The sequence below is a fragment of the Streptomyces sp. NPDC041108 genome, from assembly GCF_055592645.1.
This window is the reverse complement of sequence record NZ_JBVIYK010000010.1, coordinates 183,163-296,282: the sequence shown is the minus strand read 5'-3', so window position 1 is coordinate 296,282 and position 113,120 is coordinate 183,163. Positions and strand designations below refer to the sequence as shown.

Here is a 113,120-nt window from a genome sequence, read left to right as displayed (position 1 = left end):
GCCCTCGCCGTGATCGTGAGCGAGGGCTACGACCGCGTCTCCATCGACGCGATCGCCAAGAAGGCCGAGGTCGCCCGGTCGGTGGTCTACGGCGCCTACGAGAACCTCGACGCCCTGCTGACCGCGCTGCTCGACCGGCAGCAGGCCCGCGCCTTCACCCGACTGCTGGAGACGGTCCCCGACACGGCCGACCCGCGCGATCCCGCCGCGTTCGCCGCCGAGGCGGTGCGCCGGATGTCCGCGATGCTCCGCGAGGACCCCGACACCTGGCGGCTGATCCTGCTGACTCCGGGCACCATGCCCACGGTCGTCCGCGACCGCATCGAGTCCGACCGCGAACGCTTCCGGCTCCGGGTCGAGCAGTGGCTCTCTCACGTCATGACCGACGGACGCCACGGGAGCGGCCCGGACCTCGACCCGCGCGTCCTCGCCCACGCGCTCGTCGCCGGCGCGGAACACTTCGGCCGCCTCGCGCTCACGGCCCCCGGCACCTTCGAACCGTCCCATCTGATCGCGCAGGTACGGCTGGTCCTCGGCACCCTCTGCCCGCCGGCACGCTGACGGCGGGTCAGCGGCGAGCGGACGAGAGCGACGATCGACAGCAACGCCCGAGTCGGCCGAAGCCGACTCGGACGCTTCATAGCAGGTCAGAGGCAAGAGCCTCGCCTGCAAAACCTTCGAAGCGGCCCTTAGGCAGCCTCGGTCAGACGGGACCAGAAGTCGGCGACGGCATACGGCACCGGGGTGCCCTCGACGAGGCCGGCCAGCAGCGTCTCGGGGAGGACCAGCCGTCGGTAGAAGGTCTTGGGGCGACCAGACGTCACCCGTGGCTCCCGGCGCACCACGCCCGACTCCTCCGCCGCATGGATCACCCGTTGCCAGACGGGGTTATTGACGACCGCGCCGATGGTGCCGTCGTCGGTACAAAGCATGTTGGAGCGCGAGTAATGGCGAGCGAGCTTCTCCACCACTTCCACCACGCCGTCGGCGACGTCGCGCGTCCTCACTTCGTCGACGTCAGCTCCGAGGCCGCACTCTCGGAGCCGCCGCAGGATCGACGACGCCACGAAGTCCTGCTCGACGCCCTGGCTACCGGCTACCCGGAGTCCGACAAAGTCGGCGGGAGTGACGCCGGTGAAGTCGAGCTGGGTGGTCTCCGGGTCGATCACCACCAGGTGCCATGTGACGCCCTGCGCGACACACGACTCAAATCGGGTGTTACGCAGGTCGGAACGCTCGAATCGGACATTCACCAGGGACGCGCCGCGCACTGCGAAGCCCGATGTGTCGGCATCCGCGAACGTCACGTTCTGCACCATCAGGTCAGGTTCAGCCGGCCCACACAGTCGCAGGACCTCCGCCGCGAGGGTGCCGGCGTTGCGGCCCACCACCTCCGCGAAGGAATCGTTCGGGTCCACGGCCAGAGCGAGTACGGAGAGGATGTCCTGGCCGCTGGTGCCGGAATCGACGACGCCGCCTACCGCCGCGCGGGCGGCTTCCACGGGGAGGTTGGCGCGGCGCAGGATGGAGGCAGCCTCCTGGCTGCCACGGGCCAGGGCCTCCTCGATCGGCTTCGACAGGAAGAAGCCGAAGAACAGGTCGTGTTCGAAGGCGACGGTGCCGGGCTTGGTTCCCAGCATGAGCATGGCGCGGCTGGGCGCGGCGTCGATGAGATTCTGCTGGGCCTCAGTGGGCAGATCGTGGACCTGGGCGAAGATCGACACCAAGTCGTGCAAGGTGGAGCGGTTGAGTTCTCGGGTCTTCTGACGCCACATCTCGATGGCGATCTCCTTCAGCAGTTCGACGTACTGCTCACTGCTGAGGTACTGACCGTGCTGGCCCACCAGTTTGCTGCTGACCTCGCGCTGGACGTATGCGTCCACGAGCTGCGCGAGCAGCGGACGCCCGGTCTCGATGGACTGATTCTCCGCCTCCATCAGCTCGCACGTCCGCGCCAGGAACAACGGCTTGTCCAGCAACGTGCCTTCGGCGTCGGGGCTGGCACGCAGAGAGCGCACCCGGTCTCTCACGCCTGGGGAGAAGTGTTGGAGGTATGCCTCGACCTCACCCGTCCCCCACAGCTTCATCTCCACCGGAACAAGCGACCAGAGCAGGGAACCGAGTTCGGAGCTGCTGTTGGTCCTCGCGAGGAACTCTTGCTCGTAATAGACACTGCGAGCAGCGGCGATCACCGAACCGCGGCCGTCCAGTTCCTCGATGAAGCCCGCAAGGGAGCCAAACGCTTCCTCGTAACTGCCTTGCCCGCCGATCAGCTCGTCAAAGCCGTCAACGATGAGCCGCAGTCGACCGTGCCGCACCAATCGGGCCACCGAGTGGTACGTCATCCTGGCCCGCACGTCTTGGAGTTCAGTCGCCAGGGCCTCGTTGAGGCGCGCCAGTCCGCGGCCCTGGGCGCTGACGTTGAGATAGAGGTAGTCGCTCTCGCCCCGCAGATAGCGGACCGCAGCCTCGTAGGTCAGCTCGGACAACATCCGTGATTTGCCGGCGCCGGCGTCACCGGTGACGAACACGATCTTCGTCGCGTCGTTCTCGGGCACGGACGAACGCTCGACAAGCGTCGCTGCGTCCTCGTCGGCCCCGCCGGAGAGGCGGGCGCGGCCCGGGACGTAGCGGTCGCTGCGGCTGCGGCCGAGAACCTGAACGATGTTCTTGGCCAGCGCCCGCAGGTCCGCCAGATCCGGTCCGGCAATGAAGGACGCATAGTCGACACGCTTGCCATCGTGCTCGACGACCCACTGCTCGCGGGCATGATCCCAGGTGACCGACGCCTCGCGGTCATCGAAGTCGTGCGACCACCGAACGAGAAGCCCGGCGCCCCGGGCCGTGATCTCCGGTTCCGTTCCCGGGTCCACGAAGGTCAGCAGGTCCGCCCGCACTTCATCGGCGAACGCAGCTACATCAGCACTTACCATCTTGGCCATCCTGGTGCGTGACAAATCTGGATGTTCGAATGACTCGTAAGCCACTGGTCGTTACAGGACTGGCCCAGGGCACGCTTGCGCAGCCAGATCATCCTGCGGCTGGGACGCGCGGCGGCCGCCAGCAGGCCGGGCAACACGTCGTCGTCGTCGCTGACGATGACAGTCGGTTTGCCCTCCAGGCTGTAGCGCAACGAGTCGGCGACGATCAAGCCGTCGACCATCTTCTGCGCGCCCGCAGGCGGACTGCCCGGATCGGCTTCGCGGGCGGTGCGGAAAGTGCCCAGAATGCGAGTGCCCGGCTGCCAGGCCGAGGAATGAGCCAGCTCTGGCTCGACCCGCAGACCGTCGCGCCGGGTGTGGAAGTCGGCAAGGAGCGGCAGCGCCCACTCCCACTGCCGGGTCGCCCGTCCGTTGCGGAACAGCCATCCCCCGTACAGGCGCAGATGCAGGTCGGCGACGCGCGGCCAGTGCTGCCTGACGGCTTGGCGCACTACGCGATCCACCGCATGCAGTCCGTCGTACACGTCTGCGTCCGAGCGTGGCGCGGGGCACAGATTGCTGAAGTCGACGACGGCGACCGCTGCGGACGCCTCGTCCTGCTCCGGGACGGTGGCCACGGCGCTGCTTGTCAATGTCCAGTCTCCCCCCTGCACACCCGCCGGGGCGGGTCCGCCCGGGACGCCCGCCCGGCGGTCCGAAGGCAGGATAGCGCTCCAAAGACGGGCTCCAGCAGGTCGGAGGCGGCCCGGGCCATGGACTGGCAACCACCGGCGTGAGCCGCACACCGCCGATCAGGCGCCCTGCGCGCATCGCCTGGCGGCAACCCCGGACAGCCGCTCACGCGTGACCTCGAAAACGAAGCGGCGCCCGACCCGACCGAAGCCGACCCGAGCGCCGCACCGCAGGCCAGAGGGGTCAACCCCCACCCGCGAACCGTAGGCCCTGTGGGACTCGAACCCACAACCAATGGATTAAAAGTCCACTGCTCTGCCAATTGAGCTAAGGGCCCAGGCGATGTTGCCTCCCCGAGCATAGCCGGACGTGGCCGGGAGTCCGATCGGGTATCGGTGACCCGGCCGCGTCGGAGTGCCGCAAAAAGGTCCGCCGCAGAACAGAACGGACGGAAGATCGCCGGAAGCAGGGCGAGTTGGCCGGTGCCCGGGGCGGGCCGGGTCCCCGGCCCGGGGTCATGGATCCATGGGCTCCGGCACCCCCTTCCGTGCCGCCTCCCGCGCCACACTGCGCGCGTGCCCGGGATTGAGGAACCAGTGGCGGGCGGAGGCGGCCCACCAGATCGCCGCGAAGCCCAGCACCACCAGGACGGCGACGGGCGCGTAGTTGAAGTTCTCCCAGGTGACCGGGGAGAGCTGCGGGAGCATGAACAGCACGGTGATCGCGACGACCCACACCACGGCGACGATCCCGATCACCCGGGACCAGCGCCCCAGATGCCAGGGGCCGCGTTCGAACGCGTCGCCCTTGCGCAGCCGCAGCAGCGTCGGGATGACGTACGCGATGTAGAGGCCGATCACCGCGATCGAGGTGACGGCGGCATACGCGGTGACATTGATCAGATACGGGAGCCCCAGCGCCAGCGCGCCGCCCGCCGCCAGCCAGACCGCGGCCACGGGGGTGCGGGTGCGCGGGCTGACGGTGTGCCAGACGTGCGAGAACGGGAGCGCGCCGTCGCGTGAGAAGGCGTAGATCATGCGGCTGTTGGCGGTGACGGAGGCCATGCCGCAGAACAGCTGGGCGCCGATGATGACGAGGAGGAGCAGCTTGCCTCCGGTGGCGCCGAGCGCGTCGAGCAGGATCTGCGCGGGCGGCACCCCGGTCGCCGACTCGCGGGCGCCGTCATAGGACTGGATGGCGAAGGTGAAGCCGAGGAGGAGGACGAGGCCCGCCACCCAGGACGTCCAGATGGACTGGACGATGCCCTTGGGGCCGGCCGTCGAGGCGTCGTGCGTCTCCTCGGTCATATGGGCGGAGGCGTCGTACCCGGTGAAGGTGTACTGCGCCATCAGCAGACCCAGCAGCACCACGTACAGCCCGCTGCCCCAGCCCGTGTGGTTCACGAACTCCGTGAACACGAACGACGCCGGCTGGTGGCTGTCGGGGACGACGACGAGCGCGCCGACGATGACGATCACACCCACCACGTGCCACCACACGCTGATGCTGTTCAGCAGACCGACGATCCCGACGCCGAAGGTGTTCAGCAGGCCGTGCAGCAGCAGGATCGCGGCGAAGAGGAGGATCGTGCGGCCGGGGGTCACCTCGAAGCCGAACTCCAGGTTCAGATAGGCCGCCAGGAAGGACGCCGCGCCGAAGTCGATGCCGGCGGTCACGGCGACCTGGCCGAGAACGTTGAACCAGCCCGTGAACCACGCCCAGGCGGCCGCGCTGCGCTCCGGCGCCAGTCGATGGGCCCAGAAGTACAGGCCGGCGGAGGTCGGATAGGCCGAGCAGATCTCGGCCATGGCGAGACCCACGAAGAGCGTCATCAGGCCGACCGCGACCCAGCCCCAGGTGATCACCGCGGGCCCGCCGGTGTTCATGCCGAAGAGGTAGAGCGTCATACAGCCGGAGAGGACCGAGATGATCGTGAAGGAGACCGCGTAGTTGGAGAACGCGGACATACGGCGGGCGAGGACCTGCGTGTAGCCCAGCTGGGCCAACCGCTCCTCGTCGGACACCGAGACCGACACAGAGTCCGGAGCCGAAGCCCCGGCCGCCCCACGGGCTATGTCGTCATCTGTCATGCCCCCAGCAATTCCCTCTCCAGAGACGTGACATGCGCCACACCCTGGCCGAAAATCGGCGGGAGCCGGTCGGTGCGGAACCCACGGGGCGGAACACACACGAAAGGCCCGTACGACCGGAGTCGTACGGGCCCTTCAGCTGCCTCAGGCATCAGCCGGCGTCAGCCACCGGCCTCGGCCACCCGCCTCGGCGAACGGGATCAGCCGTTGCGCTTCCAGCGCGGCTTGTCGTCACGGCGCCCGACAGAGGAGCCGGTGCCGGAGCCGCGGTGGTCGTCACGACGGCCGTACGGACGCTCGTGGCCGCCGGAGCGGAAGCCCGGACGGTCGCCGCCCTGACGGTCGCGGTTGAACGGACGGTCGCTGCCCCGGTGGCCGCCACGCTCGTCGCGACGCTCGAAGGAGCGGCCGCCACGGTCGTTGTCCCGGCGGAACCCGCTGCCGCCACGGTCGTCACGACGCTCGAACGAACGCCCACCGCGCTCGCCGTCACGACGCTCGAACCCGCCACGGTCGTTGTCCCGGCGGAAGCCGCTGCCACCGCGGTCGTCACGACGCTCGAAGGTACGGCCACCACGGTCACCGTCCCGACGGTCGTCACGGCGGAAGCCGCTGCCACCACGGTCGTCACGACGCTCGAAGGTACGACCGCCACGGTCACCGTCCCGACGGTCGTCACGGCGGAAGCCGCTGCCACCACGGTCGTCACGACGCTCGAAGGTACGGCCACCACGGTCACCGTCCCGACGGTCGTCACGGCGGTCGTCACGGCGGTCGAACCCGCCGCGCTCGCCGTCGCGGCGGAACCCGCCACGGTCGCCCCGGTCCCCACGGTCGTAACCGCCGTTGCCCCGCTCCTCGCGGCGCTGACGCGGCTGGTCGTACGAGGGACGCTCGTACGCCGGACGCTCGGCAGGCTGCTCGACGGTCGCGGCCGGAGCCTCGGCCGCCGGGCCGTCCGTCTCGACGGCGGCGACGGTGGCGGCCTCCGCGGCGGCGACGGCCGCCTCCGGGTCCTCGCCCCGCTCCCGCGCGGCGCGCGCGGTCAGCCGGGTGGCCTCGTCACGCAGCTCGGCGGCGCGGCGCGTGGCCCGCTCCAGCTCCTTGGTGAGCTGGGCGACCTCGCGCTCGGCCTGCTGCGCGGCGTTGTCGACCGACTCGGCCTGGACCTCGGTCATCGACCGGGCGCCGGTGATGTCGGCGACCTCGGTGTCGAAGGCCGTACCGCCCTGGATGATGTGGCGCGAGGCGTCGACGCCCGCGTCCTCCATCAGGCGGAAGATCTGCCGGCGCTGGTGCGGCAGGGAGAGGGAGACGACGGTGCCGCTGCGGCCCGCGCGGGCCGTACGGCCGGAGCGGTGCAGGTAGTCCTTGTGGTCACCGGCCGGGTCCACGTTCAGGACCAGGTCGATGCCGTCGACGTGGATGCCGCGGGCGGCCACGTCGGTCGCGACCAGCGCGTTGACGTAACCGTCCTTGAAGTCGGCCAGCGTCCGGGTGCGGGCGCCCTGGGTCATGCCGCCGTGCAGCGCGTCGGCCTTCACACCGGCGTCGCGCAGCTGCTCGGCGATGCGGTCGGCGCCCAGCTGGGTGCGGACGAAGATGATCGTGCGGCCCTTGCGGGAGGCGATCGCGGCGGTGACCGGCGCCTTGTCCTTGGGCTTCACGATGAGGATGTGGTGCGACATGGTCGTGACGTTGCCCTGGGCGCTGTCGACCTCGTGCGTGACCGGGTTGCTCAGGTAGCGCTTGACCAGCGTGGAGATCTCGTTCTCCATCGTCGCGGAGAACAGCATCCGCTGGCCGCCGGGCGGGACCTGGTCGAGCAGCTCGGTGACCTCGGGCAGGAAGCCCAGGTCCGACATCTGGTCGGCCTCGTCGAGGACGGCGATCTGGGTGTTCTCCAGCGAGCAGGCGCCGCGGTTGATGATGTCGCGCAGCCGGCCCGGGGTGGCGACGAGGACGTCGACGCCGCGCTCCAGGGCGTAGATCTGGTTGCCCATCGACGTACCGCCGCAGACGACCTTCATCTTCAGGCCGAGGACGTCGCCGTACGGCTGGAGGGCGTCCGCGACCTGCATCGCGAGCTCACGGGTCGGGGTGAGGATGACGCCGCGGGGCTTCTTGCGCTCGGTGTGGCCGCCGGCCAGCTGCGCGAGCAGCGGCAGACCGAACGACAGCGTCTTGCCGGAGCCGGTGCGGCCGCGGCCGAGGATGTCCTTGCCGGCCAGGGCGTCCGGGATGGTCGCGGCCTGGATCGGGAAGGGGGTGGTCACGCCGTTCTGCGCGAGCTTGCGCACGACGCCCTCGGGAAGACCGAGCGTCGCGAAGGTCACCTCGGGGGCCGCCTCGGCGGAGTCGTTCTCGACGCTCGCGACGTTCTCGATGTCTTCGCCGTTCTCGGGCACGACGACGTGATCAGTACTGGAAATGGACATGCGTATGCGAAACCTTCCGGAGTCTCGTCGGCACGCGCCCGTCAACTCCGTGATTCGCACACGACCGCCTCTATGCGGTCCGCCACGGCAAGGGAGAGTACGCGCCACACGGCGCGCTCTGTGGTGGCGCCGGGCAATGGGGCAATGGGATCAAACGATCTGCCACCATACGCACCCGCCACCCATGAAGGCAAACCGAGCGGAATTCCGCTGGTCCGGGCCCGATCGTTTCGGGCGAGGGTGAGGGCCGGCGTGAAACGGCGGCAGAAACACCATCGTACAGCATGGACGGGGCAGCCCTATACCGCGTCCCCCGCCTGCGGCGCCGGCTCCCGTTCCATCAGCTGCGCACCCTGCTCGTGCGCCGACGAGGACGGCTCGGCCGAGGGCTCGGGCGCGGGCGACGGCGACTCCGCCGGCTTGGTCGGCTCGGGTTCGGGCTCCACCACCGGCGGCGGGGACGGCTCCCCCTGCGGCGGCTCGGGCTTCTCCGGCCGCTCCCCCTTCCCCTCGTCCCCGTCCCCCTTCGGCGGCGTCGCCTTCCCGGACGGCCCGGCAGCCTTGGAGGGCGACGCGGACGCGGAGGGGGACCCGGACGCGGAAGGGCGGGGCGACGCGGAGCCGTGCCGCTTCCCCTGCCCGGATCGGTGTCCCGTACCGCCCCCGCCCGTCATCGCCGTGCCCCCGTCCGGCTTCTCGCCGCCCCGCTGCCCCGCCGAGGGCGACGGCCCGGGCTTGCGCGCGTCGTCCCCCACGCTCATACAGCCGGCCGCCGCCGCTACGGCCATGACCGTGGCGGCCAGACGGACGGATACGTTCAAGGCGCGCACGGCGGCCACCTCCGAGGGGGGGCGTGAAGGAGAGTCCCCCTGACCAACTCCCGCCGCCCACAAGAGGACACGCGCCGCCGGGCGCCCGCGCCGCCCGCCAGGGGCCTGTACGGCAGACTTGGCCCTAGCCGTACCCCAGCGCGTGCAGCCGCGCGTCGTCGATCCCGAAGTGATGCGCGATCTCGTGCACCACGGTCACCTCGGTCTCCGCGACCACGTCCTCCCGTGTCTCGCACATCCGCAGCGTCGGCCCCCGGTAGATCGTGATCCGGTCCGGCAGCACCCCCGCGTACCACTCCCCGCGATCCGTGAGCGGAGTCCCCTCGTACAGCCCGAGCAACTCCGGGTCGTCGGCGGGCGGCTCGTCCTCGACGAACACCGCCACGTTGTCCATCAGCCGTGTCAGCTCCGGCGGAATCCGGTCCAACGCCTCGGCGACCAGTTCCTCGAACTCCTCGCGCGTCATCTCCAGCACACGGCCATTGTCATGCACGACACGCGGGTACGAGAGATACGGGCAGCACACGGACCCCACCCGGCACGGCGGACCCGGCACACCCCCTACGGCGGCCGGGCCACGACCCCACCCCGTACGACGACCGGGCGAAGCCCCCGGCCCCCGCCGGCCCCCTCCGCATATCCGCCCCCACCCGTGGGCATACGCGACCAATGGCACGCGTCCCCGCCGACCCATCCGCCGCCGACACCCCGCGCACCCCGCGTACGACCCTGCACCGGATCCCCCGCGCCCTGGCCCGCCACTACCGGTCCCGCCGCGCGCACCCGACCGCCGAGCTGGTCCAGCGCCCCCACCCCTGGGGACGGGCGCTCAGCCTGGTCGCGGTCGTGCTGATCGGCGCCTGGCTGGGACTGCTGGTCGTGGGGAACGTCCGCACCCCCGTCGGCCCCATGAACACGACGATGACGCTGCGCCCGTCCCTCACCGGCGGCACGAAGATCAACGTCTCACCGCTGGGCGCCCTGGAACTGAACAGCCACCATGCCCCCGTACGCCTGGACGTCAACGTCGACCAGCTCGACCCGGAGCGCGCCCAGGCCCTGGTCGACCACCCCGAGCGGATCTCCGGGCTGCAGGAGGAGATCGCCGACGACGTGCAGCACGGCACCATCGACCTGGCCGTACGCTCCGGCGTCGCCGTCGTCTCGGGGGCCACCGCGCTCGGGCTCGCCGTGTACCGCCGCCCCCGCCGCGCCCTCGCCGCCGGCGGCCTCGCCCTCGTGCTCCTGGCCGGCGCCGGAGGCACGGCCGCCGCCACCTGGAACCCCAACTCCGTCCTGGAGCCGAAATTCTCCGGCCTGCTCTCCTCCGCGCCGTCGCTGGTGGGGAACGCGCGCAGCATCGTCACCGAGTTCGACGTCTACCAGAAGGAGTTGGCCCGCCTGGTGACGAACGTGACCAAGCTGTACGACGTCACGTCCACGCTCCCCGCGTACCAGCCGGACCCGACGACCATCCGCGTCCTGCACGTGTCCGACATCCATCTGAACCCCGCGAGCTGGAAGATCATCGCCTCGCTGGTCGAGCAGTACGAGATCAACGTCATCGTCGACTCCGGCGACACCATGGACCACGGCAGCGCCGCCGAGAACGGCTTCCTCGACCCGATCGCCGACCTCGGTGCCCCGTACGTCTGGGTGCGCGGCAACCACGACTCGCTCCTGACCCAGCGCTACCTGGAGGGCATCGACAACACCCACGTCCTCGACGAGGGGAAGGCGGTGACCGTGGGCGGGCTGCGGTTCGCGGGGACGGGGGACCCGCAGTTCACCCCGGACCGCTCCACCGGCGCGTCGGGCCTGCCGTCGGAGGAGGAGGCCGGGCAGCGCCTGGCGGACGCCCTGCGCGCCCAGAAGGCGGCGGGCACCCCCGTGGACATCGCGGTCGCGCACAACCCGGACGCCGCCCGGGAGACGGACGGCCAGGTCCCGCTCGTGCTCGCCGGGCACCTCCACCACCCCGAGATGGAGATGCTGAGCCAGGGGACCCGGCTGCGCATCGAGGGCTCGACCGGCGGCAGTGGCCTACGGGCCGTGGAGGGCAAGAACCCCGATCCGATCGAGGCCTCCGTCCTCTACGTCGACCGTGACACGCGCCGCCTCCAGGCCTGGGACGAGATCAAGCTGGGCGGTCTGGGCCTGACGACCGCGGAGGTCAGCCGCCATCTGCCGAAGGAGAACCAACCGGGTGCCCGGCCGGGGGACGAGCGGTCCCCGTCGCCTTCCGGAAGGACGTCCACGAGCGGGTCCCCCAGCGGCCCGTAAACCGTTTTGGCGATACCTCCTGCCATCCCATATGCTTCTCACGTCCCCGACGCGCTGACAAAGCGCCCAGGCGGGCCGATAGCCCTCATCGTCTAGCGGCCTAGGACGCCGCCCTTTCAAGGCGGTAGCACGGGTTCGAATCCCGTTGGGGGCACGCAAGAACGTGTGCGACACTGTCGTACGCATCCTTGGTCCTGTGGAGCAGTTTGGAGTGCTCGCCACCCTGTCAAGGTGGAGGCCGCGGGTTCAAATCCCGTCAGGACCGCTGGTGTTTCTCACGAAACACCGCGGCTGGGTAGCTCAGTTGGTACGAGCGATCGCCTGAAAAGCGATAGGTCGCCGGTTCGACCCCGGCCCCAGCCACATCGCGCGAAAACCCCCTCCGGGTGACCGGAGGGGGTTTTCGTCGCTCACAGTGAGGCCGCCGCGGAGCCGCGGCCCACCGAGAACCATGGGGGGTTCTTGAGACACATCACCAGGGGGCTCGTGACGGCCGGTGCCGTCCTGCTCTCCACCTTCGCGATACCGGGCGCGGCCCACGCCGCCGCTCCGGTCGTCCAGGAGGCGTCCAGCGACTCGGCGGACTGGTCGGTCATCGACGTACGCCTCAACCACGGCAGCGCGGCCGGCGAGGACGTCAAGAAGATCACCGCGAAGCTGCGTCCGCTCGGCAGCGCCGAGACGGACACCCCGGTGGCCACGGTCACCGACTTCACGCAGACGTACTTCGCGAGTTCCTGGGAGGGCACCTGGTCCTCCCCGCCCGTCCACCTGGACACCCTCGGCGAGTACACGATCGACGTCGAGGCCACCACCAGCGGCGGCGAGACCACCGTCCGGCAGAACGCGGGCGTGCTGCGCTACCAGAAGCAGCCCGTGATCTCGGACTTCTCCGTCACGCCGACCGAGCCGACCATCGACGACAAGCTCGTCACGGCCACCGGTGATCTGCTCCTGCGCGATCCCAGCACGCGGGCGACCGAGGCCATGCCCGGCGCCCCCGTCGACATCGACCTGGGCCGTTCGGTCGAGCAGACCGTCACCACGGACGACCAGGGGCACTTCTCCCTCGCCCGCGAGGTGAGCGAGGGCGGCTGGGCCCGGGCCGAGTACCGCAGCGACCTGGGCTACGCCACGGTCCCCTGGGTCAGCATCAAGCCCCGGGCCGCGGCGACCCGCCTGCTCCTCGACAAGAGCAGCTTCCATGTCGTGGCGAACGCCGAGATGAAGGTCACCGGACGGCTGGAGTACCGCAGCGGCACCGAATGGAAGCCGCTGGCGGGCATTCCGCTGGAGCTGGACTACAAGGACAGCCACATCACCGACGCGACCGAGGCGACCTCGGACGCGGCAGGCCGCTTCACGTTCGTCAGGCGGGTGTACGGGGACACGAAGTTCGAGGTGGCCTTTCCGCCCTACCCGTACAACCCCTGGATCCAGCGGACCGCGACCGCCGACGTGACGGCCAAGGTCACCTCGACCAGCAGGTTCACCGAGTTCACGGCCGCGCAGAACGAGCACGCCCAGCTCGACGTCACCGGCATCGTGGACCTGTCCGGCAACTACTACAGCGGCCGGATCAAGGTCGGCATCCAGTACTCCGCCGACGGAAAGACCGGCTGGAAGACCAAGAAGACCGTGACGACCGGCTTCGGCGAGCAGTTCATCGTCGAGGGCCTCAAGGGCAACCCGGACGGCTACTGGCGGCTGCGGTACGCCGGTGACACCAAGCGGGACTTCAAGGGCACCACCAGCAAGGCCATGCGCAAGGTGAAGGCCCTCACCCGGATCAAGGGCGCGGGCGCCTCCCCCGAACCGGTCCGCAAGGGCCGCACCCTCACCGTGAAGGGCGTCCTCCAGGAGGCGAAGCCCGCGAGCACGGTGGGCTGGACGAGCTGGAAGGCGTACGGCGGCAAGCGGGTCCAGATCCTGTTCCGGCCCAGGGGCGAGAAGACCTGGTACCTGATGGACACCGTCAAGACCAAGGCGAACGGTTCCTTCGCCAAGGGCATCAAGGCACCGATGGACGGCACCTGGGTGCCCGTCCACCTGGAGCCCGACAGCAAGCACTTCGCGGGTGCCGGCGCGGAGGACTACGTCGACGCGCGGTAACGCGCATCACAGGCACACGGCGAGGGGCGGACGCAAAAGCGTTCGCCCCTCGTTTCGTCGAGGTGAGATCCTGGTTCGCGTATGTCTACGCCACCTGCCCCCGCCTTCGGCGCCCTCGCCCCCCGCCTGACCGAGCTGTCCCTGCGCGACGCGCACCGGCTCGGACGCAGGCTCGAAGGCGCGCGCAAGATCCGCAAGCCCGAGGCCCGGGCCGCCGTGCTCGCCGAGATCGAGGCGGAGGTCGCCAAGGGCGAGTCCCGCATGGCCGAACGCGCCGCGCGCGTGCCGGCCGTCTCGTACCCCGAACAGCTGCCCGTCAGCCAGAAGAAGGACGACATCGCGGCCGCCATCCGCGATCACCAGGTCGTCATCGTCGCCGGTGAGACCGGCTCCGGGAAGACGACGCAGATCCCCAAGATCTGTATGGAGCTGGGGCGTGGCGTACGCGGCATGATCGGGCACACCCAGCCCCGCCGTATCGCCGCCCGCACGGTCGCCGAACGCGTCGCGGAGGAGCTGCGGACGCCGCTCGGCGAGGCCGTGGGCTGGAAGGTCCGCTTCACCGACCAGGTGAACCCGGACGCGACCTTCGTCAAGCTGATGACGGACGGCATCCTGCTCGCCGAGATCCAGACGGACCGCGAGCTGCGCGCCTACGACACGATCATCATCGACGAGGCCCACGAGCGGTCCCTCAACATCGACTTCCTGTTGGGCTATCTCGCCCAGCTGCTGCCCAGACGCCCCGATCTCAAGGTCGTCATCACCTCGGCGACCATCGACCCCGAGCGCTTCTCCCGCCACTTCGGCGACGCGCCGATCGTCGAGGTCAGCGGCCGTACGTACCCGGTGGAGGTGCGCTACCGCCCCCTGCTGGAGGAGGACGGCGACGACGCCGACCGGGACCAGATCACCGCGATCTGCGACGCCGTCGAGGAGCTGCAGGGTGAGGGGAAGGGCGACATCCTCGTCTTCCTCTCCGGGGAGCGGGAGATCCGTGACACCGCCGACGCGCTGATCAAGAAGAACTACCGGTTCACCGAGGTCCTGCCGCTGTACGCCCGGCTCTCGCACGCCGAGCAGCACCGGGTCTTCCAGCCGCACACCGGTCGCAGGATCGTGCTGGCCACGAACGTCGCCGAGACCTCGCTCACGGTCCCCGGCATCAAGTACGTCATCGACCCGGGCTTCGCCCGCATCAGCCGCTACAGCCATCGCACCAAGGTCCAGCGGCTCCCGATCGAGGCGATCTCCCAGGCCAGCGCCAACCAGCGCAAGGGCCGCTGCGGCCGTACGTCCGACGGTGTCTGCATCCGCCTGTACAGCGAGGACGACTTCGAGGCGCGGCCGGAGTTCACGGACGCGGAGATCCTCCGGACGAACCTCGCCTCCGTCATCCTGCAGATGACCGCCGCCGGCCTCGGTGACATCGAGAAGTTCCCCTTCATCGACCCGCCGGACCACCGCAACATCCGCGACGGCGTCCAGCTCCTCCAGGAGCTCGGCGCGCTCGACCCGGCGCAGCAGGACGTGCGCAAGCGGCTGACCCCGATGGGCCGCAAGCTCTCCCAGCTGCCCGTCGACCCGCGGCTGGCCCGCATGGTCGTCGAGGCCGACAAGAACGGCTGTGCCCGCGAGGTCATGGTGATCGCGGCCGCGCTGTCCATCCAGGACCCGCGCGAGCGCCCCGCCGACAAGCAGGCCCAGGCGGATCAGCAGCACGCCCGCTTCAAGGACGAGACGAGCGACTTCCTCGCCTATCTCAACCTCTGGCGGTACGTCCGCGAGCAGCAGAAGGAGCGCGGTTCGTCGTCCTTCCGCCGGATGTGCAAGCAGGAGTACCTGAACTTCCTGCGGATCCGCGAGTGGCAGGACATCTACAGCCAGCTGCGCACGGTCGCCCGGCAGATGGACATCCACCTCAACGAGGACGACGCCCCCGAGCAGCACGTCCACCTCTCGCTGCTGGCCGGTCTGCTCTCCCACATCGGTATGAAGGACGTGAAGGAGACCGGGGGCGAGAGCGGGCGGAGCACGGGCAAGAACGAGTACCTGGGCGCCCGGAACGCCAAGTTCGCGATCTTCCCGGGCTCGGCCCTCTTCAAGAAACCCCCGCGCTTCGTGATGTCGGCGGAACTGGTGGAGACCTCGCGCCTGTGGGCCCGGGTCAACGCGCGCATCGAGCCCGAGTGGGTCGAGCCGCTCGCCGGGCACCTGCTGAAGCGCACGTACAGCGAGCCGCACTGGGAGAAGGACCAGGCGGCCGTGATGGCGTACGAGAAGGTCACGCTGTACGGCGTCCCGATCGTCGTCCAGCGGAAGATCAACTACGGGCGGATCGACGCGGAGGCCAGCCGCGAGCTGTTCATCCGCAACGCGCTCGTCGAGGGCGACTGGCGTACGCACCACAAGTTCTTCGCCGACAACCGCAGGCTCCTCAGCGAGGTCGAGGAGCTGGAGCACCGGGCCCGGCGCCGGGACATCGTGGTCGACGACGACACCCTCTTCGACTTCTACGACCAGCGGGTCCCCGAGCATGTCGTCTCCGGCGCCCACTTCGACTCCTGGTGGAAGCACAAGCGCCATGAGCAGCCGGACTTCCTGGACTTCGAGCGCGAGATGCTCATCCGGGAGTCGGCGGAGGCGGTCACCAAGGCCGACTACCCGGACTCCTGGCGGCAGGGGCAGCTCAAGTTCCGTGTCACCTACCAGTTCGAGCCGGGCGCCGACGCGGACGGTGTGACGGTCCACGTCCCCCTCCAGGTCCTCAACCAGGTCACCGACGAGGGCTTCGACTGGCAGATCCCGGGGCTGCGGGAGGAGGTGGTGACGGAGCTGATCCGTTCCCTCCCCAAGCCGATCCGCCGCCACTACGTGCCGGCACCCAACTTCGCGCGCCGCTTCCTCGACCAGGCGGTCCCCCTGCAGGAGCCGTTGCCGGTGACGATGGCCCGCGAGCTGAAGCGCATGGTGGGCGTCCCGGTGACGCCCGAGGACTTCGACTGGTCCCGGGTCCCCGACCACCTGAAGATCACCTTCCGGATCGTCGACGAGCGGCGCCGGAAGCTGGCCGAGGACAAGAACCTGGAGTCGCTGCGGCTGCGGTTGAAGCCGAAGGCCCGTCAGGCCCTCTCCCAGGCCGCCGCCGCGACCGCCGAACGCGAGGGCGGCGAGTCCCTGGAGCGCAAGGGCCTCACCGACTGGACGATCGGCTCGCTCACCCGTGTCTTCGAGACCCGCCGGGCCGGGCAGCCGGTGAAGGCGTACCCGGCGCTGGTGGACGACGGACCCGCGGCCAGCACCGTCTCCGTCCGCCTCTTCGACACCGAGGCGGAACAGACCGAAGCGATGTGGAAGGGCACCCGTAGGCTCATCCTCCGAAACATTCCGGTCAACCCTGCGAAGTTCGCGAGCGAAAAGCTCACCAACGCGCAGAAGCTGGCCCTGTCCGCCAACCCGCACGGTTCGATCCAGGCGCTCTTCGACGACTGCGCCATGGCGGCGGCCGACAAACTGATCGCCGACTTCGGCGGACCCGCCTGGGACGAGTCGTCGTACCGCAAGCTCTACGACAAGGTGCGCGCGGAGATCGTCGACACGACGGTCCGTACGGTCGGGCAGGTGCAGCAGGTGCTGGCCGCCTGGCAGGCCTGCGAGCGCCGCCTGAAGTCCACGCGCAGCCCGGCCCTCCTCGCCAATCTGGCGGACGTACGGGGGCAGCTGGACGCCCTGGTGAAGCCGGGGTTCGTCACGGAGGCGGGGCTGCGCCGGCTGCCGGACCTGATGCGCTATCTGGTGGCGGCCGACCGGCGGCTGCAGCAGATGCCCACCGGCGTCCAGCGGGACACGTCCCGTATGGAGAAGGTCCACGAGATGCGTGACGAGTACGCCTGGCTGCTGGAACAGCTGCCCCAGGGGCGGCCCGTGCCCTCGTCGGTCCTGGAGATCCGCTGGATGATCGAGGAGCTGCGCGTGAGCTATTTCGCGCACGCCCTGGGCACGGCCTACCCCGTCTCCGACAAGCGGATCGTGAAGGCGATCGACGCGGCCGTGCCGTAACCGCCCCCGTACGGAAAGTGAGTTCGCGCGGGGGCACCCGCTCCTGTACAGTCTCTTCTCGCAGGCCAGCGCGGCAACAAGGCGCGGACTGCGAAACCTGGTCCTGTGGAGCAGTTTGGAGTGCTCGCCACCCTGTCAAGGTGGAGGCCGCGGGTTCAAATCCCGTCAGGACCGCACGAAGAAGAAGGCCCGCATCCGAACGGATGCGGGCCTTCTCGCTGTTCGGCTCCGCGCCCGGCCGGCCCTCCGGGGGCCGGGTGCGTTCCGGCTTCCTTCAACCCCCGCCGGGGCGGGTGGGTGCGTGCGGGGCGCGTGTGCCGGATCGTGCGGCTCCCGCGCCCCCGGGAGGAGCCTGCGGCCCTCCCCCGGTCCGGTGGGGGTTGACGGCGTCACATTCCGCCGGTACCTCAGACTCAGGGCCCCGAGACCCCGGAGGTGGCGTATGACGACGTCCGCTCGGCACGAGACCCGCGCATTGCTCCGCGCTCATCTGTCGGCCGCCTCGTCGTACCGCCACCTCACCCGCCACTGCCCGATCTGCCACCGTCTGCTGCGGCTGGCCACGGAGCACGGGGCGGGCGGCGAGGACGGCGCGGAGGGCGCCGCGGAGGACGGGGCGCCCTCCAAGGCGTGAGACGCGCCCCGGCGGGAACGTACTCGGCTGGGGCGCACGACAGGCAACTCCCGCCCCCTCTACCGCAGATGCCCATCAGGCAACAAGTACCCCGCCATGTGACGGGTGTCACTGCATGAGTTTTCGGAACGTGGGTTCTTACCGCTCTCCTACAACTGGTCAATTTAATATGTGCAATTGCACCAGTCTCCCGAGGCCTCCACAGGAGATCCGACAGGCCTCCCCAGAGTCCGACAAGCCCGCGCACAACCTGTCGCTTCCGGACCGGAAACCTCCGGTCCGGCGCACAAAAAAGATCGCGCTGGACCCGGCGGAGTCCAGCGCGATCTACGACGCACCCTTGGTGCTTGCCTGACCGATACCCGGGGGGCCTGGGGCCTCCCGGAAAGTTCTGTGTGGCTGGGGCGTGGGATCTGTTGGGGCAGAACCCGCGTCGTTCAAAGCAGTTCGAGCGGTGGTGCTTCCAGGCTCCCGGCCGATGGGGGACCGGCCGAAATGCCCTGTTGAGCGAGGTTTCAGGCCTCGCTGCGCTGCTGCGGGATACCCGCGAGCAGTGCGCGGACCTCAGCCTCGCGGTAACGGCGGTGTCCGCCGAGCGTGCGGATGGACGTGAGCTTGCCGGCCTTCGCCCACCGCGTGACCGTCTTGGGGTCGACGCGGAACATGGTGGCGACCTCAGCCGGGGTCAGCAGCGGCTCGGCATCAGGGGTGCGAGCGGTCATGAGCGGCCTCCTCGGGAGAACCGAACCTTCTCGGTTCTTTCCTCTAAATTCTGCACCTTGACCCGCGTTGCCCGAAATGGCGGACGCGAGTCGAGTCGGTTATAGGACGAACGGCTTGTCCTCGGCACTACAACTACACCATCTGTCCAGCCGCGTCGGCCAAACCGATGGAATTGCCCTCCCAGGTGTTCATCAGCGACGGATGCCGATGGACCATGCCATAGCGGACAGTCACGCCACTGTGACGATCAGTCACAGCGGCGTGCAGGAGTCTCAAGACCCCCCAATAGCGTGCAATGCTGAGATTCCACCCATACGTGGGCAGAAGGAGCCTCCCCCGGGCTCCTTGTCCTATTTTGACACGAGGAGGTGCGTAAGAGGCAAGGCCCGCGTAAGTGCAATCCGTCACGCTTGGCGGCTTCTTGACGCAAAAGCCCGGATCGGGACCTACGTCCCCCCTGTGGCACCTCGCAGATAACTGCGCGGTGTCAAGCTTGGGTCAAGGGTGGACAGTTCACCATGGTTCGGCCTTCATGGAAAGCCTTTGCTCACTGGCCCCACAAGTCACAAGTACGGCTGCGGGGTTGAGTCGGTTCAACCGGATCAGTCCGGTTCTGCTCGCCGAGTGCTCGAATCTGATCGCCGAGGGCGGTCTCAGTTGGCCGAGCGCCGGTCCCGCACCGCCCGCCAGCGCTCGACGAGCCGCCCGTACGCCTCCCCGGCGGCCGCCCCGTCCCCGTCGCGAAGGGCCTCGATGCCCTCGGCGACATCGGCGGCCGAGTGGTCGCCGTCCAGCTCGGCGGCGGGCAGGACGTGCACGAGGCCGCCGTAGTCCAGCTCGACGAACGAGCGCGGATGGAACTCCTCCAGCCAGCGGCCCACATCGATCAGACCGTCGACGAGCGGCCCCTCGTCGACGGTGTCCCGCAGGGTCCGCAGGCCCCGCGCCACCCGCCGCCGGGCCTGCACCATGGGCGTGCGATAGCGAAGCACCGGCGAGTTCTCGCCGGAACCCTTCTCGTACGTGCGCTCCTCGTCCGAGACGAGCACGAACCAGTTCAGCGGCACCTGCCAGGTCGCCGTGCGGATCCACGGGCGGGCGTCGGGGTTGCCGGCCATCCACCGTTCGTAGTCCTGGCTCGCCTGGCGGCGCACCAGCGGCGGCAGCACCGCGTCCAGGACCGGGGCGGGCAGTTCCTCGGCCAGCTCCCCGAGCGCCTGCCAGCCGCGCAGCCGGGTCCGCCAGGGGCAGACGCAGACCACCCCGTCGGCCTCCAGCACGAAGGCGTCCCCGCTCTCGTGCACCGGCACCGGGACGGGCGGGGTCGGCAGCAGGTCGGCCAGCGAGCGGCGCAGCTCGTCCTGGTACGAGGGCCGGTCGGTGCGCCGGGCGTAGCGGGTCCAGTGGCCGCGCTCCGGCTCGGGGAAGGCCGCCAGCGGCTCGTACACGCGAAGGTAGGACGCGTACGGGACGATCACCGAGGACACCTTGGGCACGCCTGCTCCCTCCCCCGGCTGCCACCGGGGAAACCTGCCGAACCCGCACACCGGCGGGCCGGAAAACTGTGCGGATCGCACCACGTGCGTACTCCGCACGTGGGGTGATCCTGAAGCTGCGCCGCTGTACGGCGGACGCAGGCTCTACTCTCATGCCCACAGACCCCGCCATCCGTACGGGAGCCTGTGACCCACCGCCGCTTCTTACCCAGGAGTCACCACAGTGACCGAAGTATCTGACGGCGTCCTGCACACCCTGTTCCAGTCGGACCAGGGCGGTCACGAGCAAGTCGTGCTCTGCCAGGACCGGGCCAGCGGCCTCAAGGCCGTCATCGCCATCCACTCCACCGCGCTCGGCCCCGCTCTCGGCGGCACGCGCTTCTACCCGTACGCGACCGAGGCGGAGGCCGTCGCCGACGCGCTGAACCTCGCGCGCGGGATGTCGTACAAGAACGCCATGGCCGGTCTCGACCACGGCGGCGGCAAGGCCGTGATCATCGGCGACCCCGACCGGCTCAGGAGCGAGGAGCTGCTGCTCGCCTACGGGCGGTTCGTGGCCTCGCTGGGCGGCCGGTACGTCACCGCGTGCGACGTCGGCACGTACGTCGCCGACATGGACGTCGTGGCCCGCGAGTGCCGCTGGACGACGGGCCGCTCCCCCGAGAACGGCGGCGCCGGCGACTCGTCCGTGCTCACCGCCTTCGGCGTCTACCAGGGCATGCGGGCCTCCGCCCAGCACGTCTGGGGCGATCCGTCGCTGCGCGGCCGCCGGGTCGGCATCGCGGGCGTCGGCAAGGTCGGTCACCACCTCGTGGCGCATCTGCTGGCCGAGGGCGCCGAGATCGTGATCACGGACGTGCGCGAGGACGCCGTACGGCGGATCCTCGACCGGCACCCCGAAGGGGTCACCGCGGTCGCCGGCACCGACGCCCTCATCCGGACCGAGGGGCTCGACATCTACGCCCCCTGCGCGCTCGGCGGGGCCCTCGACGACGACTCCGTGCCCGTCCTCACCGCCAAGGTGGTGTGCGGCGCGGCCAACAACCAGCTCGCGCACCCCGGCGTCGAGAAGGACCTCGCCGACCGCGGGATCCTCTACGCGCCGGACTACGTGGTGAACGCGGGCGGGGTCATCCAGGTCGCCGACGAGCTCCACGGGTTCGACTTCGAGCGGTGCAGGGCGAAGGCCGCGAAGATCTACGACACCACTCTGGCGATCTTCGCACGTGCGAAGGCAGATGGTATTCCGCCGGCCGCCGCGGCCGACCGGATCGCCGAACAGCGGATGCACGAGGCGGCCTTGCGCCGCGGTCACTGAGTCCGGGACGGGCCGGCGCCGCGGGGCCTTCGCGCGGCGCCGGCCGGTACCCGTCGGCGGCTTTAGAGAGAACTCTCACTTCCGTCGGCGGGTCGCTCGCCCAGAAACGGTTAAAATCACCTTTGACCAGCGGGGAAAGGGCTCCTCGCAGGTTCTGGGCACGGGCACGTCCTGCGGGCGACGTACCGTATGGGCGTGGGCTCAGGTACCGTGGAAGCCCTACGGACCGGTCTCTCCATGGAGAGTCCGTTCCAGATCATGAACGCGTGTCAAGACTCTGGGGCCACCGAGCCCCGTATCCGAGGGGGTCGAGCCATGGGGCGCGGCCGGGCAAAGGCCAAGCAGACGAAGGTCGCCCGCCAGCTGAAGTACAGCAGCGGCGGGACTGATTTGTCGCGTCTGGCCAATGAGCTGGGCGCTTCGACTTCGAGCCAGCCGCCGAATGGCGAGCCGTTCGAGGATGACGAAGACGACGACGACCCGTACGCCCAGTACGCGGATCTCTACAACGACGACGATGAGGACGAGGACGACGAGTCCGGTCCCGCGTCGCATCGCCGCGGGGCTTGACGCCGTAACGCCGCGCTTACCCGGTCCGGGTGGGTTTCCACCGCCGGACCGGGTTTTGTGCGGTCTCGCTCCGCTAGGGGCTGGGGTGCCTCATAGCCCTGTGATCTGGCGGCTGCGGGTGCGTCGCGTACGTTTCTCGCGCAGTTCCCCGCGCCCTTGGGGGCGGCTTTCGGCCTGCCCCCAAGGGCGTGTCGGAGTTCAGGCCCGCGCGTAGTCGCCCACCAGTTCCGCACCGGTCGTGTGGCCGGCGCGGTCAGTGATCTCGCCCGCCACCCAGGCGTCGACACCCCGGTCCGCCAGTGTCGTCAGGGCCACGTCCGCGGACTCCTGGGGGACGATGGCGATCATGCCCACGCCCATGTTCAGGGTCTTCTCCAGCTCCAGGCGCTCGACCTGACCGGTCCTGCCGACGAGGTCGAAGATCGGGGCCGGGGTCCAGGTGGAGCGGTCGACCGTGGCGTGCAGGGTGTCGGGGATCACCCGGGCCAGGTTGGCCGCCAGTCCGCCACCGGTGACATGGCTGAAGGCGTGGACCTCGGTGGTGCGGGTGAGGGCCAGACAGTCCAGCGAGTAGATCTTGGTGGGCTCCAGCAGCTCCGCGCCGAGGGTGCGGCCCAGTTCCGCGATCTCGGCGTCCAGGGAGAGACCGGCCTGGTTCAGCAGGACATGACGGACGAGCGAGTACCCGTTCGAGTGAAGGCCGGAGGCCGCCATGGCGATCACCGCGTCACCCGTACGGATACGATCCGGGCCGAGCAGGTGCTCCGCCTCGACCACGCCCGTGCCCGCGCCGGCCACGTCGAAGTCGTCCGGGCCGAGCAGACCGGGGTGCTCGGCGGTCTCGCCGCCGACGAGGGCGCAGCCGGCGAGGACACAGCCCTCGGCGATGCCCTTGACGATGGCGGCGACCCGCTCCGGGTGGACCTTGCCGACGCAGATGTAGTCGGTCATGAACAGCGGTTCGGCGCCGCAGACCACGATGTCGTCCATCACCATCGCGACCAGGTCGTGGCCGATGGTGTCGTACACGCCGAGCTGCCGGGCGATGTCGACCTTCGTGCCGACGCCGTCCGTGGCGGAGGCGAGCAGCGGGCGCTCGTAGCGCTTGAGGGCCGAGGCGTCGAAGAGACCGGCGAAGCCGCCGAGGCCGCCGAGGACCTCGGGGCGCCGGGTCTTCTTCACCCATTCCTTCATCAGCTCGACGGCGCGGTCGCCCGCCTCGATGTCGACGCCCGCCGCTGCGTAGCTGGCACCAGTTGTCTCAGACATGACGGTGAGAACTTTCGTGTCGTACTGCAGGTAGGACGGGCTTACGGGCGACGGATCGCGTCGGCCGCGGCCGTGGCGGCCGGTCCGGCGGCCAGCTCGGTCTCCAGGAGCCGCTTGCCGAGCAGCTCGGGGTCCGGCAGCTCCATCGGGTACTCGCCGTCGAAGCAGGCACGGCAGAGGTTCGGCTTGGCGATGGTGGTCGCCTCGATCATGCCGTCGAGGGAGATGTACGCCAGGGAGTCGGCGCCGAGCGAGGTACCGATCTCGTCGATCGTCATGCCGTTGGCGATGAGTTCGGCACGGGTCGCGAAGTCGATGCCGAAGAAGCAGGGCCACTTCACGGGCGGCGAGGAGATCCGGATGTGGACCTCGGCCGCGCCCGCCTCGCGGAGCATCCGGACCAGCGCGCGCTGGGTGTTGCCGCGGACGATCGAGTCGTCGACGACCACCAGGCGCTTGCCCTTGATGACTTCCTTCAGCGGGTTCAGCTTCAGACGGATGCCGAGCTGGCGGATCGTCTGCGAGGGCTGGATGAACGTACGTCCGACGTACGCGTTCTTCACCAGACCCGCACCGAACGGGATGCCCGAGGCCTCCGCGTAGCCGATGGCGGCCGGGGTGCCGGACTCCGGCGTCGCTATGACCAGGTCGGCCTCGACGGGCGCTTCCTTGGCGAGCTTGCGGCCCATCTCCACGCGGGAGAGGTACACGTTCCGGCCGGCGATGTCGGTGTCCGGGCGGGCCAGGTAGACGTACTCGAAGACACAGCCCTTGGGCTTCGCTTCCGCGAATCGGGAGCTGCGCAGACCGTTCTCGTCGATGGCGATGAACTCGCCCGGCTCGATCTCGCGGACGTAGGAGGCGCCGCAGATGTCGAGGGCGGCGGACTCGGAGGCGACGACCCAGCCACGCTCCAGGCGGCCGAGGACCAGCGGGCGGATGCCCTGCGGGTCACGGGCGGCGTAGAGGGTGTGCTCGTTCATGAAGACGAGGGAGAAGGCACCGAGCACCTGCGGGAGGACCGTGTGGGCGGCCTCCTCGATGGTCAGCGGCTTGTCGTCCTCGTCGACCTGGGCCGCCAGGAGCGCGGTGAGCAGGTCGGTGTCGTTGGTGGCCGCGACGCGGGGCGTACGGCCTTCCTGCTTGGGCAGGTCGGCGACCATCTCGGCGAGCTGGGCGGTGTTGACCAGGTTGCCGTTGTGGCCGAGCGCGATGGAACCGTGCGCGGTGGCACGGAACGTCGGCTGGGCGTTCTCCCACACCGACGCGCCGGTGGTCGAGTAGCGGGCGTGACCGACCGCGATGTGACCTTGGAGGGAACCGAGCGAGGTCTCGTCGAAGACCTGGGAAACGAGGCCCATGTCCTTGAAGACGAGGATCTGGGAGCCGTTGCTGACCGCGATACCCGCGGATTCCTGGCCCCGATGCTGGAGGGCGTAGAGCCCGAAGTAAGTGAGCTTCGCGACCTCTTCACCCGGCGCCCAGACACCGAAGACGCCACACGCGTCCTGGGGGCCTTTCTCGCCGGGGAGAAGGTCGTGGTTGAGTCGTCCGTCACCACGTGGCACGCCACCGAGTGTAGGCGAGATCGCGCACCGGTCCGAATCCGGTGATCCCGCCCGCCCCGGTCCCCGACTACGGCCCTTCGCACGTCACTTGCCGGCGACGGCACCGATACCCGTGTCGTTTTCGCTGGTCAGCGTGATGCTGCGGTGATCGATTCGATACTCCACCGTGCCCTTGAAGATCTTCAGGAAGCTCCGCTCGGCGGCCATGAGTGAGTCGGAGCACATCTTCCGGGTGGTCCGCGGACTGCCGAGGGTGATCCGGTCATCGCTCACCGTGGCCTTCGCGGAGATGTCGTTGCAGCCGACGCTTCCGCTGAGGGTTCCCGCCTTCTCGTCGAGCGTGAACCACGCCTTGCCCCGGGCCGCCTCGGGGAGCGAGGTGGCGACGTCGTGGTCCATGAGGGAGTCGACCCGCCACTTCGTGCCGTACAGCTCGGCGGGCTTCTCCTTCGTCAGCTTCAGGGTGTCGCCGTCCCCCGTGGTGAGGGTGAGTCCGCCGTCGGTGGTCTCGGCCGTGAAGGTCCCGGCGTCGAGGGTGCGGGCGAAGGTCTTCTCGAACTTCATGGGCGCGTCGCCGCAGGCCATCTCGGTGGACCGGGCGGTCTCGAAGTCGATGCCGTCCTTCTCGAAGGCGGCGGTCGAGCCGAAGGTGTTGCAGCCGTAGTTGCCGTCGACCTCGCCGTTGTCGGCGATCTTCAGGTAGGCGCCGTCCGGGGCCTGCTCGGTCTTCCCGCCCACGGTGAGGCTGTCGACCTTCCAGCGGACGCCCGTGACCGAGGACTTCTTGGTGCTCGCGTCGACGGCGCCGCTGCCGGGGTCGCCGGCCGACTCGGAGCCACAGGCCGCGAGCAGCGGCAGCGGAAGCACGGCCAGGGCGGTGAGGGTCAGTCGCAGTCGCTTGTCCATGGCGGTGGGACGGGTGGGATGCGTGGGTGGTTCCACCGGGTTCCGTGGCCCGGATCAGCGCATGAGGGGCAGGAGCGCGCTCAGGTCGGCCCGCTCGCCACTCGCGCTGACCTTGGCCTCGTCCAGGGCGCCGGCCCAGTCCAGGCGGCCGGTGGCCAGCCGGATCCACGTCAGCGGGTCGGTCTCGACGACGTTCGGCGGGGTGCCCCGGGTGTGCCTGGGCCCCTCCAGGCACTGCACCACGGCGTACGGCGGGATCCGCACCTCCGTCGAGCCGCCGGGCGCCCGCGCGGCCAGGGAGTCGGCGAGCAGCCGGACGCAGGTGGCGAGAGCGGTCCGGTCGTAGGGGACGTCGAGGCCGGGGACGGCGGCGTTCAGGTCGTCGCTGTGGACGACCAGCTCGATCGTGCGGGTGACCAGGTAGTCGTCGAGCAGCATGCCGCCGGCCCGGGTGTCGACGATCCGGCCCTGCGGGGCGGCGGCGAGGGCCTCGGCGATCCGCTGCTCCACCCCTGCGTAGAGGGCGACGAGGTCGGGGTGGGCCTCGGCCAGGTCGTGGCTGCCCTCGGCGATGGCGGACGCGTGTGCGGCGGTCGCGGAGGCGTAGTCGAGGGGGTTCAGCTCGGCCTTCGGCGGCTCGGGCCGCTCCAGGGCCCGGGTGACGCTCTCGACGGCCATGGTGAGGTGCGCGGCCAGGTCCCGAACGGTCCACTCCCCGAGCCGGGTCGGCAGCGCGAACTGCTCCTCGGTGAGGACGCCCACCGCCTCCCGCACGTGCCCGAGCTGGGCCAGGACTGCCTTGCGGGTCTTGGCGGGGTCGTAGGCGCGGGGGCGTTTCCTGGCGGGGGGCATGGGATGAGGGTAGGCGAGGGCAAGGCGGGCGGGCGGGGTCACCCGAAACCGTGATCGACGGTGAAGTACGACTTTGCTCCGACGCCCCACGGCGGCACTGGCCCTTGCCCAGAAAGGGGGGCAGCATGACGGTTATGGCCGAGCGCACGTCTCAGATGTCGGTGGAGGAGTTCGAAACGATCGCCTCCGCCGCTCCCGAGACCGTCACGTTGGAGTTCATCAACGGACGGATCGGAGTCAAGCAGCTGACAGACGGGGACCACAGCACCATCGTGTCCTGGCTGACCTGACGTTGTATGCAGTCAAGGCCCGACCTGGACCTGTACCAGGCCCAGGGACTCCGGGTGGACACGTATCGGCAGGGCAGAGCGAAGCCGGACGCCGTGATCGCGCCCGAGGCCCACTTCGCGGGGCACGGCGAGTGGGCCGACCCCGACGGTGCCCTCATGGTCGTCGAGGTCACCTCGTACGACTCGGACACCGACCGGCGGGACCGGCACGAGAAGCCGGCCGCGTACGGACAGGCCGGGATCCCTCTGTATCTGCTGATCGACCGGGACTCGTTCACCGTCACCGTGCACAGCGGCCCGGACCGGCAGGTCGGCGGCTACCGCGACGTACGCACCGCGAAGTTCGGCGAGAAGGTCCGCCTCCCCGGCGCGATGGACATCGAACTGGACACGGAGATCCTCAAGAACTACGTCCGCTGATCCGAGGACCGAGAAGCCCCGCCCGGTCGTGTCGATCCGGGCGGGGCTCCTTCGTGTACGGGGGACTACGCCAGCAGCGCCGGGATCGTGCCCTCGTGGGCCGTGCGCAGCTCCTCCAGGGAGAGCGTGAACTCGCCCTGGATCTCCACCGAGTCGCCGTCCACGACACCGATGCGGGTGGCCGGGAGGCCGCGCGCGCCGCACATGTCGTTGAAGCGGAGTTCCTCGGAGCGGGGGACGGCCACGACGGCGCGGCCGGCCGACTCCGACAGGAGGAAGGTGAAGGCGTCCAGACCGTCCGGGACGATCAGGCGGGCGCCCTTGCCGCCGAGCAGGGCCGACTCGACGACCGCCTGGATGAGGCCGCCGTCGGACAGGTCGTGCGCGGAGTCGATCATGCCGTCGCGGGAGGCGGAGATCAGGATCTCGGCCAGCAGGCGCTCGCGCTCCAGGTCGACCTGCGGGGGCAGACCGCCGAGGTGGTCGTGGACGACCTGGGACCAGGCCGAACCGCCGAACTCCTCACGAGTGTCGCCGAGCAGGTAGAGGAGCTGGCCCTCCTCCTGGAAGGCGACCGGCGTGCGGCGGGCCACGTCGTCGATGACGCCGAGGACGGCCACGACCGGGGTCGGGTGGATGGCCACCTCACCCGTCTGGTTGTAGAGCGAGACGTTGCCGCCGGTCACCGGGGTGCCCAGCTGCTGGCAGGCGTCCGCGAGACCGCGTACGGCCTCCGCGAACTGCCACATGACCGCCGGGTCCTCCGGCGAACCGAAGTTCAGGCAGTCGGAGACGGCCAGCGGCTTGGCGCCGGTGGTGGCGACGTTGCGGTACGCCTCCGCCAGGGCCAGCTGGGCGCCGTGGTACGGGTCCAGCTTGGCGTAGCGGCCGTTGCCGTCGGTCGCGATGGCGACGCCCAGGCCGCTCTCCTCGTCGACGCGGATCATGCCGGAGTCCTCGGGCTGGGCGAGCACCGTGTTGCCCTGCACGAAGTGGTCGTACTGGCTGGTGATCCAGGACTTGGATGCCTGGTTCGGGGAGGCCACCAGCTTCAGGACCTGCGCACGCAGTTCCTCGCTGGTCGCCGGGCGCGGCAGCTTGTTCGCGTCGTCCGCCTGGAGGGCGTCCTGCCACTCGGGGCGGGCGTAGGGGCGCTCGTAGACCGGGCCGTCGTGCGCGACCGTGCGCGGGTCGACGTCGACGATCTTGCCGCCGTGCCAGAAGATTTCGAGACGGTCGCCGTCCGTGACCTCACCGATGACGGTGGCGATGACGTCCCACTTGTCGCAGATCTCCAGGAACCGGTCGACCTTCTCCGGCTCCACGACCGCGCACATGCGTTCCTGCGACTCGCTCATGAGGATTTCCTCGGGCGAGAGGGTCGAGTCGCGCAGGGGGACGTCGTCCAGCGTCACGCGCATGCCGCCGGAGCCGTTCGAGGCCAGCTCGGACGTGGCGCAGGACAGGCCGGCCGCGCCGAGGTCCTGGATGCCGACGACCAGCTTCTCCTTGAAGGCCTCCAGGGTGCACTCGATGAGGAGCTTCTCCTGGAAGGGGTCGCCGACCTGGACGGCGGGGCGCTTGGAGGGCTTGGCGTCGTCGAAGGTCTCGCTCGCCAGGATCGAGGCGCCGCCGATGCCGTCGCCGCCCGTGCGGGCCCCGTAGAGGATGACCTTGTTGCCGGCGCCGGACGCCTTCGCGAGGTGGATGTCCTCGTGCCGCATGACGCCGATGGCACCGGCGTTGACCAGCGGGTTTCCCTGGTAGCAGGCGTCGAAGACGACCTCGCCGCCGATGTTGGGCAGGCCCAGGCAGTTGCCGTAGCCGCCGATGCCGGCGACGACGCCCGGCAGGACGCGCTTGGTGTCGGGGTGGTCGGCCGCGCCGAAGCGCAGCGGGTCGACGACGGCGACCGGGCGGGCGCCCATCGCGATGATGTCGCGGACGATGCCGCCGACACCCGTGGCCGCGCCCTGGTAGGGCTCGACGTAGGAGGGGTGGTTGTGCGACTCGACCTTGAAGGTGACCGCGTAGCCCTGGCCGACGTCGACGACGCCGGCGTTCTCGCCGATGCCGACGAGGAGAGCGTCGGACTGCGGGGCCTTCTCACCGAACTGGCGGAGGTGGACCTTGGAGGACTTGTACGAGCAGTGCTCGGACCACATGACGGAGTACATGGCCAGTTCCGCGCCGGTGGGGCGGCGGCCGAGGATCTCCACGACCCGCTCGTACTCGTCCTTCTTCAGGCCCAGTTCGGCCCAGGGCAGCTCGACGTCGGGGGTCGCGGCCGCGTGCTCGACCGTGTCCAGAGGCGTCCGGCTCATGCGTTGACCAGCTTCTTGAGGATCGAGGTGAAGAAGGGGAGGCCGTCGGTGCGGCCGGTGCCGATCAGCGGCTCCACGGCGTGCTCGGGGTGCGGCATGAGGCCCACGACGTTGCCGGCCTCGTTGGTGACGCCGGCGATGTCCCGCTGGGAGCCGTTGGGGTTGAAGTCGAGGTACCGGAAGGCGACACGGCCCTCGGCCTCCAGCTTGTCGAGCGTGTACGCGTCGGCGACGTACTGCCCGTCGTTGTTCTTCAGCGGGATGTGGATCTCCTGGCCGGCCGTGTAGTCGGTGGTCCAGGAGGTCTCGGCGTTCTCCACCCGCAGCTTCTGGTCACGGCAGATGAAGTGCAGATGGTCGTTGCGCAGCATCGTGCCCGGCAGGAGGTGGGCCTCGGTGAGGATCTGGAAGCCGTTGCAGATGCCGAGGACCGGCAGTCCGGCCTTCGCCTGCTCGATGAGCGTCTCCATCACCGGCGAGAAGCGCGCGATGGCTCCGGCACGCAGATAGTCGCCGTAGGAGAATCCGCCGCACAGCACCACGGCGTCGACCTGGTGGAGGTCCTTGTCCTTGTGCCAGAGAGCGACGGGTTCGGCACCGGCGAGCCTGATCGCACGCTGGGTGTCCCGGTCGTCGAGGCTGCCGGGGAATGTGACGACGCCAATACGAGCGGTCACTTTCCGGCCTCCGCGACTTCCTCGACCTTGACGGTGAAGTCCTCGATCACGGTGTTGGCGAGGAAGGATTCCGCCAGCTCGTGGATGCGGGCGAGCGCGGCGTCGTCCACCGGCCCGTCAACTTCCAGTTCGAATCGCTTTCCCTGACGTACGTCGGAGACGCCCTCGAAACCGAGGCGCGGCAGCGCGCGCTGCACCGCCTGGCCCTGGGGGTCGAGGATCTCCGGCTTGAGCATGACGTCGACTACGACGCGTGCCACTGGCACTCCCGGTGTGTGGTGCTGAGCAGGTTCCTTCAGACTACCCGTACAAAATTTCTACGCGGGTAGATTCGTAGGAAACTACAGGGATTCCGGGTGACGGCGGTCACGATCCGGTATCAGGTGATCACCCTCATGAAAACTTCTGGGAAAGATCCAGGATCCCTATTGCGCGAGGGACACGCGGGCGGATTAAGTCTGTCCTCACATTGCAATGCCGGGCACTGTACAAATGAATTGGCAATAGCGATACTTTGCCCAAATAACAGCCGGACAACCGACATCTTCCTGACGTCAGGGCACGTCAACGACTGAGATGTCGCACGAAGGGACCGATATTCGTGGCGCAGCGTGTCGTGGTCACTCTCTCCGACGACATCGACGGCTCGGAAGCGGCGGAGACGATCGCCTTCGGACTCGACGGCAAGTCGTACGAGATCGACCTGAACGAAGCCAATGCCAGGAAACTGCGTAAGGCGCTCGCGCCCTACGTGGACGCCGGCCGCAAGAGGTCGAGGTCGGGCAAGGCATACAAGCAGACCCAGGTCGCCCCGGACCCCGCGGCCGTCCGCGCCTGGGCCCAGGCCAACAAGCTGGAGGTCCCCGCGCGCGGCCGGATCCCCAAGCGGGTCTACGAGGCGTTCGCCGAGGCGCAGTAGGCGCCGCTCCGAACACGGCCGCCCTCAGAGTCCGTCAGCGGGCCCCGGGGGCGGCCGACTTGGCCCCCGGGGACAACCGACTTGCGTTGCCCCCGGGCGGATCAGCTAGAGTCTGGAGCACGCCGAGGGGCAAGGCCGAAAGGCCCGGCTCACCGGAGTCACGCGGGTGTAGTTCAGTAGTAGAACATCCCCCTTCCAGGGGGAAGGCGCAGTGTGCAATTCCTGTCACCCGCTCTGGACCGCTTGACCGACCACTGTTGTGGATCAGGTAAAGTAGTCCTCGCGCCGATCGGTGGGAGCCGGTCGGAGGCAATGCGGACGTAGCTCAGTTGGTAGAGCGCAACCTTGCCAAGGTTGAGGTCGCCAGTTCGAACCTGGTCGTCCGCTCGTGAAAGAAGGCCCCGGTCCACTGGACCGGGGCCTTCTTCGTGTTCTTCGTGTTCGCCTTCCCCCACCCCCGTATCCCGCTCCCGCGTCTGACATTTGTCATGCCGAGTGATGACACCGCGCACTGCTCTGCGGCCCGTGTCACCGGGACGCTGAGGACATGCAGACGAACGGGCACGACGACGTGAACACTCACGATCACGAGAACGTGATCGAGGTCACCGACCTGCGCCGCGTGTACGGGGGCGGTTTCGAGGCCGTACGGGGAATCACCTTCTCCGTCGGCCGGGGAGAACTCTTCGCGCTCCTGGGCACCAACGGCGCGGGCAAGACATCGACGGTCGAGGTGCTGGAGGGACTCGCCCCGCCGTCCGGCGGCCGGGTACGGGTCCTCGGGCACGACCCCTACGGGGAGCGCGCGGCCGTGCGTCCCCGTATCGGGGTGATGCTCCAGGAAGGCGGCTTCCCCTCCGAGCTGACCGTCACGGAGACGGTACGGATGTGGGCCGGCTGCACCAGCGGGGCGCGGCCCGTCGGGGAGGCGCTGGAGATCGTCGGGCTCGCGCGGCGGGCCGGCGTACGGGTCAAGCAGTTGTCCGGGGGCGAGAAGCGGCGCCTGGACCTGGCGCTCGCGCTCCTCGGGCGCCCCGAGGTCCTGTTCCTGGACGAGCCGACGACCGGGCTCGACGCGGAGGGCCGCCAGGACACCTGGGAGCTGGTGCGGGAGCTGCGGGACGGGGGAACGACCGTCCTGCTCACCACGCACTACCTGGAGGAGGCCGAGGACCTGGCCGACCGGCTCGCCATCCTCCACGAGGGCGCCGTCGCCGTGACCGGCACCCCGGCCGAGGTGACCGCCTCCCAGCCGTCCCGCATCTCCTTCGAACTGCCCGCCGGGTACTTCCTCGGCGACCTCCCGCCGCTCGGTGAACTGGGTGTCACCGGGCACGAGGAGCACGACCGCGTGGTGGTGCTGCGCACGAACGAACTCCAGCGGGCGGCCACCGGACTGCTGCTGTGGGCCGAGCGGTCGCGGATCGAGCTGCGCCGGCTGGAGGTGCGGTCGGCCTCGCTGGAGGAGGCGTTCCTGCGGATCGCGCGGGAGTCGGCGGAGGCCGCGCGGGCGGGCACCGGGGCCCTTACGGACATGGGATCGCCCGCGGGCGAGGGAGCGCACAAGGGCGGGGTGGCGGTATGAGGACGACCACGGGTACGGGGACGGGGACGACGGGTACGGCCACGGGTGTGGCGCCGGTCGTCGCGACCGGGACGACGACCCTCAGGGGCAGGATGACCGCGCTCGCCCGCGCCGAGCTGACGCTGCTGGGGCGGAGCCGGGCCACGCTGTTCACGGCGTTGTTCGTGCCGCTGCTGCTGCCGCTCAGCGTGCGGTCGGCGACGGACCAGATGGACCTCGACGAGGCGGGACTGGACGTCGGGACGGTCATGCTCTGCGCCGCCGTCGGCTTCTCGCTGCTCTTCGCGGTCTACACCGCGCTGACCAACATCTTCGTCGTACGCCGCGAGGAACTCGTCCTGAAGCGGCTGCGGACCGGTGAACTGCGCGACCCGGAGATCCTGGTGGGGGCCGCGCTGCCCGCCGCCGGCATCGCGCTCGCGCAGTGCGTGCTCGTCGCGATCGGGTGCACGGTCCTGCTGGACATGGGGGCGCCGTCCGCGCCGCACCTGGCCGTACTGGGAGTGCTGCTGGGTGTCGTGCTGTGCGTGGCGCTGGCGGCGGTCACCGCGAGCTTCAGCCGGACCGCCGAGAGCGCGCAGGTCACCAGCCTGCCGCTGATGTTCGTGTCGCTGCTCGGGTCCGGCATCACCGTGCCGCTCGAAGTGCTGCCGGACCGCCTGGCCTCCTTCCTCGAACTGCTGCCGCTCACCCCGGTCATCACCCTGGTGCGCGGCGGCTGGACCGGCGACCTGTCCGCGTACGACGCCCTGGGCGCCGTCGCCACCGCGCTGGCCTGGACCGTACTCGCGGTGTTTGCTGTACAGCGGTGGTTCCGCTGGGAACCGCGCCGATGAGGGGAGTTGCGCCATGCGGGGGCCGGGGGCTTGGTGGCGGACGAAGAGCACACCGGCGAAGGTGGAGACGTACACGCGGTGGTCGTTCCACATGTTCGCGGTGATCGAGCTCCTCGCGGCCGGACTGCCCGCCTTCGCCGAGGTGGGGCCGGGGCGGCCGGCCGGCTGGCTGCTGCTGCTCCTGGTGAGCGCGCACGCCGCGACCTGTGTGGTGACCGCGTCCCGGGCGCTCGACTGGACACGCGGCCGACGGGCCCAGCCCGTACGGCTGCTGTGGGTCCTCACCGGCGTGACCGCGGTGATCGCCGTCCTCACCTTCGTGATCGCCGACCACGGCGTGACGGGGGACGTCGCCGACAACGCCGGCATCTTCGGCATCGTGGTGGTCTTCGGCGTCGGTAACGTGACGCTCGGCATCCGCGGCCGGAAGCGGGTCCTGGGAATCGTCGGCGGCTTCACGGCGGGCTCCGCGCTGCTGATGCTCCTGCTGGGCGCCCCGGTGGCCGACGCGCTGATCACGTCGATGATCGTGGTGATCAGCGGTGGGGCCATGGTCTTCACGGCCGTCTTCTCCGTCTGGCTCCTCGACGCCGTCTACGAGCTCGCCGACGCCCGCGAGACCCGCGCCCGGCTCGCGGTGGCCGAGGAGCGCCTCCGCTTCGGGCGTGACCTGCACGACGTGATCGGCCGCAACCTCGCGGTCATCGCCCTCAAGAGCGAGCTGGCCGTCCAGCTGGCCCGCCGGGAACGGCCCGAGGCCGTCGAGCAGATGATCGAGGTCCAGCGGATCGCGCACGACTCGCAGCGCGAGGTGCGGGAGGTCGTACGGGGGTACCGGGAGGCCGACCTCGGGGTCGAACTGGCCGGTGCGCAGGGTGTGTTGGCGGCGGCTGGCATCGACTGCTCGGTCGACGGGGCCGAGGCCGCCGGGCTGCCCGGCGAGGTGCAGTCCGCGCTCGCCTGGGTGGTGCGGGAAGGAACGACGAACGTGCTGCGGCACGGGAACGCCGTGCGGTGTGCGGTGACGCTGAAGGTGACCGAGAGGCAGGTGGTACTGACCGTGGAGAACGACGGGATGCGGACAGCGGGTGCGCAGGTCGGCGCCCGCCGTTCCGTCGGTGCCGGGTCGGGGCTCGCCGGGCTGCGGGAACGGCTGGCGGTCGTGGACGGGACGTTGGAGGCGGGGCCGGTGGGCGGAGAGGCGTTCCGGGTGGTGGCGCGGGTGCCGCTGGGCCCGGCCGGTCCGGGGGCCGCCTCGGGGCCGGGGGCGGAGCCGGTCCCGGTGTCCGGCACGGTCGCACGGGGCTCGGCCGCCACGGCCGTTCCCGGGGGCGCGTCATGACCGGCGCGGCCGGCGCGCCGGCGGGGGCGGGGCGGCCCGTGCGGCTGTTGCTGGCCGACGACGAGCATCTGATCCGGGGCGCGCTGGCGGCGTTGCTGTCGCTGGAGGAGGACCTGGTGGTGGTCGCGGAGGCGGCGAGCGGGCCGGAGGCGATGGCGATGGCGCTGGCGCACGAGCCGGACGTGGCCGTGCTGGACCTGCAGATGCCGGGGGCGGACGGTGTGAGGGTCGCCACATCGCTGCGGGCCGAACTGCCGGGCTGCCGCGTGCTGATCGTCACCGGTCACGGCCGGCCGGGGCATCTCAAGCGGGCGCTGGCGGCAGGTGTGCGCGGGTTCGTCCCCAAGACCGTCAGCGCACAACGGCTCGCGGAGATCATCCGGGCCGTCCACGCGGGGAACCGTTATGTGGATCCGGAGTTGGCGGCCGACGCGATCTCCTCCGGCGACTCCCCGCTCACCGCGCGGGAGGCCGAGGTGCTGGAGCTCGCCGCCGACGGGGCGCCCGTCACGGAGATCGCCGAGCGGGCCTCGCTGTCCCAGGGGACTGTCCGGAACTATCTGTCGTCGGCCGTGTCCAAGCTCGGGGTGGAGAACCGGCACGCGGCAGTGCGTCTCGCACGGGAGCGAGGTTGGGTATAGTAGGCCTCGCGCCACGGCGCAGCGCGGACGTAGCTCAGTTGGTAGAGCGCAACCTTGCCAAGGTTGAGGTCGCCAGTTCGAACCTGGTCGTCCGCTCGTGAAAGAAGACCCCGGTCCACTGGACCGGGGTCTTCTTCGTTCCGCCGATGCCGCGGCTGAGGCGCCGCGGCATCGGCCGGGGCCTCAGCTCCAGGTGACGCCCGTGAGCCGCTCGTACGCCTCCACGTACTTGGCGCGGGTCGCGGCGACGATCTCCTCGGGCAGCGGCGGCGGGGGCTGCTCGCTCCTGCGGTCCCAGCCGGAGGCGTCCGAGGTCAGCCAGTCGCGGACGAACTGCTTGTCGAAGGACGGCTGGGCGTGGCCGGGCTCCCACAGGTCGGCCGGCCAGAAGCGGGACGAGTCCGGGGTGAGGACCTCGTCGGCGAGGACGAGGGTGTCGCCCTCGTAGCCGAACTCGAACTTGGTGTCGGCCAGGATGATGCCCCGGTCCCGGGCGATGTCCCGGGCACGGCCGTACACGGCCAGGGTCGTCTGGCGCAGCTGGGCGGCGGTCTCGGCGCCGACCTGGCGGGCGACCTCCTCGTACGACACGTTCTCGTCGTGCTCGCCGACGGCGGCCTTGGTGGCCGGGGTGAAGATCGGCGCCGGCAGCTCCGAGCCGTCGACCAGGCCCTCGGGGAGGGCGAGGCCGCAGACCGTGCGGGAGTCGTTGTACTCCAGCAGGCCCGAGCCGGTGAGGTAGCCGCGGGCCACCGCCTCCACCGGGACCATCTGCAGCGACTTGCAGACGAGCGTGCGGCCCGCCCAGTCGGCGGGGGCGCCCGGCGGGAGTTCGGTGCTCAGGACGTGGTTCGGGACCAGGTCGGCGAGCTGGTCGAACCACCAGAGGGACAGCTGCGTCAGGACGCGCCCCTTGTCGGGGATCTCCGTCGGCAGCACCCAGTCGAACGCGGACGTTCGGTCGCTGGCGACCATCACGAGGTCGCCCGCCTCGTTCTGGTACAGCTCGCGCACCTTGCCGGTGTGCAGGTGCACCAGGCCCGGAACCTGGATCGGCTCGGGCTTTTCTACGAATCCGGACACGGTTCCTCCCCGTGGTGATGTCCAAGTGGCTCGATTCTCCCGTACGCGGGCGACCGATCTTGGCCAGGGGTTGTCCTCCGTGCGTTCAGTCGCGTTTGCAGATGCGGTCCAGGAGGTTCGCCGTGGCTCGCTGGACCCGGGTGTCGACATGGCCCGGGCGGTCCAGGGCCGGGGACCAAGCGAACGTTCCGGATGCGAAGACCCAGGCGCCGGACGGGGCCCGGTACAGGGAGGTCTCCTGATGACGGACGACCTGGTCCTTGTCCCGGTAGGGGGAGTGCGCGAGGAGGATGCGGCCCTGGTGCTCGGGGAGCGGGGTGCGCGGGAAGTAGCGGTCGGCCTCGCCGGCGACCATGCCCGGCAGTTCGTCGTTCTCGTGGGCGCCGGTCGCGTCCCAGAGCCAGTGGCCGGCGTTGCGCACGACCAGGGGGTGCGGTTCGGGGACCCGGCCCTCGTACTGGATGCCCATCAACTGCTGCTCGGGGCGGTCGATTTCGCGCCACAGTGCGGGTTTGCCGGGGCCCCGGCGTTTTCGGCAGGTGAGAAGGCGGTCGGGGACACCGGACGGGGACGGGCTCAGCTCCACCTGCCAGTACATGGTGTTGGAGGAGAGGAAGACCAGAGAGGTGCCGCTGTCCCGGGCGAGTTCGGTGGTGCGGCGCATCTGCGGCGACCAGTACTCGTCGTGCCCGGGGAAGACCAGTCCCCGGTAGCGGCTGGGGTCGACACGGCCGGAGTGCAGGTCACGGGCGTCGGCGTAGGCGAGATCGTAGCCGTAGCGCTCGGCCCAGCGGATGAAGTCGTAGGCGTGGCCCACGTGGAGGGGGAGGCCGGCGCCGGCGTACGGGCGGTCGAAGGAGACCGTCGTCGCCGCGTCGGACTCGCCGAGCAGACGGCCGTCCTCGTCCCAGGCGTGGTAGAGGCTGGCACCGGTGCGGCCGTCCTCCGGATACAGGTTGTACGCCTGCCAGGTGATGTCCGGGAGCAGGAGCAGCAGGTCGGCCTGGCGGTCGTCGCGGACGGTGAACGGGACGTGGGAGCGGTAGCCGTCGGCGGTGGTCAGGACCGCCACGTACGCGCCGACGTTCCAGTAGCTGGGGATCTGCAGCCGCCACGAGAGCCACCAGTGGTGGCAGGAGACCGTGCGGTCGGCGGCCAGGGGCGGGGGCTGGACGATGCCGGAGAGACGGGGACTGGTGGTGATCTTCGCCGCGCCGTCGCCGCTGTAGTGGCCGATGCGGTAGATGTCGACGCCGAATTCCTGGGGCGGGTCCACCGTGACGTGGAAGTCGATGGACTGGCCGGGGGCGGCGGCGCCGGTCGCCGTGAACCCCTTGATCTGCCGGCGCACATCGTCGGCCGAGCGGGGGCCCGGAGGGGTGCGGGGGGCGGGGAGGCGGGCGCGGGTGCCCTGGGCGGACGCGGGGGGCTCGGGCTGACCGGGCTCCACGTACCAGGGGACCACCTGTCCGGTGTCGTCGAAGTACGTCACATTGCCCCGGAGCCAGGGCACCGGGCCCTGGCCGAAGGGGTCCGTCACGGCGTGGGCGAGGGCGCCCGATTCCCAGCGGCGGATGTGGTGGTGCTCCGAGCCCATGAGTTCTCCCCTCCCTCGCCCCCGTGAGCTGTCGCAAGCACTTGCTACGTACGCGATCGATCCCAGCACATCACATTACGCACGCGGTTCGTCACCGTTCGTCGCTAATCGGTGAGAGTGGAACAGTCGGGTCCGGATGGGGAGTTGGGATCCCCTTTCCGACCAGCCACAACACCCCCAGGACCACCTCGGTCACCGGCGTCCGGCCTGCCGGCTCGCCTCGCGCTCAGACCAGACGGACCGGTTTCTCCGGGCGGACGCCCAGGCGGCGGAGCCAGTCGCGGAGGGGGGCGGGGTCGCCCTCCTCCACGAGGGTGAGGACGCGGGGCGCGAGATCGGCCGCCCGTACGCCGTCGACGAGGAGGGACGGTCCGTCCAGCCAGTCCAGGCCCGGGGTCGCGCCCGCCGTGTCCATCGCCGCGCAGCACACCATCGCGGCGACGTGCTCCGTGAGCAGTTCGCGGCCCGTGCGGGGCGGCTGCATCGGGAACAGCGGCAGCAGCCCGTCGTCCCACAGCGCCCGGTCCGGCCCCGGCGCCTCGACCGCGCCGGCGGCGGTGTGCCCGTCGGCCGGGACCGCGGCCTCCTCCCGCGCCAGCTCGGCGGTCAGGGCGGCGGCGAGAGCGGCGGATCGGGCGTTGGCCAGGCCGGGTTCGTCGTCGGGGTCGAGGTCGGGGGCAGGCTCGGGATCGGCCTCGGGCTCGGGCTCGGGGTAGGCGTCGGGGCCGGCGTCGGCAGGGGGCGGGGATATGTGGTGACCGTCCGGCTCCAGGCCGGGGTTGTGCTCGTGTTCGCGGTCGTGGGGGGCGGGGGGTGCGCCGGGGCGGGTGGGCTCGGCCTGTGATCGGCGTACGGCGGCTTCGGGGTCCCATTCGTGCCCGGTGGGCTCGGAGTGCGGGGGGTGCCCGGTGACGGGGTGGGGGGAGGGTCGGTCGTGCGGCACGGTCGTCGTGGCGGCGCCCGGATCGGGGGTCCCGGTGGCCGGCGGGTGCGGGTGGTCGGCCGTGGGGGTGGTCAGGTGGGTCAGTACGCGGGAGAGGGTGGGGCCGCCGGGGGCCGGGCCGGTGGGGTCGCTCGCCGGATGGTGCGCGCCCAGGGCGTCGAGGACACGGTGGAGGCGGGCCGCGTCGGTGCGCCACTTCCGGTCGACGACCTCGTCCGGGTACTCGTGCCAGTCGACCGGGGACCAGTCGGGACCGGCCTCGGCGGGGCCGCCGTGGAAGAGACGGGCGGCGAGGAGGGACGCGGCCTCGTCGACCACGCCGGGCTCTTCGAGCAGGTCGCAGGCGGGGCGCTCGCCCAGCCGGGAGGTGAAGCCCTCGGCGAGACGGTCACGGCGCGACAACTCCGTGAGCGCGGCGACGACACCCGCGTCCAGGCGGGACGGCCACCGGCCCATCCGCCACGCGGGCAGCGCGACCCGGGTGAGGAGACGGTCCCAGCCCGCGTAGGCGAGGCCGACCTGCTCCTGGGCGACGATCCGCAGACCGTAGTCCACGGCCTGTGCACGCTCGGCAGCCGCGGCGGCGACCCCGCGCTCCATCTCGGCGGCGTGCCCCCGGCAGCCGCGCAGGAGCAGTCGGGTCACCCAGCCGACTCCGGCCAGCGGCGTACGGGCGAGCACACCGCGCGACGGGGCCGAGGTGACGGCCACGGCGGCGTCCAGCCCTCGGACGAAGCGACGCGCCGCGGCTATGTCCGGGTGCGCCGACGGTCCCGTGCCCGCGACGACCGGCGCGAGCACCGCTCGTAGTTCACCGACCCGCATCCACCACAGGAACGGCGAGCCGATGACGAGCACCGGAGCGGTGGGCGCGCGGTGCCGCCGGTGGGAGGGCAGGCCGGACGACGAGCCGCGCGCGTCCGCCATCTCGTCGGCCCGCTGCCCGCCGCGGCCACCGGCAGCGGCGGCCCCTGCGCCGACCGTGTCGACCGCGTCGCTCCCCTCGGCTCCTACGGCCCCGTCGGCACCTTCGGTCCCGTCGGTCGAGGAGCGGCGGGGTCCGGCGGGCGGCTTGTGGGACGGGTGGGTGCGGTCCTCCAGCCAGCTGTCGCAGTCCGGGGTGAGCGCTATCGCGGAGGGGGGCGGGACGTCGAGGCGGTCGGCCAGGTCCCGGACCAGGCGGTAGAGATCGGGCGCGGCCTCCTCGGTCACCGCGACCGTGGGGCTCACGGCGGGCCGGGCACGGGCGACGACGAGGGCGATGCCCGCGGCGGCGAGGAGCACGCCGAGGGCGAGGCCGGACACGACACGGCTCGCCATGGACCAGCCGGAGCCGGTCAGTCGGCCGGTCGCCCCGCCGACCAGCAGCACGACGGCGACGGCCGCGGGCAGCACCGCCACGGCCAGCGCCCTGCTGCGGACCCGCAGCACGGCGAGGGCCCGGGCGCGCGCGGCCTGTGCGCCCGCCTCCTCACCACCTGCCATACCGGTCACGACCGACGTCACCCCCTGCTGTCCCGTACGGCGCACCCCGCGGCGACTGCCACCGCGGCGACTGCTCGTCACCGTGGTCGCCACCGAATGCCCTGACGTTGCTCACTCCCCCACTGTGGCACCGACCACCGACATCGCAATGCCGGTGGGCCAAGTGCCGGAACGCTTGCGCCGCACCCTAGTTGGGGCCCAGGCCGTCGTCAGCCGGATGGGCCATCGCTCACTCGATGGAATGGCTTTGGGGAGAGGTGAGGGACGCCGGGCAAGGTTCGGGCCCCGGGTTCCGGCGGTTTTCCCAGGGGGTCCTGGGGTCTCCGAGGGATTCCGGGGCCAGGGGTTCGTACCCGTTGGCGGTGCTTCGCATGCAGATGTCGCGAAGGGGATGGATGTGTAGGGGATGCGGAGGGGGCGTGCGGGGGTCGGCGGGGCCGACGGCCGTCAGGCGGTCACGCCTCGGCCGCCGCCTTCGCCGCGATGTCCGACCGGTGCTGGGAGCCGTCGAGGCCGATGCGGGCCACGGCGGTGTAGGCGCGGTCACGGGCCTGGGTGAGGTCCTTGCCGGTGGCCGTGACGGAGAGGACACGGCCGCCGGCGCTGACGACCTCGTCACCGGCGCGCTTGGTGCCGGCGTGCAGGACGTACGCGTGCGGGGCGTCCACGGTGGCAACCTCGTCGAGACCGGTGACGGGGTCGCCGGTGCGCGGCGTGCCGGGATAGTTGTGCGAGGCCACGACCACGGTGACGGCCGCGTCGGCGCTCCAGCGCAGGGGTTCGAGGTCGCCGAGGGTCCCGTTGGCGGCGGCGAGCAGCACACCGGCCAGCGGGGTCTTCAGGCGGGCGAGGACGACCTGGGTCTCCGGGTCACCGAACCGCGCGTTGAACTCGATCACCCGTACGCCTCGGCCGGTGATGGCCAGGCCCGCGTAGAGGAGGCCGGAGAAGGGGGTGCCGCGGCGCCGCATCTCGTCGACGGTCGGCTGGAGCACGGTCTCAAGGACCTCGTCGACCAGCTTCGGGTCGGCCCACGGAAGCGGCGAGTACGCGCCCATGCCACCGGTGTTGGGGCCCTCGTCGCCGTCGAGCGCGCGCTTGAAGTCCTGCGCGGGCTGGAGCGGGACGACGGTCACGCCGTCGGTGATGGCGAAGAGGGAGACCTCGGGCCCGTCCAGGAACTCCTCGATGACGACCCGGCCGCAGGCGAGCGCGTGCTCGCGGGCCTGGGCGAGGTCCGCCGTCACGACGACCCCCTTGCCGGCCGCGAGCCCGTCGTCCTTGACGACGTACGGCGCGCCGAAGGCGTCCAGTGCCTCGTCGATCTCCTCGGCGGTGGTGCAGACGTACGACCGCGCGGTCGGCACGCCGGCTCCGGCCATGATCTCCTTGGCGAAGGCCTTGGAGCCCTCCAGCTGAGCGGCCTGGCCGGACGGGCCGAACACCGGGATGCCCGCCTCGCGCACGGCGTCGGCGACACCCGCGACCAGCGGCGCCTCCGGGCCGACGACCACCAGGTCGGCCTCCAGCCGCGTGGCCAGCGCGGTCACGGCGGCGCCGTCCAGCGCGTCGACCGGGTGCGACTCGGCCACCTCCGCCGTGCCCGCGTTGCCGGGTGCGCAGTGGAGTGCGGTGACATCGGAATCGAGGGACAGCGAACGGCACAGCGCGTGCTCACGGGCACCGCTACCAATGACGAGGACCTTCACGGTGCCAGCCTAGCCGCAGGGGGCGGGGGGCTTTGTGGGGGCTTCCGAAGAGTGGGACGCGGCGGGTTCGTAGGATCGCACCAAAGGGGGCGGTGGGCCTGCCCCTCCCCGCCCGTGCGCGCCCGCCCCTACTCGTTGATGATCTCCTCCACCACGGTCGCCCCCAGTTCTCGCACGATGAGGTCGTGGCCGGAGAGGGCGGACTCGTCGAGGTCGGGGTCGTCGTCCTCGGGGATGTCGTCCTCGGGGGAGACGGGCGGGGGCTCGGGGGGCGGGGGCGAAGCCGCGACGGGCGGGGCGGCCGGGGCCGACCGGTGGGGCGTGGCCGAGCCGGGGGAGGCCGGACGGGAGGGCGCCGCGGGCTGGGGCGCGGCGGGGCGTGACGCGGCGGCCGGGGAGCCGCCGTAACCGCCACCGGCGCCACCACCGCCGTAGCCGCCGCCCGTGCCGCCACCGCCGTAGCCGCCGGCGGCCGGCGCCGGAGACCCGTAGCCGCCGGGGGCGACCGGTCCCGCGGAGCCGCCCGAGGTGTCGATGACCGCCTCGATCTTCCAGTGCACGTTGAACTGCTCGGCCAGGGCCGCACGCAGGACGTCCTCGCTGCCGCTGCTCGCGAAGTTGTCCCGGGCGCCCGCGTTGACGAAGCCGATCTGCAGGGTGGTGCCGTCGAACCCGGCGACGTGCGCGTTCTGGCTGAGCAGGATCCAGGTGAAGCGGCGGCGGTTCTTCACCGTCTCCAGGATGTTCGGCCAGAGCGTGCGGGGGTCGGGGCCACCGGGGGCCGGGTTGTAGGCGGCGGGGGCCTGGGGGGCCGCCGGGGCGCTGGGCTGGGCGTACGCGGCGGGCGGGCCCGAGGCGGGCGCGGCCGGGGCCCCGGGCGCGGGGCCGCCACCGGCGGGCGCGGCCGTCGGCCAGCCGCCGGGACGGCGCCCGCCTCCCGCGGAGGCGGCGGTGGGCCAGGAGCCGGGGGTGGAGGCCGGCGGGTTGGCGGGGGTGGGGGTGGTGGTGGGAGGCGGGGGCGGTGGGGCCGCCGCGACGGCCGGCGGGGCCTCTTGGGCGGCCGGCGGGGCCGGGGCGGCCGCGGCCGGCTGTCCGCCGACGGCGCCCGGGGCCCCGTACGCGTCGGAGCCCGGCGCGCCTGCCCCCGCGCCTCCGGCTCCCGCCCCGCGGACCGCGGCACGGGCGGCCGCGGGCCCGCCACCGGGCGGGACCTGGGCGGCCTGCGGAACGTGGGGGGCCGGTCCGGCGTGCGGAGTCCCGCCCATGGGCGGGGCCGCCGCTGGCCCGTGCGCCTCGGGGCCGGGCACGTAGCCCATGGCGGGCGCGGCGCCGCCGCCCGAGAAATTGACCCCGCGCTCCAGACGGTCCAGGCGGGCCATGACGGAGCGCTCGTCGCCGTAGGTGGCCGGGAGGAGCACGCGAGCACAGATCAGTTCGAGCTGGAGGCGAGGCGAGTTGGCGCCGCGCATCTCGGTGAGACCTTCGTTGACGAGGTCGGCGGCGCGGCTGAGCTCGGCGGCACCGAAGACGCCGGCCTGGGCCTGCATCCGCTCCAGGACCTCGACGGGGGCGTCGATGAGGCCCTTCTCGACGGCGTCCGGCACGGCGGCCAGGATCACCAGGTCACGCAGCCGCTCCAGCAGGTCGGCGACGAACCGCCGCGGATCGTTGCCCCCCTCGATGACGTGGTCGACGACGTCGAAGGCCGCGGCCCCGTCCCCGGCGGCGAAGGACTCGACGACCGCGTCGAGCAACGAGCCGTCCGTGTACCCGAGCAGCGACGTGGCCATGGCGTACGTCACGCCCTCCTCCGTCGCGCCCGCCAGCAGCTGGTCCATGACGGACATCGAGTCACGCACGGAGCCGGCCCCGGCGCGCACGACGAGCGGGAGGACCGCCTCGTCGACCGGGATCTTCTCCTTGCCGCAGACCTCCGCGAGGTACTCCCGCAGCGTGCCGGGGGGCACCAGCCGGAACGGGTAGTGGTGCGTACGCGAACGGATCGTGCCGATGACCTTCTCGGGCTCGGTGGTCGCGAAGATGAACTTGAGGTGCTCGGGCGGCTCCTCGACGACCTTCAGCAGCGCGTTGAAACCGGCCGACGTGACCATGTGGGCCTCGTCGATGATGTAGATCTTGTACCGGCTGCTCGCGGGTCCGAAGAACGCCTTCTCGCGCAGCTCACGGGCGTCGTCCACACCACCGTGAGAGGCCGCGTCGATCTCGATGACGTCGAGCGAACCCGGTCCGTTCCGCGCCAGGTCCTGGCAGGACTGGCACTCGCCGCACGGGGTCGGTGTGGGGCCCTGCTCGCAGTTCAGACAGCGGGCGAGGATCCGCGCGCTGGTCGTCTTCCCGCAGCCGCGCGGCCCGCTGAACAGGTACGCGTGATTGACCCGGTTGTTCCGCAGCGCCTGCTGCAGCGGGTCGGTGACATGCTCCTGCCCGATGACCTCGGCGAACGACTCCGGGCGATAGCGGCGGTACAGCGCGAGAGACGACACGCATACGAGGTTATAGGCGTCCACTGACAACCCGGACCGGCGGACGGCCGGTCATCGCCGTCGGACGGGGCGGCCGCCACGGGTGCTCGGGGCGCGGGCCTGTACGCACAACGCGCCCTGTGAAGCACAAGACCCCTCACGCACCCGCCAGAGCCAACCTACCCTTGCTGCCTTCCGGCCCTGGGGGAGTTCAGTCAGATAGCGCCGCGTGAGGGGCTGCCCCCACCCTACCCGATCCCCGACGGCCGCCGCCCCGCCTCCCCGCCCGCCCCTCCGCGTCGATCACCCGCCCCCGAACGAGTTCGCAAGCACCCTCCGACGTCATGTAATGTTCCCGGCGGAGGATTCGCCTAGAGGCCTAGGGCGCACGCTTGGAAAGCGTGTTGGGGGCAACCCCTCACGAGTTCGAATCTCGTATCCTCCGCCAGTGCCTCACCGGGCACGATGTCGAAGGGCCCCACCGTTCGCGGTGGGGCCCTTCGTCGTGCTCCGTCTCACTTTCCGTCTCAGTTGGGTTTCCCGTCCGGCTTCCCGTCGGGTTCGGTGGTCCCGGCAGTCTCGGTAGTCACGCCGACTCCCGGCGGCTCCCAGAGGGCATCGCCGATCTGCTGCGCGACCTTGCGGAGCATGGTCCCCGTCACGTGCATGTACCGGGCGCGCATCCTCGCCGCTCCCCGGGGCTCGCAACCCATGATCGAGTCGATCACGACGTCCGGGACGCCGAAGATCAGGAGGACGGGCGGGGAGGCGGGGCGAGCGTCACGGAGACGGCCGTCCCGTACGCCCGCGTCCCGGAGAAGCCGCTTCCAGACGGGGAAGGTCGGCGGTCGGACTCAGCGGCCCGCCGACCGGTGAAGCCTCCCCTTGATGTTGGACGTGCCGAGACGACCGAGGTGCTGCGAAAAGCGGCGGTCTTCTTCGCGAAGGAGAGCGATCGATGAGCGACGTTTATTCGTTCATTGACGCGAAGAAAGCCGAGGCCGCCTTGAGGAGCTCGTCGGCCCGCCCGAAGCTCGGCGTACTCGTCCTTGAGCCGCTTGATCTCCGCAGCCTCTTCGGAGGTGACGCCAGGTCGCTGGCCGGCGGCGACCTGGGATTTACGAACCGATGTCCGCACAGTTTCCGCGGCGCCGATGACCAGCTTTGCGGCGACCACCTTCATCGCGGCCCACTCGGTCGGGTCGAACCCCCGCAACCATGCGCACCGCACGCTCACGCAGCTCAGCAGGATAGGGGGACGGACGTGCCACAACTCGATTTCGGCAAGAGCGCCCCGGGGGCGAAGGAACCCCTGCACCGAGTCGTCGACGCGAAGAAGATCGACGACAATCGCGAGAAGTCCACCCGCGAATGCAAGAAGGTCTGGGGCGACTACTCCGGCAGCGGCCTGGAGTGTGACGAGTACCCCTTCGCCTCCACGAAGGAAGGGTCCACCAAGGGCGACAACCGCTTCTCTGTCCGGTTGATCACCGGTACGGACAACCGAAAGGGCGGAGAGCGCCTCAACGCGATGTACACCCTGAACCGCGTCCTGAACGACGATCCCTTCTACGTGAAGATCACAGTCAAGGCCCCCTGACCATGGCTCTTCTCGCCGAACACGACATCACCGCCACCCCCGGCCGCCGCGTGCTGGAGGTCTATGACGCGGACGCCTACCTCGGCGACGAAGCAGCCCTGGATGCCGCAGAGACACAGGTGGTGGCCGGCAACGGCTACCACCTGTACCTCCTCAGCCTGCAACCGGACATGAAAGTCCGGGTGACGATCCGCATCTGGGACACCCCACCCACTCCGCCCGCCGAGGCCGAAGGTCACACCAACGTCAGCCTCGAATCCGAGACAGGCACTCTTGTCATCGGTCAACTCGACCGCGGGCCCGCCGACGAAGTCACTCTGCCCCGCCCCGGCGTCTACGAAGGCCACGCCTGGTGGCAAGGGCGCCAAGCAGCAGCCGACTACTACGGCACCGCCCTCGACCAGATCGCTGACGACTCCCCCGAAGACCAGCTCACCGAAGCCTGGAACAACTGCCCCGTCACCGAACGCTACGTCCTCGACCTCGCCTACACCCGCGAACCTGAACCCGTCGATGAAGACGACCTCTGAAAACACCACTGCGACTTGCCGTCATGCCGTCGCCCGACCAGCACCCTGAGCTGGGAGACCAAACGGTTCTCTGGTTGCGGTTCTGGTTGCGTTCACCCCCGTCCGGCAGCGTTCACCGCCTGCGTGACAGCCCTCTCCACCGCAGGTCAGGACGCCTCCGTCCCTCGCCGGACAGCCGGGCGAATATTTGGAAAGCGTGTTGGGGGCAACCCCTCACGAGTTCGAATCTCGTATCCTCCGCCAGTGCCTCACCGGGCACGATGTCGAAGGGCCCCACCGCTTGCGGTGGGGCCCTTCGCCGTTGCCCGTCTCGGTTTCCGTCTCAGCTCGTTCCGACAGCTCCCCGCGAGAGATCCTGGCCAGCGGACCGGGCAGGCCGATGGTGCGCCGCCCCGCGCGGGACGTAGTGGACCCGTGTTCGCGGCGGGTCCGTACCTTCTTGGGGCAGCGGCCCGGCCTCCGCCACAGGGAAGGGCACCACAGCCGTGTGCGTACTTGGGGCGCAACCGGTTCTTGCGGATGCGGCCCTGGGGTCGCCCTGCCGAGCGCGTGCTCTCCGGACGGCCGACGGGGCGACATCCGTCACCCAGGATGCGTCGAGCCGCCGTTCCCCTGAGCGCGGAAGATCCGGTCGACGTGATGGCCCAGGACTGCGGCCGCGCACTCCGGGCTGCGCTGACCGACGAGGATGCTCGTGCCGAGGCCCGCGGACATGGCAAGCAGGCTGACCGCCTCCATCCGCACATCGAGGCCGGGTTCGAGCAGATCCGCCTCCTGCGCCTGCCGGAGCAGTTCGGTGACGGCGTCTTCGGCGGCGTCGGGGTTCTTGATGAAGGGCTGGGCAGCGAGGGCCGGGTCACTCACGGACAGGACGGCGTACGAGGTGTAGAGGTAGTGGAAAGTACGGCTCTCCTCGTCGGTCGGCAGGGCAGCCATCAGCAGTGCCTCGACCACCGCGCGCGGGCTCGGGCCGCCTTCGACGTCACGGACGCGGGCGGAGACCCGCTCCCCGAACCTCTCCGCCAGATGCTCCAGGCCGAAGAGCAGCAGCTTCTCCTTCGTCTCGAAGTAGTACTGCACAAGCCGCAGTGACACACCCGCCTCCGCTGCCACATCGCGCATCCCCACGGTGTGCAAGCCGCGCCGCCCGGCGACCCGGACGAGCGCCTCGGCGATCTCGGTGCGCCGTTTCGCGTGATCGACCCGCTTGGGCATCGTCCGGTCCTCCACTCGTCGGGCTCCCACGACCCTTTTTGATGATACAGCCGTATCAGTTTTCGTGGTACGTTCGTATTACGAAAACGATCCTGGAGGTGGCCATGCCCGCGACCACTGCCCGCGCCCAGGCCGAAGTCGGCCGCTATGTGAGCGACACCTGGCGTGACCGTTACTTCGCCGCCTGCGACGCTGTCTACGCACTGGGCGCAACAGCCCTCGCGGAACAGGACGTGGAGACCTCCTTCGGCACGACCCACGTGTACCGCTACGGTCCCGTCGAGCCGGCGGCCCAGTCCCGCACCCCCGTCGTCCTGGTCCATGGGGCGGGCTCCTGCTCGGCCATGTGGTACCCGAACACCCCCGATCTCAGCGCCGAGCGTCCTGTCTACGCCCTCGACACCCCCGGGGACCCCGGACGCAGCGTCCACCGAGCCCCGCTCCATCAACCCGAGCACGCCGCCCGGTGGCTTGAGGAAACGCTGGCCGGCCTCGGCCTCGACCGTGTCCACCTCGTCGGCACGTCCTACGGCGGCTGGCTCGCCCTGAACCAGGCACACCGCGGTCCGGGCCGCCTCGCCTCGGTCACACTGCTCGATCCCGGTGGCCTGGAGAAGGTGGGGCTGCGCTTCTTCGTCTGGATCTTCGCCAGCCTGTTCGCGACCTTCGCGCCCAAGGCGCTGCGCCCGCGTCTGGCGGCGTGGCTGGAGCAACCGGTCCTCGTCGTGCCGGAACTGCGCACCATGATCAGGACGGCCGTCCGCGCCTACCGCATCCGCCGCCCGGCCCCCCTTCCTCTGTCCGAGGACGAACTGTCCACCATCCGCACCCCGCTCTACCTGATACTCGGCAAGCGCAGCCTCCTGCTGCACCCCCGGCGGCAGGTGGAGCGTGTGCCCCGCCTCGTACCCGGCGCCCGCGCCGAGATCATCTCCGGCACCGGCCACGGCCCGCAGATCGACCACGCGAAAGAGACCAACCGCCGGATGCTGGAGTTCATGACCTCCGTCGGCCGACAGGCCACGAGCGGCTCTCCTGCTCATGAGTGATTCCAGCCCGGCAGCCGAGGAGTTGCGGACCGCCCGGCTGTCACTGCGGCGTCCGACCGAAGCCGATCTCGATGCGATCTTCGAGATCCATCGTGATCCCGGGACCTGCGCGCACAATCCCTCCGATGTGCTCGCCCGTTTCGAGGAGGCGGAAAAGCTGTACCGGCGCTGGCACGACCAGTGGGAGCGGTGCGGGTACGGATACTGGGTCGTCCGACGACACGGTTCGGATCATCAGCTGGGTTTCTGCGGGATCAAGTCCATGGACCTGCACGGGATGCAGGTCCTGAACCTCTTCTACCGCTTCGCCACCTCGGCGTGGGGTCAGGGTTTCGCCGGCGAGGCCGCCACCGAGGTCACGGCATGGACGTCCCGTCACGTTCCCGAACTCCCGCTGATCGCCAGGGTCCGGCCGGCCAACATCGCTTCCCAGCGCGTGGCGATCCGGGCCGGCCTGATCCGAGCGGAGCACCTCGATGCCGTCGGACAGGACGGTCTCGACTGGATCTATGCGGCGAAACCGTCTGGCTGAACGACGCCGGGCGGGCGGGCAGTGCTCCGGCCCGATTCCTTCTGATTGCGCTCCATGCGGCATCCAGGCATCCAGGCGTCTCGGCATCTCGCCACAAGGCCGGGCGCAGGCTCGCACGGCTCCCTGCGGCCTCCGCCGGTGCCCCACCGGGCACGCACGTCGAAGGGCCCCACCGTTCGCGGTGGGGCCCTTCGACGTGCGTGCTCGCCGGCCGCGTCCGCGCGGGGGCCGGTCCGGTCGGCCGGTCTCTCAGGTGTGGGGGGTGATGTCGGTCCAGTGCCAGGCCTGTAAGGACGGGTCCGTGAAGATGTGGTTCAGGGTGGGGGCGAGGTTCGGGGCGGGGGCCGTTCCGGGAGGGGGGGCCAGGCGGACGGTGAAGTGGTCGCCCCTGAAATCCGGTTCGTAGTGCCAGTCTTCGGGGAGCAGGGCCAGGAACCGTACGGCTGCCAGGGCGGGGGCGCCGGCCCTCGCGGTGGGGCGGGGTTCGATCAGGACCACGTGGTCGCCCGTCATGACCGGCGGCGGGAGGTCGGGAGGAACGGCAGGCCGCTGCCCGTGCCGAGTGCCTCGTCCAGGGCGAGCAGGACGCCCGCCGTGCCGGTGGCGAGGTCCGTCGACAGGCGGAGCGTCTGGTCGCCCAGGAAGGCGGGGTGGCCCCCGTGGGGGACCGCGTGCCAGCCGAAGGCGGCCAGGTGGCGGCGCAGCGCCGGCTCCTGGTCCGTACCCGGGTGCGCGTGCAGGTGGCGCAGGGCCAGTGTGGCTCCCGCTCGGCCCTGGAACAGGCCCGCCTGGGCCTGGTAGGGCGCGGCCAGCGCGGTGCGGAGGAGGGGGAGGGAGCCGGTCAGGTCCGGCTCGGGGGAGGTCAGGTGCGGGAGCAGCTCGCTGATGACCATCGCCGTTCCCGCCCCGCCCACCGCCAGATACGGCATCCGGCCGATGCCCGGCCCGTTCGACAATTCGGCGAGGTCGTGGCGCAGGGCCTCCGCCGCCACGTGCGGCAGTTTCCGGTCGCCCGTCTCCTCGTACAGCCGCAGCAGGAACAGCGCGGCGCCCGTCGCGCCGTGGAGCAGGCCCGGCCGGGGGCGGGCCGCGTAGGCGCCCGGGGTGCGGTCCGCCACCAGTTCCGCCAGGCGTTCGGCCGCGTCGAGGTGACCGAAGTGGAGCAGGGAGAGGCCGATGCCGGGGAGGCCGGCGAAGAGGGAGCCGTCGACGTCGTCCAGCGGCAGGGCGAGGGCCCGGTCCAGGACTTCGCGCGCCTCGGCGGTGCGGCCCAGGGCGTCGAGGGCGTACGCGATGCCGTGCAGGCCGTCGTAGAAGCCGGGGCGGGGCTCGGCCCAGCGGCGTACGCGTTCGGTCAGCCAGTCCACATGCGCTGCCCGGACCTGCGTACCGGCACCGCCGAGTGCCCACAGGACGCCGGCGGCGCCGTGGGCGAGGGTGAGACCGCCGCCCGGGGTGGTGAACTGGGCGATGTCGCCGGGGAAGAGGCGGTCGTCGCGGTCCGGGGTCGCGGTGGCCAGGATTCCGGCCGCGAGCGAGTCGCGCAGGGAGGGCCAGGCGGCGGGGGTGAGGGTCCCGGGCCAGACCGGGGCTGTCACTGCCGCTTCGTCGCCGACGGGGGGCTCCGCGCTCACGGCGGCCCCCGTGTGCGCGTCCGGCTTCACGACCGCCGGGTTCTCGGCCGTCAGATCCGCTTCCACCCGCTCCGCGAAGTCCGCCGGTACCGGGAAGTTCTCCGTCACCAGGGTGATCAGTTGCCGTGTCTTCTCCGGGCCCCAGCCCAGCACCACCGTCAGCGGCAGGAACACCGCGAGGCGCAGGCAGCCGAGGGCGTACCGGTCGACCGCCGGGCCCGTGCGGCCCGCCGGGGCGCGGAAGCCGGGCGCACCGATCGCCTGGGGGGCCGCGGCCTCGACCGGGGTCGCCGTCTCCAGATCGATGAAGGCGATCGAGTCGTCCGGCCGGACCAGGACGTTGTTGGGGTGCAGATCGCCGAAGACCACGCCCCGGGCGTGCATGGCCCGCACACCCGCGTCGATCTGGTCGAGGACGGACAGGGCCCAGGAGGTGTACGCCGTGAACGACTCGGGGGAGGTGTCGGCGTCCGGGTTCAGCAGCGGGTTGGACTCGTGGATGCGGGTGTGCAGCGAGGCTCCGGGCACGAACTCCCGTGCCAGGAAGTAGTGTTCGCGGCCCTTGCGGTAGTCGATCAGCGGCGGCACGCAGTCCAGTCCCGCCAGCCGCTCCAGCGCCCAGCGCTCCCGCTCCAGCCGGGCCACCGCGTCCGCGCCCTCCTCGTCGAGGCCGGCCAGCGGGCGGGCCTCCTTGAGGAGCACGGTGGCTTCGGTACCGGAGCCCTGGCGCAGGTCCTGGGCCTCGTAGACGCCGCCGCCGTTGGAGAAGTGCAGCGCCCTGACCGCGCGGAACGGGAAGTCGCCCATCGTGCTCGCGTTACGGGCCGCCAGCGACTCGGCGAGGCAGTCCGGCAGCGTCACCCACGCGGGCGGCCGGAAGCCGGGGCCGCGTACGTCGGGGACCAGGCGGCCGTCCGGATCCTCGATGCAGTGCACCGGGTCGCCCTTCGCGTCCCGGCCGAGGCGGGCGACGAACCCGCCGTAGCGGACGTAGAGCGGGCCGGAGCGCCAGCGCAGGTCGCTGAGGATGTACGGGCCGGGCTCACCGCCCACCTCGGCGTCCAGCGCGACGAGCACCCGCTCCAGCTGGGGCTCGTCCAGCGGGTAGACGGTGATGAACTTGCCGCTCGCACCGCGGTCGCCGTACTTGCTGTTGCGCCGGTTCAGGACCTCGGCGCTGCGGATGTACTTGAAGGTGAGCGTCTCGCGGACGCAGTAGGCGCGTACGGCGTCGAGGACGCGGTCGGCGTTGTCCTGGGTCGCCGAGACATGGATCTTCCAGCCCTGGCCGGGGAGTTCGGTGCCCGGCGGGGTCAGCACCACCCAGTCGCCGTTGACGGTCCGGGTCCAGCCGGCGGGCGGTTCCGCCACGGCGTCGGCGGGCTCGGTGGTCGTGGCGGCGATGGCCGGGTCCTCGTAGAACGCGTTGCCCGCCTGGCAGTAGGTCACGTACCGGAGATCCATGGTCGTCGGTCTCCCTCTCCCTCTTCGTCTCGGCTGCTCGAACGACCGGCTTCCCGGCCGGCGGTCACCAGCGCCAGGCCGGTGCGACGTACTTGGTGTAGAGCCACTCCCAGCCCGGCCGGCTGCCCGCGTCCAGCTGGGCCGCGCCCGAGCCGTCGGCGGGGGCCCGGTCCCGCCCGTCGCCTATCTCCAGCGGCAGGCCGAGTGCGGGGGTCGGCAGGGCCTCGCTGCGGACCGGGATCAGCGCCGACAGCGGGGCCATGGCGTCCGTGCCGTCCGCCCCGTCGACGGCGACCGTGGCGGTGCCGGTCTGCGTGCGGGTCGCGATGCCCGCGCGGTAGAGGCGTACCGGGGCCCCTGAGGTGATCAGCGCACGGTCGGTGGACTGCGGCAGGAGCAGCGTGAGGCGGCCGTCCTCGGCCGTGGTGTAGCCACCGTTGACGGTGTACGGGATCTGGACCAGCTGCCCGAGCACGGCGACGGCGGCCGCGGCGAGGGCGAGCACCGCGCCGAGGCGCAGGGGGCGGCCGCCCGCCGTACGGGCCTCGCGGGCGAAGCGGCGTACGCCTCGCGCCAGGTGGTGGAGGAAGTAGCCGATGCCGCACAGCACGAGGAGCGCGCCCAGGGCGCCCAGGCGCTGGAGACTGTCCGACCACAGGGTGATCGCGCCGGCCACGATGTAGAGCGGGAAGGTCATGCAGAGCAGGCCGAAGGGGACCGCCCAGCGCACACCGGGCAGTTCGCGTCGGTAGCCGGTGCCGCCGGCCAGCAGGCGGGCCAGCCACCTGCGGGCGTCGGTCATCGCCCGGTCGCGCAGATGCGGGATGTCGAGGTGGCTCATCAGCGCGATGTAGCCGTCCAGTTTCACGAACGGCAGGAGGTTGAGGACGCCGGAGAGATAGGTGACGACGGCGTACACGAGGATCCCGTCGCGCGCCGCCGAGGCGCCCATGAAGAGGGTGGCGAGGGCGGCGGCCCCGGCGATGACGGTCTGGGTGGCGATGCCGGCGAGGGCGACCCGTACCCGTTGCTCCTTGCGCGGCAGCCGCCAGCCGTCGGACACGTCGCAGAAGAAGGCCGGCGACATGTAGAAGAGCATCATGCCCATCCGGGTCGGCCGTCCGCCGTAGTACGTGAGGACCGCGCCGTGGCCGATCTCGTGGACGGCGGTGGTGGCGAGCACCGCGCCGATCACGCACAGGTAGAGCAGGGGCGAGAAGGGGCGCCCCAACGCGCCCTGGAGATCGACCGCCCGGAAGGCGAGTGCGAGCAGTCCGCCGATGGTGACAGCCGAGGCGGCCACGGCGGCCCTGCGGTTCGCGGCGGCCGCCACCAGCGGGGCGAGGCGGGCCAGCATCCGGTCCGGCTTGAGGAGGGTGAACTGCAGGGTGAGCGGCGGGACGAACCGGAACCAGGAACTGCGGTCCTTCTTCGGTACGCCGTCGTCCAGCACCTTCGCCCCGGCGAGCGTCCGCACCGCCGAGCCGACGTCGGCCTGGGTCCAGGGCGCGCCCAGGGCCTCGGCCAGGTCGTCGTGGTCGCGTACGCCGTCGACGGCCCGGACGAGGTTGGCCAGGTCCTCCTGGAGGCGGAAGTACTGGTGGCTGCCGCGCTGCACCACCCAGGGCGCGCCCGGCTCGGCCGGCTCGTGGACCACCACGTCGGGGGCGAGGCGGGGACGGGCCAGCCGCTCGGGGGCCAGTAGTACGGCACCGGCGGGTGTGCTGGACATGCCTGGTTCTCTCCTCGGGACGGCGGGACGGCGGGACGGCGGGACGGGGGGACTGCGGGGCAGCGAGGCAGCGGGGGGGGGCGCGGGCGGTGTCGGCGGCTCCGCGTCAGCCGGTCTCGGGGCATGCCGCCGGGCGACGTCGCGGTGGTGTCTGACGCGACGTCGGACGGCGGGCGAGGCGAGGCGGGACGCAGTGAGGCGGGACGAAGTGAGGTGGGGCGAGATGGGGTGAAGGCCGTCGGGTGCCGACGGCCGTCGGGGTCGTCAGACGACGTCGCGGGCGGTGAACAGCTTCCGGGCGAGCAGCGCGGCGGCGGCCAGCCAGCCCGTGATCACCAGCAGCGCGAGCGGCGTGGACAGCAGGTCGGGCTTCTGGTCCCGGTAGACGGAGCTCTGGGCGATCGTCATCAGGTACTTCCCGGCCTCCGGCACCAGCACCTGCACCGCCGGGTCGACGACCAGGGTCAGCGCGACGACGGTCACGACGGCACCCACCTGGTGCCGGACGATCCAGCCGACGAGCGCGCCCCAGGGAGCGGCGAGCGTGTTCACGGCGAAGACGCCCAGCAGGATCAGCCAGGTCTCGCCGTGCCACGCGGGCTCGGTCCCGTTGGCCGCGAGTGCACCCCAGGCGGAGGCGAGGGACAGCACGGCGGTGAGCAGGGCGGCGAGGGCGCCCACGGCGGTGGCGGTCAGCACCTTGGCGGCCAGCAGGCGGGTACGGCCGCCGCTCATCAGGACGGAGCGGCCGATGGCACCCGAGGTGTACTCGCGGGACACGAAGACCGCGCCGAAGAGGGAGGTGAAGAGCGACATCATGAACCAGGAGCGGACGATGTCGTCGGTCACGGCGGCCCGGCTCAGGGTGCCCTCCTCGACGGCCGTGGCCCCCTGGGAGGCGTAACCGAGGGCACCGAGCACGGACATCAGGACGCCGCACCCGGCCAGGATCAGCCAGCCGCGGCCGGTCCACGCCTTGGCCCATTCGCCGGCGAGCAGGTTACGCATGGTTCTGTCCTCCGACAGCGGATGAGGCGGCCGATGCGGTCGAGGCGGCTGCTGTGCCCGAAGAGGCCGACGGGGCCGACGCGGCCGATGCGGACGACGGGGCCGACGAGGCCTTCGCCGGGTCGACCAGGGCGAAGAACCGGTCTTCGAGGCGTTCCCCTTCGCCCGCGCCGACCAGTGCGTCGAGCGGACCGGCGTACCGCAGCGAACTCTGGATGATCACTACGTCGTCCACGGTCTGCTCCACCTCGGCGAGCAGATGGCTGGAGACCAGGACGGTCCGGCCCTCGTCGGCCAGGCCGCGCAGCAGGCCGCGCAGCCAGCGGATGCCGTCCGGGTCGAGGCCGTTGGCGGGCTCGTCCAGGACGAGGAGTTCGGGGTCGGGGAGCAGGGCCGTGGCGAGCGCGAGGCGCTGTTTCATGCCGGTCGAGTAGCCCTTGACCGGGCGGGAGGCCGCGTTGCCGTCGGACAGGCCGACCAGGTCGAGGACCTCTTCGACACGCTGCTCGGGCAGACCCAGGGTCCGGGCCCAGATGGTGAGTTCGCGTCGGGCGCTGGCTCCCGGCAGCGGTCCTACGGCGTCCATGCTGACGCCCACCCGGCGGGCGGCGTGGGGCAGTTCGGCGTACGGGCGGCCGAAGACGGTCGCCTCGCCGGAGGTCGGGCGGCACAGGCCGAGGAGCATCCGCAGCGAGGTGGTCTTGCCGGCTCCGTTGCGGCCGAGGAGGCCGACGATCCGGCCGGGCCGGACCTCGTACGTCAGGTCGTCGACGGCCGTGACCTCGCCGAAGCGCTTGGTCAGGCCGCGCAGGGCGACGACGGGGGCGCCGGCGGTGCTCGACGCGTTCGCGGTGCTCAACGGCGTTCCTTACGGAGGTTGGCGCCGATCCGGACCAGGCAGCTCAGCATGACGGCACCGAGGCCGATCATGACGAAGATCTCCAGGCCGCCCGTCAGTTGCGAGGTGGCGACCGCCATGCCGAGCGGGATGAGAGCGCAGGCGAAGGCGAGGTTCTTGTTCTCGGCCGCTGCCTTGTCTCGGCTGTTGGCCATGCTGGACTCCTTGGTCGGACGGGGTGGGACTGGGGTGGGGGGAGGGAAGGGGAAGCGAAGCGCGGATTCCGCGGTGGCGGCCCGGGGCCCTCTGCGGGCCCGGGGACGCCGCCGCGGAAATCCGTATGCGGTTCGGCTACCGCTGCCGGCCGATCGGCCGGATCAGGTGGCGATGACCGCGCTGGCGACGGTGCTGATCACGACGCCGGTCTTGAAGCCGCTCCAGAAGCCCGGGGCCTCCATGGCCTCCAGCTCCTGCATGCCCAGCTCCAGCGACGCGTCGAAGCCGGTCGGCTCCTGCGTGACGTTGTCCTTCATATCTGTTTCCCTCCCGTTGAGTTGAGACTGGATCAAGTCGAGTGGCAGTCGAGCGGTGTCGATCGCCCTCGAGTGAATCAGGTGATGATCGAGACGGCGACGCCCGTCGAGACACCGACGGCCGACACGACCGTCGCGCCGACGACGACGCCACCGGCGGTCCACCAGCCCGGGGCCTCCATCGCCTCGAGCTCCTGCATGCCGAGCTCCAGGGCGGAGGTGAAGTTGTCGTTCTCGAAGTTCTCCTGCATGGGAACTCCCCCTTTTCTCATGGGTGTCGAGAGCTGTCGCTCTCTTTTCCGCCCGCTCCCGGGACCGGGAGCGGAAGTCTCAGATGTGCGCGGTGCGCACGGTGCGCGCGGTCGCGGCGGTCGCGGTGGTCGCGATCTGCGCGGTGGTCGTGCCGAGCGCCGCGTCCAGCAGGCGGCGTACGTCCTCCGCCCGGAGCCCGCCGAGCATCGGCAGCCCGGCGCCCCAGGCCCGTACCGTCCGCTCGGCCAGCGCCTCGATCCGTCCCGGGCCGTCGGCGGTGAGCCGCCGGCCCACCCGCCAGTCGTCCATCAGGGCGGCGATCCCGTCGGCCGGGTCCTCGGGCAGGGCCCGCGCCCGGTCCGGCGGCGCGGCGTCGCGCAGTCCGGCCCACATCCGGCGCAACCGTGGCGCGGAGCCCAGCCGGGGCTCCCCGTCGAGCACGGCCCGCCACAGGTGCGGCAGCAGTGCGGCGACGGCGGTCATCTTCCGTACGCCGAGGGCCGACGACATCTCGTTGGCGATGAGCCAGCCCTTGACCGCGTACGGGTCGCGGCCCTGGTGCAGCCATTCGCCGTGCGTGAGCCCGCTGAGCTTCGCGATGTCGAGGCGGAGCGCGTCGTCCGGCTCCTCCCCCCGTACCGCCTCGTAGCCCAGCTGGACGAGCCGCCGGGCGACCGTCTCCGTCAGCCGGTCCTCGGTGCGGTGGTCGTCCCGGTGGTCACCGGCGTACGGACTGACCGCCCGGAACAGTGCCTCCAGGACGCCCTCCACGACCAGTTCGCGGGGCAGCGTGGCGGTGGCCGACGGATCGAGCAGGGCCGCCTCCGGCCGCAGTACGCCGCCGAGGATCAGCCGCTTGCCCTGCGGGTACGCCAGGCAGGCGACCGCGCTCAGCTCGCTGCCGGTGCCGAGGGTGGTCGGTACGGCGAGCAGCGGGACGGTACGGGTGACCTCGCCCGGCAGGCCCATCAGGCCGCCGCGCTGGGGCACCGTGAGGCGGGTGTACGCGACCGGGTTGGCCCGCAGCAGAGCCGCGATCTTCGCCAGGTCGAGCACCGATCCCCCGCCGACGGCGACCACCAGTCCGACGCCGGCCGACTCGTCGGCCAGATCTTCGGCGATGGCGGCGGCCGCGGCGAGATCACCGGGGCCGGCGGTCAGGGCGGTCTGTGCCGTCCGCCAGTGGGCGCGGCCGAGGCGGTCGCGTACCAGGGCCGTGATCCCCGCCGTCGCGACAGCGGTGTCCACGAGGAGGGCGGCCGTGCGGCCCGCCCCGTCGGGGAGCCACGCCGTGAGGGCGTCGGGACCGATCAGCGCCCGGGTCGGTCCGCCCCGGCCGTGACTCATGCCGGTACCTCCGCCGGTATCGGCCCGCGGGTGAAGAGGGCGAGTCCGGCGCGGATGCGGTCCATCAGCTCGGTCAGTTCCGCGTCGGTGTAGGTCAGTGCGGGGAAGAGCTGGATGCCGTGGACGCCGGGGTGCACGATGGCGCCCGCCGTACGGATCGCGGCGACCAGCTCGGGTACGCGGGCCTGCGGCAGCGGTTCCCCGTCCGGGGTGGTCAGCCGCAGTGACCGGAAACAGCCCACGCCGGTGGTGCCCGTCACCCAGGGGTGCTCGTCGACCAGCCGGGACAGCTCCGTGTCCAGCCGTTCGCCGAGGGCCCGGCCGAGGGCGACCGCGTCCAGGCGGCGCATCTCGTCGATGGTGGCCAGGATGGCGGCGCAGGTGACGGGGGTGCCGGCCTGCGTCTCGCCGTGGGTCAGCATGGCGCCCGCAGCGTCGAAGGCGTCCGCGACCGTGTGCGCGGCGATGACGGCGGCGGCCGCACCCGTTCCGTTGGTGAGCCCCTTGGAGGTCACCAGGAGGTCGGGCCGGGCGGACCAGCGCTGGGAGGCGAAGAAGTCGCCGGTACGGCCGAAGCCGGTGGCCACTTCGTCGGCGACCAGAAGGAAGCCGTACTCCTCGCGCAGCCGCAGCAGCTCGTCGACGTACTCCTCCGTGAGCGGCACCGCCCCCGAGCCGAGCACCGGCTCGACGACGACGGCCGCGACCATCGTGCCCTGACGTTCCATCAAGGTGCGGATGCCGACCGGGTCGTTGGGGTCGACGTGGCGGATGAGGCGCTGATCGACGCCGTACACCTGCTGTCCGAGGTCCTCGCCGGTCAGCGCGAAACTGCCGTACGTCAGACCGTGGTAGCTGCCGCGCAGCCCGACCACGAGTTTGCGGCGGTCCTCGCCGCGCAGGGCGTGGTAGTGCCGGGCGAGCTTCATGACGAGGTCGTTGGCGGCGCCGCCGGAGGTCGAGAAGAGGACCCGGCCGTAGGTGTCGGTGCCGCACAGCTCGACGAGGGCGGCGGCCGCGGCCCGGGCGTAGGTGTTCTCGTAGCGGAAGACGCTCAGGTACGAGGCGTCGCGGAGCGCGTCGGCGGCGGCCCGGGCGATGGCCTCGTTGCCGTAGCCGATGTTGGTGTTCCACAACCCGCTGGAGGCGTCGAGGAGTTCACTTCCGTCTGCGTACCGGACCCGTACCCCGTGCGCGGAGACCGCGCAGAGCGCGTCCGAGCCGTGCAGGGCGGGGGCCAGCAGGGACGGCCACAGCGCGTTCCTCGTGTTGCCGGGACTCATGGGGTGACCTCCGTTTCGAGCAGTACGTCGTGGTGGCGGGAGCCGACGGCCGGCAGCGGGTGCCGGGCGCGGACGGCGAATCCGGCGGCGCCCAGCTCGGCTTCGAGGAGGGCGGCGGGCAGGACGCCGACGCTGGTCGTGGTGACCTGGACGGGGCTGTCGTCGTCCGGGATCAGTGCGGGGAAGACGGTGACCGTGCGGGCGCTGTCGCCGACCGCCCAGTGCTCGTACATCCGGTAGGCGCGGCCGCCTTCGGCCTCCACCACCAGCTCGGCCTCGGCGGGTTCGCCGGAGTCCGTGTCCATGCCGACGGTCGACAGGAGGAACCGTCCGCCGGGCGCCAGGTGACGGCGTACGGCCCGGTAGAGACCGGTCCGGCCGCGTTCGTCGAGGAGCGAGACGGAGGTGGTGCCGAGGACGATCACCGGGAAGGTGCGGTGGAGCGCGAAGTCGCTCATGTCGGCCTCGACGACCGTGCAGCGCTCGCGCAGGGCGGCGGGCGCGGCGGCCAGCCGGTCCTCCAGGAGCCGCAGCATGTACGGGGAGAGGTCGAGGGCAGTGACCTGTCGGCCCAGCGCGAGCAGCGGCATGGTCAGCCGCCCGGAGCCGGCCGCCAGGTCGAGGACGTCGCCGGGCAGGGTCCGTACGAGACCGGTCAGTTCCCGTACCTCGTGGGTGCTGCAGCCGGCCACGTCGTGGTAGACCTGCGCGCCCGCTTCGGCGTAGAGGTCGCCGGTGACGGCACGGGAGCCGAGCCGGGCGAGCAGTTCCCCGGCCCGTCCGGGAACGGCCGTCGTCGGGGCGGTGGTGGTCGTCGCGGCGGTTGTCGTCGGGGCGGTGGTCGTCGTCGGGGCGGTGGTCATGGTGGTGGTCACACTCCGGCCCGGGCGAGGAACCGCTCGATGCGTACGGTGTGGTCCGGATCGGCGTACTCCGCCGCCGCCTCGGCCGAACCGCAGGCCAGCAGCGCCTCCACCGGCGTGGCCGCCGCCCGTTCCACGCTGAAGGTGCGGCCGGGGGCAGGGGCGTGCACGTACACGTCCTGGTCGGTCCAGAGCAGGAGCGGCGCGTCCGCGTCCCGCAGGTCGGCGTCGGCCCCGGCGGCCAGCGTCTGCGTGATCCGCCCGCCGAAGCCGGAGACCCGGATGTCACCGTCCACGCCCCGGGCCCGCAGGGAGCGGATCGCGCCGAGGGCGGCCAGGTAGCGCCCGAGCCAGGGCCGGGCGGCCAGTGCGGTCTCCCGCAGGCCGGGGTCCACGACCGCGCCCAGGCACACCCCGCATGTCGTCCGTGCGCCGCTGTTGAGCCGCTGCCACTGCGCGTCGAGGAGGTCGGGCCCGTCGCCCGCCGTGCCGAGACGGGTACCGCCCGGCGCGGTGGAGACCGCGCCGTCCGCGTCGACGTACAGCCGGTGCCGGGGTCCGGCGGCCGGTGTGCGGTCGGCGCCGAGACCGGGGAGGTCGGCGAGCTGGATGGCGGGGTGGGTGAGGAAGTCGGGGAAGGTGCCGTCGAGCAGGGCCCGGTCGGCGTCGGCGAGGAAGACGTCGAAGTCCGTGTCGTCGGCGATCCGGACGAGCGTCGGCCCGGCGACGGACATGTACTCGCTGATGCCGTAGCCCTGGATCTGGAGGTAGAAGCCCGCGCCCGGGGAGAACTCCCCGCCGGCCCCGGCCAGCGACCCCTCGTACCCGACGACGCGGCGGCCGTCCGCCGCCGGCTCCTCGCCGGGCGCACCCGGCACGAGGACCAGCGTGTCCGCTCCGACGACTCCGGAACGCAGCACCGCCGTGAGGTGCTCCCGGTTCTCCAGTACGACGGTTTCCACGCCGTCGTACGAGAATTGAGGCCCGCTTTCGGCGGCGGTTCCGGCACGGGCGCCGGACTCACCGGTCCCCCAGTGAATGAGCCGCTCTTTCAGATCAGCCATTGTTTCGTCTTCCCCCACGGTCAGGCGGCCAGGGCGGCCAGAATTCGCTTCGTTTCGTCCAGGGCCGCTTGTGGGCCGTACAGATTGCAGACACCGGTCAGATTCAGGACGACCTCGTCCACCCCCGCGTCCCGGAACGCGCCCAGTTTCGCGACGAGTTCGTCCGGGTCCCCGCTGAGGAACGCCCCGCCGTCGACGAGCGCCTTGGCGTTCGCCGCCGGGTCGTCTCCGGCGACATCCGTGCCGGACCGGCGCAGCATGTCGATGTAGTGGGCGCCCTGGAGATGCGCGGCGTTGCTCGCGAGCGCCAGTTCGGCGGGTTCGCGGTCGGGCCGGGCGAGGGCGAGCGGCACGATGGTGGTGAGCCTCGGGGTCCTACGCCCCTTGCCTCCCACGCCCACCTCGCCGGCTCGGCCTCCCTTTCCGCCCTGGCCGTCCGGCGCGTCGGCCGCGCCCTCGCGCATCGCCGGGAGCACGGTGTCACGCAGGTAGTGCGCCGGAGTCAGCCAGGTCACGGCCACATCGGCGACCTCACCCGCGAGCCGCGCCATGCCGGGCCGCAGCACACCGAGCCCGATCTCCACACCCGGCGCCGGGTAGCGCGGCATCTCGGCCCGGCAGCTGAAGTACTCGCCCCGGACGTCGACGCGGTCCCCCGCCAGCAGGCCGCGGACGATCGAGAGGTACTCGCGGGCCGCCGTGAGCGGACTGCGGTACGGCTCGCCGAGCAGCGACCGCTGCAACGGCCGGCCGCCGGGCCCGAATCCGGCGATCACCGGCTGCCCGGTGGCCATCGCCAGCGAGCGGGCCTGGAGCGCGGCCTCGTACGGGTGGCGGAGCGGCATGAGCGTGACGCCGAGTCCGGTCGGTACGCGGAATCCCGCTCCCGCCGCCGCGACGAAGCCCTGATGCGGTTCGATCATCACGGACTGCCCCTGCCAGAGGCGGCTCGCGTTGCTCCAGTGCACCAGTCCGGCGTACGGAAGGATCTGCTCCGGCCGGCGCGGAAGAAAAGGCAGGAGTACGGAATAAGAAGTCACGCCCTTGTCCCCCGTTTCTCGTCTCTCGTCGTCATTCGTCGATGCCGCTCGGCATCACATGCGCTGCTTTTCTTTTTCTTCTTGTGCTTCTTTTTCTTCTGTCGGCGTTCGTTCGTTCCGACACAGAGAACAATGCCAAACCGGAGCAGCCCATCGGGCAGTTCCGGAGGGCTACTTGCTGCCAGTGACCGTGCAGCTTGTTGCAGGTACTCTCATCGGTGATCAGACGGAGGCACCATGGGGGAATTGTCCGTACTCGGACTCACCGATACGGAAGAGGGCATCTACCGGCACTTTCTGCGGAACCCCGGCACGACGGCCGAGGACATCCAACTGCTGCTGCACGTCCCGTTGGACGAGATCGCGGGAGCGCTGGAGCGTCTGACCGAACTCGGCCTGCTGCACGGAACGGAAGGGACCGGAACCGGAGCGGACGGCGGGCCCGAGGTGATCTCCGCCGCCGATCCCGAGACCGCCGTGGACCGGCTCACCGACCTGCGGCTGCGTGAACTTCACCAGCAGCTCCAGCAGGTCACCCAGTCCCGGCACCTGATAGCCGGCCTGCGCGCCGAGCAGAGCGTGAAGGAGCAGCCCGACTCCGGGAGGATCGAGCGCCTGGAGGATCTCGGCCAGATCCGGGGCCGGATCGACGACCTGGCGTTCTTCGCCCGCGAGGAGATCCTCTCGGTCGAGCCGTACACCGAGCTGACCCCGGCGAACATCGCGCACGCCCGGCCGCTCGACACCCGCTGTCTGCGGCGCGGGGTACGGATACGCAACGTCGTCCTGCGCGAGGCGCTGGACCACGCGCCGACCGTCGGCTACCTGCGCGACCTCACCTCGCTCGGTGCGCAGATCCGGGTCGCGGACACCATCGCGGAACGGCTCCTCGTCTACGACCGCCGCACGGCGCTCGTCCCGGTCGACCCCGCCGACACCCGGCGCGGCGCACTGCTCGCCCGGGAGGCGGGGCTGGTCGCGAACATCCTGGCGCTGTTCGAGAAGATCTGGGACCAGGCCACCGATCTCACCGTGCTCATCGACGAGGGGGCGGGCGCGGAGGACGGTGGGCTCACGGAGATGGAGCAGCAGGTCCTGGAAGCCATGTGCCACGTCGGCAAGGACGAGTCGGGGGCGCGCTCGCTGGGTGTGTCGGTGCGGACGTACCGCCGCCACGTCGCCGACGTCCTGCGCATCCTGGGCGCGAGCAGCAGGGCGCACGCGGCGCTCCTCGCGCGGGAGCGCGGCTGGGTGTGAGGCCGCCAGGCGGAAGCAGCACACGAAGCAGCACATAGGGGGTGCCCCCGGCGATCAGTCGCCGGGGGCACCCCCTATGTGCTGCCGTACTGCCGTACTCCTGCGGTACGGCGGCCGTACGGTTACTGCTTCGGCTTCTCGATCTGCCAGCCGTTGACGGGCTTGTCGGTGCCGGCGCCAGGCTCGCCGCAGAGCGGCAGCCGGATGGGCAGCGGGGTCGCGCAGACCCGCTCGACGATCGGATCGACGACGGGCCCGAGGACGGTCACCCTCTGAACCTGCGCCTGCGCCTGTACCCGAACCTGCGCCTGAGCCTGGGCCTGGGCCGAGCCCTGTCCTCCCACCACGGCGAGCGCGAGCGCCGCACCCGCCACCACCGCGGCCTTCTTGAACCCGGTGAACCCGGTGAACCCGGCGAGACCGGTGAACCCGGCGACCTCAGCGAACCCTGTGCGTCCCTTGAACCTCACGACGTACCCCCGTTTGTTGTCCCCCGCGCGTTCCGGGCCGGTCGTGCCCCCGCGGTGACTCCCACTCTGCCAACGGAAAACCGCAGGCAGGACAGCGATTCGTGTCAGCTTGCTGCACGCGCTCACTCAACTTCATGCCAAGCCCGTTCAGCGGGCCGGGGGCCGGTCCCAGGGGTCGGGCACGGGTGGGGGCGGCTGGGCCGTGGTCAGGCGGCGGTAGGCGGCGCGGGCCTGGAGCAGGCGGGCGAGGACGGTGCCGGTGAGGGCCGCGGTGAGCAGACAGACCAGCCAGAAGGTGTCACGCGGGTTGGTCCAGGTCAGAACACCTGCGGGCGGGATGGCGAACCCGTTGAGGAACAGCCAGCACAGGGCGGCCGTGCCGGGGGCCGCCGTGAAGCGGGCGTACCCGCCCAGGAGCGCGGAGAGCAACGACAGCGCGGCCAGGGCCAGGCCGGGCTGGTCCGTGCCGACCAGCGTGTTGAGGAGCGCCACCAGCGCCATCGCGCCCGCGAAGGCCGTGGCCCACACGAGCGGGGTCGCCACGGGCTGGGGGACGGGGCGGGGGCCGGTCCCCAGGGACACCCACTGGATCACGGGCACGCTCCCGAGGTCCTGGGGGCGCGTACTCCGAAGGTGCCGGAGGCTCCGAAGGCGCCGCGGGCTCCAGCGGTTCCAGGGGCTCCGGAATCTCTGGAGTCTCTGGAGTGTCCGAAGAGAATGGGTATCTCCTCGGCGTAGGGCGTGAGAAGGCCCGCGCCGCAGGTCGTGGGGCCGTCCGCGATCGTTCCGCCGGTCACCGGGGCGCCCGACGCGCGGGGCCGGCGGGCGGCCGCCGCATGGGTTGTGGGGGCACCCGTGACGATCATGGCGGGAATCCTTTCGGTCAGCCCCCGGAGCCGCGCCGGGGGCGGTCCGGGGTCGAAGGGGGATTGTTCCACCGGGGAGCCGGTCCCGGAGTCGGCCGCCGGATTTCCGGGTCTCGTCAGGGTGGCACCGACGGTTGTCCGATGACATACCCGAATCAGACAGGGGCCGGCCGTGGGTGCTCCGCGACTCAGCAGTACGCCGTTGCCGGGGACCGGGGTTCGCCACGACCTCACGACCAGGGAGCAGCGGCGGATCTCGGTGGTCGCCCACAGGGACGGGGCCCGGACGCTGAGCGCCTACCGGCAGGACGATCCGGACGCGTGCGCGCTGTCGATGCGGCTGTCGCCGGGGGAGGCGACCGCCCTCATCGACGCGCTGATGCCGGACCACCACAGCCCCAATCTGCTGTCCACCACGGAGCTGGGGCTGGTCGCGGAACGGATCGAGCTGGCCTCGGCGTCCCACTGGAACGGGCGCGTGCTGGGCGACACCCGGATGCGGACGGAGACGGGCGCGTCCGTCGTGACCGTACTGCGCCGGGCCGAGGCGATCCCGTCGCCGGCACCGGACTTCCGGCTGGCCGGCGGGGACACGCTCATCGTGATCGGCACCCGCGAGGGCGTGGAGACGGCCGCCGCGATCCTCGGGCGGGGGTGACCTCCCTCACCGGCCCGTACGCCTGGCTCTGGTTCTCCCCTGCCCCCTCACTCTCACCTTCCGTCTCACGCTCACCTTTCCTTTCGCTCTCCCCCTCCCCCCTCCCCTTCCCCTTCCGCTTCCCCTTCGTCGAAGCTGGCGAAGTACGCGGCCGCCATGTCCTCGTCGGCGTGCCCCTGGGCTGCGGCGCGGGTGAGGCGGGCGGCACCGGCGGCGGCGATGTCGAGGCGTACGCCGTGTCGTCGGCCGGCCTCGACGATCAGACGGGCGTCCTTCGCGGCGGTCGAGACGGCGAAGGACGGCGGGGAGAGGCGGTCGTCGAGGACGAGCGCGGACTTGGCGTGCAGATAGCCCATGTCGAGCGGGCCGCCCTCGATGATCTCGAAGAAGGACCGCGGATCGACGCCGAGGGCCTGGGACAGGGCCAGCACCTCCCCGGCCGCGTTGGTCGCGGCGAGCACCCAGCTGTTCGTCACCAGCTTGAGCCGGGTCGCGGTGCCCGCCGCACCGTCCTCGCCGGTCCAGACGGTACGGGCGCCCACGGCGTCGAAGACAGGGGTCACCGTCGCCCGCCCTTCGACCGGGCCCGCGGCCAGCACCGTCAGCTGCCCGGCCTCCGCGGGCTGCCGGGTGCCGAGGACCGGGGCGTCGTAGAACACCAGCCCTAGCTCACCGGCCAGCGCGGCCAGTTCGGCGACGCCCTCCACCCCTGCGGTCGTGGACTGGACCCAGGCCGTGCCGGGGCTCAGCGCGGGCGCCGCCTCACGCATCACGTCCCGGGCCGCGGGCCCGTCGTACAGGATCGTGAGCACCACATCGGCCCCGCGCACGGCCTCCGCCGGGCTGTCGACGACCCGCGCTCCGTCGGCGGTGAGCGGCTCGGCCTTCTCCCGGGTGCGGTTCCACGCCCGTACGGTGTGACCCGCGCGGACGAGGCTGCGGGCCATCGCGGCGCCCATGATGCCGGTACCCAGGACGCTTACGGTGAGCTTGTCGGTCATGACGTCAACTTCCTGCCGCGTACAGTGCGTTGGCAGTTTCGCAGTCCGGGGCGGGCCCAGGGGCGGTACGACACCGGACGCGGACCCACTTGGCGGCCTCACCGCACCCGGCTCTCCAGCCGTCCGATCAGGACACTTTCCCGGCCGCACCGCATGCACGGGCGGCCCCGGGGGAAGACCGGGCCTACGACCTGCGTCGAAGGGCGAGCGAGCGATGAGCATCGACACGAACACGTCCTCCGGGGGACCGGAGGACGGCCTGGACGTGCGCCCCGCCTCCGGGCACATCGGCGCCGACATCCACGGCGTGGACCTCGCCGGCCCGCTCGACGACACCATCGTCGCCGGTATCCGGGCCGCGCTGCTCCGCTGGAAGGTCGTGTTCTTCCGGGGGCAGCGGGTGGACCACGCCGGCCAGATCGCATTCGCGCGCCGCTTCGGGGAACCGGTCCGGCTGCGCGCGAGGGGCTCGGTCTCACCGGCCGCGTACCCCGAGATCGAGACGACGGCCGACCGTCAGGAGCTGGGCCGCAAGCACGGGATGGACCAGGCCGAATGGCTGGAGCGCCGCCGCCACTCCACCCTCCGCGGCTGGCACGCCGACCACACCGCGCGCATCGACCCGCCCGCCCTGACCCTGCTCCGCGCCGAACGCGTTCCCCCGTACGGCGGCGACACCACCTGGGCCAACCTCGCCACCGCCTACGCGGGCCTGTCGGAGCCGGTGCGCAGGTTCGCCGACGGGCTGCGCGCCGAACACCGTCTGGGCGTCGGCTATCTCGCCCGCTCGGGCCCCGACCCGTACCTCCGCCATCTCCAGGACCACCAGGTCGCGTCCGTCCACCCGGTGGTCCGCGTCCACCCCGAGACCGGCGAACGGATCCTGTACGTCAACCCGTACTACGTCGAGAACATCGTCGACGTCACCCGGGCCGAGAGCCGGCTCCTCCTGGAGATGTTCGTCGAGCAGATCACGCGTCCCGAGTACACGGTCCGCTTCCGCTGGGAGCCGGGTTCCGTGGTCCTGTGGGACAACCGGGCCACCGTCCATCTCGCCCCCGGCGACGCCGCCCATCTGGACTTCCCGCGCATCATGCACCGCGTGATGATCGCCGGGGACCGGCCCGTCGGCGTCGACGGCACCCCCTCGAAGTCGCTCTGCGGCGGGCCGCTGCACGAGCGAAGCGAGTAGCGGCCGCCCGCCGCAGGGCGGGTCACTCGGGCCGGAGCCGCGCCGCGGGCCACCCGCCGTACGGGACCGGGTGCCGCACCCCGGTCGGCGCCGGCCCGGCTAGCTCACCCGTACCGACTTCTCCACGGTGACCTGGTCGATCTCCGTCGTACGGACCGTGAGCCTCATCGTCCACTTGCCCGGCAGGGGGAGCCGGAGCTCGTCGGTGACCCAGTAGCCGCCACGGTCGGTGATCTTCGCGTCGATCGGGCCGATCTTCTGGGCCTTGAGAGTGAAGGTGAGCCGCAGTTCGGGGACGGTGGCGATGCCGCCGTCGGGGCCGAAGACCACGGCCTGCACGGAGTTCTTGCCGACGCGCCCGGGGCCGAGGTCGATCTGGACCTTGCCGTGCCCGTTCGGGGTGCCGACGTCGAAGGGGATCGTCGTCGAGGAGGCCGTGACCCCTCCGGCCGCCTCGTTCGCGCTCTCCTGCGCGATCTCCGCCGCCGCCCGGCCCGGGAGTGTGCCCGTCAGCACGGTCGTGATCACCAGCACGACGACCGCGACGGTGAACTCCGCGAGCACGGACCGCCGAAGGAGCCGACGCGGCACGTCCGCCGCCGAGGAATCCTCGGCCGACGGGCCTCCACGGTCGCTTCGACCGCCGTCGCTTCGACCGCCGTCGCGGCGTTCATCGGCTCCCTGGTCACGGGAGGGCGTGTCGGCGGCGGCTCCGCCGGAGGGCGCGTCGGCGCCCCTGTCCGACACCTCGCCGCCGACGGCCCCGACGCGCTCGGACACGCGTGCCGCCACCGCCACGGCCGCCCGCTCGGTGACCTCGTCGGTGGCCCCGGCCCGATCGACGGCCTGCACCGACTCCCCGGCGTTCACCGGCTCCTCGGTACTCACCGGCCCCCCGGTACTCACCGACCCCCCGGCCTTCACCGGCTCAGGAGCCTTCGCCGGGGCATCCCCCAGCCGCCCCGTCCAACGCCGGGAGAACGCCGCCGCGACCAGCAGGAGCAGCACGGCGACCAGCTTGGCGACCAGGACCTCCCCGTACGCCGTGGAGGTGAAGGCGGACCAGGAACCGAGGCCGCGCCAGGACTGGTAGACGCCGGTGACGACGAGGACGGTCACCGAGACGAAGGCGAGCCTGGAGAAACGGTTGACCACAGCGGCCGACAGCGTCTCGGGCTCCCGGTACAACACCGTGAGCAGCGCGGTCAGTCCGCCCAGCCAGACGGCCATGGCGAGCAGGTGCAGCACCGAGGAGGTCATCGCGACCGGCACCTGGATACCGGCGGAGGCGTGCTCGGCGGCCGCCCAGGTCCCGGCGAGGCCCACGGACAGCAGCGCACCGGTGACCAGCGCGCCCCTGCCCCACACGTCCCCCTGCCGGCGTACGCGGACGAGCAGGAGGGCCGCCGCCGCGAGCAGCGCCAGCCGGGCCAGCAGGGCGAGGCCCGGCCGGCTCACCAGCGTCTCGCGCAGCACGGAGAGGTCGAGGGCGGCCTCGACACCGGTGCCCCGCTCGTACGGTCCGCGGAGCAGCAGCAGGACCGCCGAGGCGAGCAGCAGTGCCAGCCAGCCGGCCGGAAGCAGCTTGCGCAGCGCCTCGCCGGGGCCCCCGAGCACGACCGCGAGGAAGAAGGTCACGCCGATGAGCAGGGCGAGGGCGCCGTACGCGAAGTAGCGGGTGATGTCGTAGAGGGAGGAGGTGAGCGGGTCCTCGGTGAGGTCCGCGGGGAGAACCGGGGTGGTCGCGGAGGGCTCGCCGATCGAGAAGAGGAGGGCACCCGAGATGGGGTGGCTGTCGGCCGAGACCACCCGCCACGCGATCGTGTACGTGCCGTCGTCGAGGCCGGTGGGCAGGGTGACGCTGGCCGTGTCCGACCGGCCGCCCGCGCGCCCCGGCTTGCCCGTGTCGACCGCCCGGTTCTCCGGGTCGACGACGCGGATGGAGTCCTGCAGGAGGCTCACGGACTCGGTGAAGCGGAGGGTGATGTCCTTGGGGGCGGCGTCGAGGACGCTGCCGTCGACGGGATCGCTCCCCTTGAGGGCGGCGTGCGCGGACGCGTTGCCCGCGCCTGCGAGGAGGAACAGGATCAGAGCGGTGCCCAGCAGCACGAGGCGTCGAACCCTACGGCTCAGGCCGCCTCTCCGGTCCACGGACCGGTCTCCGCCCCTGCCGCTGTTGCCGACCCCGTCCTCGACTGGGTCGCTGTACCTGCGTCGGTCCACGTAGTGCTCCGGATCCACGGTCGCCGGCTGTCGGACTCCTCGAACAGGTACGGATGCCACGAACGCCGCGTTCAACGCGGTCCGCACCGGCCCGGCCCGTGCTCGGGCCGCCGGCCGCCCTCAACCTACGCCCGCCCCAGCTCCCCGATCTCGGCGGCCCGGTCCGGGTACAGCAGCGCCAGCTCCGCCGCGTCGCCGTGCTCGTACCCCTCGAAGGTGAAGCCCGGCGCCATCGTGCACCCGAACAACGTCCAGCCCTCGCCGTCGCCGTCACCGCCGTCACCGTCACCGCCGCCGTCCAGGACCCTCGCCCCCATCCAGGTCCCCGCGGGCACGACGTACTGCACGTGCTGCCCGTCGAGCACCCGGGGCCCGAGGACGACGACCCGCGAGGAGCCGTCCGGGGCTAGGAGCAGCATCCGGAGCGGGTCACCGAGGTGGTAGTGCCAGATCTCGTCGCCGGGCAGCCGGTGCAGCGCGGAGTAGTCGCCGGGTTCGGTGGTGAGCAGGGCGACGATCGCGGTCCCCTCCGGCCGCCCGTCGTCCCGCTCGGGCCCCGCCCACGTCTGCCGGAAACGGCCGCCCTCACGCGGGATGGGCTGCAACTCGTAGTGCGCGATGAGGTCTTCGGGAGTCATCCGACCGAGGCTACGCCCGCCGGCCTCCCCACCGGCCGAGAACACCGCTCCGGCCCACCGGCCGAGAACACCGCTCGGGGCCAGCCGTCCTCGGGGCCACCTGCCCAACGGGCCAACCACCCCTGGGCCTACCACCCCCGGGCCAACTCCCCTGGGCCCCCGGGCCTACCCCCCGAGCACGCTCTCCCTCCGCAGGAACGCCAGCCGCGCCCGCTTCTCGGGCAGATACACCTCCGGCAGGTCGACCTCGGGCAGGACGACGACCGGCCCGCCCTCGAACCCCTGCCGGGCGAACCGCGCGATCGCCCGCTCGTTCCGCTCGTCCGGATCGACGACGACCCGTGGCCGGTCCAGCACGACCAGCACGTACGACGCGAAGACCGCCAGCACCGAGGACGACCACCCCGGCCGCCCTCCGCCGTCCCCGGCCGGCGCCAGCAGCACATGGACGCCGATGTCCCCGGGCTCGACCTCGTAGCACTCACCGACCCGGTCGGCCTCCGGCTCGTACGTCTGCAGCAGCCCTACCGGCTCGCCGTCGTGCACCGCGAGGTAGGCGTGGTGGGTGTCGAACGCCTCCATCCCCTCGTACACCTCCCGGACCTGCTCCTCGGTGAGCCCGTTCATGCCCCAGAACTCGGCCCTCGGCTCACTCACCCAGCCATGCACCACCCCGGCATCGGCCTTCGCGTCCAGCGGCAGGAGCCGCACGGTCCCGAACCCGTCGACCATCTGTTCGTGCACGGCCACCCGGTCGCCGTACGTTTCGACGCTCATCGTGCTTCTCCTCGCTGTCCCGTTCATCACTGTTCTCGTCCGTCCGGTGCCGAGTCGTCCCCGTCCTCCCGGGTGAGGCGGTCCCAGTCGGTGACGACCGGGACGAGCTCTCCCCTGAGCCACAGGGGGAACTGGTCACGGTGGTGGGCCGAACCGCTCACGCCGGACGCCCCGAAGGGCACCACCCAGAGGCTGTCCTCACGCCGGGCCAGGTCCCAGACGTAGCGGGCGGCGGGGCCGCGCGCGCTGAGGTCGGTGATGCCGGGGACGGCACTGGTGCACAGGACACAGTCGTGATCCCCGGCGAGCCCCGGCCCGTCGGGAGCATCCGGGCCGCCGTCCGGGCCGCCGTCCGGGCCGCCGTCCGGGCCGTCGTCCGGGAGCGCGCGCCACGGCACGAGCCGGTGGCTGTCGCCCCAGCGCCCGGTCCTCGCGCCCGCGACCTCCTCCAGCGCCTGCCGCACCAGCGCGTCCCGGTCGATCCCGTACAACTCCTCGGACCTGAGCAGATGTTCGAGCGCGAACCCGATCCTGACGGTGAGCGACAGCCACGGCCGGAAGACCTCGGGGTACGCCGGCGGCACCGCCAGCGCCGCGAACGCGGGCTCCGCCGCGAGCCGCCGTACGACCGCTCCGCGCAGCGCCGCGTACGCACCCGCGTCGACACTGTCGGCCTCCATCCGCCGGTCCCAGCGCAGGAGCCGGTCACGGAGCGCGGCCGCGGCCGGGGTGAGCCCCACGGCCGGCACGGGCCCGTTCTCGCTGGTCAGCGTGCCGTGGGCGGCCCCGTCGAGAGTGGCCAGACGGTCCAACAGGGGCCCGGCGGAGGACAGATGGGTATCCATGTGGAGCGCGGGCATCTCCGCGGCGGACCACACCCGCTTCTCGTCCAGCATCGCGCGGATGCGGTCGGCTCGGTGCGGCGGCGCGAACTCCACGCCCAACGGGGTCGCCGGCCCTCGCTGGTTGGCCATCACCGCCACACCGTCCTCGACCGTCCCGTACGGCATCTCGTGCCACCCCTGCCACTCGTGCCCCGGCTCCCAGGCCGCGACCAGGCGGGTCCGGTTGTCCCGGCTCCGCAGCGGCACCCGCCCCGCCACCCGGTGCAGCACCCCGCCCCGTGTGTCCGCCGCCTGCACGACGTTCACCGGCTCGGCCCACGCGTCGAACGCCCGGTCCACATCGGCGACCTCCCGCGCCCGGAGGAGGGGAAGCAGCGCGCTCAGCCCGAGGTCCCCGGTGACACGCGGGGGACAGCGGAGGCTGAGGGGGCCGACCGCGTCGGGGGCACGCGGGTCGTCCGCCGGACGGGGACGACCGGGGGCACGGACATCATCGGGGGCACCGGGATCCGGGCCGCCCACGACGACCGGCCCCCGGGCGGTCTCGATCACCTCCACCTCCACGGGCTCCCCGCCCGCGACCTCGACGACCTCCACATGCCGGTGGACGGGCCGCCACACCCCGTCGGGATCGAGGGCCTCCACACCGCCCTCATCACCATCCCCGCCCCCACGTCCGTCCCTACCCCCGTCCGCGCGCCGGAGCCGCTCCCGGTACAGGTCCTGGTAGTCGGCCATGGCATTGGTGATGGCCCAGGCCACGTCGCCGGTGTGGCCGAAGTGGGCGATGCCGGGCAGGCCGGGAACGGCGAGGCCGACGACGTCGAACTCGGGGCAGGAGAGGCGGATCTGCTGGTAGACGCCGGGTTCCTCGATGAACCGGTGCGGATCCCCGGCGATGACGGCCTGTCCGGTGGCCGTGCGGGAGCCGTCGACGAGCCACCCGTTGCTGCCGGAGGTGGCGGGCCCGTCGGTGGCGAAGATCCCGACCGCGTCGGCACCGAGATGCCGTACGGCCTCCTCCCGCCAGAGCTTGGCGGGGAACCCGGCGAACAGGATGTGCGTGGCGAGCCACACACCGAGCGGGTGCCAGACCTCCCAGCGCCCGGGCGCGAGCCCGGTGCGCTCGAACTCGGGCGCGCGCCGCCCGCCCTCGGCCAGCCCGGCGTTCACGCCCTTGACGTACGCCCGGACCCAGTCGGCGGTCTCCGGATCCGTTCTCTCCAGCCGGGCGAAGCATCTTCGGGCCGTGTCGGCGAGCCGGGCCCGTCTCGCGAACAGGTCCCAGCCGAGGGAGCCGGCGCCGAGGAAGGCGGCCGAGGTGCCCTGGACGCGGTGGCGTTCGACCTCCAGCTGCCAGGCGCGGTCGAGGGCGGTGACCCGGCCCTGGGCGTGGGCGAGAGCGCGGACATCGGCGGCGCGGAGATGCGGGATGCCCCAGGCGTCGCGATACGTCCCGTAGGGCTCGTCTGCCCCGTGCGCCCCGCTGGCCCCACTCACCGCCCGTGCCCCCTGTGTCCCTTGTACCCCCTGGGATCCGTGCGATCCCTGGCTCAAAACGTTCCCTCGGGCATGCTCCGGCCCGCCGACGTCCCGCATTCTCCTCACCCTCCCCATCCCCACCGCGGTAATGATTTAGGTTAGCCTCACCTAATCAGTCAGTGATCAAAGCGTACTCGAAGGGTGCAGAAGCCATGGGGCAGGGGCACGGTTGGGAGGGAGCGGTCCTCAAGCTGCTCCGCGGCAAGGACTTCGTCCTCACGGTCACCGGTGCGGAACAGGTCACCGAGCACTACCGCCGGGTCCACCTCACCGACGGCGGCATGCTCGCGGTGACCGGTGTCCACCCCACGATGTGGGTACGCCTGTGGTTCGACGCCGCCGGCAAACCGCACCAGCGGGCGTACACCCTGGTCGACCCCGACCCGGCCACCGGCACCTTCAGCCTGGAGTTCGCCCTCCACGACGGCCGTGCCAGCGACTGGGCCCGCACCGCCGAACCCGGCGACACCATCGAGGCCACGGTCCAGGGCACCGCCTTCACCGACCCCGACCCCACCCCGTCCCGCATCCTCGCCATCGGCGACCCGGCCTCCCTCCCGGCCGTCAACTCCCTCCTCGACGCGCTCCCGTCGGCCCCGGCGACGATCTGGTTCGAGATGGCGAAGGAGTTCGGGGCCCCCGCCCCCGACGCGGGCGGGCTCCCCGTCCGCCTCGATCCCGTCCGCCACGACTTCCGCCCGGTCCCCCGCGAGGACGCCGGCGCCGGTCTCCTCACCCGGGTGAGAGCCGACGCCCCCGCCCTCCTGACGGACACCCCCACGCCCTACGTCTGGATCGCCTGCGACACCACGACGACCCGCGCCCTGACGGCGTACTTCCGCAAGGACCTGGGCGTACCGAAGCAGCGGATCCACGCGCTGGGCTACTGGCGCCCGTAGGGGAGCCGGGATCCCCGCCCGCCCGGGGCCGGGCTGCGGCGGGCCGTCCGGCGGGCGATCATCGGGGCATGAACGTGACCCTTCACCTCGCCCAGGACCCCGAGGCGGACGAGCTTCTCGGCCGCAGTCCGCTCGCCGCGCTGGTCGGCATGCTGCTGGACCAGCAGGTGCCGATGGAGTGGGCGTTCAAGGGCCCGTGGACCATCGCCCGGCGACTCGACGCGGACGACCTGGACGCCCACGAGATCGCGGCGGCCGACCCGGAGTCGTTCGTCGCGCTGCTGTCGGCCAAACCGGCGGTACACCGTTACCCCGGCTCCATGGCGAAGCGGATCCAGCAGCTGTGCCAGTACCTCGTCGACCACTACGACGGCGACGCGAGCGCGGTCTGGCGGGACGCGGCGACCGGTGAGGAACTCCTCTCCCGCCTCGAATCCCTCCCCGGCTTCGGTCGCCAGAAGGCCCAGATCTTCCTGGCCCTCCTCGGCAAACAACTCGGCGTCCACCCCACCGGCTGGCGCGAAGCCGCCGGCTCCTACGGCGAACCCGACTCCTTCCGCTCCGTGGCCGACATCAAGGGCCCCGACTCCCTGGCCAAGGTCCGCGCCCACAAACAGGAGATGAAGGCGGCGGCCAAGGCGGCGAAGGCCACCGGCAAGTAACCGGCACCGGGCCACTCCCGGCAGCGCACGGTCCAACCACACGCACCCGGCCTCCCGGCCGTACGCCCGGCCACCCTGCCGTACGCCCGCTCACGCACCACCCGTACGCCCCCGCATGCCCGTACATCCGCCCCCCCCGCACCCACATACCCGTACGCCGAGCGAGCGGATCCCCCGCCCCACCCGGTGCGCCCACCGCTCCCTCGGGAATCCCTCCCCCGTGCACCCCACCCTCACGGAAGCCTTCCGTGCCCGAGCGAGGATGAGAGCCCGGCGCGGAGCCTGGCTGCGGGTGCTCGCCCTGACCGTCGCCCTTCTCATCCCCACCACCCCGGCGACCACCGTCCCCTCCCTCGCGCCCGCCCTGGCGAGCGAACTCCCGGCCGCCGAGTACGACCCACTCGAAAGCGCCCCCCGCCTCACCCCACGCCCCGCGCCCCCGCTCCGCCCGGCCCCGGCCGCCTCCCCCCACCCCTCCCTCCCGGCCCCGCACGGCACCCGCCCCGCCCTCACCTCTCCGCCGCCCCACCCTCCGTACGCCCTGCACACCCTGCGCTCCGTGGTCCTGCGCTGCTGAGAGAGCCCAGCTCACTTACCCACCACCTCAGCACCGCAGAACCAGCCACAGCACAGGACAGGACGGACACCCCCATGCCCGCTGACCCCTACACGGTCCTCCGCGCGCTCCTCCAGGCCGAGGCCCTGCGCAGCACCCCCGAGCCGACCACCCGGACTCCCGAACAGACTCCCGAACGGACTCCCGAACGGCCGGGCGAACGCACGGGCGAGCGGACGGGTGGGCGATCCCCCGCGGACCGCCCGATCCCCGTCACGGACAAGCACCCCTCACACCACCGACCCGCCGACTGACCCCGTCCCACCCCCACCACGAACGCCCTGGAGCCGGCGGGCTCCGGGGCGTTCGCCGTCACCCGCCCCGGACCCACGCCCTCCGCGAAAGAACCCCGCCGGACATCGACGACCACCACCGGCCCCTCGCGGAATCACCGTTTCGCCCCACTTCGCTCACCCTTTTCCGCGCTCACACTCCGCCGCCATGGCTGCGCCCGGAACGTCTCGACCGGTAGGCTTTCCGTGTGATCTTCAAGCGCATCGGAAACGGCCGGCCGTACCCCGACCACGGCCGGGAAAGCACCCGGCAGTGGGCGGACGTCGCGCCGCGCCCGGTCCGCCTCGATCAGCTCGTGACGACCAAGGGGCAGCTGGACCTGGAGACCCTCCTCGCCGAGGACTCCACGTTCTACGGCGACCTCTTCGCGCACGTGGTGAAGTGGCAGGGCGATCTGTACCTGGAGGACGGCCTCCACCGCGCCGTCCGCGCGGCCCTCCAGCAACGCCAGGTGCTGCACGCCCGCGTCCTCGAACTGGACTAGCCCGCACCACCTCCTGCCCGTACCGGTGCCGGTTGGCCCTTTCGGGTTGGACTGCAGCGCGGTGAATGATCATCTAGTAGGCATCGCCGTCCAACGGCACTACGCTGCGCCCATGAGCATGCTGACGCCTCCCGGCATGGGCGGCCAGTACCGGATCACGGGGGACAAGTACCCCAAGCTGCGTCGGCCCAGGAGGCGTCGCAGGCTGGTCCTCGCGGTCGTCGCGTCCGTGACCGCGCTGGGCCTCGTCGGCTGGGGAACCCTGCAGCTCATCGACGTCTTCACCGGCGACGGGGACCAGGCCGCCGCGGCCGGCCCCAAGGCGGACTGCGCGTCCCGGGTGAGCCCGTCCCCGAAGAAGAGCGGGCCGGCCGGGAAGTCGGCGGCGCCCACGAAGGGCTATCCCGCACCCGGCAAGATCACCGTCAACGTCCTCAACGCCACCCCTCGCGCCGGTCTCGCCAAGGAGACCGCCGCCGCGCTGAAGAAGCGCGGCTTCCGCATCGGGAACGTGGGCAACGCGACCGAGGAGTACGACAAGAAGGTCAAGGGCACCGCGATACTGCTCGGCGCGAAGGCCGCCGAGAGCGCGGCACTCCCCGTACTCAACACCCAGCTCGCCGGCGCGCAGCTGAAGACCGACGGCCGGAAGAAGGCCACCGAGGTGGACCTCGTCATCGGCACCGGCTTCAAGGCCCTCAGCAAGCAGAAGGACGCCGACAAGGCCCTGGCCGACCTGACCAGACCCGAGCCGACGCCCTCCACCGCGAAACCCTGCTGAACCGCGGACCCGAGACCTCGTGGACCACGTGGCCAACGTGGCCCACGGACCCGGGGATCTACTCCGCGGCGCCGTAGAGCCGGTCGCCCGCGTCTCCCAGGCCCGGCACGATGTAACCGTGCTCGTTCAGGCGCTCGTCGACGGCGGCGGTCACGACCGTCACCGGTGAGCCCGCCAGCTCCCGCTCCATGACCTCGACACCCTCGGGGGCGGCGAGGAGCACCACGGCGGTCACGTCGTCGGCGCCGCGGGCGATCAGCTCGCGGATCGCGGCGACCAGGGTGCCGCCGGTGGCGAGCATGGGGTCGAGGACGTACACCTGACGCCCGGAGAGGTCCTCCGGCATGCGGGTGGCGTACGTGGAGGCCTCAAGCGTCTCCTCGTTGCGGATCATGCCCAGGAAACCCACCTCGGCGGTCGGCAGCAGCCGGACCATGCCGTCGAGCATGCCGAGGCCCGCCCGGAGGATCGGCACGACGAGCGGGCGCGGGTGGGAGAGCTTGACGCCCGTGGTCGCGGCGACCGGCGTCGTGATGTCGACCAGCTCGGTGCGCACGTCCCGCGTGGCCTCGTAGGCGAGCAGGGTGACCAGTTCGTCGGCGAGGCGCCGGAAGGTCGGGGAGTCGGTGCGCCGGTCGCGCAGCGTGGTGAGCTTGTGGGCGACCAGAGGGTGGTCGACGACGTGGAGACGCATGTCCACAACAGTAACCGGGGCAACACCCCCGAGCGCCCCCTCACCGTCCACCACCCACCGCCCCCTCCGATGGCATCAAACCCGCCATCGGAGGGAAAGTGGGATGAACGGAGCGGCGACGGAACGACCGACGCCTGACGGTGGTGAGCCCATGCCAGACCCGAACAACGTTTCCCCACGCCCACGGGACACCCGCGGGAGGCCCGACCGGGCCGAGCCACGCAGCGCACCCGCCCGGCGGACACGGCTGCCGGGGCGGACGCCCCGCGGTGCGACCGGTACGGCAGACCGTGCGACGCGGACAGCCGAGGAAGCTACGCGGACGGCCGACGGTACGACGCGCACGGCCGACGGTACGACGCGCACGGCCGATGGAGCGGAACGACGGAACCGTCGAGCGCCGCGGGCCTCTGCCGGGACAGCCGGTCGCGGGACGCGGCGGGGAGCGACGGCTCAAGCGCCCGCCACAACGGCGCGAAGGGCCGGTGCGCCGGCGCGAGCGGACGACCGGGCGGCACGCACCGACGGCGGACCGGCACGGACGGCCGGGCGGACGGCACCCCCGGCGGACAGGACGGCGCGCCGAACCGGAGGCGCGGCTCGGGAAGCCGTGGAAGGGGTGCGGGTGGCGGTGCGAGGGGCCGAAGAGGTGGCAGGCATGGCTGATGGGGCGGCGCAGGGAAGCGGGCGGGAGAACGAGGCCGCGCGCCGGCGGCGGCGGGCGCAGTTCCTGCGGGAGCTGACGGAAGCACGGGAGCTGCGCGACCGGGTCCAGCCGCGCCGTGCCAAGGCCGCCCGGCTCCGCCACGCCATGCGTATGCGCACCTTCCGCTGGTGACCTGACACCGGCCTCCCCGCGCCTCTCTCCTCCGCTCCCCTCCACCTCCTCCCCTCTCCGTGAGGGCCATGTGCCGGGTTCGTGGGGTATGTGGGGGCGTTCACGGGGTGGCCGTGCATATGCTGCCGGGAACTCCGCGTACGATCCGCTGGTGGCGGCAACAGGTGCGCAGGTGAACGGCGGACCCACCGGCGATCAAAAGAGCCGGACACAGGGAGCCGAAGACGTCCCCTGAGCGCTCTGTTTCTGCCACGATTCCGAGTGGGTGGGGCTCGGACCGCAAGCCTCCCCATCCACAACGTCCGCCGGGGGGACCCCCGACCGGCACACCTATGACCAGTGGGAGAGTCACGGTGTACTTCGCCGCACTGCTCGCGCGCACCGAAGACGGGTGGGAAGCGAGCGACACAGAGCTCGACGATGTGGAAACCCTGTCGGATCTGGCCGACCTGGCCCGTGAAGCCTCGCCCGGCGACGACACGGTGCTGGTGCTCATCGAGCAGGAGGACGCCTGGTTCGGCGTCGTCCGTATCGATGGCGAGGAGGACCCTCGTATCTACGTGTCGGACGCCGCCGCCGCTGCCCGCAGCAGCTACGGCGAGATCCTGCTCACCGACGAACTGCTCGGAAGGGAGCCCGGCGACGACACCCCCGACCTGGAGTCCCTCGACCTCGACGGCACCGAGGACGGCGAGTCCGACGACGACGATGACGACACGTCCGCCGAGGCCGTGCCGCACAGCCCCGTCGGCGACACCGAGATCCTCGACGACCTGGGGGTGGGTGAGAAGGAGCTGCGCGCTCTCGACGCCGACGACGCCCTCGGTTCGATCGCCGAGGCCCTCGGAGCGTCGGAGGTCCTGGAGACGGTCCGCTGAGTCCATCGGCTGAGGTCCCCCGGTGACCGACGCGACCGATGCGGCGGCACCGGGCGGACCCGATCCCGTGCGTGACCCCTGGCGGGCCGCGATGCGGCTCGCCCTGGCCGAGGCCGGGCGGGCCGCCGAGGGCGGTGACGTCCCGGTCGGCGCGGTCGTCCTGTCCCCGGACGGCACGACCGTGCTGGCCACCGGGCACAACGAACGCGAGGCGACCGGCGACCCGACCGCCCACGCCGAGGTGCTGGCCCTCCGCCGGGCGGCCGCCGCGCTGCGGGATGCGGCGGCACGCGGCACCTCCGCCGGAGAAGGCGGGCGGCGGGCCGGCGAGTGGCGGCTGACCGGCTGCACGCTGGTCGTGACCCTCGAACCCTGCACGATGTGCGCGGGCGCACTCGTGCAGTCCCGGATCGACCGGGTCGTCTACGGCGCCCGCGACGAGAAGGCCGGCGCCACCGGTTCCCTCTGGGACGTCGTCCGCGACCGGCGCCTCAACCACCGTCCCGAGGTCGTCGAAGGCGTCCTCGCCGACGACTGCGCCAGGCTCCTCACCGAGTTCTTCCGCACCCGCTGAGAACCCGGCGATACCGATTTCAAAGCACGCCCCACCTTGCTGTAAGGTCTCCCTCGGTAGCGTGTCCGAGCGGCCGAAGGAGCTCGCCTCGAAAGCGAGTGTGGCGCAAGTCACCGAGGGTTCAAATCCCTCCGCTACCGCTGGAGAAGGGCCCCGTCGTCAGACGGGGCCCTTCCTGCGTTTCACGGACTCTGCGTCTCTCCTGCGAACGCATGATCGGGTTACACTCGCCGCCGACAAAGAGGGACCGACAGGGCCCAAGGGGCGCAAGAGGCGGGGGAGGCCGCGGTGGCGGTGCAGGGGAAGAAGATCGCGCTGTATGTGCTCGTGGTCTTCGTGCTCTACGTGATCATCACGGACCCGGCCCAGGCCGCCGACTACGTCCAGATAGGGTTCGAGGGCGTCTCCAACGCCGCCCAGTCCATCGGCGACTTCTTCACCTGGCTCGCCGACGGGGCCCAGTAGACCCCGCCCCGCGCCCCTGCCCCGTACGACCTCCCCGGAGCACCCATGATCCGCCACCTGGTCCTCTTCAAGCTCAACGAGGGCGTCGAGCGCGACGACCCGCGGGTCGTGCGGGGCGAGAGCGCCTTCCGCGCACTGGACGGCACCATCGCGGAGATCCGCTCCTGGGAACTGGGCTGGAACCTCAGCGACCGCCCCATCGCCTACGACTTCGCGATCAACTCCGCGTTCGACGACCTGGACGACCTGCGCGCCTACGCCGAGCACCCTGACCATCAGGCGGGCGTGGCGCTGTGGCGCGAGTTCGCCACCTGGGTCGTCGCCGACTACGAGTTCTGAGCCGCCGCAGCCCCAGCCGCCGCAGCCGCATCAACCTCATCCATAACAAGTCGTAGCAGTCGCACGTACGCACCGCTCCGCACGCCCCGCACTCGATCGGTGCGGGGTTTTTTACACCCAATTGCCCCTCTCGCTCTCAACTCTTGTTCAACACGGCGATATGCGGTGCTTGATCACAGTGCACATGTCTTGTGATGCTATGACCGCTTTTGACGGTTGAGTTGATGGATGAAGAGGTGGCGTTGACCGTGTCGGCCAGTACTGCGCCTCCCCAGGAAGAAGTCCCGGCTCCCGAGCCCACCTCGGCCCAGGTCACCGCCCAGGCCACCGCACCCGCCCCGGAGAAGCGCCGCGGCGCCGACACCCGGGCCCTCACCCAGGTGCTGTTCGGCGAGCTGAAGCATCTGGCTCCGGGCACCCCGGAGCACAACCGCGTGCGGGGGGCGCTCATCGAGGCGAACCTCCCGCTCGTGCGCTACGCGGCCGCCCGCTTCCGCTCCCGCAACGAGCCCATGGAGGACGTGGTCCAGGTCGGGACCATCGGGCTGATCAACGCCATCGACCGGTTCGACCCGGACCGCGGCGTGCAGTTCCCGACCTTCGCGATGCCGACCGTCATCGGGGAGATCAAGCGGTACTTCCGCGACAACGTCCGCACGGTCCACGTCCCGCGCCGGCTGCACGAGTTGTGGGTCCAGGTGAACAGCGCGACCGAGGACCTCACCACCGCGTTCGGGCGCACCCCCTCCACCGCCGAGATCGCCGAACGGCTGCGCATCACCGAGGAGGAGGTCCTGTCCTGCATCGAGGCGGGCCGCTCCTACCACGCGACCTCGCTGGAGGCCGCTCAGGAGGGCGACGGAATGCCGGGGCTGCTCGACCGCCTCGGCTACGAGGACCCGGAGCTGGACGGCGTCGAACACCGCGACCTCGTACGGCACCTCCTCGTCCAGCTGCCCGAGCGCGAGCAGCGGATCCTGCTGCTGCGCTACTACAGCAACCTGACGCAGTCGCAGATCAGCGCCGAGCTGGGAGTCTCCCAGATGCACGTGTCACGGCTGCTGGCCCGGAGCTTCGCGCGGCTGCGCTCGGCCAACCGGATCGAGGTGTAGGCGCTCCGCTCGGGACGCAGGGTGCCGGGCCGTCAGCCGGGTACGTGCGGGTCGGCCGCGGGATCGACCACAGGGGCGGCCACGGGATCGGCCGCAGGGTCGGCCACAGGGTCGGCCACGGGGGCTTCGTCGTGACCGGTCGCGCAGTTCCCCGCGCCGCCGTCAGGGCGCCGCCCGGGGAGCGGACCGGGTGACCGTCGGTAACCAGAAGTCCTCCGCGGATTCCCGGATGGGCCGTGGGGCACGCGGGGCGCACGAGGGCAGGCGGGGCGCACAGAATCGGCCAGCGGTGCGCGTGCGCAGGCCATGGGCGTGACCGAATGCGCTGTCGAAGGGTCACCGGAGAGAGCGAATCGCTCATTGCGTCTTCTTCTAGCCGAACTGCCATGAAATCCCATCAGACCGCCTGTTTCCAGGGCCTATTCACCCTCTCCATGTCGACATGTCACTACATCGCGTTGCCGACGTGTGACATTCTCTCCCCAGCGCGTTTGCCGTGGCCTCGCCGCCGGTATTCAGGTGGAGGCTGCGTTCCTTACGACGGAGCGTCCGCCGCGACCGTCCGCGACCCAAAGGGGGTGGCATGTCCGCAGACCAGGGCAGCTCGAAGGTGCTCACGCTCGACAAGAGCGAAACCGCGCCCGACGCTATCCAGGCCCCTCAGGACCTTCAGGCGCTTGAGGACCTTCCCGGTCCCCAGGCTCCGCCGGTGACTGACCTTCCGGCCGTGTCGGCCTCGGCGAACATCGACACCCGCACCCTGTCCCGCTCCCTGTTCCTGCGGCTGGCCGCACTGGACGAGAACAGCCCCGAGCGTGCCTATGTCCGGGACACCCTCATCGAGCTCAACCTCCCGCTCGTGCGTTACGCCGCCGCCCGTTTCCGGTCGCGCAACGAGCCGATGGAGGACATCGTCCAGGTCGGCACGATCGGCCTGATCAAGGCGATCGACCGCTTCGACTGCGAACGGGGCGTGGAGTTCCCGACGTTCGCGATGCCGACGGTCGTGGGCGAGATCAAGCGGTTCTTCCGCGACACCTCGTGGTCGGTGCGGGTTCCGCGCCGCCTGCAGGAGCTGCGCCTGGCCCTCACCAAGGCCAGCGACGAGCTGTCCCAGAAGCTCGACCGCTCCCCGACGGTCACCGAACTCGCCGCCGTACTGGGCGTGTCGGAGGAGGACGTCGTCGACGGCCTCGCGGTCGGCAACGCCTACACGGCGTCGTCACTGGACTCGCCGGCCCCCGAGGACGACGGTGGCGAGGGTTCCCTCGCGGACCGTCTCGGCTACGAGGACACGGCGCTGGAGGGCGTGGAGTACCGCGAGTCCCTCAAGCCGCTGCTGGCCAAGCTGCCGCCGCGTGAGCGCCGGATCATCATGCTCCGGTTCTTCGCGAACATGACGCAGTCCCAGATCGGCGAGGAGGTCGGCATCTCCCAGATGCACGTCTCCCGCCTCCTCACCCGGACCCTGGCCCAGCTCCGCGAGGGCCTGATCTCCGACTGAGGTGGCGTCAGCCACACGTTGACACGTGACCCGCCGGGGGGCCGATTCCCAGAAGGCACCCCGGCGGTAGTCGTGTGCGTGGGTATGGGGTGGCTCAGGCAGATGGCCGGGCGCAGGCCCGAGAAGCACGGGGCGCAGCCCCGGCATTTCAGGGGCGCGAGGAACTGCGCGAGCAACCACGACGCACCGGCACCGGCACTCCGCACCCGCACCCGCACCCGCACCCGCACCCGCACCCGCACCCGCACGATCACAGACGCCGGCAGACGGGTGGGCGTGCGGCACACCCCGGCGGCGAGCTACGCCAGCGCCAGCCACACCACCGCGGCGACCACGGCCACCGCCGCGAGAACACCGACGATCACACCGATCCGCGGCCCGGAGCCCCCGGCCGCGGCCGAGGCGGCCTGACGGCCCCCCGAAGGCGTCTCGTCGACGAAGGCGCGGAACATCTGCGTGCTCCCCGCGGGGTCGTAGTTGCCCTGGGGGTTCTGGTTGTCGGCCATGGCCCGAGACCTTAGCGAATCGCCGAGGACGCGCCCAAGCGGGGTTGCCCGCCCACGACCGCGCAACGTTCTCCTTTGCCAAGACTTGGGCCGCACGGAACCCGATTTCATTTGCCTGCAGCAACCATCCAGTCTTATGGTTGCCCTAAGCAACAAACACGGGAGGGACTCCATGGCCGGGCAGGCGCACTACGAGGAGCTGGTCCGCCAGCTCAGTGCCATCGGGGCCGTGAAGCGGGAGCTCACCAGGATGCTGCCGCACGAGTGCCCCGGCGGATCGGCGGGCGTCCTGACCCTGCTCGGCCGGCACGGCGAGATGCGGATGAGCAGGCTCGCCGAGCTGCTCTCGGTGGACATGTCGGTGACCAGCCGTCATGTCGCCCACGTCGCCGAGCGGGGCTGGATCGAACGCCTCCCCGACCCGGTGGACAAGCGCTCACGCATCCTGCGCCTGACCCCCGAGGGCCGGGCCGTGGTCGCGGAGCTGGACCGGCGCAGCACCCGGCTGATGGCCGACCGGCTCAGCGACTGGTCCGACGACGAGATCGCCCAGCTCGCCCGGCTGCTGGCCCGGCTGCGCGAGAGCTTCGACGCCACCGCGACCCGTACCCCCGCCTAGCGGCCGACGCGACGACGCGCGGGCCCCACCCGGCGGCCCCCACCGCGGCCCCACGATCCGTACGCCGTACAGCGGCGTTCACCCCGACCCGTACACCCGCAAAGACCCGTAGGAAAAGGAAGCCCCATGGCAACGACCACACCAGCCGGTGTGCGGGCTCACGCCAAGCACGGAGGAGGCACCGCCAAGGGTGCTCCCCACAGCGGTGGCGACCACGCCCCGATGACGCACCGGCAGATCATGGAAGCGCTGACCGGACTGCTGCTCGGCATGTTCGTGGCGATCCTGTCGTCGACGATCGTGTCGAACGCACTGCCGGACATCATCAAGGACCTGGGCGGCGGACAGAGCGCCTACACCTGGGTCGTGACCGCGTCGCTCCTCGCGATGACCGCGTCCACCCCGCTGTGGGGCAAGCTCGCCGACCTGTTCTCCAAGAAGCTGCTGATCCAGCTCGCGCTCGTGATCTTCGTGCTCGGCTCGGCCGCCGCCGGTCTGTCCCAGAACGCCGGGATGCTCATCACCTTCCGCGCGGTCCAGGGCATCGGCATGGGCGGGCTCTCCTCGCTGGCCCAGATCATCCTCGCGGCGATGATCTCCCCGCGCGAACGCGGCCGGTACAACGGCTACCTCGGCGCCACCTTCGCGACCGCCATGGTCGGCGGCCCGCTGGTCGGCGGTGTCATCACCGACACCGGCTGGCTCGGCTGGCGCTGGTGCTTCTACGTCGGCGTGCCGTTCGCCGTCATCGCCCTGGTCGTGCTCCAGCGGACCCTGCACCTGCCCGTCGTCCGGCGCAAGGTGAAGGTCGACTGGGCCGGCGCCTTCCTCATCACCGCCGCGGTCTGCCTGCTGCTGATCTGGGTCACCTTCGCCGGTGACAAGTACGACTGGGTGTCGTGGCAGACGTACGCGATGGTCGGCGGCACGGTCGCGCTGCTCGCGCTGTTCCTGCTGGTCGAGTCGAAGGCGAGCGAGCCGATCATGCCGTTGCGGCTGTTCCGCAACCGGACGATCGCGCTGGCGTCGCTGGCCTCGCTCTTCGTCGGTGTCGCGATGTTCGCGGGCACGATCTTCTTCAGCCAGTACTTCCAGCTGGCCCGCGACAAGTCGCCGACCATGTCCGGCGTCATGACGATCCCGATGATCGCCGGTCTGTTCGTCTCCTCGACCGTCTCCGGTCAGGTCATCACCCGCACGGGCCGCTGGAAGGCCTGGCTGCTCGCCGGCGGTGTGCTGGTGACCTCGGGCCTCGCCCTGCTGGGCACGCTCCGGTACGACACGGAGTACTGGCACGTGGCGATCTTCATGGCACTGCTCGGGCTCGGCGTCGGCATGATGATGCAGAACCTGGTGCTGTGCACCCAGAACCAGGTGGCCCCCGGCGACCTCGGTGCCGCCAGTTCGGTCGTCACCTTCTTCCGCTCCCTCGGCGGCGCGATCGGCGTCTCGGCGCTGGGCGCGGTCCTGAGCCACCGGATCTCGCACTACGCCCAGGAGGGCCTCGCCAAGCTGGGCGTGTCCGGGTCCGCCACGGGCCACGGCGAGATCCCCGACCTGGACGCCCTGCCCACGCCGATCCGCTCGGTCATCGAGAGCGCCTACGGCCACGGCATCGGAGACGTCTTCCTCTACGCGGCCCCCTTCGCCGTCCTCGCGCTCATCTTCTCCCTCTTCATCAAGGAGGTCCCGCTGCGGACCACCGGGGCGCTCGCCCAGGCGGCCCAGGCGACCGAGACACTCCCGGCCGCGACACCGGCCACGGTGTCCGACGACTCCGCCGAGTCCGCCACGACCGCCGAGCCCCGGGCAGCGGTCACGGCCCCGGCCCAGGTGCCGGGCGGTGGCGGAACTCCCGTACGGGGTCACGTCCGCGGGGCCGAGGGCGCGCCCGTGCCGCGGGCCGCCGTCACCCTGATCTCGCTCGGCGGACGGCAGCTCGGCCGTTCGGTCGCGGGGGCCGACGGAACCTACGCGGTGGACGCGCCCACCCCCGGGTCGTACGTCCTGATCGCGGCCGCCGACGGCTTCCAGCCGCAGGCGTCCACGGTGGTCGTGGGCGGCGAGCCGGTCGCGTACGACATCCTGCTCAGCGGCACGAGCGGGCTGAGCGGTGTGGTGCGGGCCGCCGGGGCCGGGTCGGCCGTCAAGGACGCCATGGTCGTGGTGACCGATGTGCGCGGCGATGTGCTGGCCAGTGGAGTCACCGGTGAGCAGGGCGAGTTCGGCTTCGGCGAGCTGGTGCCGGGCGGGGTGACCGTCGCGGTGAACGCCGCCGGGTTCCGGCCGCGCGCCCTGCCCGTCGAGGTCGGCGGTACCGGGGTCACCCGGATCGAGATCGACCTGGAGGCCGGGGCGCGGCTCCAGGGGGTCGTCCGGGCACCGGAGGGAGCGCTGGCCGACGCCCGGGTGACCCTCGTCGACGCGGCGGGCAACGTGGTCGGCACGGCCACCACCGGCACGGACGGGGCGTACGCCTTCACCGATCTGGACAGCGGCGAGTACACGGTCATCGCTACCGGCTACCCGCCCGTGGCCACGGCGCTGACGATCGCCGGACCCGGCGTCGACGGCCACGACATCGAACTCGCCCACCCCGGCGAGTAGTCGAACCACCGGCCGGTGGAGACACCCCCGCTCCACCGGCCGGCCGCATGCTGAGGAGTTGGACGGACATGGGACTGACCGCGAGGATCCGCACCCGGGACGGATGGGCCGTGTCGCACGCGGTCGTCACGGTGACCGACATGACCGGCACGCAGATGCTGCGGGCCGGGGCGGACGCCGAAGGGCGCGTGCACGACCCGACGGCTCTCGCGCCCGGCGGGTACACGGTGATCGTCACTGCGGTCGGCTACAGCCCCTTCGCCGCCGGCGCCCTGGTGACCGCGAGCGGCCGCGCGGAGGTCGGCACGGTCACCCTCTCCCGGCTCGGCGGCGCGGAACTGCCGCCGCCCGGCCCCTGGAGCGTCGACCCCGCCCATTCCTCCGTCGCCGCCCTGGCCCAGCATCTCGGCATCTCCAGCGTCCACGGCCGCTTCACCGACTTCTCGGCCTCGATCGAGATCGCCCCGGCACCGGACGAGGGCACCAAGTCCCGGGTGGAGGCGGTGATCCGGGCCGCCTCGATCGACACCGGGAACGCGACGCGGGACCAGCACCTGCGGTCGCCGGACTTCCTGGACGCCGAACGGCACCCCGAGATCACCTACGTCTCGACGGGCCTGACCCCGGCCCGCCCGGACCGCTGGACGGTCCACGGCGAGCTGGGCATGCACGGAGTCGTACGGCCGGTGGATCTGGACCTGGCGTACCTGGGCACCGGCGCGGACCCGTGGGGCGGCACCCGCGCGGCCTTCCGCGCCACCACCGAACTCCGCCGCGCGGACTTCGCCATGAACTACAACCAGGTGGTGCAGGCGGGCATCGCGGCGATCGGCACGACGCTCAAGGTCGAACTGGACATCCAGGCGGTCCAGGGCGAGACCCTTCCGCAGGGCTGAGGGGCGCAGGCGCTGGGTCAGGGGCGCGGGCACTGGGCCAGGCGCGTGGGCGCGCACGGCGGGGCGTGTGGGTACGCACGGCAGGGACAGGCTCGTGCGGCGGGTGCGGCCTACGCTGGGCGCCATGGCAAGGAACATCGCGACCAACACCTCGGTCTCCCGCGAAGAGCTGCTCGATTTCGTCCGCCCCCGGCACCGGGCGCTCCTGCTCACCCGCCGGGCCGACGGCAGCCCCCAGGCATCCCCCCTGACCTGTGGCGTCGACGACTCGGGCCGGATCGTGGTCTCCACGTATCCCGAGCGGGCCAAGACACGCAACGCCAAGCGGGACGAGCGCGTGAGCGTCGTCGTGCTGAGCGACGACTGGGACGGCCCCTGGGTCCAGATCGACGGCACTGCGGAGGTCCTCGACTCGCCGGACTCGGTCGAGCCCCTGGTGGAGTACTTCCGCAACATCTCGGGAGAGCACCCGGACTGGGACGAGTACCGGGAGGCGATGGTCAAGCAGGGCAAGTCGATCATCCGGGTCACCCCGGTGAAGTGGGGGCCCGTGGCCACCGGAGGCTTCCCGGCGCGGCTGGCGCAGGAGGGCTGAGGGGCCGAGGGGCGAGGGGCTTGCCGAGGGCTGAGGGGCTTGCCGAGGGCTGAGGAGCTTGGGTCGGAGCGACCGCCGTCCGACGGGCCGCGGTCGGACGGGCCGCGGTCAGACGGGCCGCGGGCGCGTGCTTCAGCCTCTCGTCGCCATCACCTCGATGCCGGCGACGAGGGTCTCCAGGGCGTAGACGAAGTCCCGTTCGCGCATCTCCTCGACGGTGTCGCCGCCGCGGGCCTCCATGAGGTCCGCGGAGTGCCGGATGACCTCGTGCGGGGCGAGGGAGTCGGACACCGCGCTCATGGCCTGGCGGAAGTACTCCTCCTGGGTCACCCCCGCGGCGGCGCAGCGCTGCACGAAGTGGCCCTCGATGGTGCCGAAGCCGTAGACGAACTGGAAGACCGCGGCGATCGCACCGGCCTGGCCACGCGGGGGCAGCCCGGTACGGCCGATCACGCGCTGCACGGCGAGCGAGAAGTCGAGCGAGCGCGGGCCGATGTTGAGGAAGGTGCCGGCGAGGGGTGACACCCAGGGGTGGCGGACCAGGACCGCCCGGTACTCCCCGGCCAGCGTGCGCAGTTGGCTCCGCCAGTCCTCGTCGGAGTCCTCCGGCGGCAGCCGCATCTCGTCGAACGCCTGATCGAGTGCCAGTTCCAGCAGGTCGTCCTTGGTGTCCACGTACCAGTAGACCGACATCGCCGTCACGTTCAGCTCGGCGGCCAGCCGGCGCATCGAGAACCCGCCCAGCCCCTCGGCATCGAGCAGCCGTACGGACGCCGCGGTGATCCGCTCACGGTCCAGCCCCGACGGCTGCCCGCCCCGACGGGCCCTCGCCGTCCCCTCCAGCCAGACACTGGCCCGCACGGCACCTTCGGGCCGACCGGCTCCCTTCACCATGACGCACCTTCCAAGACGTTCCTCCACTGGTGACGATGCTAGGCGGGCAGCGCGCCCGAAGGGGCGCGGAGCTGTTCCGATCTGCGGCTCCGCCGGGTGGGCGCGAACAACCACGTCGGACCCGCTGACCGCCCGACGGCAGAATCCCTGGCTATGAGGCGCGCACCAGCCTCACCGCCTCCTTCTCCGCCCGGCGCAGCAACCCCGCCGCCACCAACCCCCCGAGCAGCACGGCCACCGCCCCCACCAGCAGACTCGTCTCCAGCCCGGAGGAGAACGCGGACAGCACCCGGGCCCGTTCCGCAGCCGTGTCCGCCGCCCCGAGCGCCGCCGGCAGCGACACCGCAGCCACCGGGATCAGCGCCGCGAACCGGGAGTTGAGCACCGCCCCCAGCACCGCCACCCCCAGCCCCGTACCGAACTCCGCCAGCGTGCCGTTGATCCCGGCCCCGACCCCCGCCTTGGCCGGCGGGATCGCGCTCATGATCGCGTGCGCCATCGCGGGGTTGGCGACGGCGCAGCCCACCCCGATCAGCACCAGCCCGAGCAGTGTCCCGGCGTAGCCGCCGGAGGCCATCGTCGCGATGGAGACCAGTCCGCCGGACATCAGCACCATGCCGAGCAGGATCGACACCGGCATCCCGAGTCGGGCGGTCCACTTCGCGGACAGTCCGGAGAAGTTGAGGGCGACGACGACCAGGGCGAGGGGTGCGGTCCGCAGCCCCGCCTCCAACGCGTCGTAGCCGAGCACGAACTGCAGATGCTGGGTGAGGAGGAAGAGCGCGCCGCCCATGCCGAACGTGATCAGGACCGCGCCGGCGACGGCACCCGTGAAGCGCCTGTCGCGGAAGAAGTGCGGGTCGAGCATGGGGAACGGGATGCGGCTCTCCCAGTACGCGAAGGCCGCGAGGACGAGGACGGCGACGGCGGCCGTGGCGAGCACGAGGCCCGACGTCCAGCCGTGCTCGGGGCCCGAGATGATCGCGTAGACGAGGGCGGTCATCCCGATCGTCGACAGCACCGCGCCCAGGACGTCCGGCCGGTCCCCCAGCGGGTTCTTCGACTCCGGGACCAGGGCGATCACGGCCACCACGCCCAGCGCGGCGACCGGCAGGTTGATCAGGAAGATGGCGCCCCACCAGAAGTGGGCGAGCACGAAGCCGCCGAGGAGGGGGCCGGCGGCGAAGCCGAGCGCGTTGACCGCGGCCCAGACGCCGATCGCCCGGGGCTGCTCCTCCGGGGCGAAGATCTGCATCGCGACGGCGAGGGTCGTGGTGAGCAGCAGCGCGCCGCCGACGCCCATCCCGGCCCGCGCGGCGATCAGCTGCCCGGCGGACTGGGCGAGTCCGGCCACCAGCGAACCGATACCGAACAGCACCAGCCCTGTGATCAGCATCTTCTTGCGGCCGTAGCGGTCGGCGGCGCTGCCCGCGGTGAGCAACAGTCCCGACTGCACCAGCGAGTACGCGTTGATCATCCACTGGATGTCCGAGGTGGCCGCGTCCAGTTCCTCGGTGAGGGAGGGGATCGCCACGTTCAGCACGGTGTTGTCCAGCAGCACGGTGAGCTGAGCGAGACAGATGACACCGAGGATCAGCCAGCGCTGGGGGTGGCCTCGGGTGCCGGAGGCGGTGGCGGTGGTGGCGGTCGACATGCCGTACACCGTAGATCAGCTCTTATACAGCGTACAACGCGTGCAGCTCGTACCTTCCCGTGCAGCTCGTACCACCGCGTGCAGCTCGTACCCCCGCGCGCAGTTCGTACCACCGCGTTCGGCTGCGTACGGAAGGGCGGTGGCCCGGGGGTTCGTCCGCACCCCCGGGCCACCGCCCCGCTCACGCCGCGTCGCTCCTCACGCCGCCTGCCTCCTCACTTCGCCTGCGTCAGGTCGTAGAACGTCGTGCCGTCGACCGTCACCGCCTCGAAGTTCTCCTGGACCCAGGAGCTGATCCGCGAGGAGGTGCCGTCGCTGCCGCCGCCCATGCCGCCGCCGGAGCCGCTGGCGATGAAGTAGTGGATCCTGCCGTCCTCCACGTACTTCTTGAACTCCGCGAGGGTCGGGGACGGGTCGGTGCCGTTGAAGCCGCCGATCGCCATGACCGGTTCGCCGGTGGAGAGCTGGTAACTCGCCGCGTTCTGGGCGCCGATGGCCGCGGCGGCCCAGGTGTAGTCACCCACGTTCTTCTCCAGCAGTTCCTTGGCCTCGTCGCTGACGGAGGCGCCGTTGAGCAGGCCGCCCATGCCGCCACCGCCCATGCGGCCGCCGTCCCCGTTCTGGGTCTGGGCGTTGCCCTGGCCCTGCTGCCGGCCGCCCTGGCCGCCGCCGAAGCCACCGGTCGGGGGCTGGCCCAGCTGACCGTTGCCGTTCTGGCCACCCTGCTGGTTCTGGTTGCCCTGCTGGTTGTTCTGGCCCGGCATGCCTCCGCCGCCGGGACCACCGCCCATGCCGCCGCCGGGACCGCCGCCCATGCCGCCGGGGCCGCGGCCCATGCCGCCCTGGACGGACGGCCCGGCCGTGACGATCGAACCGGTGTGCCCCTCGCCCAGCGTGGTGACCGTGTACGCCGTCGGCCCCGCGACCGCGGTGACGACGCTCAGCCCCACGACCGCCAGCGCCAGCTGCCGGCCGAGCCTGGCCGAGAAGACCAGGCCGAGCGCGGCGGCCAGGCCGCCGACGAGCACGACCCACTTGAGCCAGGGCAGGTAGTCGGAGGAGCGGTTGAGCAGGACGTAGCCCCAGGCCGCGGTGGCCGTCATGGCCGCCGCCATCGTGAGCGACGCCCAGAGTTCGGTCCGCCGCTCCCAGAGCAGTGCCGCGCCCATACCGGTCAGTGGCGCGATGTAGGGGGCGAGGGCCACGGTGTAGTACTCGTGGAAGATGCCCTGCATGAAGCTGAAGACCACCATGGTGATCAGCAGCGCACCGCCCCAGAGGAGGAAGGCCGCGCGGGTGGTGTCGGTACGCCGCAGCTTCCTCGTGGCCCAGATCGCGGCGCCGAACAGGATCAGCGCGGCCGGGATCAGCCAGGAGATCTGGCCGCCGATGGAGGAGCCGAACATCCGGTCCCAGCCGGTCTCGCCCCAGTTGCCGCCACCCCCACCACCACCGCCGCCGCCACCGACGCTGCCGGTCTCCTCGCCGTTGAGACGGCCCAGACCGTTGTAGCCGAAGGTGAGTTCGAGGAAGGAGTCGTTCTGCGAGCCGCCGATGTACGGGCGGGAGGACGCGGGCCACAACTCCACGATCGCGACCCACCAGCCGCCGGCGACGACCATCGCGAGCCCGGCGAGCAGCACCTGCCCGACCCGCTTCCTCAGCGTGGCGGGCGCGAGGACGACGTACACGATCGCCAGCGGCGGCAGGATCAGGAAGGCCTGCAAGGTCTTGACCAGGAAGGCGAGGCCGATGGCGACGCCGGCCAGGACCAGCCACTTCGTCCGCGCCTTCTCCATCGCGCGCTGGGTGCAGTAGACCGCGGCGGCCATCAGCAGCGCGAGGGCCGCGTCCGGGTTGTTGAAGCGGAACATCAGCGCGGCGACCGGCGTGAGCGCGAACACCGCCATGGTGAGGAAGCCGGCCGTGGCGCCGAAGCGACGGCGTACGGCCGCCCACAGCACTCCGGCGGTGGCGACGGCCATCAGGACCTGCGGGAACAGGATCGCGAAGGAGTCGAGACCGAACAGCCGCACCGACAGCGCCATCGGCCAGAGCGAGGCCGGGGGCTTGTCGACGGTGATGGCGTTGCCGGAGTCCAGCGAGCCGAAGAAGAAGGCCTTCCAGGACTGGCTGCCCGCCTGCACGGCCGCCGAGTAGAAGGAGTTGGCGTAGCCGGAGGCCGTGAGGTTCCAGGTGTAGAGGCCGCCGATCAGCAGCAGCGCGAACAGGAAACCGGGGCGTATCCAGCGGTTGTCCTCCGGCCGGCCCCGCCACAGCCGCCGGGCGAAGGGCGGCGCGGGCTCACCGGCCCCGGGGGTGGGAGGCTCGGCGGGCGCCTGCGCGACCACCGGTCCCTGCGGGGCCGTCGCCGACGGCTCCCGGCCGACGCCGGGATCCCCCGGCCGGCTCGTCGTCTCGAACTGCGTGCTCATCGTGCGTTCCTCGAATCCTGATCGTGCGGGCGCACCGGCCGCATCCGCATGGTCGGCTCCCCCCAGGTGCGGTCCGCGGCTTCTCCGGCGCGGACCGGGGGCGTGGTGTACGTCGGCCGGAACCGGTCCTGGTGGCCGTACGGCCCCGGCTGTCCCGGCCGTACCGACGCCGCGGTCGCGTGGACCGGCGGGGAGGCGTGCTTCGGGGCGGGGTGGTGGGAGGCGGGGTGGTGGGAGGGGTGGTGGGAGGCGGAGTGGTGCGCGGCGACGACGGTCGAGCCCTCCGCGGGGGAGCCGTCGCGCCGGTCCGGGAACACCCACGCCCGGAACAGCAGGAACCGCAGCACCGTCGCCGCGAGGTTCGCGGCGACCAGGACCGCCAGCTCCGTGGAGTGCGCGGGGTCGGAGGTGGCCGCGTTCAGCGCGGCGAGCGAGCCGCTGGTGAGGGCCAGCCCGATGCCGAACACCACCAGCCCCTGCGCCTGGTGCTTGATGACACCGCCGCGGCCACGGACGCCGAAGGTCAGACGCCGGTTGGCGGCCGTGTTGGCGACGGCCGAGACCAGCAGGGCCAGCGCGTTGGCGGTCTGCGACCCCGAGAAGGTCCGGAAGCCGCTGTAGAGGAGCAGATAGAAGAGGGTGGAGAGGCCGCCGACGACGCAGAAGCCGAGGAGCTGGCGGGCGAGGCCGCGCGGTACGTCCTGGATCTCACGGTCGCGGGGGTCGTCCCCGAAGGGCCGGGCGAGCCGGTCCAGGGCGAGGGACCCGGTGGCCAGCGCCTTCCCCACCCTCCATACCCCCTTGAGATCGTCGGTGGCGGTCTTCACGATGTGGACGGTCGAGTTCGGGTCGTCCACCCAGTCCACCGGCACTTCGTGGATCCTGAGCCCGGCCCGCTCCGCGAGCACCAGCATCTCGGTGTCGAAGAACCACCCGGTGTCCTCGACCAGCGGCAGCAGCACCTGGGCGACATCCCGGCGTATCGCCTTGAACCCGCACTGCGCGTCCGAGAAGCGGGCCTGGAGCGAGCCGCGCAGGATCAGGTTGTAGGCCCGGCTGATGAACTCGCGCTTGGTGCCGCGCACCACCCGCGAGGAGCGGGCGAGCCGGGAGCCGATGGCCAGGTCCGAGTGACCGGAGATCAGGGGGGCGACCAGCGGCAGCAGCGCGTTCAGGTCGGTGGACAGGTCCACGTCCATGTAGGCGAGGACCGGCGCTTCGGACGCGGACCACACCGTCCGCAGGGCTCGCCCGCGCCCCTTCTGCTCCAGCCGGAAGGACCTGACCTCCGCGAGTTCCGCCTCCAGCCGGCGCGCCACCTGCGCGGTGGTGTCCGTGGAGGCGTTGTCCGCGATCGTGATGCGGAACGCGTACGGGAACGTGCGCGCGAGGTGCTCGTGCAGTCTGAGCACACACGGCTGGAGGTCCTTCTCCTCGTTGTAGACGGGGATCACTACGTCCAGGACAGGCGTACCGGCGTTTCCGGCCGGGAGGTGCTCCCGCGCCGGCAGGGTGCCGGGAGAAGAGTCGGTTCGCATGACCACCACATTCGCGAGCCGCTCTGTTATGCCCGTGTGCTCACACTGTGGTGCGCCTGTGAGTCCGGCTGCCGGTTCGTCGCGTTCCCCGTCAAGTTCTTCTGTTCAGTCTCCGTGCGCGAGTAAGACTCACCTCGGTCCGGGACTTGGCCGTGGCTGGCCAGCCTGTCCCTCAAACTGCGGTGCTCGCCGGTTACTGGCGCAGATTGGACTTTCGGCAGTGTCGGACGACTCCCGATGTCCGTACCGTCGCTTCCGTGGACAGCATGGTGATCAATAGTGGGACTCCGACCGGGACGGTTGTTTCCCCGCACACTCTTGCTCCAGGGAGTCTTCTGACAGCGGCTGCGGTGACGGCCGCCGGCCTGAGCATGGTGAACCTGTGGTGGACTGTCCCGACTGCCATCGCCGCGTTCCTGGCCGGACGGTGGCCTGGACGGATGGCGCCCACCGTGCTCGCTCTGGTCGGGCTTCTCGCGGCCGGCGTCGTGGCATTGTCCGTCGTGCCTGCCTGGCTGCCGTTGGCCGGACGGTTTGTCACAGTGGTGGTCGTCGCCACGATGCTGCCCTGGTTCGCGGGCCGGTTCTGGTGCCAGTATCAGCAGCTTGTCCGGGCCGGTTGGGAGCGTGCAGAACAACTGCAACGCGAACAGGAGCTGGTCGCTGAGCAGGCCCGACTGCGCGAGCGAGCGCGTATCGCGCAGGACATGCATGACGTACTGGGCCATGACCTCAGCCTGATCGCCTTATCGGCCGGTGCCCTGAAGCTCGCGCCGGGCCTTGAAGAGCACCATCGAAGGGCCGCAGGTGACATCAGGGCCAAGGCGGCAGGCGCAGTGGAGCGTCTCGGCGAAGTGATCGGTGTCCTGCGCGAAGAGACCGGTGACGTGCCGACGGATCCTAACGGCTCCAGTCTCGCATGCCTGATCGAAGAGGCATCCGGAGCCGGGCTCGCGGTGAAGTTGTACACCGACGGCACGGCAGACGACCTGCCACCGGTGGCGGAGCGGGCGGTGCATCGGGTCGTGCAGGAAGCGCTGACCAACGTTGCCAAGCACGCGCCCGGCGCGACGGCGACCGTCCAAGTGACGCATACGGCAACGGAATCAAGAGTCGCCGTAGTGAACGGCCCGCCATCATCCGTGGCCAACCTGCAGCCCCGGCCTCGGAGTGGGGGGCGTGGCCTCATCGGTCTCGAAGAACGTGTGCGCTTGGCCGGCGGTTCGTTCGACCACGGTCCGCGCGACGGGGGCTTTGCAGTCGCCGCGCGGATCCCGCACGCACCTGCGTCACAGCCGCCTCGGCTCCTCGCGCCCGCGGCCTCCCGGACCGGCGGCCAGTTGCCGCAGGAACATCGCCGTGCTCGGCGCCGTGTCAGCCGAGCCCTGGTCGCTGCGGTCATGGTGCCCCTGGTGACAGGAGCGGTGCTGAGCGGAGCACTCATGGGGTGGGAGATGCTGTCGGCGTCCCGGTCGGTCTTGGAACCTGGTGACTTTTCCCGCCTGCGCGTGGGGCAAGATCGTTCTGAGGTGGAGCGTTTCCTGCCGGACCGGCAGACGAACTACCGACCGCTGGCTGCCGAGCCGACAGGAGACGGCAAAACGTGCGAGTACTACGCGATGACGGCCGACCGGTTCGACGACCGGTCCGGGGACGCGTACCGGCTCTGCTTCCGGGACGGCATCCTGATGTCCCTGGACGCGCTCACCCCGTGAGTGCCCGATGATCCGGGTGCTGATCGCCGACGACGAGCCGATGATCCGGGCGGGAGTACGCGCCGTTCTTGCCTCGGATCCGGACATGGAGATCATCGCCGAGGCCGGTGACGGACACGAGGCCGTGGAACTGGTTCGGCGTCACCGCCCTGCGGTAGCCGTGCTCGACATCCGTATGCCGGGGCTGAACGGCATCGACGCAGCGGCGGAGATCCGCAGCACCGCGCCCAGCACAGGCGTCGTCATGCTGACGACGTTCGGTGAGGACGACTACATCCTGCGAGCACTCGGTGGTGGCGCGACCGGCTTCCTGATCAAATCGGGCGAGCCCGAGGAACTGGTCACCGGGGTCCGGGCGGTGGCCGACGGCGCCGCCTATCTGTCACCGAAGGTCGCGGCCCGGGTCGTCGCGCACCTCGCCGCGACGGGCGCGGGCACCCTGGCTGGCCGGCGCTCCGCCGCCCGCGCCCGAGTCGACTCCCTGACCGCCCGGGAACGGGAGGTACTGGCCTTCCTCGGCAGTGGGCTGTCCAACGGGCAGATCGCCCGGCGGTTGCATGTGGTGGAGGGAACCGTGAAAGCCCATGTGAGTTCCATCCTGGCGAGGCTGGGCGTGGACAACCGCGCTGCTGCCGCGGTCGTTGCCCACGAGGCCGGGATCGTTCCCGCGCCGTCCCAGACGTGATGCCGCCCGCTGAGCCAGCGGCAGCACCATGAGCAGTACGGCCACCACCACGGTGGCGCCGAGGATCGCTCCGGCGAGTACATCGTGCGGATAGTGGACCCCCACCAAGACACGCAGCAGCGCGGCGGCCCCGGCCAGCGGCAGCGTGGCTGCGGCAAGGCGCGGCCGAAGCACGGCAAGGCCGACGGCCAGCCCGGCGGCCAGGGTGGCGTGGTTGCTCGGGAAGGACCAGTCGCCCGCGCCAGGACATTCCGCGACGAGGTCGACCCCCGTGCGCAGCGCGCGGCAAGGTCGCTCCTCGTCCACCACCAGCTTCACTGCTTCGCTCACCGCGTAGGCCGCGACGGTGGCGAGAGCGATCAACACCGATCCGGCGGCACCTCGTAGATCTTTGCGGCGGACTGCTGTCCACCACGTCCAGGCCAGCAACATTCCGAGAAGCACCAGAGTGCCCTCGGTGGCTAATTCCAGGAGCGGGCCCAGCCACGACGGCGCATCTGCCACCGTCCGAGTCACCGACCGGTACGCGGACGCCGATGCTCCTCCAGTGACCTGAACGGCACCGGCTTCACCCAACCCACCCGGGGAAAGCCAGACGACCGCTCCCGCCCCCACACCCAGGACGCCCAAAGCACCAAGCAGCCGGCCAGCTCTGATCTTCTCTCGTGGTTCTTGTTCCATGGGGCCTGAACGTAGAAGCGGGGACAGCCAGGAACCCGAGCCGAACGGCAACAGCGCCCCCTGGCGATCGTCAGGGTTGACGGGTACGGAAACCCCGCCCGCAGCACCGGACAGCCATCCTGATCGAGGCCGAGAAGTCCGCTAACACTCGGTGTGCTGAAGGCGTGTCACGCCCCTTCTCACCCCCCGGTGATCCTCGCCGTCCCAGCCTGAACCACTCCACCGATCGGGTGGATGGCCCAGGGCCTGCTGGTGAGACGGGAGCAGGCCCTGCGGCTTCCGCCCTGTCAGGTTATGGATTCCGGAAACGGGATGACGCTGTCCGAGACAAGAGCCCGTTCTGCTTGCCCGTCGCCTCCGCTGACGCTTGAACACGCCCAATCATCAGGGAAGTCGCGTCGCCCACTGTCCCGGCCGAGTCGAACTCGCCGTCGTACCGCGCATCGTCGAGCTGCCAGTTCGCGGCGTCGTCGAGCGGCGGGACATCCCGCCCGAGGGCCGGCAGATGCACCGTGAACACGGTCCTGCCGGGCACGCTGTCGACGGTCACCGCGCCGCCGTGCGCGTCGGCCACGGCCTGCACGATGGCGAGCCCGAGCCCGGTCGACCCGGACACCCTGGACCGTGACGAGTCGCCCCGCGCGAACCGCTCGAACACGTGCGGCAGCAGCTTGTCCGGTATGCCCTGTCCGTCGTCCTCGACGTCGACGCACATCCACGGCCCGCGCCGCTGGACGCGCGCGGTGACGGTGGTGCCGGGGGGCGTGTGCGTGCGGGCGTTGGCGAGCAGGTTGACGAGCACCTGCTGCAGCCGGGCCGCGTCGGCCGACACGAGGGCGGGCACGTCCGGCAGGTCGAGCCGCCAGCTGTGGCTCCGCCCGGCGACCCGCGCGTCGCTGACGGTGTCCACGACGAGGGGGATGAGGTCGGTCTGCTCGAACTGCAGCGGCCGGCCGGCGTCGAGCCGTGCGAGCAGCAGCAGATCCTCGACCAGCATGGTCATCCGCCCGGACTCGGACTCGATCCGCCCGAGCGCGTGCCGGGTGTCGGGCCCGATCTCCTCCCGGCCGCGCCGGGTCAGCTCGGCGTACCCGCGGATCGACGCGAGGGGCGTCCGCAGCTCGTGACTGGCGTCCGCGACGAACTGCCGTACGCGCGTCTCGCTCTCCTGCCGTGAGTGCAGGGCGCCGTGGATGTGGTCCAACATGCGGTTGAGCGCGGCACCGACCTGCCCGACCTCGGTGTGCGGGTCGGTCTCGGACACCGGGACGCGTTCGTTGAGGGTGACCTCACCGGTGTGCAGGGGCAGTTCGGAGACCCGGGTCGCGGTGGAGGCGACCTTGCGCAGCGGACGCAGGGCGACACCGACGAGGACGGACCCGGCGATCCCGGCGGCGATGAGACCGGCGGCGGTGACACTGAGTTCTACGGCGATGAGGGTGCTGAGGGTACTGGTGACGGATTCGGTGGGGAGGGCGACGTAGAAGCTGCCCTTGCTCCCCTCGGCATAGGTGACCCGGTATTCGCCGAGGCCGGGGATGTCCACGGTGGAGATACCGTTCTTCGACGCCGAGCCGAGGGCGGCCTCCTGCTCCGTGCTGAGAGCGTCGGTGGTCATGCCCTCGAAGCCGTCGCTGTCGGACGTCTTCTCCTTGGCGACCACCGCTTTCGTGACCCCGCCGTCCGTCCCCACCTGGGCGACGACGGTGTACTTTTCAGTGCCCCCCTTGGTGACGAACCCGAAGGGACCGTCCGGCGGAATGTTGATACCGCTCCCGGGGAGCTTTCCTTCCGGCGGACCTGCGGCACGCTTGGCGACCTCTTCGACCTGACTGTTCAACTGCTTGTTGAGGTGCTCGCGCAACGCGACCGCGGTCACCGTCCCGATCACCGCACACACCACCGCGATCAACGCCACCGCGGAGACGACGAGCCGCGTACGCAGCGTGCGCGGCCGTCCTCGCCTCAGCCTCGGCCTCAGCTGCCTCTGCGTACGCGTCCGTCGTCGCCCGCTCATGACGAGGCGGGCTTGATCAGATAGCCCGCCCCACGCCGCGTGTGGATCATCGGCTCCCGCCCGGCGTCGATCTTGCGCCGCAGGTACGAGATGTAGAGCTCGACCACATTGGCCTGGCCACCGAAGTCGTACGACCACACCCGGTCGAGGATCTGCGCCTTGCTGAGCACGCGCCGCGGATTCCGCATGAGGAAGCGCAGCAGTTCGAACTCGGTGGCGGTGAGGTGGATGTTCGCCCCGCCCCGCGACACCTCGTGGCTGTCCTCGTCGAGCATGAGGTCACCGACGACGAGCACGGAGTCGGAGCGGCGGTCGGCGGCGCCGGAGCGGCGGATCAGCCCACGCAGCCGGGCGACGACCTCTTCGAGGCTGAACGGCTTGGTGACGTAGTCGTCACCACCGGCGGTGAGCCCGGCGATCCGGTCCTCGACCGCGTCCTTCGCGGTCAGGAAGAGCACGGGCACGTCCGGCAGGTCGCGCCGCAGCCGGCCGAGGACGGTCAGACCGTCCATGTCGGGCAGCATCATGTCGAGGACGACGGCGTCGGGCCGGAAGTCGCGGGCGGTCTGGAAGGCACCCGTGCCGTCCCCCGCGCTCCGGATCTGCCATCCCTCATAGCGCAGGGCCATGGACAGCAGTTCGGTGATCGACAGCTCGTCGTCCACCACAAGCACGCGGACGGGGCTCCCGTCCGGCCTCAGCAGTTCGGTGCGCCCCTGGGGCGAGGTCGTGGTCATGCTGGACACGTTGTCGGGGCCCCCTGAGAACGCCCTTTCCGGAACCTGTGATTTTTCTGAGAAACGCACAGGTACCTCTCAGGCAACCCCTGGGAAGATCCCCGGCCTCCCGGACATCGCCCCCGCCGACCAGCGCTTTCCTGATCGTTCCCACGGCGTTCCCACGGCGTTCTCCCGGCCGCCGCACCGCGGGCCCACAGCTCCACGAGCGCGGGGACGCGCCCCCGCGCCCCCACCCTGACCCCGCTTTTACGCAAGCGCCGTCATGCTTCGCCCTCGCCGCCGCCCTTGCCCTTGCCCCCGCCCTCCCCCCGCACGAAGCTGTGGCTCCGCTCGACCTTGGCGATGTGCAGGGTGTAGTTCTCGTACCACTCGGCCCGCCCCCGCTCCTGCGCCGCCCGGTGCTCGACGTCGGTCCGCCACTGCTCGATGGCTTCGGCATCCCGGAAGTACCCCACGGTGATCGCCGGCCCGCCGGGCCTCCACGCCTGGTCCATCCCGAGGAACCCCGGCACCCCCTTCACCAGCTCCTCCATCCGCTCGGCGGTCTCCGCGTACCCGCTCTGGTCCCGGGTCCGCGTGGAGGTGAAGACGACGGCGTAGTAGGGGGGTTCATGAGCCGGAACGGGCGCGACGACGGACGTGTCGCGGAGCGCGCCGTCGGGTGCGCTGTCGGGTGCGTTGTCGGGTGTGTCTGCAGGTATGTCGGCAGGTGTGTCGACCGAGGCGCCGGCAGGTACGTCGGCAGGTGCTGTCCGCTGATCATCCATGGCCTCACTGTCGGGCCGGGCCACCAGCGACGTCCACACACTTTCCGAACGGGATCCAAAAGGGATCACACTCTTTACCCCCGCCGCCGGGGCCGGGCCCGCCGCACCCACCACGCCCGCAGGCCCACACCGGCCGGCCACGCTCAGAACAGCCCGTCCTGAACGCCACCCCCGTCCCCTCGGCTCCCCAACTCCCGTACAGGCACGGTGACGGCGTCACGGGCCTCCCGGCCGACGGGCGCGGTCAGTTCCCACCCCGTCATGAGCCGCGTATCGAGGACGACGACACCCCGCCCGGTGGCCAGATGCAGGTCGGGCCCGGCGACGGCGAGCACCTCGCCGCCCACGGCCCCGCCAGCGACCAGCTCACTCACCACACTGTCCGCGGCCGGCAACCCGTCGAGCCCGAACACCCCGAAGTGATCGACCGCCCGGAACGGCACGGGCTCCAGCGACTCGGGCCACCCCGCGAGCTCCAGCGCGCGCCCGTGCAGCACGGCCAGCTCGGAGACGCGCTCCCCGGCGTCCGGCAGGTGGGCCCGTACGGCCCTCTTCTCGGCGTACGGGATCCGGTCCGGCACCCCGAGCGCGGCCCGCAGCACCTCCTCGGCCCGCCGCGCGGCCATCAGCGGCCCCCACCCGAGCCAGCCGAAGGAGACCGCGCCCTGCTCCAGCAGCCGAGCCGAGCCCCGCTCGACCGCGGTGATCCCGACCTTCACCATGCCGGGCCCGAACCATGCGAGGTACACGTGATACGGCCGCGGATCATCGGCGATCGTGTCGGCGGCCACGGAATGCGCCCGGTCCAGCCGCGCGCACTCCTCACACCGGGCCCCGGTAGTGCGCCCCGAGACCCCGGCCCGCAGCGGACACGGGTTCCCCCTGGCCCCGACGCAGGTCCGCCGCCCCTCGGCCACGACCCCGAAAGCCACCGCCTTCCCCCGCGGCAACGGACTCACGCGCCCGCCGGTCCACACCAGCAACGGCCCGTCCGCACCCCACCGCAGCCCCGTACATCTCCACACGCGTGCCATCCCTCGCGACCTTAGAGGGCAGCACTGACAACGCCTCCGCCCTGCCGGGCGTGGGCGGGACAGGCGCCGTGGTGGGGCAGAGCGGCACGGCGGGACGCGCTCCCCGCGGAGCGCAACCTGCCGCCGCTTCAGAGCCTGGCCCCGACCCTGGCCCGGCCCTGGTTTCAGTCTGTGTCTCGGACTACAGCTTGCTCATCTTGGTGTACGGGCTGAGGATCCGCTGTCGCGCCGACCCGAAATCGACGAGCGCGGCAATGCCGTCCTCGATGCCGATCACCCGGCCGAGGCCGTACATGTCGTGCGTGACCTGGTCGCCCACCGCGAAGTGCTTGGGAGGCGGGGCGACCGGGGCCTTGAAGGGACTGGTGGGCAAGTAGCGCTTCGGTGCACCTGGCTTTGTCATCTCGACCAGTATGCGCCCACACGCATCCGGCAGTCCGCCCTCTTCCGCCCCCGGCCTCTCCCCGGCCCCCTCCCCCACCCCGGCGACCGCCTCCTGGCAGGGCCGACGGCCTGCGGTCGGCACACCCGGACAGGCGCGGTCGGAACCCGGGGCGGTCAGAACCCCGGGGCGGTCAGAACCCCGGGGCGGTCAGAACCCCGGGGCGGTCAGAACTTCAGCACCTCGCGGTCGAGCGGATACCGCGCACGGTGACGGCCGTCGTACGGCGAGGGCGTGATCGGCAGGACGCCGGTCGGCTGCAGGCCCAGGTTGTCGTCCCAGATCCGGGGCTCGACCTGCCCGACGACGCGGAACTGCCGGAAGGTGAACGGCGGGCTGTCGGTCGGGAAGAACTCGGGGGTGGTCGTCACCTGGAAGTGCAGGTGCGGCGTGGTCGAGTTGCCGCTGTTGCCGATCAGCCCGAGGACCTGGCCGGATTCGACCCGGTCGCCCTCCCGGACCCTGAGCGAGCCGGGTGTCAGGTGGGCGTAGAGCAGGTAGCGGCCCGGCGCGACCTCCACAGTGACGTGGTTGCCGACCGTGTCCTCGATCGGCGGGACGGGCGGCGTGTTGGGCGGCGTGTTGTCCGGGATGCCGTCCTGGACCTCCACCACTGTGCCGCCGAGCGAGGCCACGACCGGCTGACGGTAGCTCAGGTAACTGGTGAGCTGCGCGGGGTCGCCTTCCCAGGTCTGCCCCTGCCCGCCGACCCGGTACCAGTCGATCGCGAAGCGCTGCGGCACGTAGAAGCGGCCGTTGATCGGGGCGAGGCCGCGCCGGTGGTGGGTGTTGCCGCAGCAGGACTCGCTGGAGTACCAGGTGCCGGGGCGGACCGGTGCGCCCAGGTTCAACGGCGGCCTGTCGGAGGTCCGGGTGACCTGCACCGTCTCCTCGAAGGCGGAGGAGCCGGAGGGCGCCAGGACGGCACCCGCGAGATGGTGTTCGAGGGCCTTGGGCACCCGCTCACCGCGGTCGAGAACCAGGTCGAGCCAGATGATCCACTGCTGGGAGCCCTGGATGACGGTCGGCGTCGGCCCCGGAGGCGCCGGGGTGTATCCGTCCGCACCCGGCAGCGGGTCACCCACCGGGTTGGCGGCGTCGGCCAGCGCCTGCCCGCTCAGCGAGCCGACGACCCGGTGCGTGCGGGCATCGCGGACGTCGACGCGGTCGAGCCGCAACGGCGTGCTGGAGGGCAGGGAACTCGTGGTGAGCAGTTCGTACGAGAGGTGCGTCTTGCCGTCCGTGGCGACGAACGGCGTCGGTTTGGTCAGCACTGCCGCCGTCAACGGCGTGAACTGTGCGCCGGGCGCCGCAGTGGCCGCGCCCGTTCCGTGTCCGTGTCCTTGTCCTTGTCCTTGTCCTTGTCCTTGTCCCGCCGAGGCCACCAGCATGCCGGCCGCGAGCACGGCAGCGGCGAGCCCGCGAAGTAGCGGGCGGCGGCCAGTGCGGTTGCGAGGGTCGCGCTCTGCCATTGCGCTCTTTCATTCGTCGGATCCGGGGCCGTGAAGGACACCGGCACGCCCCGCGCCGAGGCACGGGCCCATGTAATCCGCCGGTGCGTCGCTCCGGACGGAGGCCGCCGGAGTCAGGTGCCGAACTGCACCCGTCCAGCCGCATCGACCACCGCGCACCCGCCTCACGGCAACTCCGCGCCGTCCTTCACTGCCGCACGCCCACGAAACGCGAGAGGCCCCGGATCTCTCCGGGGCCTCTCACCTGTGTGCACTCGGCAGGATTCGAACCTGCAACCTTCTGATCCGTAGTCAGATGCTCTATCCGTTAAGCTACGAGTGCTTGTTCTGTTTTCTGCCGTTCCTGGCCCTTTCGGCCCGCTCGCGGCGACAGGAAGAACATTACATGACTGCCGTCGCCATGTGAAATCCGTTTCCCCTACCCCTTGTGACCTGGGAAAACGGCCCCTGAGGCGGTCTCGGAGCGTGGGCGGGAACGACGAAGCCCCGGTCGGTTGGACCGGGGCTTCGTGATCAAGCGCGGAGGCGGAGGGATTTGAACCCTCGATGGGATTGAAGTCCCAAACCGCATTAGCAGTGCGGCGCCATAGACCGGACTAGGCGACGCCTCCAGCACAACCACCCGCGCGAGCGCGAATGGTGCGTGCAGATGATGACACAGCCTGGTGGGCTGTCACCAATCGCCTCCCACGGTACTAGGCGGAGAGGCCGCAGGGCAAAGCCGTATGGCACGTCGGGAGTGGTGCGGGAGGCCGGCGGGGAAGGGTGGGGACGGGGTGCGGGCCGCCGCAACCGTGGGGCGGGCGTGGCGTTAGTCAGGTCATGTCGCAGAGTCCTCCCGCCGCCCGCCCGCTCGCTCCCACCGCACCCCTCGGCCGCCCCGCCGTCCTGGGCCGGCTGTTCCTCGGCGCCGCCGCCTCGCTGGCCGCGGCCGCCGCCGGCGCGCTCGCACCGGTGGCGCCGGACGCGTACGCCGCCGAGGCGGTGTCACGGGCGCCGCTGCCCCTGCCCACCCTCACCTCCACCCTCACCTCCGCCTTCGGCTCCGCGGACCGGTTGACCGTCACCGTGCGGGATGCCGGCGGCAGGGCGGACGGGACGTTCGTCCTGCGGTGCCATCCGCAGGGCGGCAGTCACCCTGACGCGGGTGAGGCGTGCGGACGGCTCGACCGGCGCACGGTGTGGGGGTCGGATCCGTTCGCGCCGGCGGGGACCGGGACCGTGTGCACGATGCAGTACGGCGGGCCGGCCACCGCCCATGTCACCGGAACCTGGGCCGGACGTCGTGTCGACGCGACGTTCGACCGCCGGAACGGCTGCGAGATCGCCCGCTGGGACGCACTGGTGCCCGTGCTGCCGGACCTCCGCGCCTAGGGGAGACGAAAGAACAACGGAGAAGACGGAGAACACAGAGAAGAAGGAGCAGGGGGAGCAAGGGGAGCAGGGGGAGAGGAAGAGGAGAAGGGAATCGGCCACCCGGCGGGCGGGGCCGGCGGCCCGTTCGACGTCCGCGCACAGCCCGTACATATGTGCCGCCGACAAGGTCCTCCGGCAAAACACACGGTCACGGCATCCCCGTCCGCACAGTCACCGCATCTTCAGATGTTCGGTGTGCGACCTCCCTCTCATCCGGCGTCGCGAGCGCAACCTCTGCCCGTAGACTCCCTCGCGTGACACGTTGCGGGCCGGTTGGCAAGATGGCCACGGGCCCAGCGGTCGGCAAGGTGCGGTAACAGGGAGGAAGCGTCTCGTGAGCAGCAGGCCATCCCGAGGCGCTGCTCGCCTCGCAGCCATACTGGACGCGCTGCCCGACGCGTTGGTGCTGGTCAACGCCAATGGGACCGTCGTCAATGCCAACACGATCGCGCTGGAGGCCTTCGAGACTCCCGGCACCGCGTTGGTCGGGCGCGGTCTGCTGGACCTGCTCCCCGAGTTCGACTCCCGGCTCATCCCGGGCTCCATGCGGCGGCCCGACACCATGGACCCGACCGGGCGGACCAAGCCGACCCGGATGACCGCTCGCCGGACCGACGGCAGCGAGTTCCCGGTCGAGGTCACATCCGCGAATCTGGAGAACGGCCAGCAGGCGTACGACGGTTACGGCTACGCCAACGACGAGCTGCTCATGCTGGTCGTACGGGATCTTTCGGGCACCGTCGACACCGAGGCCGAACTCGCGCGTTCGCAACGGCAGACCGAGATGATCCTGCGGGCCGCGTCCGAGGGCGTGGTCGGGACGGATACGGACGGGCGGATCGTCCTCGTCAATCCGGCCGCCGCGCAGATACTGGGTTACCGGGCCAGTGACCTCGGCGGACGCGAGCTGCACACGCTCGTCCTGCACTCCCGCGAGGACGGCGCCCCCTTCCCGTACGGCGAGTCGCCGCTCGCGGACACCCTGCGGTCCGGGCGCAAGCACCGGGTGCGCGGGCAGGTGCTGTGGGCGAAGAACGGCGAGAAGGTGTCGGTCGACCTGACGACCGCGCCGGTGCGTGACGGGGATCAGCTCGTCGGCGCGGTGATGACGTTCACCGACCGGCGGCCGTACGACAAGCTCGCCGAGGAGAAGGACTCCGAGGCCGAGACGCACGCGGAGGAGCTGGAGCGGCTCGCCAAGGAGCATGCCGAGGAACTCGCGGGCGTCCGGGAGGAGCACGCCGCCGAGCTGGCGGAGCTGAGCGAGCAGCACGCCGAGGAACTCGCCGCCGGTGACGAGCGGTACGCGGCGCTCGGCGAGCGCGAGAAGGACCGGTACGAGGCGCTGGCCGCGCGGCACGAGCAGCTGCTCGCCGTGCTGGGCACCTCGCTGCGCGGCCCGCTGGACCAGCTCCGCAGTGAGCTGGGCACCCTCGCCGCCGACGACGCCGGGCAGCTGTGGCCCGAGGCCAACCAGGTGCTGCATCACCTGACCGCCGGGTACTCACGGATCACGACCCTCATCGACAACGTGCTCGGCTACCAGCGCATCGACGCGGGCGAGGACGGCCTCGTCCGTACGGCCGTGATGCTGGACGCGGTCGTCGCGGCCGGTGTCGACGGGGCCGTGGAGCTGATCGGGCCGGGGCGGGTGCAGTTCGCCGTGCACGCGCCGCCCATCGAGGCCGAGGTGGACCAGGTGCGGCTCGCGACCGCGCTCGCGCACCTCGTCGCGGATGTCGCCGGTGTGGACGCGACGGGCAACACGCCCATGTCCGCCGGCGGGTACATGGACAACACCGTCGTGGTGGCGGCCGCGCAGCGCGGTGAGGTCGTCCGTATCGAGGTGCGCGGGCCGTACGCCGGGGGAGACCCGGTGCACCAGCCGATCGTCCAGGGGATCGTGCGGGCGCACGGCGGTGTGCTGCAGACGGTCGAGGTGCCGGGGATGAGCGGCAGCGCGTATGTGCTGGAGGTGCCGCTGGGTGGCGGCGCCGGTGCCGTGCCCGCCGCCCCGTTGCCCGCGGTGGTGGGTGCCGAGGCCGACTCCGGTGCCCCCGCTGTCGGCGCCGAGGTCGCCCTGCCCGAGCAGGCCGCCGCCGGTGGCGGGCGCAGGCGGGCGCGGCGGTCGTCGGTGGACGCGTTCCTGGAGAGCGAGGATGCCCCCGAGGCCCAGGGGCCCGAGGTCGCCGTCGCTCCCACCGGGCGGCGCAGGCGCAGGGCTGAGGACGCGGCGGGCGCGATCGGTGCGACCGGCGTGGCTGACGGGGGCGCTGAGGGGCCCGTGCCCGTGCAGGACGCCGAAGTCGAGGGTGTCGAGGGGACCGGGCGGCGGCGCGGGCGGGGTGTCGCCGGCGAGGCGGCCGGAGAACTTGTGGCCGCCGAGGGCGCGGTCGTCATGGCGGCCGAGCACGCGGCGGGAGCCGCTGCCGCCGCCAGCGGACTGGGGGGAACGGTGCCGCCGCAGGGTGTGCCCGCGCCCGCCGGGCGGCGCGCGCGCCGGGAGCCCGCCGCCGCGCAGAACGCCCTGCCGGCCGCGCTGCCCGCGGGGCAGAGCCCCGGCAGTGAGGTGAGCGTCGCCGACGCCGGTTCCCGTTCTGGTGCCGCCGGCTCCGATTCCGGTGACGCGGGGGGCGCTCAGCAGCCCACCGGGCGCCGGCGTCGGGCTCTGGCCAGTGCGGAGGAGCGGGCCGCCGCGCCCGAGCCGGGCGCGCGCGCCGTCTTCGCGCTGCCGCCGGCCGAGGCCGACCGGGGACCCGAGTACGCGCAGGCCGCCGGGCTCGGTCCGGTACCTCTGCCCGCTGGGCCGGGTGCGCCCGGCGCGCCGATGCCCATGCCGATGCCGATGCCCGCAGGCACCCCCGCGCCCGTGCAGGGTGAGGGCGGTCCGGGCGCGGGCGGCGGGGTGGTCCCGGCCGCCGGTGGACAGCCGGTTCCCGCTGGGGGACTCGTGCAGGCCGGCGTACCCGTGCAGGCCGGGGGAGTCGCGCCCGCTGGTGGGCCCGCCCTCGCCGGAGGGCCGGTGCCTGCCGCCGGGGTGGGACAGCAGATCGCACCGCAGTCAGGGCCCGTTGCGCCGGGTGGTGTCGTGGGACCGGGCATGGGTCAGGTCCCGGGCGTGGACCAGGGGCAGGTCCCTGGTGTGGGGCAGGCGCCCGGTGTGGGGCAGGCGCCCGGTGTGGGACAGGTTCCCACCGCTGGTCAGGTCCCCACCGTGGGTCAGGTTCCCGCCGCGGGTCAGGTCCCCGCCGCGGGTCAGGTCCCCACCGTGGGTCAGGGCTCAGTCGCGGGTCACGGCTCGGGCACGCCTGCCGGTGGTGTCGACGACGGCCGTCATGACGCCGCCCCGCACCAGGCGGCCGACGACCACACCCCGCCGCAACCGCACCCGATCGCCGCACCGACCGGCCGTCGCCGTGCGGTACGGCAGGCCGCTCCCCAGCAGGGTGACGGCGTGGCCATGCCGGCGCCCGCGCCAGGGGTGCCGGTCCAGGGTGCCCCGGCGCAGGGGATTCCTCCGCAGGCAGGCCCGGCGCAGCAGGTGCCCGCCCAGGGCGTGGCGCCCGCCGCCGCTCAGCCCGTGCCCGCCCAGCCCGTCCCCGCCCAGAACGTCCCGGGCGCCCCGCAGCCCGTCCCCATGCAGGCCGTCCCGCAGCAGGTACCCGGCCAGGGCGTCGCCGCCGCTCCCGGTCAGCCCGCCGCGGTCGCGGCCGGGCAGCCCGTCGCTCCGCAGGGGATGCCGGGGGGCGCGGCCCAGGCGGCCGTGGGACAGGCTCCCGCCGCCCAGGCGGCCACCGGTCAGGCCCCTGCCGGCCAGGCCGCCGCCCCCGGACAACCCGTCGCCGCACTGGGCACCGTCCCGTCGCAAGAGGTCCCCGGCGTCCCGCAGCAGGCGGTCGCGCAGGGTGTACCCGGGGCGCAGCCGGCTCAGGGCATCGCCCAGCCCGTGCCCGCGGCAGGTGTGCCCGGCGCCCAACAGGCCGTCCCCGCTCAGGGCGCGGCTCCCGGCGCGCCCCAGCCGCAGTCCTGGCCCGACGCCCGCCACGAGACCTACGGCGTCGGCATCCCCGTAGCCGCTCCGCAGGCGCCGCTGCCCCCGCAGTCCACCCCCTCCTCGGGCACCCCGCTGCCGCCGGAGGTGGCCGTACAGCAACAGCCGCGCGCCGCGCAGCCGTTGCCCGCCGAAGCCATGGCCCCGCCCCCGGCTCAAGCGCAAGGACAGGTACAGGGGCAAGGGAAGGTGCAGGGGCAAGCTCAGGTCCAAGCGCCAGCCCCGGCCACGCCGGCGGCCCCGGCTCCGGTCCCTGCCGCCGCTCCCCTCGACCCGAACTCCACCCATGGACGGGCGATCAGCGTACGGACACTCGGCCAGGGCGTCCCCTTCTCCCGCCAGGGCGGCCCTCAGGCGCAGCCCCAGAACGGAGCGCAGCCGCAGAGCGGAGCCACGCCCACCTCCAACCAGCCCGGTGGTTCGGGCCGTCGCCGCAAGCTGGGGACACCGCCGCAGCCGACCGGCGACCGCCCCGAGACCACCGCGCGCCCGCACCCGCAGTCCACCCCGACGAACGGCACCGGTTTCCGCATCGGCACCGGCCAGACGCCGCCCCCGGCCCAGCCGCAGCAGGCCGCCGCGCAGGTGTCCCAGCCGTCGCTCGCCGGGCAGGTCCCGCTCCCGCCGCAGCCCTCGCTCGCCGGACAGGTCCCGCTCCCGCCTCAGCCGTCCCTCGCCGGGCAGTCCCGGCTGACGGGCCGTACGGAGGGTGCCGGACGGTCGTACGCCATAGGGGCGCCCGACGAGAACGCGGACGAAGGTCCCGAGCCGCTCGACGGGCCCGGCGGTGCGGTGGAGGTCCCCGACCGGCCGCATCCGCAGCCGATGGACGACGAGTTGCCGCCGGAGCCGCTGGACAACCCGCGCCGGCTGCTGGTGTGGCCCGCGCCGGACGCGGCGACCCACCAGGCACTGAGCGACCGCGGCTACCGGCCCGTGATCGTGAACTCCCGCGAGGACGTGGACGCTCAGATCGCCGCCTACCCGGCCGCCCTGTTCGTCGATCCGCTGACCGGTCCCATCACCCGCACGGCACTGCAGTCCCTGCGCCAGGCCGCCGTTGCCGCCGAGGTCCCCGTGCTCGTGACGGCAGGGCTCGGCCAGGCGACACGGGAGGCGGCGTACGGTGCCGACCCGGCCGTGCTGCTGAAGGCGCTGGCGCCACGCGACTCCGAGCAGCATCCGCCGCGTGTCCTGCTCATCGAGGAGCACGCGGAGATCGCGCTCGCCCTCACCACGACGCTGGAACGGCGTGGCATGCAGGTCGCGCGGGCCGCGTCCGACGCGGACGCCGTCACGCTGGCCGCGCAGATGCGACCCAACCTGGTGGTGATGGACCTGCTGCAGGTACACCGCCGCCAGGCCGGAATCATCGACTGGCTGCGGACGAACGGCCAGCTGAACCGCACGCCGCTCGTCGTCTACACCGCCGCCGTCGACCCGTCCGAACTCCCGCGCCTGGCCTCGGGGGAGACGGTCCTGTTCCTGGCGGAGCGCTCGACGAGCACGGATGTGCAGACCCGGATCGTGGACCTGCTGGCACGAGTCGGCACGAACTGAGCCCGGGTACGGCGGTGGGGGGGGGGTTGGGGGTGAAGGGAGGGCCAAACCAAAGCTCCGGGAGAAGGCCTTTTCTCCCTCTTAGATTTCCACTCCCCTCCACCCCC

Annotated in this window: 94 protein-coding genes, 12 tRNA genes, 1 other RNA gene and 3 pseudogenes (1 of these 110 running past the window's edge); 50 read left to right on the top strand and 60 right to left on the bottom strand. The window is 71.6% G+C overall.

Annotated elements, in window-relative coordinates:
• Nucleotides 1-561, top strand: partial view of a TetR/AcrR family transcriptional regulator gene (locus tag ACZ6BB_RS27680; protein WP_471617839.1) — the 3' portion only. The gene continues 99 nt to the left of window position 1, outside the view; only the last 561 of its 660 coding nucleotides appear in the window; the start codon falls outside the window, past its left edge; it ends in the stop codon at nt 559-561.
• A 128-nt stretch (nt 562-689) separates the two neighbouring features.
• Here the strand turns inward: ACZ6BB_RS27680 and ACZ6BB_RS27675 are convergent, their stop codons facing one another.
• The 7 genes from ACZ6BB_RS27675 to ACZ6BB_RS27645 all read right to left on the bottom strand — a co-directional run bounded on the left by ACZ6BB_RS27675 (nt 690) and on the right by ACZ6BB_RS27645 (nt 9,447).
• Nucleotides 690-2,942 (bottom strand): NACHT domain-containing protein, encoded by a 2,253-nt coding sequence (locus ACZ6BB_RS27675; protein ID WP_471617838.1) that lies wholly within the window; start codon nt 2,940-2,942, stop codon nt 690-692.
• The gene (locus ACZ6BB_RS27670; RefSeq protein WP_471617837.1) at nt 2,927-3,559 is read right to left on the bottom strand and encodes a hypothetical protein; all 633 of its coding nucleotides are present in this window, start codon (nt 3,557-3,559) and stop codon (nt 2,927-2,929) included. The genes ACZ6BB_RS27675 and ACZ6BB_RS27670 overlap by 16 nt, the downstream gene beginning before the upstream one ends.
• A gap of 319 nt (nt 3,560-3,878) precedes the next feature.
• Nucleotides 3,879-3,951, bottom strand: a tRNA-Lys gene (locus ACZ6BB_RS27665).
• A gap of 178 nt (nt 3,952-4,129) precedes the next feature.
• A complete protein-coding gene (locus ACZ6BB_RS27660) occupies nt 4,130-5,704 on the bottom strand; it encodes an amino acid permease (protein ID WP_471617836.1) in 1,575 nt (524 codons plus the stop codon).
• Nucleotides 5,705-5,904: 200 nt separating this feature from the next.
• The gene (locus ACZ6BB_RS27655) at nt 5,905-8,142 is read right to left on the bottom strand and encodes a DEAD/DEAH box helicase (protein ID WP_471617835.1); all 2,238 of its coding nucleotides are present in this window, start codon (nt 8,140-8,142) and stop codon (nt 5,905-5,907) included.
• A 299-nt stretch (nt 8,143-8,441) separates the two neighbouring features.
• Nucleotides 8,442-8,972: a hypothetical protein gene (locus ACZ6BB_RS27650; RefSeq protein ID WP_471617834.1), complete on the bottom strand. Its 531-nt coding sequence runs from the start codon at nt 8,970-8,972 to the stop codon at nt 8,442-8,444.
• A gap of 124 nt (nt 8,973-9,096) precedes the next feature.
• Nucleotides 9,097-9,447 carry a metallopeptidase family protein gene (locus ACZ6BB_RS27645; protein ID WP_059249887.1) on the bottom strand — a complete coding sequence of 117 codons (351 nt, stop codon included), beginning with the start codon at nt 9,445-9,447 and terminating at the stop codon, nt 9,097-9,099.
• Nucleotides 9,448-9,641: 194 nt separating this feature from the next.
• Between ACZ6BB_RS27645 and ACZ6BB_RS27640 the strand changes: the two genes are divergently transcribed.
• The 8 genes from ACZ6BB_RS27640 (at nt 9,642) to ACZ6BB_RS27605 (ending at nt 18,060) form a co-directional block, all read left to right on the top strand.
• Entirely contained in the window at nt 9,642-11,255 is a 1,614-nt protein-coding gene (locus tag ACZ6BB_RS27640; protein ID WP_471617833.1) for a metallophosphoesterase family protein, read from the top strand.
• Between the two features lie 81 nt (nt 11,256-11,336).
• A tRNA-Glu gene (locus tag ACZ6BB_RS27635) sits at nt 11,337-11,409 on the top strand.
• 36 nt (nt 11,410-11,445) lie between these two features.
• Nucleotides 11,446-11,520: transfer RNA gene (locus ACZ6BB_RS27630), tRNA-Asp, on the top strand.
• Nucleotides 11,521-11,544: 24 nt separating this feature from the next.
• Nucleotides 11,545-11,618, top strand: a tRNA-Phe gene (locus ACZ6BB_RS27625).
• Nucleotides 11,619-11,717: 99 nt separating this feature from the next.
• On the top strand, nt 11,718-13,367 hold the full coding sequence (locus ACZ6BB_RS27620; RefSeq protein ID WP_471617832.1) for a hypothetical protein: 1,650 nt from the start codon (nt 11,718-11,720) through the stop codon (nt 13,365-13,367).
• A gap of 81 nt (nt 13,368-13,448) precedes the next feature.
• Nucleotides 13,449-17,426 (top strand): ATP-dependent RNA helicase HrpA, encoded by a 3,978-nt coding sequence (hrpA, locus tag ACZ6BB_RS27615; RefSeq protein WP_471617831.1) that lies wholly within the window; start codon nt 13,449-13,451, stop codon nt 17,424-17,426.
• Between the two features lie 99 nt (nt 17,427-17,525).
• Nucleotides 17,526-17,600, top strand: a tRNA-Asp gene (locus ACZ6BB_RS27610).
• Between the two features lie 268 nt (nt 17,601-17,868).
• Nucleotides 17,869-18,060 carry a DUF6274 family protein gene (locus tag ACZ6BB_RS27605; RefSeq protein WP_471617830.1) on the top strand — a complete coding sequence of 64 codons (192 nt, stop codon included), beginning with the start codon at nt 17,869-17,871 and terminating at the stop codon, nt 18,058-18,060.
• A 515-nt stretch (nt 18,061-18,575) separates the two neighbouring features.
• On the opposite strand, the gene bldC is transcribed toward ACZ6BB_RS27605, so the two are convergent.
• Together bldC and ACZ6BB_RS27595 are read right to left on the bottom strand one after the other, a co-directional pair.
• Nucleotides 18,576-18,782: a developmental transcriptional regulator BldC gene (bldC, locus tag ACZ6BB_RS27600; RefSeq protein ID WP_003949541.1), complete on the bottom strand. Its 207-nt coding sequence runs from the start codon at nt 18,780-18,782 to the stop codon at nt 18,576-18,578.
• Nucleotides 18,783-19,436: 654 nt separating this feature from the next.
• Nucleotides 19,437-20,279 (bottom strand): DUF8083 family protein, encoded by an 843-nt coding sequence (locus ACZ6BB_RS27595; RefSeq protein WP_471617829.1) that lies wholly within the window; start codon nt 20,277-20,279, stop codon nt 19,437-19,439.
• A gap of 223 nt (nt 20,280-20,502) precedes the next feature.
• Between ACZ6BB_RS27595 and ACZ6BB_RS27590 the strand changes: the two genes are divergently transcribed.
• Nucleotides 20,503-21,597 carry a Leu/Phe/Val dehydrogenase gene (locus ACZ6BB_RS27590; protein ID WP_471617828.1) on the top strand — a complete coding sequence of 365 codons (1,095 nt, stop codon included), beginning with the start codon at nt 20,503-20,505 and terminating at the stop codon, nt 21,595-21,597.
• A gap of 315 nt (nt 21,598-21,912) precedes the next feature.
• A complete protein-coding gene (locus ACZ6BB_RS27585) occupies nt 21,913-22,167 on the top strand; it encodes a DUF3073 domain-containing protein (protein ID WP_275457546.1) in 255 nt (84 codons plus the stop codon).
• A 198-nt stretch (nt 22,168-22,365) separates the two neighbouring features.
• Here the strand turns inward: ACZ6BB_RS27585 and purM are convergent, their stop codons facing one another.
• The 4 genes from purM to ACZ6BB_RS27565 form a co-directional block, all read right to left on the bottom strand.
• Nucleotides 22,366-23,436, bottom strand: a complete 1,071-nt coding sequence (purM, locus tag ACZ6BB_RS27580) for a phosphoribosylformylglycinamidine cyclo-ligase (protein WP_471617827.1) — start codon at nt 23,434-23,436, stop codon at nt 22,366-22,368.
• 41 nt (nt 23,437-23,477) lie between these two features.
• On the bottom strand, nt 23,478-25,004 hold the full coding sequence (purF, locus tag ACZ6BB_RS27575) for an amidophosphoribosyltransferase (protein WP_471617826.1): 1,527 nt from the start codon (nt 25,002-25,004) through the stop codon (nt 23,478-23,480).
• Nucleotides 25,005-25,088: 84 nt separating this feature from the next.
• Entirely contained in the window at nt 25,089-25,910 is an 822-nt protein-coding gene (locus tag ACZ6BB_RS27570) for an META domain-containing protein (RefSeq protein ID WP_471617877.1), read from the bottom strand.
• Between the two features lie 54 nt (nt 25,911-25,964).
• The gene (locus ACZ6BB_RS27565) at nt 25,965-26,762 is read right to left on the bottom strand and encodes a maleylpyruvate isomerase family mycothiol-dependent enzyme (protein WP_471617825.1); all 798 of its coding nucleotides are present in this window, start codon (nt 26,760-26,762) and stop codon (nt 25,965-25,967) included.
• 125 nt (nt 26,763-26,887) lie between these two features.
• Between ACZ6BB_RS27565 and ACZ6BB_RS27560 the strand changes: the two are divergent.
• Nucleotides 26,888-27,472: pseudogene (locus ACZ6BB_RS27560) on the top strand (Uma2 family endonuclease).
• 65 nt (nt 27,473-27,537) lie between these two features.
• On the opposite strand, the gene purL reads toward ACZ6BB_RS27560, so the two are convergent.
• From purL to purS, 3 genes are read right to left on the bottom strand one after another with little or no spacing between them, the layout of a single operon-like run.
• Nucleotides 27,538-29,796, bottom strand: coding sequence for a phosphoribosylformylglycinamidine synthase subunit PurL (gene purL / locus ACZ6BB_RS27555; protein WP_471617824.1), 2,259 nt, complete (start codon nt 29,794-29,796; stop codon nt 27,538-27,540).
• The gene (purQ, locus tag ACZ6BB_RS27550) at nt 29,793-30,473 is read right to left on the bottom strand and encodes a phosphoribosylformylglycinamidine synthase subunit PurQ (RefSeq protein ID WP_086803083.1); all 681 of its coding nucleotides are present in this window, start codon (nt 30,471-30,473) and stop codon (nt 29,793-29,795) included. The genes purL and purQ overlap by 4 nt, the downstream gene beginning before the upstream one ends.
• Entirely contained in the window at nt 30,470-30,733 is a 264-nt protein-coding gene (gene purS, locus ACZ6BB_RS27545; protein WP_005482678.1) for a phosphoribosylformylglycinamidine synthase subunit PurS, read from the bottom strand. The genes purQ and purS overlap by 4 nt, the downstream gene beginning before the upstream one ends.
• Before the next feature lie 341 nt (nt 30,734-31,074).
• On the opposite strand from purS, the gene ACZ6BB_RS27540 reads away from it, so the two are divergent.
• The 8 genes from ACZ6BB_RS27540 to ACZ6BB_RS27505 all read left to right on the top strand — a co-directional run bounded on the left by ACZ6BB_RS27540 (nt 31,075) and on the right by ACZ6BB_RS27505 (nt 35,892).
• On the top strand, nt 31,075-31,392 hold the full coding sequence (locus tag ACZ6BB_RS27540) for a histone-like nucleoid-structuring protein Lsr2 (RefSeq protein ID WP_013002422.1): 318 nt from the start codon (nt 31,075-31,077) through the stop codon (nt 31,390-31,392).
• Nucleotides 31,393-31,554: 162 nt separating this feature from the next.
• Nucleotides 31,555-31,626: transfer RNA gene (locus ACZ6BB_RS27535), tRNA-Gly, on the top strand.
• Between the two features lie 80 nt (nt 31,627-31,706).
• Nucleotides 31,707-31,779: transfer RNA gene (locus tag ACZ6BB_RS27530), tRNA-Gly, on the top strand.
• Nucleotides 31,780-31,939: 160 nt separating this feature from the next.
• Nucleotides 31,940-32,977 (top strand): ABC transporter ATP-binding protein, encoded by a 1,038-nt coding sequence (locus ACZ6BB_RS27525; protein ID WP_471617823.1) that lies wholly within the window; start codon nt 31,940-31,942, stop codon nt 32,975-32,977.
• Nucleotides 32,974-33,813: an ABC transporter permease gene (locus ACZ6BB_RS27520; RefSeq protein WP_471617822.1), complete on the top strand. Its 840-nt coding sequence runs from the start codon at nt 32,974-32,976 to the stop codon at nt 33,811-33,813. Before ACZ6BB_RS27525 ends, ACZ6BB_RS27520 begins: the two co-directional genes overlap by 4 nt.
• A 13-nt stretch (nt 33,814-33,826) precedes the next feature.
• Nucleotides 33,827-35,155 carry a sensor histidine kinase gene (locus ACZ6BB_RS27515; RefSeq protein ID WP_471617821.1) on the top strand — a complete coding sequence of 443 codons (1,329 nt, stop codon included), beginning with the start codon at nt 33,827-33,829 and terminating at the stop codon, nt 35,153-35,155.
• The gene (locus ACZ6BB_RS27510) at nt 35,152-35,796 is read left to right on the top strand and encodes a response regulator (protein WP_471617820.1); all 645 of its coding nucleotides are present in this window, start codon (nt 35,152-35,154) and stop codon (nt 35,794-35,796) included. The genes ACZ6BB_RS27515 and ACZ6BB_RS27510 overlap by 4 nt, the downstream gene beginning before the upstream one ends.
• A gap of 23 nt (nt 35,797-35,819) precedes the next feature.
• A tRNA-Gly gene (locus tag ACZ6BB_RS27505) sits at nt 35,820-35,892 on the top strand.
• Between the two features lie 87 nt (nt 35,893-35,979).
• Here the strand turns inward: ACZ6BB_RS27505 and ACZ6BB_RS27500 are convergent.
• The 6 genes from ACZ6BB_RS27500 to ffs all read right to left on the bottom strand — a co-directional run bounded on the left by ACZ6BB_RS27500 (nt 35,980) and on the right by ffs (nt 45,338).
• A complete protein-coding gene (locus tag ACZ6BB_RS27500) occupies nt 35,980-36,879 on the bottom strand; it encodes a phosphoribosylaminoimidazolesuccinocarboxamide synthase (protein WP_471617819.1) in 900 nt (299 codons plus the stop codon).
• 85 nt (nt 36,880-36,964) lie between these two features.
• Nucleotides 36,965-38,476 carry a N,N-dimethylformamidase beta subunit family domain-containing protein gene (locus ACZ6BB_RS27495; protein WP_471617818.1) on the bottom strand — a complete coding sequence of 504 codons (1,512 nt, stop codon included), beginning with the start codon at nt 38,474-38,476 and terminating at the stop codon, nt 36,965-36,967.
• 226 nt (nt 38,477-38,702) lie between these two features.
• Entirely contained in the window at nt 38,703-40,904 is a 2,202-nt protein-coding gene (locus tag ACZ6BB_RS27490) for a hypothetical protein (protein WP_471617876.1), read from the bottom strand.
• A gap of 455 nt (nt 40,905-41,359) precedes the next feature.
• On the bottom strand, nt 41,360-42,613 hold the full coding sequence (gene purD, locus ACZ6BB_RS27485) for a phosphoribosylamine--glycine ligase (RefSeq protein WP_471617817.1): 1,254 nt from the start codon (nt 42,611-42,613) through the stop codon (nt 41,360-41,362).
• A 128-nt stretch (nt 42,614-42,741) separates the two neighbouring features.
• The gene (locus tag ACZ6BB_RS27480; protein WP_471617816.1) at nt 42,742-45,117 is read right to left on the bottom strand and encodes a DNA polymerase III subunit gamma and tau; all 2,376 of its coding nucleotides are present in this window, start codon (nt 45,115-45,117) and stop codon (nt 42,742-42,744) included.
• Between the two features lie 124 nt (nt 45,118-45,241).
• An RNA gene (gene ffs, locus ACZ6BB_RS27475) (signal recognition particle sRNA small type) lies at nt 45,242-45,338 on the bottom strand.
• 118 nt (nt 45,339-45,456) lie between these two features.
• On the opposite strand from ffs, the gene ACZ6BB_RS27470 reads away from it, so the two are divergent.
• A tRNA-Ser gene (locus ACZ6BB_RS27470) sits at nt 45,457-45,544 on the top strand.
• 79 nt (nt 45,545-45,623) lie between these two features.
• Here the strand turns inward: ACZ6BB_RS27470 and ACZ6BB_RS27465 are convergent.
• Nucleotides 45,624-45,779, bottom strand: a complete 156-nt coding sequence (locus tag ACZ6BB_RS27465; RefSeq protein WP_471617815.1) for a hypothetical protein — start codon at nt 45,777-45,779, stop codon at nt 45,624-45,626.
• A gap of 307 nt (nt 45,780-46,086) precedes the next feature.
• Nucleotides 46,087-46,367 (bottom strand): annotated as a pseudogene (locus ACZ6BB_RS27460) (IS3-like element ISMyma3 family transposase); the annotation flags it as partial.
• Between ACZ6BB_RS27460 and ACZ6BB_RS27455 the strand changes: the two are divergent.
• A complete protein-coding gene (locus ACZ6BB_RS27455) occupies nt 46,361-46,696 on the top strand; it encodes a NucA/NucB deoxyribonuclease domain-containing protein (protein WP_471617814.1) in 336 nt (111 codons plus the stop codon). The pseudogene ACZ6BB_RS27460 and the gene ACZ6BB_RS27455 sit on opposite strands and share 7 nt — an antisense overlap.
• 2 nt (nt 46,697-46,698) lie before the next feature.
• Nucleotides 46,699-47,226, top strand: a complete 528-nt coding sequence (locus ACZ6BB_RS27450) for a hypothetical protein (protein WP_471617813.1) — start codon at nt 46,699-46,701, stop codon at nt 47,224-47,226.
• Between the two features lie 582 nt (nt 47,227-47,808).
• Here the strand turns inward: ACZ6BB_RS27450 and ACZ6BB_RS27445 are convergent.
• Entirely contained in the window at nt 47,809-48,441 is a 633-nt protein-coding gene (locus tag ACZ6BB_RS27445; protein WP_471617812.1) for a TetR/AcrR family transcriptional regulator, read from the bottom strand.
• Nucleotides 48,442-48,545: 104 nt separating this feature from the next.
• Here ACZ6BB_RS27445 and ACZ6BB_RS27440 point away from each other — a divergent pair, with 104 nt between their 5' ends.
• Both ACZ6BB_RS27440 and ACZ6BB_RS27435 read left to right on the top strand, forming a co-directional pair.
• On the top strand, nt 48,546-49,490 hold the full coding sequence (locus ACZ6BB_RS27440) for an alpha/beta fold hydrolase (RefSeq protein ID WP_471617811.1): 945 nt from the start codon (nt 48,546-48,548) through the stop codon (nt 49,488-49,490).
• Between the two features lie 22 nt (nt 49,491-49,512).
• Nucleotides 49,513-50,022, top strand: a complete 510-nt coding sequence (locus ACZ6BB_RS27435) for a GNAT family N-acetyltransferase (RefSeq protein WP_471617810.1) — start codon at nt 49,513-49,515, stop codon at nt 50,020-50,022.
• A 249-nt stretch (nt 50,023-50,271) separates the two neighbouring features.
• Here ACZ6BB_RS27435 and ACZ6BB_RS27430 read toward each other — a convergent pair whose 3' ends face one another.
• The 13 genes from ACZ6BB_RS27430 to ACZ6BB_RS27370 form a co-directional block, all read right to left on the bottom strand.
• Nucleotides 50,272-50,535, bottom strand: coding sequence for a hypothetical protein (locus ACZ6BB_RS27430; protein ID WP_471617809.1), 264 nt, complete (start codon nt 50,533-50,535; stop codon nt 50,272-50,274).
• Nucleotides 50,532-53,120, bottom strand: a complete 2,589-nt coding sequence (gene lanKC, locus ACZ6BB_RS27425) for a class III lanthionine synthetase LanKC (protein WP_471617808.1) — start codon at nt 53,118-53,120, stop codon at nt 50,532-50,534. Before lanKC ends, ACZ6BB_RS27430 begins: the two co-directional genes overlap by 4 nt.
• A gap of 64 nt (nt 53,121-53,184) precedes the next feature.
• Entirely contained in the window at nt 53,185-54,852 is a 1,668-nt protein-coding gene (gene mpaP, locus ACZ6BB_RS27420; RefSeq protein ID WP_471617807.1) for a daptide biosynthesis intramembrane metalloprotease, read from the bottom strand.
• 264 nt (nt 54,853-55,116) lie between these two features.
• Complete coding sequence (locus tag ACZ6BB_RS27415) at nt 55,117-55,860, bottom strand: ABC transporter permease (protein ID WP_471617806.1); 744 nt, start codon at nt 55,858-55,860, stop codon at nt 55,117-55,119.
• The gene (locus ACZ6BB_RS27410; RefSeq protein WP_471617805.1) at nt 55,853-56,719 is read right to left on the bottom strand and encodes an ABC transporter ATP-binding protein; all 867 of its coding nucleotides are present in this window, start codon (nt 56,717-56,719) and stop codon (nt 55,853-55,855) included. Before ACZ6BB_RS27410 ends, ACZ6BB_RS27415 begins: the two co-directional genes overlap by 8 nt.
• On the bottom strand, nt 56,716-56,913 hold the full coding sequence (locus ACZ6BB_RS27405; RefSeq protein ID WP_471617804.1) for a hypothetical protein: 198 nt from the start codon (nt 56,911-56,913) through the stop codon (nt 56,716-56,718). Before ACZ6BB_RS27405 ends, ACZ6BB_RS27410 begins: the two co-directional genes overlap by 4 nt.
• A 162-nt stretch (nt 56,914-57,075) precedes the next feature.
• Nucleotides 57,076-57,231, bottom strand: coding sequence for a daptide-type RiPP (locus ACZ6BB_RS27400; RefSeq protein ID WP_005482722.1), 156 nt, complete (start codon nt 57,229-57,231; stop codon nt 57,076-57,078).
• A gap of 77 nt (nt 57,232-57,308) precedes the next feature.
• Entirely contained in the window at nt 57,309-57,482 is a 174-nt protein-coding gene (locus ACZ6BB_RS27395) for a daptide-type RiPP (RefSeq protein WP_383890348.1), read from the bottom strand.
• A 79-nt stretch (nt 57,483-57,561) separates the two neighbouring features.
• Complete coding sequence (gene mpaC, locus ACZ6BB_RS27390; RefSeq protein WP_471617803.1) at nt 57,562-58,830, bottom strand: daptide-type RiPP biosynthesis dehydogenase; 1,269 nt, start codon at nt 58,828-58,830, stop codon at nt 57,562-57,564.
• Nucleotides 58,827-60,113 carry a daptide-type RiPP biosynthesis aminotransferase gene (mpaD, locus tag ACZ6BB_RS27385; RefSeq protein ID WP_471617802.1) on the bottom strand — a complete coding sequence of 429 codons (1,287 nt, stop codon included), beginning with the start codon at nt 60,111-60,113 and terminating at the stop codon, nt 58,827-58,829. Before mpaD ends, mpaC begins: the two co-directional genes overlap by 4 nt.
• Complete coding sequence (gene mpaM / locus ACZ6BB_RS27380) at nt 60,110-60,976, bottom strand: daptide-type RiPP biosynthesis methyltransferase (RefSeq protein WP_471617801.1); 867 nt, start codon at nt 60,974-60,976, stop codon at nt 60,110-60,112. Before mpaM ends, mpaD begins: the two co-directional genes overlap by 4 nt.
• Nucleotides 60,977-60,984: 8 nt before the next feature.
• The gene (mpaB, locus tag ACZ6BB_RS27375; protein WP_471617800.1) at nt 60,985-62,040 is read right to left on the bottom strand and encodes a daptide biosynthesis RiPP recognition protein; all 1,056 of its coding nucleotides are present in this window, start codon (nt 62,038-62,040) and stop codon (nt 60,985-60,987) included.
• 20 nt (nt 62,041-62,060) lie between these two features.
• Nucleotides 62,061-63,080 (bottom strand): LLM class flavin-dependent oxidoreductase, encoded by a 1,020-nt coding sequence (locus ACZ6BB_RS27370; protein ID WP_471617799.1) that lies wholly within the window; start codon nt 63,078-63,080, stop codon nt 62,061-62,063.
• Nucleotides 63,081-63,317: 237 nt separating this feature from the next.
• Between ACZ6BB_RS27370 and ACZ6BB_RS27365 the strand changes: the two genes are divergently transcribed.
• Nucleotides 63,318-64,337 (top strand): helix-turn-helix transcriptional regulator, encoded by a 1,020-nt coding sequence (locus tag ACZ6BB_RS27365; RefSeq protein ID WP_471617798.1) that lies wholly within the window; start codon nt 63,318-63,320, stop codon nt 64,335-64,337.
• Nucleotides 64,338-64,459: 122 nt separating this feature from the next.
• Here the strand turns inward: ACZ6BB_RS27365 and ACZ6BB_RS27360 are convergent, their stop codons facing one another.
• On the bottom strand, nt 64,460-64,807 hold the full coding sequence (locus ACZ6BB_RS27360; RefSeq protein WP_471617797.1) for a hypothetical protein: 348 nt from the start codon (nt 64,805-64,807) through the stop codon (nt 64,460-64,462).
• 147 nt (nt 64,808-64,954) lie between these two features.
• Nucleotides 64,955-65,401, bottom strand: a complete 447-nt coding sequence (locus ACZ6BB_RS27355; protein WP_471617875.1) for a hypothetical protein — start codon at nt 65,399-65,401, stop codon at nt 64,955-64,957.
• Nucleotides 65,402-65,845: 444 nt separating this feature from the next.
• Between ACZ6BB_RS27355 and ACZ6BB_RS27350 the strand changes: the two genes are divergently transcribed.
• Nucleotides 65,846-66,331 (top strand): cation:proton antiporter regulatory subunit, encoded by a 486-nt coding sequence (locus ACZ6BB_RS27350; protein ID WP_471617796.1) that lies wholly within the window; start codon nt 65,846-65,848, stop codon nt 66,329-66,331.
• A 71-nt stretch (nt 66,332-66,402) separates the two neighbouring features.
• Here ACZ6BB_RS27350 and ACZ6BB_RS27345 read toward each other — a convergent pair whose 3' ends face one another.
• Nucleotides 66,403-67,332, bottom strand: coding sequence for an NAD(P)-dependent oxidoreductase (locus ACZ6BB_RS27345; RefSeq protein WP_471617795.1), 930 nt, complete (start codon nt 67,330-67,332; stop codon nt 66,403-66,405).
• A 214-nt stretch (nt 67,333-67,546) separates the two neighbouring features.
• Here ACZ6BB_RS27345 and ACZ6BB_RS27340 point away from each other — a divergent pair, with 214 nt between their 5' ends.
• Nucleotides 67,547-68,524, top strand: coding sequence for a TauD/TfdA dioxygenase family protein (locus tag ACZ6BB_RS27340; protein ID WP_471617794.1), 978 nt, complete (start codon nt 67,547-67,549; stop codon nt 68,522-68,524).
• 99 nt (nt 68,525-68,623) lie between these two features.
• Here ACZ6BB_RS27340 and ACZ6BB_RS27335 read toward each other — a convergent pair whose 3' ends face one another.
• The 4 genes from ACZ6BB_RS27335 to ACZ6BB_RS27320 form a co-directional block, all read right to left on the bottom strand.
• Nucleotides 68,624-70,747, bottom strand: coding sequence for a copper resistance CopC/CopD family protein (locus tag ACZ6BB_RS27335; RefSeq protein WP_471617793.1), 2,124 nt, complete (start codon nt 70,745-70,747; stop codon nt 68,624-68,626).
• A gap of 125 nt (nt 70,748-70,872) precedes the next feature.
• The gene (locus ACZ6BB_RS27330) at nt 70,873-71,385 is read right to left on the bottom strand and encodes a cupin domain-containing protein (RefSeq protein WP_471617792.1); all 513 of its coding nucleotides are present in this window, start codon (nt 71,383-71,385) and stop codon (nt 70,873-70,875) included.
• A 165-nt stretch (nt 71,386-71,550) separates the two neighbouring features.
• The gene (locus tag ACZ6BB_RS27325) at nt 71,551-72,162 is read right to left on the bottom strand and encodes a GNAT family N-acetyltransferase (protein ID WP_471617791.1); all 612 of its coding nucleotides are present in this window, start codon (nt 72,160-72,162) and stop codon (nt 71,551-71,553) included.
• Nucleotides 72,163-72,188: 26 nt separating this feature from the next.
• Nucleotides 72,189-74,606 (bottom strand): penicillin acylase family protein, encoded by a 2,418-nt coding sequence (locus ACZ6BB_RS27320; protein WP_471617790.1) that lies wholly within the window; start codon nt 74,604-74,606, stop codon nt 72,189-72,191.
• Nucleotides 74,607-74,701: 95 nt separating this feature from the next.
• Here ACZ6BB_RS27320 and ACZ6BB_RS27315 point away from each other — a divergent pair, with 95 nt between their 5' ends.
• From ACZ6BB_RS27315 to ACZ6BB_RS27290, 6 genes are all read left to right on the top strand, one after another.
• A complete protein-coding gene (locus tag ACZ6BB_RS27315; protein ID WP_471617789.1) occupies nt 74,702-75,448 on the top strand; it encodes a siderophore-interacting protein in 747 nt (248 codons plus the stop codon).
• 68 nt (nt 75,449-75,516) lie between these two features.
• Complete coding sequence (locus tag ACZ6BB_RS27310; protein WP_471617788.1) at nt 75,517-76,110, top strand: HhH-GPD-type base excision DNA repair protein; 594 nt, start codon at nt 75,517-75,519, stop codon at nt 76,108-76,110.
• A 262-nt stretch (nt 76,111-76,372) separates the two neighbouring features.
• Nucleotides 76,373-76,687, top strand: a complete 315-nt coding sequence (locus ACZ6BB_RS27305) for a hypothetical protein (RefSeq protein WP_471617787.1) — start codon at nt 76,373-76,375, stop codon at nt 76,685-76,687.
• Nucleotides 76,688-76,761: 74 nt separating this feature from the next.
• On the top strand, nt 76,762-76,980 hold the full coding sequence (locus ACZ6BB_RS27300) for a hypothetical protein (protein WP_471617786.1): 219 nt from the start codon (nt 76,762-76,764) through the stop codon (nt 76,978-76,980).
• Between the two features lie 227 nt (nt 76,981-77,207).
• Nucleotides 77,208-77,504 (top strand): type II toxin-antitoxin system VapB family antitoxin, encoded by a 297-nt coding sequence (locus ACZ6BB_RS27295; RefSeq protein WP_003999914.1) that lies wholly within the window; start codon nt 77,208-77,210, stop codon nt 77,502-77,504.
• Nucleotides 77,505-77,640: 136 nt separating this feature from the next.
• On the top strand, nt 77,641-78,285 hold the full coding sequence (locus tag ACZ6BB_RS27290) for a LytR C-terminal domain-containing protein (protein ID WP_471617874.1): 645 nt from the start codon (nt 77,641-77,643) through the stop codon (nt 78,283-78,285).
• 58 nt (nt 78,286-78,343) lie between these two features.
• On the opposite strand, the gene upp is transcribed toward ACZ6BB_RS27290, so the two are convergent.
• Entirely contained in the window at nt 78,344-78,979 is a 636-nt protein-coding gene (upp, locus tag ACZ6BB_RS27285) for a uracil phosphoribosyltransferase (protein ID WP_059083870.1), read from the bottom strand.
• Nucleotides 78,980-79,637: 658 nt separating this feature from the next.
• Here upp and ACZ6BB_RS27280 point away from each other — a divergent pair.
• The 8 genes from ACZ6BB_RS27280 to ACZ6BB_RS27245 all read left to right on the top strand — a co-directional run bounded on the left by ACZ6BB_RS27280 (nt 79,638) and on the right by ACZ6BB_RS27245 (nt 84,689).
• A complete protein-coding gene (locus ACZ6BB_RS27280; RefSeq protein WP_059083869.1) occupies nt 79,638-79,817 on the top strand; it encodes a hypothetical protein in 180 nt (59 codons plus the stop codon).
• 353 nt (nt 79,818-80,170) lie between these two features.
• Nucleotides 80,171-80,695 (top strand): tRNA adenosine deaminase-associated protein, encoded by a 525-nt coding sequence (locus ACZ6BB_RS27275; protein WP_471617873.1) that lies wholly within the window; start codon nt 80,171-80,173, stop codon nt 80,693-80,695.
• A gap of 22 nt (nt 80,696-80,717) precedes the next feature.
• Nucleotides 80,718-81,269, top strand: a complete 552-nt coding sequence (gene tadA, locus ACZ6BB_RS27270) for a tRNA adenosine(34) deaminase TadA (protein ID WP_471617785.1) — start codon at nt 80,718-80,720, stop codon at nt 81,267-81,269.
• A 55-nt stretch (nt 81,270-81,324) separates the two neighbouring features.
• Nucleotides 81,325-81,409 (top strand) — tRNA-Ser (locus tag ACZ6BB_RS27265).
• A 148-nt stretch (nt 81,410-81,557) separates the two neighbouring features.
• The gene (locus ACZ6BB_RS27260) at nt 81,558-81,734 is read left to right on the top strand and encodes a hypothetical protein (RefSeq protein WP_471617784.1); all 177 of its coding nucleotides are present in this window, start codon (nt 81,558-81,560) and stop codon (nt 81,732-81,734) included.
• A gap of 45 nt (nt 81,735-81,779) precedes the next feature.
• Nucleotides 81,780-82,073, top strand: coding sequence for a Dabb family protein (locus tag ACZ6BB_RS27255; protein ID WP_471617783.1), 294 nt, complete (start codon nt 81,780-81,782; stop codon nt 82,071-82,073).
• A gap of 224 nt (nt 82,074-82,297) precedes the next feature.
• Nucleotides 82,298-83,185, top strand: coding sequence for an RNA polymerase sigma factor SigF (locus tag ACZ6BB_RS27250; protein WP_471617782.1), 888 nt, complete (start codon nt 82,298-82,300; stop codon nt 83,183-83,185).
• Between the two features lie 583 nt (nt 83,186-83,768).
• Nucleotides 83,769-84,689: an RNA polymerase sigma factor SigF gene (locus ACZ6BB_RS27245; protein WP_013002373.1), complete on the top strand. Its 921-nt coding sequence runs from the start codon at nt 83,769-83,771 to the stop codon at nt 84,687-84,689.
• A gap of 299 nt (nt 84,690-84,988) precedes the next feature.
• On the opposite strand, the gene ACZ6BB_RS27240 is transcribed toward ACZ6BB_RS27245, so the two are convergent.
• Nucleotides 84,989-85,195 carry a hypothetical protein gene (locus ACZ6BB_RS27240; RefSeq protein WP_471617781.1) on the bottom strand — a complete coding sequence of 69 codons (207 nt, stop codon included), beginning with the start codon at nt 85,193-85,195 and terminating at the stop codon, nt 84,989-84,991.
• Nucleotides 85,196-85,367: 172 nt separating this feature from the next.
• Between ACZ6BB_RS27240 and ACZ6BB_RS27235 the strand changes: the two genes are divergently transcribed.
• The 4 genes from ACZ6BB_RS27235 to ACZ6BB_RS27220 all read left to right on the top strand — a co-directional run bounded on the left by ACZ6BB_RS27235 (nt 85,368) and on the right by ACZ6BB_RS27220 (nt 89,912).
• Nucleotides 85,368-85,814: a MarR family winged helix-turn-helix transcriptional regulator gene (locus tag ACZ6BB_RS27235; protein WP_471617780.1), complete on the top strand. Its 447-nt coding sequence runs from the start codon at nt 85,368-85,370 to the stop codon at nt 85,812-85,814.
• 222 nt (nt 85,815-86,036) lie between these two features.
• On the top strand, nt 86,037-88,421 hold the full coding sequence (locus ACZ6BB_RS27230; RefSeq protein WP_471617872.1) for an MFS transporter: 2,385 nt from the start codon (nt 86,037-86,039) through the stop codon (nt 88,419-88,421).
• A 68-nt stretch (nt 88,422-88,489) separates the two neighbouring features.
• Entirely contained in the window at nt 88,490-89,317 is an 828-nt protein-coding gene (locus ACZ6BB_RS27225; protein WP_471617779.1) for a YceI family protein, read from the top strand.
• 124 nt (nt 89,318-89,441) lie between these two features.
• Complete coding sequence (locus ACZ6BB_RS27220; RefSeq protein ID WP_275457474.1) at nt 89,442-89,912, top strand: PPOX class F420-dependent oxidoreductase; 471 nt, start codon at nt 89,442-89,444, stop codon at nt 89,910-89,912.
• A gap of 132 nt (nt 89,913-90,044) precedes the next feature.
• Here the strand turns inward: ACZ6BB_RS27220 and ACZ6BB_RS27215 are convergent, their stop codons facing one another.
• From ACZ6BB_RS27215 to ACZ6BB_RS27200, 4 genes are all read right to left on the bottom strand, one after another.
• Nucleotides 90,045-90,806 (bottom strand): TetR/AcrR family transcriptional regulator, encoded by a 762-nt coding sequence (locus tag ACZ6BB_RS27215; protein WP_471617778.1) that lies wholly within the window; start codon nt 90,804-90,806, stop codon nt 90,045-90,047.
• Between the two features lie 151 nt (nt 90,807-90,957).
• The gene (locus ACZ6BB_RS27210; RefSeq protein WP_471617777.1) at nt 90,958-92,460 is read right to left on the bottom strand and encodes an MFS transporter; all 1,503 of its coding nucleotides are present in this window, start codon (nt 92,458-92,460) and stop codon (nt 90,958-90,960) included.
• 215 nt (nt 92,461-92,675) lie between these two features.
• Nucleotides 92,676-94,895, bottom strand: coding sequence for an ArnT family glycosyltransferase (locus ACZ6BB_RS27205; RefSeq protein WP_471617776.1), 2,220 nt, complete (start codon nt 94,893-94,895; stop codon nt 92,676-92,678).
• Entirely contained in the window at nt 94,892-96,433 is a 1,542-nt protein-coding gene (locus tag ACZ6BB_RS27200; protein WP_471617775.1) for a bifunctional glycosyltransferase family 2/GtrA family protein, read from the bottom strand. The genes ACZ6BB_RS27205 and ACZ6BB_RS27200 overlap by 4 nt, the downstream gene beginning before the upstream one ends.
• A gap of 266 nt (nt 96,434-96,699) precedes the next feature.
• Here ACZ6BB_RS27200 and ACZ6BB_RS27195 point away from each other — a divergent pair, with 266 nt between their 5' ends.
• Entirely contained in the window at nt 96,700-98,148 is a 1,449-nt protein-coding gene (locus tag ACZ6BB_RS27195; RefSeq protein WP_471617871.1) for a sensor histidine kinase, read from the top strand.
• A 7-nt stretch (nt 98,149-98,155) separates the two neighbouring features.
• Nucleotides 98,156-98,833, top strand: coding sequence for a response regulator (locus ACZ6BB_RS27190; RefSeq protein ID WP_471617774.1), 678 nt, complete (start codon nt 98,156-98,158; stop codon nt 98,831-98,833).
• Here the strand turns inward: ACZ6BB_RS27190 and ACZ6BB_RS27185 are convergent.
• The 9 genes and pseudogenes from ACZ6BB_RS27185 to ACZ6BB_RS27145 form a co-directional block, all read right to left on the bottom strand.
• Nucleotides 98,759-99,514, bottom strand: a pseudogene (locus tag ACZ6BB_RS27185) (phosphatase PAP2 family protein); the annotation flags it as partial. The gene ACZ6BB_RS27190 and the pseudogene ACZ6BB_RS27185 sit on opposite strands and share 75 nt — an antisense overlap.
• A gap of 292 nt (nt 99,515-99,806) precedes the next feature.
• Nucleotides 99,807-101,531, bottom strand: a complete 1,725-nt coding sequence (locus ACZ6BB_RS27180) for a sensor histidine kinase (RefSeq protein ID WP_471617773.1) — start codon at nt 101,529-101,531, stop codon at nt 99,807-99,809.
• Nucleotides 101,528-102,268, bottom strand: a complete 741-nt coding sequence (locus ACZ6BB_RS27175) for a response regulator transcription factor (protein WP_471617772.1) — start codon at nt 102,266-102,268, stop codon at nt 101,528-101,530. The genes ACZ6BB_RS27180 and ACZ6BB_RS27175 overlap by 4 nt, the downstream gene beginning before the upstream one ends.
• Nucleotides 102,269-102,531: 263 nt before the next feature.
• Nucleotides 102,532-103,038, bottom strand: a complete 507-nt coding sequence (locus tag ACZ6BB_RS27170) for an antibiotic biosynthesis monooxygenase family protein (protein ID WP_471617771.1) — start codon at nt 103,036-103,038, stop codon at nt 102,532-102,534.
• A 143-nt stretch (nt 103,039-103,181) separates the two neighbouring features.
• Nucleotides 103,182-104,072, bottom strand: a complete 891-nt coding sequence (locus tag ACZ6BB_RS27165) for a DUF2797 domain-containing protein (protein WP_471617770.1) — start codon at nt 104,070-104,072, stop codon at nt 103,182-103,184.
• Between the two features lie 181 nt (nt 104,073-104,253).
• Nucleotides 104,254-104,475: a hypothetical protein gene (locus ACZ6BB_RS27160; protein WP_013002359.1), complete on the bottom strand. Its 222-nt coding sequence runs from the start codon at nt 104,473-104,475 to the stop codon at nt 104,254-104,256.
• A 206-nt stretch (nt 104,476-104,681) separates the two neighbouring features.
• Entirely contained in the window at nt 104,682-105,800 is a 1,119-nt protein-coding gene (locus ACZ6BB_RS27155) for a M23 family metallopeptidase (RefSeq protein ID WP_471617769.1), read from the bottom strand.
• A gap of 435 nt (nt 105,801-106,235) precedes the next feature.
• Nucleotides 106,236-106,308: transfer RNA gene (locus tag ACZ6BB_RS27150), tRNA-Arg, on the bottom strand.
• 198 nt (nt 106,309-106,506) lie between these two features.
• Nucleotides 106,507-106,597 (bottom strand) — tRNA-Ser (locus ACZ6BB_RS27145).
• Nucleotides 106,598-106,808: 211 nt separating this feature from the next.
• Between ACZ6BB_RS27145 and ACZ6BB_RS27140 the strand changes: the two genes are divergently transcribed.
• Both ACZ6BB_RS27140 and ACZ6BB_RS27135 read left to right on the top strand, forming a co-directional pair.
• Nucleotides 106,809-107,360, top strand: a complete 552-nt coding sequence (locus ACZ6BB_RS27140; RefSeq protein ID WP_471617768.1) for an SSI family serine proteinase inhibitor — start codon at nt 106,809-106,811, stop codon at nt 107,358-107,360.
• Between the two features lie 376 nt (nt 107,361-107,736).
• Nucleotides 107,737-113,013, top strand: a complete 5,277-nt coding sequence (locus ACZ6BB_RS27135) for a PAS domain-containing protein (protein WP_471617767.1) — start codon at nt 107,737-107,739, stop codon at nt 113,011-113,013.
• Nucleotides 113,014-113,120 lie beyond the last annotated feature (107 nt).

Excerpts from the sequence above, each read along its gene's own strand:
- ACZ6BB_RS27675 (WP_471617838.1), bottom strand. The coding sequence starts at position 2,942 with ATGGCCAAGATGGTAAGTGCTGATGTAGCTGCGTTCGCCGATGAAGTG.
- ACZ6BB_RS27660 (WP_471617836.1), bottom strand. The coding sequence starts at position 5,704 with ATGACAGATGACGACATAGCCCGTGGGGCGGCCGGGGCTTCGGCTCCG.
- ACZ6BB_RS27655 (WP_471617835.1), bottom strand. The coding sequence starts at position 8,142 with ATGTCCATTTCCAGTACTGATCACGTCGTCGTGCCCGAGAACGGCGAA.
- ACZ6BB_RS27640 (WP_471617833.1), top strand. The coding sequence starts at position 9,642 with ATGGCACGCGTCCCCGCCGACCCATCCGCCGCCGACACCCCGCGCACC.
- hrpA (WP_471617831.1), top strand. The coding sequence starts at position 13,449 with ATGTCTACGCCACCTGCCCCCGCCTTCGGCGCCCTCGCCCCCCGCCTG.
- ACZ6BB_RS27605 (WP_471617830.1), top strand. The coding sequence starts at position 17,869 with ATGACGACGTCCGCTCGGCACGAGACCCGCGCATTGCTCCGCGCTCAT.
- bldC (WP_003949541.1), bottom strand. The coding sequence starts at position 18,782 with ATGACCGCTCGCACCCCTGATGCCGAGCCGCTGCTGACCCCGGCTGAG.
- ACZ6BB_RS27585 (WP_275457546.1), top strand. The coding sequence starts at position 21,913 with ATGGGGCGCGGCCGGGCAAAGGCCAAGCAGACGAAGGTCGCCCGCCAG.
- purM (WP_471617827.1), bottom strand. The coding sequence starts at position 23,436 with ATGTCTGAGACAACTGGTGCCAGCTACGCAGCGGCGGGCGTCGACATC.
- ACZ6BB_RS27570 (WP_471617877.1), bottom strand. The coding sequence starts at position 25,910 with ATGGACAAGCGACTGCGACTGACCCTCACCGCCCTGGCCGTGCTTCCG.
- ACZ6BB_RS27565 (WP_471617825.1), bottom strand. The coding sequence starts at position 26,762 with ATGCCCCCCGCCAGGAAACGCCCCCGCGCCTACGACCCCGCCAAGACC.
- purL (WP_471617824.1), bottom strand. The coding sequence starts at position 29,796 with ATGAGCCGGACGCCTCTGGACACGGTCGAGCACGCGGCCGCGACCCCC.
- ACZ6BB_RS27525 (WP_471617823.1), top strand. The coding sequence starts at position 31,940 with ATGCAGACGAACGGGCACGACGACGTGAACACTCACGATCACGAGAAC.
- ACZ6BB_RS27520 (WP_471617822.1), top strand. The coding sequence starts at position 32,974 with ATGAGGACGACCACGGGTACGGGGACGGGGACGACGGGTACGGCCACG.
- ACZ6BB_RS27515 (WP_471617821.1), top strand. The coding sequence starts at position 33,827 with ATGCGGGGGCCGGGGGCTTGGTGGCGGACGAAGAGCACACCGGCGAAG.
- ACZ6BB_RS27510 (WP_471617820.1), top strand. The coding sequence starts at position 35,152 with ATGACCGGCGCGGCCGGCGCGCCGGCGGGGGCGGGGCGGCCCGTGCGG.
- ACZ6BB_RS27495 (WP_471617818.1), bottom strand. The coding sequence starts at position 38,476 with ATGGGCTCGGAGCACCACCACATCCGCCGCTGGGAATCGGGCGCCCTC.
- ACZ6BB_RS27490 (WP_471617876.1), bottom strand. The coding sequence starts at position 40,904 with ATGGCAGGTGGTGAGGAGGCGGGCGCACAGGCCGCGCGCGCCCGGGCC.
- ACZ6BB_RS27465 (WP_471617815.1), bottom strand. The coding sequence starts at position 45,779 with ATGCGCGCCCGGTACATGCACGTGACGGGGACCATGCTCCGCAAGGTC.
- ACZ6BB_RS27450 (WP_471617813.1), top strand. The coding sequence starts at position 46,699 with ATGGCTCTTCTCGCCGAACACGACATCACCGCCACCCCCGGCCGCCGC.
- ACZ6BB_RS27445 (WP_471617812.1), bottom strand. The coding sequence starts at position 48,441 with ATGCCCAAGCGGGTCGATCACGCGAAACGGCGCACCGAGATCGCCGAG.
- ACZ6BB_RS27440 (WP_471617811.1), top strand. The coding sequence starts at position 48,546 with ATGCCCGCGACCACTGCCCGCGCCCAGGCCGAAGTCGGCCGCTATGTG.
- ACZ6BB_RS27430 (WP_471617809.1), bottom strand. The coding sequence starts at position 50,535 with ATGACGGGCGACCACGTGGTCCTGATCGAACCCCGCCCCACCGCGAGG.
- lanKC (WP_471617808.1), bottom strand. The coding sequence starts at position 53,120 with ATGGATCTCCGGTACGTGACCTACTGCCAGGCGGGCAACGCGTTCTAC.
- mpaP (WP_471617807.1), bottom strand. The coding sequence starts at position 54,852 with ATGTCCAGCACACCCGCCGGTGCCGTACTACTGGCCCCCGAGCGGCTG.
- ACZ6BB_RS27415 (WP_471617806.1), bottom strand. The coding sequence starts at position 55,860 with ATGCGTAACCTGCTCGCCGGCGAATGGGCCAAGGCGTGGACCGGCCGC.
- ACZ6BB_RS27405 (WP_471617804.1), bottom strand. The coding sequence starts at position 56,913 with ATGGCCAACAGCCGAGACAAGGCAGCGGCCGAGAACAAGAACCTCGCC.
- ACZ6BB_RS27400 (WP_005482722.1), bottom strand. The coding sequence starts at position 57,231 with ATGAAGGACAACGTCACGCAGGAGCCGACCGGCTTCGACGCGTCGCTG.
- ACZ6BB_RS27395 (WP_383890348.1), bottom strand. The coding sequence starts at position 57,482 with ATGCAGGAGAACTTCGAGAACGACAACTTCACCTCCGCCCTGGAGCTC.
- mpaC (WP_471617803.1), bottom strand. The coding sequence starts at position 58,830 with ATGAGTCACGGCCGGGGCGGACCGACCCGGGCGCTGATCGGTCCCGAC.
- mpaD (WP_471617802.1), bottom strand. The coding sequence starts at position 60,113 with ATGAGTCCCGGCAACACGAGGAACGCGCTGTGGCCGTCCCTGCTGGCC.
- mpaM (WP_471617801.1), bottom strand. The coding sequence starts at position 60,976 with ATGACCACCGCCCCGACGACGACCACCGCCCCGACGACAACCGCCGCG.
- mpaB (WP_471617800.1), bottom strand. The coding sequence starts at position 62,040 with ATGGCTGATCTGAAAGAGCGGCTCATTCACTGGGGGACCGGTGAGTCC.
- ACZ6BB_RS27365 (WP_471617798.1), top strand. The coding sequence starts at position 63,318 with ATGGGGGAATTGTCCGTACTCGGACTCACCGATACGGAAGAGGGCATC.
- ACZ6BB_RS27345 (WP_471617795.1), bottom strand. The coding sequence starts at position 67,332 with ATGACCGACAAGCTCACCGTAAGCGTCCTGGGTACCGGCATCATGGGC.
- ACZ6BB_RS27340 (WP_471617794.1), top strand. The coding sequence starts at position 67,547 with ATGAGCATCGACACGAACACGTCCTCCGGGGGACCGGAGGACGGCCTG.
- ACZ6BB_RS27330 (WP_471617792.1), bottom strand. The coding sequence starts at position 71,385 with ATGACTCCCGAAGACCTCATCGCGCACTACGAGTTGCAGCCCATCCCG.
- ACZ6BB_RS27325 (WP_471617791.1), bottom strand. The coding sequence starts at position 72,162 with ATGAGCGTCGAAACGTACGGCGACCGGGTGGCCGTGCACGAACAGATG.
- ACZ6BB_RS27320 (WP_471617790.1), bottom strand. The coding sequence starts at position 74,606 with ATGCGGGACGTCGGCGGGCCGGAGCATGCCCGAGGGAACGTTTTGAGC.
- ACZ6BB_RS27315 (WP_471617789.1), top strand. The coding sequence starts at position 74,702 with ATGGGGCAGGGGCACGGTTGGGAGGGAGCGGTCCTCAAGCTGCTCCGC.
- ACZ6BB_RS27310 (WP_471617788.1), top strand. The coding sequence starts at position 75,517 with ATGAACGTGACCCTTCACCTCGCCCAGGACCCCGAGGCGGACGAGCTT.
- ACZ6BB_RS27305 (WP_471617787.1), top strand. The coding sequence starts at position 76,373 with ATGAGAGCCCGGCGCGGAGCCTGGCTGCGGGTGCTCGCCCTGACCGTC.
- ACZ6BB_RS27300 (WP_471617786.1), top strand. The coding sequence starts at position 76,762 with ATGCCCGCTGACCCCTACACGGTCCTCCGCGCGCTCCTCCAGGCCGAG.
- ACZ6BB_RS27290 (WP_471617874.1), top strand. The coding sequence starts at position 77,641 with ATGGGCGGCCAGTACCGGATCACGGGGGACAAGTACCCCAAGCTGCGT.
- upp (WP_059083870.1), bottom strand. The coding sequence starts at position 78,979 with ATGCGTCTCCACGTCGTCGACCACCCTCTGGTCGCCCACAAGCTCACC.
- ACZ6BB_RS27280 (WP_059083869.1), top strand. The coding sequence starts at position 79,638 with ATGGCTGATGGGGCGGCGCAGGGAAGCGGGCGGGAGAACGAGGCCGCG.
- ACZ6BB_RS27255 (WP_471617783.1), top strand. The coding sequence starts at position 81,780 with ATGATCCGCCACCTGGTCCTCTTCAAGCTCAACGAGGGCGTCGAGCGC.
- ACZ6BB_RS27250 (WP_471617782.1), top strand. The coding sequence starts at position 82,298 with ATGGATGAAGAGGTGGCGTTGACCGTGTCGGCCAGTACTGCGCCTCCC.
- ACZ6BB_RS27245 (WP_013002373.1), top strand. The coding sequence starts at position 83,769 with ATGTCCGCAGACCAGGGCAGCTCGAAGGTGCTCACGCTCGACAAGAGC.
- ACZ6BB_RS27240 (WP_471617781.1), bottom strand. The coding sequence starts at position 85,195 with ATGGCCGACAACCAGAACCCCCAGGGCAACTACGACCCCGCGGGGAGC.
- ACZ6BB_RS27235 (WP_471617780.1), top strand. The coding sequence starts at position 85,368 with ATGGCCGGGCAGGCGCACTACGAGGAGCTGGTCCGCCAGCTCAGTGCC.
- ACZ6BB_RS27230 (WP_471617872.1), top strand. The coding sequence starts at position 86,037 with ATGACGCACCGGCAGATCATGGAAGCGCTGACCGGACTGCTGCTCGGC.
- ACZ6BB_RS27225 (WP_471617779.1), top strand. The coding sequence starts at position 88,490 with ATGGGACTGACCGCGAGGATCCGCACCCGGGACGGATGGGCCGTGTCG.
- ACZ6BB_RS27220 (WP_275457474.1), top strand. The coding sequence starts at position 89,442 with ATGGCAAGGAACATCGCGACCAACACCTCGGTCTCCCGCGAAGAGCTG.
- ACZ6BB_RS27215 (WP_471617778.1), bottom strand. The coding sequence starts at position 90,806 with ATGGTGAAGGGAGCCGGTCGGCCCGAAGGTGCCGTGCGGGCCAGTGTC.
- ACZ6BB_RS27210 (WP_471617777.1), bottom strand. The coding sequence starts at position 92,460 with ATGTCGACCGCCACCACCGCCACCGCCTCCGGCACCCGAGGCCACCCC.
- ACZ6BB_RS27205 (WP_471617776.1), bottom strand. The coding sequence starts at position 94,895 with ATGAGCACGCAGTTCGAGACGACGAGCCGGCCGGGGGATCCCGGCGTC.
- ACZ6BB_RS27200 (WP_471617775.1), bottom strand. The coding sequence starts at position 96,433 with ATGCGAACCGACTCTTCTCCCGGCACCCTGCCGGCGCGGGAGCACCTC.
- ACZ6BB_RS27195 (WP_471617871.1), top strand. The coding sequence starts at position 96,700 with ATGGTGATCAATAGTGGGACTCCGACCGGGACGGTTGTTTCCCCGCAC.
- ACZ6BB_RS27190 (WP_471617774.1), top strand. The coding sequence starts at position 98,156 with ATGATCCGGGTGCTGATCGCCGACGACGAGCCGATGATCCGGGCGGGA.
- ACZ6BB_RS27180 (WP_471617773.1), bottom strand. The coding sequence starts at position 101,531 with ATGAGCGGGCGACGACGGACGCGTACGCAGAGGCAGCTGAGGCCGAGG.
- ACZ6BB_RS27175 (WP_471617772.1), bottom strand. The coding sequence starts at position 102,268 with ATGACCACGACCTCGCCCCAGGGGCGCACCGAACTGCTGAGGCCGGAC.
- ACZ6BB_RS27170 (WP_471617771.1), bottom strand. The coding sequence starts at position 103,038 with ATGGATGATCAGCGGACAGCACCTGCCGACGTACCTGCCGGCGCCTCG.
- ACZ6BB_RS27165 (WP_471617770.1), bottom strand. The coding sequence starts at position 104,072 with ATGGCACGCGTGTGGAGATGTACGGGGCTGCGGTGGGGTGCGGACGGG.
- ACZ6BB_RS27160 (WP_013002359.1), bottom strand. The coding sequence starts at position 104,475 with ATGACAAAGCCAGGTGCACCGAAGCGCTACTTGCCCACCAGTCCCTTC.
- ACZ6BB_RS27140 (WP_471617768.1), top strand. The coding sequence starts at position 106,809 with ATGTCGCAGAGTCCTCCCGCCGCCCGCCCGCTCGCTCCCACCGCACCC.